The following is a 112390-nucleotide window of genomic DNA, read 5'->3' on the forward strand; positions in this document are numbered from 1 at the left end:
ACCGCACGCGTGGATGCGTTGCGGCCTTTCACGATGCCGACCACGCCGGTCTTGCCCAGGCCGCGGTGCACCGGAATGCCCCACTGCGTGAGCAGCTTGGCCACCAGGTCGGCGGTGCGGGTTTCTTCGAACGCGAGCTCGGGGTGGGCGTGGATGTCGCGGCGCACGGACTGCAGGTAGTCGGCTTGCTGTTCGATGGCGGGAATCAGTTTCATGGGGCGCTCGGTGTTGTTGTGGTGGAGAAGGGCGCGTGGGCGCGCCGCGGCGGCGGCAAAAAAATTCAGTTGGGTGTGAGCTGCAGCTTCTGCAGGATCGGGGTCCACAGCACGCGGTCGGCTGCGATGCGCTCGGCGAACGCGGCCGGCGAGGCATGGTACGGCAGCGAGCCGTGCAGATCGAAGGCCTTGAGGATGGCCGGGTCCTGCAAGGCCGTGCCGATCTCGCGGTTCAGGCGTTCCACGGTGGCCGTCGGCACACCCTTGTTGGAGACCACGCCGAGCCAGACCGCGCCGTCAAAACCCTTGTAGCCGCGGGACTCGAAGCTTGGCACGCCGGCCAGGGTCTGGCTGTTGATGGCCGGGCTCACGGCCAGCACGCGCAGGCGGCCGTCCTTCACCATCGGGTCCACCAGCGAGGTGCCGGCCAGGTAGATCTGCGTGTCGTTGGTGATCACCGAGGTCAATGCATCGGTGCCGGTCTTGTAGGGGATGTGCACGATGCTGGTGCCCGACTGCGCCTTGAACATCTCGAACAACACATGCGGCGGGCTGCCGCTGGAAGACGAGGCGTAGTTCAGCTCGCCCGGCTTCTGCTTGGCCAGCCGCACCAGGTCTTCGAGCGAGTTCACCGGCAGCCTGGGGTTGACCGCCAGGGCCATCGGGATCACCGCAATCGGGCTCACCGGCAGCAGGTCGGCCTGCGGGTCGTAGCTGAGCTTGGGGAAGACGAAGGGGTTCCAGACCAGGTGGGCGTTGGTCACGATGGCCAGGGTGTGGCCGTCGGGCGGGCTGTTCTTCAGCGTCTGCAGCGCCACCATGCCACCGGCGCCGGGCCGGTTGTCCACCACCACCGCCTGGCCCAGCGCCACCCGCAGCTTGTCGGCCAGCGGGCGCGCAAAACTGTCGGGCAGGGAGCCCGGGCCACCGTTGACGATCAGCGTGATGGCCTTGCTCGGGAACGCATCGGCGGCTGCCGCGGCGCCCGCCGCCACACACAGCGTGGACAGGGCGGCCAAGGCAAGGAGGTGCTTGAACAGACGGGTGCGGGTGCTCATGGCGTGGTGGTCTCCAGGGTGGGTGAAGCAGGGGCGGTGGACGCGGCAGCTGCGCCGTTGGCTTGCAGGTGCTGCATCAGCGCCGGTGCCAGCAGCGCGCTGGCCTCGGGGCCGGTCATGTGGGCGTGCAGCATCGGCACTTCCAGCGTGTCCAGTTGTTGTGCGTAGGCCAGCCAGTCGCGCGCCTGCAACTGCGGCTTGTCTGCGTGGTCGAGGCCGGCGCGCACGTGCAGCAGGCGGCCGGCGTAGCGGCGGTGCGGGTGCTGGCGGATCAGGCGGTTGGTGTCGGTCACCACGCGCACCACACCTTCCAGCGCTTCGGCCGGCAGGTGGCCAAGTGCGGTGTCGCCCGCGCGCAGGAAGTCCACCACCGCTTCGCGCGTGGTGAGTTCGGGGTGGCCTTCGGGGTCGTGGCCGGCAATCGCGAGCAGGGCGCGCAGCGCCTGCATGGGCGTGGGTTCGGGCTCGGCGCGCCAGACGTCGGCCGGGTAGGCGTCGAGCATGGCAACCAGGCCGACGTCGTGGCCCTGTTCCTGCAGCACCACTGCCATGGCCTGCGCCAGGATGCCGCCGACCGACCAGCCCAGCAGGTGGATCGGCCCACGCGGCTGCACCGCCAGCACACGTTGGGCGTACTCGCGCGCCAGCGCGTCGATGCTCTGTGGCAAGGGCTGGTCGGGCGCGAGCGCGGGCGACTGCAGGCCGAACACGCTGCGCGACGGGCCTTGCGCCGGCCGGGCCAGTGCGCGTGCCAGGTGCCGGTAGCCCCAGGCGATGCCGCCGGCAGGGTGGATGACGAACAGCGGCGCCTGCGCCGGGTCGCCCGCGGCGAGCTGGATCAGCGGCGCCAGGCCGCTGTCGAAGCGCACTTCTTCGGCGTCGAGCGTGGCGGCCAGCGCGGCCACGGTGGGCGTGGCGAACAGCGTGCCCAGGCCGGGGTTGCGTTGCCAGTGTTCCTGCATGCGCTGCAGCAGGGCCACGGCCTTGAGCGAGTCGCCGCCGAGGTCGAAGAAGTCGGCATCGGCGCCGGGCAGTGGCGCGTCGGCATCCAGGCCGAGCACTTCGGTGAACAGGCGGGCCAGCGCCTGTTCGGTCTCTGTGTCGGCGGCGCGGCCATCGGCGGTTGGCGCTGTGGGTGCGGGCAGGGCGCCGCGGTCGAGCTTGCCGTTGGCGGTCACCGGCCAGTCGCGCAGTTCGACGAAGGCGCCGGGCACCATGTAGTCGGGCACACGCGCGGCCACCTGCGCGCGCAGGCGGGCGCTGTCGTAGTCGTCGCCCGGCTGCACGTAGGCCACCAGGCGCTGATCGCGCAGCATCACCTCGGCCCGCTGCACCAGCGCGCTGGACGCGGTGATGGCGGCCTCGATCTCGCCCAGCTCGATGCGCAGGCCACGCAGCTTCACCTGGTGGTCGCTGCGGCCGAGGAAGACCACGGCGCCGTCTTCCTCGCGCCAGCGCGCCAGGTCGCCGGTTTTGTAGATGCGCTGGCCGGGGCGGTGCGGGTCGGGCAGGAAACGTTCGGCGGTGAGGTCGTCGCGGCCCAGGTAACCCCGCGCCAGCTGCACGCCGCCGAGGTACAGGTCGCCGGCCACGCCGGGTGGCAGCGGGCGCATCTGCTCGTCGAGCACGTAGAGCGTGGTGTTCCAGACCGGCAGGCCGATCGGCACCGGCAGCGAATGGTCGTCTGCGCTGGCCGGCCAGTAACTCACGTCCACCGCGGCTTCGGTCGGGCCGTACAGGTTGTGCAGCTCGCTGCTCAGCGTGGCGTGCAGGCGGTCGCGCAGCGAGGCCGGCAGCTCTTCGCCGCTGCAGAAGATGCGCTGCAGGCGTTGGCCGCGCGCGCCCGGGTCGGCCAGGAAGGCCGCCAGCATGGAGGGCACGAAGTGGCAGGTGCCGATGCGCTGCTCGCGCAGGATGCGCGCCAGCCAGGCCGGGTCGCGGTGCGCCTCGGGCGGTGCGATCACCAGCGTGCAGCCGGTGATCAGCGGCAGGAAAAACTCCCACACCGACACGTCGAAGGTGGCCGGGGTTTTCTGCAGGATGCGCTCGCCCGGCTCGAAGCCGTAGTGCTGGCGCATCCACTCCAGCCGGTTGACGATGGCGCGGTGTTCGATCAGCACGCCCTTGGGTTCGCCGGTGGAGCCCGAGGTGTAGATCACGTAGGCCGCGTGCTGTGGCTGCACGGCGGGCAGGTTCTCGCCGCTGGGCTCCTCGGGCCACTGTTCAGGGCTGAGGCAAGGCAAGGTGGTGGGCAGCAGGGCCGCGTCATCGGCGCGCACCAGCGCACACAGCGGCTTCGACAAGGCGAGCACACGCGCCAGCCGTTCCGGCGGGTGGGCCAGGTCCAGCGGCAGGTAGGCGCCCCCGGCGCGTTGCACCGCCACCAGGGCAACCAACAGCTCCAGCGAACGCGGCAGCGCCACGGCCACCAGCTGGTCGGCACACACGCCGCGCGCGCGCAGCGCCTCGGCCAGTGCGCGGGTGCGCTGGTCCAGCTCGGCGTAGCTCAGCGTTCGGCCTTCAAACTCCAGCGCCACGGCGTGCGGGTCGCGCGCCATGGTGGCTTCCATCAGCGCCACCAGCGTGGTGTCTGGCACCGGGTGTTCGGTGGCGTTGATGGTGAACAGGTGGCGCTGTGTTTCGGCCGGGCTGGCCAGCGGCATGTCGTCCACCTGTTGCGCGCTCAGCGCGGCTTCCAGAAAAGCCGGCAGGCGCGCCAGGTGCGCTTCGACACTGGCCAGGCTGTACAGGTCCGGGTTGGCTTCGATTTCCAGATCAAGCTGCTGCGTGCCGTCGCCGCGGAAGCCGATGGTGATGTCGTCGATCGGGCCGGTGCCCAGGATCTCCAGCTCGGCGTGCACGCCGGCCAGCACCACCGGTTTGTAGAAGGGCTGCACGTTGACCAGCGCACCGTGCAGGCGGCGCTGGCCGCCGAGCAGGGCAAGGTCGCGCCGCAACTGCTCGCTGCGGTAACGGCCGTGGCGGCGTGCGCGCATCTGCGTCTTGGCCAGCGTGCGGATGAACCCGTCCAGCGCCATGCCGGGCGTGGGCGCCACGCGCAGCGGCAACACGTTCATCACGGTGGCGGTGGCGCGCGCGCTGGCGCTGCCCAGGCGGCCCATGTAGGGCACGCCGATGACGGTCTGCGTGGCGGCGGCCATGCGCTGGCAGTACAGCGCGGTGAGCGCGGTCAGCAGGTCGGGCCAGGTCTGTTCGAGGCGGCGCGCCAGGTCCAGCAGGCGCGCGCACAGCGTGGGTTCCAGGCGTGACACGCGGCGGTGGCAGTGGTGGGCGCTGACGGCGCGCCCGGCGGCCATGCCGGCCACTTCGGGCAGGGGCGTGAAGGCCTCGCGCCAGTGTGTGGCGTCGGTGGTGCGGCGTTCGCTCTGTCGGTAGGCCTGGTCTTCGTCCACCACGGCCTGCAGCGCGCCGAGCGGGGCCGGCACCGGCGGCGCCGGCGTGTGGCCGTCGTCCACGTGGGTGGCGCTGGCGTACAGCTCGCACACGCGGGTGGTCCACAGGGCCATGCCGTAACCGTCGTTGGCCAGGTGGTGCGCGCGCTGGTACCAGACGAAGCGGTCCGGGCCCAGGCGGTAGAGGCACTGGCGCGCCAGCGCCTGGCGCGTGGGGTCGATGGGGGTGTCCATGTCGGCCGCCATCGCGGCGCGGGCGGCGGCCGTGGGATCTGCCTGCGCAGCCAGGTCAAGCTGTTCCAGCCATGGCGTGCGCGCCACGTCCAGCCACTGCTCGGGGCCGGCGCTGCCCTGGCGCATGGCGAGCGACAAGGACTGCGCCTCGCGCACCGCCTGGTCGGCGGCGGCGGCAAAGGCGGGCACGTTCAGGGCACCGTGGATCCACAGCGCGTGCGCGGTGTTGAAGCTCGGGTTGTGGGGTGCCAGTTGCTGGGCGTACCAGAGGCCGGCCTGGGCCTCGGTCAGCGGCCAGACCGTGGCCTGCGCGGGAGCGTCGCCAGGTGTCATGCGCGCGCCTGCCGCTCGCTCACCACCTTCCACAACGCGTTGAGCGTGAGCTGGCCGGCGAGTTCGGACATGTCGAGCTGCAGGCCGGCCTCGTTCCAGGTGATCACCAGGTTGAGCAGGCGCAGCGAATCGAGGCCCCAGTCCTGCAGGTCGTCGTCGAGGCCGATCTCGGAAGGGTCTTCGTTGACGGCACGCGCGATCTGGGCGTGCAGGGCTTCCAGCGAATGGGGGGCGGCGGAGGTGTTCGGGGTGTTCATGGGAAAGCTCGTGCGATCAGGCGGCGGGGGACGCGGGGTGGGCGGCAGCAGCGGCTTCTTGTTCTGCCTGCAGCAGCTCGGCGCGCAGGCGTGCGCGCAGTTCCTTGCGGCTGGTCTTGCCGACCGCGGTGGTGTCGAAGGCGGTCACGAAGACGATCTGGTCCGGCACCTTGAAGGCGGCCAGGCCACGCTCGCGCATCCAGGCCTTGAGGGCCGGGCTGCGTGGCTTCTCGCCGCGCGGGATGATGAAGGCGCAGCTGCGCTCACCGAGGAAGGTGTCGGGGATGGAGACCACCGCGGCGTCGAACACCTGCGGGTGGGCCAGCAGGTGGTCTTCCACCTCTTCGGCCGAGATCTTTTCGCCGGCGCGGTTGATGTGGTCGTTGGCGCGGCCCTGCACCGTGAGGTAACCACCGGCGCTGCGCACCACGATGTCGCCGGTGCGGTAGTAACCGTCGTCGGTGAAGGAGCGTGCGTTGGCGCTGTCGTCGTTGTGGTACCGGCGGATGGTGTACGGCCCACGCGTGAGCAGGTAACCCGGCTGGCCGTCGGGCACCGGCTGGCCCTGGTCGTCCACCACCAGCACCTCGTCGTCGGGGCTGATCGGGCGGCCCTGGGTGTTGAGCACGGTGGCCTCGTCGTCGTCGAGGCGGGTGTAGTTGACCAGGCCCTCGGCCATGCCGAAGACCTGCTGCAGCCGGCACTTGAGGCCGGCAACCACGCGCCGCGCGGCTTCGGTGGTGAGCTTGGCACCACCCACCTGCACCACGCGCAGACTGCTCAGGTCGTGCGGTGTCTTTTCGGCCGCCTGCGCCCACAGCAGGGCCAGCGGCGGCACCAGGCCGAGGTCGGTCACGCCTTCGCGCGCGATGGTGGCGAAGGCGGTGTCTGGCGAGGTCGAGCGCGACAGCACCACCGTGCCACCGGCGTACAGCACACCCATGGCACCGGGCGAGCTCATGGGGAAGTTGTGCGCGGCCGGCAGCGCGATCAGGTAACGCGTGTCGGCGCGGATGCCGCAGAGTTCGTTGCTGGCGCGGAAGCTGTAGATGTAGTCGTCGTGCGTGCGCGGGATCAGCTTGGACAGGCCGGTGCTGCCGCCCGAGATCTGCAGGAAGGCGACCGACTGCGGGTCCGGGTCCTGCGCGGGCAGGCGCGCGGCATCGGGCGTGAAACGGTTGAGTGCGTGGAACTCGGCGGCGTCGTCACCGACGATCACCACGTGGCGCAGGTCGGGCGCCTGGGCCTGCAGCTCACGCGCCAGCGGGCGGTAGTCGAAGCCGTCGAGGTCTTGCGCCGCCACGTAGGCCGCGGCCTGCGACTTGGCGGCGAAGTGGCTCAGCTCGACGATGCGGTGCGCGGGCAGCGCGTACACCGGCACCAGGCCGGCGCGGAACAGGCCGAACACCACGCTGTAGAAGCTGGCGATGTTGCCCAGTTGCACGATCACGCGGTCACCCGGTTGCAGACCCAGCGCCAGGAAACCGGCGGCCGCGGTCTCGGCGCGTTGCCAGAGTTCGGCGTAGCTCCAGCGCTCGTCACCGCCGACGATGGCGGTGCGCTCGGCAAACTGCGTGGCGCGTTCGCGCATGAAGCCGGGGAAGGTTTCGCCGCGCCAGTAACCGGCGTCGCGGTAACGCTGCACGAAGGCGGCCGGCCAGGTCTGCTGCAGGGGGATCAGGGTGTCGGTGGTGCTCATGGGGTTGCTCTTGGGGCTTCTCTTTTTTATGGGGAAACGGTGCTCACTGGTCCAGCGTGGCGCCGCCGTCCACGCGCAGGTCGTGCAGCGTGATGTGGCCGGCGCGGTCGGACAGCAGGAACAGGATGGACTCGACGATGTCGTCGGGCTCGGCGATCTTGCGCAGCGGAATGCCGAGGCGGTAGCTGGCCGCGTCACCGGCAATCACCGCGTCGCGCGACGAGCCCTGGCGCCACATGGCGCGCTGCATCTCAGTGTCGGTGGAGCCGGGCGAGACGGTGTTGCAGCGGATGCCGTGTTCGGCCAGTTCCAGCGCCAGGCAGCGGCTGAGCTGTGTCACCGCCGCCTTGGACGCGGCGTAGGCGGCCATGGAGGCGCGCGGCGTGCTGGCCGCGTTGGAACTCACGTTGACGATGGCACCGCGCCGGCGCGGCACCATGCGGCGCGCCACGGCGCGGCAGGTGTTGAACACACCACCGGCGTTGATCGCCAGCGTGCGCGACCACTGCGCGTCGTCGAGGTCGATCACGCGGCCCATCTGCAGCACACCGGCCACGCAGGCCAGGCGCTCGATCGGGCCCAGGCGCGCTTCGGCATCAGCCACGGCGGCGTTCACCGCGTGCGAGTCGCTGACGTCGAGCGCCTGCGTGAACAACTGGTCGGGCGCGCTGGCGTGGGCCATCAAGGCCTGCAGGCCGCCGGCGTCGAGGTCGAGCGCGGTCACGCGCGCGCCCTGTGCCAGCAGGCGGGCGGCGAGCGCGGCGCCGATGCCACCGGCGGCGCCGGTGATCAACACGTGTTCGCCGCGGAACTCGGCCTGCGCGGGGCTCATGCGGTCACCGCCTGCAGCGAGGCCCGCACCTGCGCCAGCGTGAGGCTGGCGCCGCAACGGCGCGAGACGTAGTTGACCGCCATCTCATGCTCGGCGAGCGAGAAGTCGGCCACCGCGTCGATCACTAGGAAGGGCTGGATGTCGCGCATGAAGGCTTCCAGCGCGGTTGCCATGCAGCCGATGTGCGCGTAGATGCCACAGATGATGAGCTGGTCGCGCCCCAGCGCCTTCATGCGTTCGGCGAGGTCGGAGCGCTGGAAGGCGCTGTAGCGCCACTTGGTCAGCACCGTGTCGTGTGCGCGCGGCGCGAGTTCGTCCACCACCGGTTGCTCGGCATGGAACTGCGGCTGCGTCAGGCCCGGGCCCCAGAAGTCGTTGAGCAGGGCGCGGTCGCCCGCGGGCTGCTCGGTCGGTTGTGCGGTGTAGAACACCGGCACGCCGGCGGCGTCGCAGGCATCGCGCAGCGTGCGCGCGTTGGCGACCAGCTGCGGCACCGGGGCCTGCGTGGTGTCGAACTTGTTCAGGAAATAGGCCTGCATGTCGTGCACCAGCAGCACGGCGCGCTTCGGGTCGGGCGTCCAGCTGACGCGGTTGGCAATCGGGTCCTGGGGCAGGGCGTAGGGCGCGATGACGGGAATGCTCATGGGTCGGATGGAATTGGAAGAATGGGGATGTGCTCAGTCGAGCGCGCTGCCCAGGCCGAGCGCGCTCAGCATGGTGCGGAATTTGGTGCCGGTCTCCAGCGCTTCGGACGCCGGCACCGAGCCGGCGACGATGCCGGCGCCGGCATACAGGCGCACGGCGGTGCCGCGCAGTTCGGCGCAGCGCAGGGCCACGGCCCATTCGCCGTCGCCCTTCGCGTCGCACCAGCCGACGAAGCCGGCGAAGAAGCCGCGGTCGAAACTCTCCAGTGCGTCGATGGCGGCGAAGGCCTGGTCGGCCGGGAAGCCGCAGACCGCCGGTGTCGGGTGCAGGGCGAGCGCCAGGTCGAGCGAGGTGGTGGCCGGGTCGGCCAGTTCGCCCACCAGCGTGGTCGACAGGTGCCACAGCGCGTCGGTCGCCACCAGCTCGGGCGCGGCGGGCACGTCGAGGGTGCGGCACAGCGGGCGCAGGGCCTGGGCCACGGCGTCGATCACCAGCGCGTGTTCGTGCCGGTCTTTGGGCGAACGCAGCAGCGCGGCGCCGATGGCTTCGTTGCGTTCCGGGTCGGCGCTGCGCGCGGCCGAGCCGGCCAACGGGTTGACCACCACGCGGTTGCCGAAACGCCGCACCAGCAGTTCGGGCGTGGCGCCGATGAAGGCCGCCGGTTCGGCCAGGCCTTCGGCGGCGGCCTGTGCCGCGTCCTGCAAGGCCACGGCATAGGTGTAGCCGCGCGTGTTGCGCGCCGCCAGGCGGCGCAGCAGGGCGGCGCGGTCGGGTGCGGCCTGCAGGGCCACGCGCAGGGTGCGCGCCAGCACCACCTTGTCCAGTTCGCCGCGGGCGAAACGCGCCAGGGCATCGGTCACCGCGGCTTCATAGGCCTCGGGCACGGGCTCGGGGCACACGTTGCGTGGTGCGGTGGCGGGCGGGCGCGCGGCGGCGTCGTCACTGGCCAGCAGTTCGGCCTGCGCGGCCTCGCCGAGCAGCAGCGTGCGGGGCACCACCAGGCGCGCCGGCTGGCGCACGTCGAAGGGCACGGCGCCCATCAGCACCGGCTCGGCGATGCCCAGCGTGTCTTGTGCGTGTTGCAGCAGTGCACTGGCGCGGCGCGTCAGGCGGGCCGCGGCCTGGGCGCGGCCGTCGGCTTGCGCGGGTGCGCCGGCACTGGCGGCGTCTGCGCCGAGCGCGCAGGCCACGCCCTGGCCCAGGCGCGAGCCCAGGGGCGATGCAAACAGGCTGTCACCGGCGCGGTAGGCGGCCAGCAGATTGCTCAGCGGTGCGCGCACGGGTTCGGCTTCGGTGCGGGTGGAAGGCAGTTCGATGGACGACAACATGGTTTCCCCGAAGAAATGTGGCGGCTGGTTTTCAGTGCGCGGTGGGTGCGGCCGGGCGCGTGGCGACGTACAAGGACAGGCACAGCAGCAGCCCGCCGACGATCAGGTACGGGGCCGCGGGCGCGATGCGGTAGAGCAGGGTGCCGGCCAGCGGCGACAGCACCATGCCCAGGCCCTGCGCGGCAGAGACCGTGCCGGCGGCCGCGCCTTGCTCGTGCTTCTGCACCGCGTTGGCGGCCATGGCCTGGAAGGACGGGAAGATGAAACCCATGCCGAACGCGGCCACGCCATAACAGGCCAGCAGCGTGGCCTGCGACTGCACCAGCACCACACCACTGAAGCCGCTGCCGGCGATCAGCGCGCCGACCCAGACCCAGCGGTTCAGCGGCACCTGCTTCAGGCGCATCACGAACTGCTGCGAGACGATCAGCGCCACGCCGACGGCGGCCAGCGCCAGGCCGGCGGTGCGTGCACCGGCCTGCGGCTCCAGGCCGAGGCGGTCGATGGCGAAGAAGCCGACCAGCACCTGGGCCACGGCCACCGCCGACATGCCGATCAGCGCGGTCAGGCTGGCCAGGCGCAGGCGCGGGTCGAACAGGGTCACGCTGGTCTTGGGCTTGGGGCCGCCCGTGGCGGCGGGCGCGGCCTGTTGCGGCAGGCCGAACCAGACCACCAGCATGGCGATGGCCGGCAGGGCGGCCGCGGCGTACAGCGCCAGGCTGAGGTCGTAGGCGGCAATGCCACCGGCCACGGCCGGGCCGGCCACCATGCCGACGGCGTTGGCGGTGCCCAGCTTGGCCATGCGCGAGGGGCGCTCGGCCGGTGTGGTGTGGTCGGCGATGAAGGCCGCGGCCGAGGGCGGCACGGCGGCGTAGAAACCACCGATGAGCGAACGCGTGGCGATCAGCAGCACGGTGGCGGCGAGCGCGCCGATTTTCTGGTGCAGCGCGAGGTCGATGCCGACCGCCAGCACCAGGTAGGTGAGCGTGAAGACGCAGAAGCCAGCCAGCAGCACGCGCTTGCGGCCGTGCCGGTCGCTCACGCCACCCCACCAGCGCGCCAGCGCCATCCAGAAGAACCCCCCGGCGGTGATCGACAGGCCGGCCACCCATTCGGGCAGGCCGAGCTGGCGCGCCGCCGGTCCGATCACGGCCACGTAGGCCATCATGGCCATGGTGCCGGCGAGGGCGGCGAACAGCAGCGGAGTCAGCCGCAGGGCCGGTCCGGCCGCGGGGGGCGTGGTGGCGGCGGGGCCGGGGGTGGTGAGGTCGGCGCTCATGGCAGTCCAGGTCTTAACGGGCTGCGAAGAGCAGCGTGGGCGGGATCGAGGTCGGGCGCATCGGGCCGTGGCTCACGCCCGGGAAGGGCCGCCAGTCCACGCTCATGCCGGTGCGGGCGGCCTGGCGCTGGCCCAGCTTTTCGGTGGCGTCGGGCGGCACGGCGCGGCGGCGCTCGCGAGCGGCCAGCACCACGGCCGGGTCCAGGCCGGGGCGCAGGGCGCGGGTCTCGGCCTGCACGTCCAGGCCGGCGCTGCCGGCCATCAGCAGCAGGCTGGTGCCGGCGGCGGTGGTGGGCAGCGCCACGGCGCGTTTTTCCTGCTCCAGCATGAAGCCTTCGTGCCACCACAACGAGGGGTCGGCCGAGGCGTAACGCGGGAACAACTGCGGCCGCGTGAACAAGGTGTAGAGCGCCAGCAGGCCGCCGTAGGAATGGCCCCAGAGCGTGCTGCGCGCCGGGTCGTAGGCGAGGCGGCGTTGCAGCTCGGGCTGGATCTTCTGTTCGTACAGGTCGAGGAACAGCTCGGCACCGCCGCCCAGGCGGTTGCGGTCGCGGTCGTCCCAGGTCGGGTCTTCACCCGGCACCGGCGGCGTGTAGTCGAAGGAGCGCGCCTCCACGTCCACGCCCAGCGGGGTTTCGTAACCCAGCGCGGCAATCGCCAGCGGCCGGCCGCTGGCGGCCATGCCGGCGAGTTGCTCGGGCGTGAGCGCGGCCAGCGCGGCGTTGCCGTCGAGCATGACCAGCAGCGGGTAACCGGCCGCGGGCGGCGGCGCCTTCGGGATGGCGAGCTGCACGCGGTAGTGGCGCTTGCCGTCGGCCGAGTCGAGGCTGAACTTGTCGAAGCGGTAGTGCGGCGAGTCGCTGTCGGCCACCGTGGTCTCGACAGGGCGGTTCAGGGAGTAGCTGGACAGGTCGGGCATGGCGGGGGCCTTGGCGGGCTGGGCGGGCGCGGCGGGTTGGCCGGCGCAGGCTTGCAGGCCACCTGCGGCCAGGGCCAGCAGCAGCGCGCGGCGCTGCGGTTGCAGGGGTGGTGTGTTCATGGGTCGATGGTCACAACAAGGGGAATGCCGCGGGTCGGGTGTTCGATCACCGCGACCGGCTGGCGGTACACGCTCTGGATGCGCTCGCGCGTGAAGACCTCGCGCGGCGTGCCGTCGGCGGCCACGCGGCCCTGGCTCAGCACCACCACGCGGTCGGCGTAGGCCGAGGCGAGGTTGAGGTCGTGCAGCACGGCGATCACGCAGGCGCCTTCACGCGCCAGGCCACGCGCGCTGCGCAACAGGCTTTCCTGGTGCTGCAGGTCGAGCGCGGCGGTGGGTTCGTCCAGCAGCACCAGCGGCGTCTGCTGCGTGAGCACACGCGCAAACGCGGTGCGCGCGGCTTCGCCACCCGACAGCGAGGGCACCTCGCGGTCGGCCAGGCGGCGGATGTCGGCGGTGTCGAGCGCGTTGTCGACGATGGCTTCGTCGCGCTCCGGGTCGGGCGGGTGCGGCAGGCGGCCCATGGCCACGACCTCACGCACGCTGAAGGCAAAACGCACCGAGTGGTCTTGCGGCAGCACCGAGCGCTGCAGCGCGAGCTCGCGCACGCGCCAGCCGCCGATGGGGCGGCCGTGCAGCCGGGCCTGACCTTGCGTGGGTTTCAGATCGCCGGCGATCAGGCCGAGCAGGGTGGACTTGCCGGCGCCGTTGGGGCCGACCAGCGCGGTCAGCGTGCCGGGCGCGAACGCCAGCGACACGCCTTCGACCAGCGCCTTGCCTTCGATCGCATAACCCGCGTTCTCCAGCACCAGCAGGGTGGCGTTGGCGCTTGCGGCGGTGTGGGTGGGGTTGGTGCTCATCGTGCGCCTCCCGGTTTCTGGCGCAGCACCAGCCAGAGGAAGAACGGTGCGCCGAGCGCGGCAGAGAACAGGCCGAGCGGAATCTCCGACGGCGGGCTGAGCGTGCGCGCGGCGGTGTCGGCGGTGACGATCAGGATCGCGCCGGCCAGCGCCGCCAGCGGCAGCAGCCAGCGGTGGCGCGGCCCGGCCATCATGCGCACCACGTGCGGCACCACCAGGCCGACGAAACCGACCGTGCCGGCAAAGGCCACGGCCGCGCCCACCAGCAGCGCCGAGCACAGCACCAGCAGGGCGCGCGTGCGTTTGACGTCGAGCCCGATGTGCTGCGCCTGGCGTTCGCCGAGCGCCAGCATGTCCAGCGGCGTGGCCAGCATCAACATGCCGATCAGGCCGAGCAGGAACACCGGCAGCACGGCGCCGACGGCACGCCAGTCGGCCGAGCCGAGCGAACCCATCTGCCAGAACACCAGCGACTGCAGTTGCGTCATGCTGGCGCGGTAGGTGAAGAAACCGATGGCGGCCGAACAGCCGGCGCCGACGGCGATGCCCACCAGCAGCAGCGTGACCGTGCCGGTGCCGCGCCCGGGGCGCGCCAGCAGGTAGATCAGCGAGGTGGCGGCGATGCCGCCGGCGAAGGCCGCGACCGGCACCGTCCACTCGCCCAGCGCGGTGGCACCGAGCGAGATGGCACCGACCGCACCCAGGGCCGCGCCCTGGCTCACGCCGACCACGCCGGGGTCGGCCAGCGCGTTGCCGAACAGGCCCTGCAGGGCGGCACCGGCCAGCGCCAGCGAGGCGCCCACCAGCGCGCCCATCAGCGCGCGCGGAATGCGCAGGTTCCAGACCACGGCGATGTCGCGCGTGCTCAGGCCGTCGGCGTCGGCCAGGCCGAAACGCGCCAGCACGATGCGCAGCACGTCACCCGGCGCCACCTTGAGCGGGCCGGTGCCGAAAGACAGCACGATGACCGCCAGCAGCACCGCGGTGAGCACCACGACCAGCAGCGCGCCGGGCGGGCGGCGCACGCCGCCGCGCGTGGGGGAGGTGAGGGCGGTGCTCACCGCTTGACGAAGTCGCTGAAGGCCTTGGCCATGGCGATGGCGCCGATGCCGGCGTGCGTGCCGACGATCTTCAGCTGCTCATCGGGCATGACCCAGATGCGGTTGGCCTGGCCGGCCGGTGTCTGCTTCAGCGTCGGGTAGTTGCGCCAGAGGCCGGCTTCACCGCCGAAGGCTTCGAGGTCGCTGCGCGTGATGAGCACGATGTCGGGCGCGGCCACGACCACGCCCTCGTTGCTGAGCGCGGTGTAGTCGGCGGCCTGGGCGTCGTCGCCGACGTTGATGCCACCGGCCAGGCGGATCATCTGCGCCGCGGCGGTGTCCCTGCCGCCCACGGTCGGGCGGCCTCCGCCGCCGGTGGCGGAAACGTGCAGCACGCGCGGCTTGCGCGGCAGCGCCTTGCCGATGGCGGCGGCTTCGTCGAGCTGCTTCTGCAGTTTGGTGGCGAGCGTTTCGCCCTGGGCCTGCAGGCCGAACACGGCGGCGACCTTGCGCACCTTGGCGGGCAGCGGCTGCACGTCGTCGATGACGACCGCCGGCAGGCCGGTGCCGCGCAGGGTCTCGGACAGCTTGGCGTGGCGGCGCAGGCTGTTGCCCACGAACAGCGTGCCGTTCAGGCTCAGGATGCCTTCGGCGCCGGTGGTGCGGTTGAACAGGAAATGGTGGGTCGCGGCACGGCCCGCGGCCGTGACGGAGTTGGTGGGTGCGGCGTGCACCAGCGAGGCCAGGCCCAGGGCTTCCATGATGTCGATCACATCGTCACCGCCGGCAAACACGCGGCTGGCGTCGGTGATGCGCACGGTGGCGCCATCGTCGGACACGAACTGCACCGGCAGCCGGGGCTGGGCGCGCACCGTGGGTGCGTCGTCGGGGCCGGCAATGGCCAGCCAGCCGGCCGGCAGGGCCTGCGCCTGGGCGGTGCTGAGGGTGGGTGTGAATGTGCCCAGGACCAGGGCCGCCATCAAGGCGGTCGGCAGCGTGCGGCGGAGCATTGAGAAGGAAGCCATGGGGAGGTCTTTTTTTGTGTGGCAGCGCTGCCGGAGGCCGCGCATCTGCGGGGAGAAGAAACGCCAAATGCGCCAGGGACTGGAGTCCCGGGCGCATGTGGTGGCGAGGCCCCGAGGGGCCTCGGTGCGGTGGCTGGGACTCAGCGCGGCGTGAAGCGCGTGATGCGGTCGCCCAGCGGGTCTTCCGCGCCACGTGCCTTGTTGACGGAGAAGACCGAGCCCTTGCCGTCTTCGATCACGTGGTTGGGCAGGGTGCCGCCGGCCAGGTTGGCCACGATCTTGCCGTCCAGGCTGACCACGGTCACGGTGCCCGAACCACGGTTGGCCACGTAGGCCAGGCCACGGTTGTGGTCGATCGCCACGTTCAGCGCGCCGGCGCCGACCTTGACGTCGTGCAGGGTCTTGCCCGAAGCCGCGTCGACGATCACCAGGTTGTCGCTGCCTTGCGAAGCGACCACCAGGCGGTTGGTCTTGGCGTCAAACGCCACGCCCGAAGCGCTCTTGGCACCTTCGACCACGAAGACCTTTTCCACCGCGTCGCTGCGCGTGTCGATCACGGCGGCTTCTTCGGTGCTCATGCTCACGGTGTAGAGCTTGTGGTTGGCACGGTCGAGTTCCAGGCTCATGGGCGAGAAGCTCTTGTCCGCACCGCGCACGCCGGTCTTGATCTCGATCGTCTTCGTTACTTGCAGCGTCTTGGTGTCGATCACCACGACACGCGGCGTGCCGGTGGCAGAGGCGTAGGCCTTGCCCAGGGCTTCGTCGATCACCACGTCACGGGCGTGGTTCACGGTGCCGACGTCGAACTGCTTGACCAGCGCGAGGTCGGACTGGCGGTACACAGCGACGGTGTTCTGGCGCGTGTTGGTGACCCACACGGTGCCGTTGGTGTCGTCCACGGCCACGCCGTAGACCGCGTACACGCCAGGAGCGGCCGGTGCGGCAGCGCCAGGACGGGCCGGGCCGGCGGGAGCGACCGGCGGCGTCACGCGGGCTTCGATCGCCAGCGTTTGCGCGTTCACCTTGACCAGCTCCGATTGCGACACCGGTGGGCGGCCCACGGCGGCGGTCACGAAGACGCGGTCGGTCTTGGCCGAGTAAGCGGCCTGGTACAGGCCGGGCACCAGCTTTTGCGAGGCGGCGTTGTAACGGTCCTGGCCCGACAGCGGCAGGTTGGGCGAAACCTTCAGGTTGTGGATCAGGGCGGCAGCGGGCTTGCTGGCGCTCACCACCACCGGGTGGGTGCCGACCGGGGCATTGGCCGGCACGGTGAACTGCGTGGCGAACTTGCCGTCGGCACCGACGACCACCGGGCCCTGGCCCAGTGCCGCGCCGCCGTAGGACAGGCGCACTTCCTGGCCGGGCTTGAAGTCGCTGCCGGCCAGCTTGACCTGGGTGCCGGGCACGACGACGGGCGTTTCGACCAGGCCGACGCGGCCGGAGAAGGCGGCGTCGGGCGTGTCGAACGACGGTGCGGAGGCGCAAGCCGCCACCAGCACGGTCAGCGATGCCAGCATGGCAGTGCGGGCAGCGGTTTGTTTGAAGGAAATACGACGGCCGTCCATGTAGGGTGCTCCAGGATCAAAAAAAAGAAACCCGCCCGTGGCTGTTGCCCGCTGCCTGCGCCGACCGGCATCACATGAAGTGGTGCCTGACTTGTCCAGATTGGAAAAGGTGCCTGGCGGAGACGGCGAGCGTTGCAAATGCCGCGTCGGGTGCTGATGCGATACTAATGAGATTAATTCGCATTCACTGCAGTGTAACGAAAACTTGGCGAGTTCTCGCTTTCCCAGCGAAAAGTCCACATTTTTTTCAACATTCACGGGCAGTCGCTGCCGTGAACACCCGAAAAAAGCCTTGCCGGACCGCGTTGCCGGCAAGGCCTGTGGTGTCCGCCCGGTCAGAACCGGTTGGACAGGCCCACGAAGAACCGGCGGCTTGGCACGTAGTAGTTGGTCGCACCGTCGGCGCGTGGGCCCTCTTCGGTCAGGTTCTGCAGGCCGGCGCTGATCTTGAGCGCATCGCTGGCCTGGTAGGTGAGTGACAGGTCGTAGGTGGTGTAGGCCTTCACGAAGGCGGTGCCACCGTGCAGCTGTTTGCCGGTGTACTGCGCCGCCAGCTCGGTGTAGAGCCGGTTGTTGACCTGCCAGCCGACGGCCGAGAACCAGGACAGCTCCGGCGTGGACAGCAGGCTGGCGCCGGTGGTGAGGTTCTTCGCCTCCAGCATGTAGGTCAGGTTGTTGCGCCAGGTGATGTTCGACGCCAGCGGGAGCGTGGCCGTGCCTTCCAGCCCGCGGGTGCGAGCCTTCTGCACGTTCTGCATCTTGGTCCACCAGTAACCCTGGAAGAAGCCCAGCGGCTGGTAGTCGATTTTGTTGCGGAAGTCGGTGTGGAAGTAGGTCAGGCCCAGGTCCAGCACGCCGCGCGCGAAGCCGACGCCCACCTCGGTGTTGAGGCTGGTTTCCGGCACCAGGTCCGGGTTGCCGGCCATGTAGCAGCCGCCGCTGGCGGAAGTCCAGCCCATCGGTGCCAGGCCGCGGCAGCCGTTGCCTCCCGACTGGGTGGCCGCGCCGGGCGAGTGTTCCTTCAGGCTGGGCGCGCGGAAGCCCTTGGACACGCCGCCCTTGACAGTCCAGGCCTCGGCCGGGCGGTAGACCACGTAGGCGCGTGGGCTCAGGTGGTTGCCAAACTTCTCGTGGTGGTCGTAACGCGCACCGAGCGTGAGCGCGAGCTGCTCGCTCAGGAACAGCTGGTTTTCGGCGAACAGCGCGGCGGTCGAGCCCGACAGCTTGGCGCCCGACACCACGTTGCCGTCGTAGTCCACCGGCACCGTGCCGATGGTGTCGGTGTTGATCAGCTCTTCATGTTTCCATTGCGCGCCGACGGTCAGCAACTGCTCGATGCCGGCGAACTTGAACGGCTTGTCGATGCGGCCTTCCAGCGTGGTGTCTTCTGCCGCCGCCTGGCCGGAGGAGAGCTTGTTGTCGTAGCTGTTGTGGTACAGGTCGATGCGGGTCTTGCCGAAGTCCCAGCGGCCTTCGTGCGAGGCGCCGAAGCCATTGCGCACCAGCTTGCTGGCACCAAAGGCACTGACCGCCGGGCCCTTGCCGGACGCGTTGCGCGCGGCCGAGGCCATGGAGCGCTGCACGCCGTGCGAGGCCTCGAACGACATCGACTGCTCGGGCGTGAGCGCCCAGTCCAGCCGTGCGTTGTAGTTCTCCTGGCGGAAGCCGCCGGCGGCGTTGCCGGAGACACCGTCGGTGGTCTCGTCCGGGTTCTGGCGCGTGATGCTGCCGCCCAGGCGCAGGCCCACCCGGTCCGACAGCGGGCCGGCGATGTTGAAGCCCATCTGGTTGGCGTCGCCGCGTTGCGAGCTCTCCGGCTTGGTGGTGCTGGCCGACACCGAGCCGCCCCATTTCTTCGGAATCTTGCGCGTGATGATGTTGATCACGCCGCCCATGGCGTCGGAGCCGTAGAGCGAGGACATCGGGCCGCGCACGATCTCGATGCGCTCGATCATCTCGGGCGCGATCCAGTTCAGGTCCTGCCGCCCGAGGTTGGCGCGGTAGTGGGTGTTGGCCGAGCTGCCCTGGCGCCGGCCGTCCACCAGGATCAGGGTGTAGCCGTCAGGCAGGCCACGCAGCTTGATCTTGGACTGGTCCCCGGTCGGGCTCAGGCCGCCCGACACACCCGGCAGTTTGCTCAGCAGGGCGCCCAGGTCGTACACCGGCTGGCGTTCGATTTCCTCGCGCGTGATGACGCTGATGCTGGCCGGCGCGTCCTTGATGTCGACCTCGCTCGCGGTGGCGGTCACCACCACCGTGTTCAGCGTGGGCGCCGTGGCTTCGGCGCTGCCGCTGTCCTGCGCGTAGGCCTGCGCCACGAGCAGGGAGAGAAGGCAAGGCGTCAGCACTGCCTTGGCGTATTGGGAAGTTCTGGATGTCACGAAAAGGGCTCCGTTGATGAAAAAGGCACTCGCCTACAATGCAATTCAAATGAGAATTATTTGCAATGCCGGAGCCTATCCAGAAGGTTCCCGTCTTCGTTCGGGCTTATGAAATCTTTAGAAAACCCGGTGCCGCGGGACACGCGCGCCGCGCTGCCCGACGCCCCGCTGGCGCGCGTGCTGGTGGTGGACGACGACGTGGAGCTGGCGCGCATGCTGCAGGAGTACCTGGCGCACGACCCCTTTGAACTGCTGTTCGTGCACGACGGCGGCGAGGCCGCCGATGCGCTGGACGCCGGCAGCTGCGACCTGCTGGTGCTCGACATCATGTTGCCGACCCTGAGCGGCTATGAGCTGCTGCGGCGCGTGCGCCAGCGCCACCCCGGCCTGCCGGTGCTGATGCTGAGCGCGCGCGGCGCCGACGAGGACCGCATCATGGGCCTGGAGGCCGGTGCCGACGACTACCTCGCCAAGCCGTTCAACCCGCGCGAGCTGCGCGCCCGCATCCAGGCGCTGCTGCGACGCCGCGCCCCGCTGCCAGCCGAGGCAGCAGCGCCCGCCGCGCCCGACCAGGCGGTGGCACGGGTCGGCGCCCTGCAGCTGCAGGCCGGGCGCTGCACCGCCACTGTCGGCCAGGGGCAGGCGCGGCTCACGCAGGTGGAGACCGGCATCCTGGAGGTGCTGATGCGCTCGGCCGGTCGCCCGGTGCGCCGCGCCCAGCTCACCCGCTGGGTGCTGGGCCGCTCGCTGCTGCCGACCGACCGCAGCCTCGACACCCATGTGAGCAACCTGCGGCGCAAGCTCGGGCTCAACGGCACCGTGCACGGCGCGCCGGTGCTGCGCAGCCTGCGCGGGGTCGGTTATGTACTGGCGCCGGGCGAGACGGCGCTGGAGGCCTCGGCGCAGGAACCGGCGTGAAGTCGCTGTTCCTGCGCATCTTCCTGTCGTTCTGGGCCTGTCTTGCGATCATCCTGGCGCTGGGCGTGGGCATCACGCAGGCCGTCACGGCGGCCCGTTTCCACGCGCTCGATGGTGTGAGCGCGGCCCAGCTCACCGCCGATGCCCGGCACGCCGGCCTGCGGGGCCGCAGCGAGCTGATGGACTGGGCGGCACGCACCGATGCGCAATACCCCACGCTGCAGATTTTTCTGGTGAACCGGCGTGGCGAGGAGCTGCGCGGGCAGGGCGTGCCGGTGCGTGTGCGCTCCTGGCTGGCCGACCACCTGCAGCGCGACGCCGCCGCCACGGCGGCCGCAGCGAGCGCGGTGAACACGCCCGCGCTGCGGCCCCGCGCCACGCAGCGCCAGGTACCACCACCGCCAGACACCGCGGCGCAGACGCCGCAGTCGTGGTGGGACGTGCCGCAGATTCCGGTCGCGGGTGCCGAGCCCCTCTACCTGGCCTTCCTGCCGTTCGACTCTTCGGCCTACGAGGTGCTGGGCGTGTCCTACGTGCCGGCCCTGTTGTTGCTGTGTGCGCTGGTGGTGAGCGGCCCGATCTGCTGGGCCATGGCGCGCCACATCAGCGCGCCGGTGCTCAAGGTCCAGGCGGGCCTGCGCACGTTGGCCAAGGGCGATCTGAACGTGCGCATGGACGGCGCCTTCGCCGCCCGGCGCGACGAACTCGGCGCGCTGGCGGGCGACTTCGACACCACCGCCCAGCGCCTGCAGGAGCTCGTCACCTCACGCGAGACGCTGCTGCGCGACGTCTCGCACGAGCTGCGTTCGCCGCTGGCGCGGCTGCGCGTGGCGCTGGACCTGGCGCGGCGGCAGGACACCACGCAGCCGGCGCAGCACGACCGCATCGAACGCGAGTGCGAGCGACTTGATGCGCTGATCGGCCAGGTGCTCAAGCTGGCCCGCTGGCGCGCGCAGCCACCGGCCGTGCACCAGCCGCTGGACCTGACGCTGCTGGTGACCGCAACGCTGGCGGACGTGGCCTACGAAGGCGCGGCGCGTGGCCAGCGCGTGGCCTGGCGCGCACCCACCAGCCCGGTGTGGGTGCTGGGCGAACCGGCCGAGCTGGCCAGCATGCTGGAGAACGTGGTGCGCAATGCGCTGCGCTTTTCGCCCGACGGTGGCCAGGTGTGTGTGGAGCTGGAACTGCGCGATGGCCAGGCCCTGCTCACCGTGCTCGACGAAGGGCCCGGCATTGCCGAGGCCGAGCTGCACAAGGTGTTCGACGCCTTCTTCCGCGCCGACCCTTCGCGTGCGCCCGACCACAAGGGTGCGGGGCTGGGGCTGGCCATTGCGCACGTGGTCGCCACGCGGCACGGCGGTGGCATCGTGGCCGCCAACCGGCCGGTGGGCGGCCTGAGCGTGCGCATGCGGCTGCCGCTGCGCGCGGTGCCCGGCGCATCACCGGGTGGCGCTGCGCAGGAGTTCAGCGGCGCGGTGCCGGCCTGAGGCCACCACCGCGCCACCGCGCGCTCAGTTCACCTTCAGCACGCGCCAGTCGATGCGGTTGTCGGCGCGGTGTGGCACCTCGACCTTGCTGGTGGCGGCCCACGGGATGACCTGGTTGTAGAGCGGGATGTGCGAGATGAACTCGTGGTCGGCCACCAGGGCGCGTTCGATCAGCTGGTTGCGGTTCTTCGCATCGGTCTCTTTCTTGATGCGTTCGATCAGGCCGTCCTGCTGCGGGTTGGAGTAACGGCCCAGGTTGAAGTTGCCGTCACCACCGGCGCCCGGCGAACGGATCAGCGACTGCAGTGTGTAGAAGGCGTCGAAGGTCGGCACGCCCCAGCCCAGCAGGTAGATGCTGGCCTCGTTGCGCTGGATCATCGGGAAGTAGGTGGCGAACGGCAGCGAGCGCAGCTTGGCTTTCACACCCACCTTGGCCCACTGCACGGTGATGGCCTGGCAGAGCTGTTCGTCGTTGATGTAGCGGCCGGCGCTGCAGGCAAAGTCCACTTCAAAACCCTGCGGGTAACCGGCTTCGGCCAGCAGCTTCTGCGCCGCGGCCGGGTCGTAGGGCCAGCGCACGTCGGCCTTGGCCGTCCAGCCGTTGACCTGGCGCGCGATCATGGCGCCCGTGGGTTGCGCCAGGCCGCGCTGCACCACGCGCTGGATGGTGTTGATGTCGATCGCCTGGTACAGCGCCTTGCGCACGCGCACGTCCTTCAGCGGGTTCTTGCCCTTCACGTTGGAGCCTTGCAGCTCGTCGCGGAACTGGTCCAGGCCGAGGAAGATGGTGCGGTTCTCGGCGCCTTCGAGCACCTTCAGTCCGGGCGCCTGGCGCACGCGCGGCAGATCCTGCAGGCTGGGGTCGAGCACGAAGTCCAGCTCGCCCGAGAGCAGGGCGGCGGTGCGGGTGGCGTCCGATTTGATCGGCGTGTAGACGATCTCGCTCACGTTGCCGCCGAACTTGCCCTTGCCCCACCAGTTCGGGTTGGCGGTGAGCACCAGGCGCTGGTCGGGCGACCAGGACTTGAGCACGAACGGACCGGTGCCCAGCGCGTGGCGGTGCGAGTAGGTTTCTTCCGGCGTCTTGATGTCCTTGGGCTCGGCGGTCTTGTTCTTCTCGGCCCAGGCCTTGCTGAGGATGCGCAGCTCGGTGAGCTGGTTCACCAGCACCGGGTTGGGCACGTCCGAGAAGATGTCGATGGTGTGGCTGTCGACCTTCACCACGCGGTCGATGCCCTGTGCGTAGACCGCGTAGTTGCTGGTCTTGGCCTTGGCGCGTTCGAGCGAGAACTTGGCGTCGTCGGCGGTGAAGGGGCTGCCGTCGCTGAAGGTCACGCCCTTGCGCAGGGTCACGCGCAGTTGCGTCGGGTTCAGCAGCTTCCATTCGGTGGCCAGCGAGGGCTCGGGCTTGAAGGTCTTGCTGTTGTATTCGACCAGGGTCTCGTAGACCGCCGAGTGCAGGGCGTTGTTGACGCCGACGTTCTGCGCGTGCACGTCCCAGGACGACACGTCGGCCGAGCGGGCGAAGCGGAAGGTGGAGGCCTGCGCGGCCGTGGTGCCGGCCGCGGTCAGTGCCAGGGCCAGGAACAGGGGAGAGAGTCGGGGGAGCTTGCGCATGGGGTCTCGCTACGGGTCCATTGGAAAGAAAGAAGCCGCCATTGTTCCGGCGATGGGCTCGTTGGGGAACGATTGGGAAGTCATGAGCTTATGCCTGGTGGCCTCGCTTCGCCGTGGTAGGGAAAGCCGCGGCCATTGCGCCGCTGGCGTGCGGTAGGCTCGGTGCATGACCCAGTCCAGTTTTGAATTCGATACCCCCACACCGCTGCCCGAGCCCGCCAGCAGCAAGCCGGCTCCGCGCCGCCGCGCCACCGCCGTTGCCGCGCCCATCCCCCTGTCGCCCGAGCAGATGGCGCAGCGGCTGGACCAGCACCCCGACTACCGCGTGCTGCGCCGCCTGGTGCCGGTCTGGGACTACGGCCCGGCACCGCGCGACGCGGCCGGCCAGCGCGTGCTGGTGCTGGACACCGAAACCACCGGCTTGTCGCACCAGGTCGACAAGATCATCGAACTCGCCATGTTGAGCGTGATGGTGGATGCCAACACCGGCATGCCGTTCGGCACCGTCGAGGTGTTCGAAGGTTTTGAAGACCCGGGCATGCCCATCCCCGCCATCGCCAAGGAAGTGACCGGCATCAACGACGAGATGGTGCAAGGCCAGCGCCTGGACGACGCGCAGGTGGCCACCTTCGTGGCGCAGGCCGACCTGGTGGTGGCGCACAACGCCGGCTTCGACCGCCCGTTCGTGGAAGCGCGTTTCCCGGCCTTTGCCGACAAGGCCTGGGCCTGCTCCTTCGCCGACATCGACTGGAAAGCCGCTGGCGCCGGCTCGGCCAAGCTCGGCGCGTTGGCGCTGGACCAGGGCTGGTTCTACGACGCACACCGCGCGCAGGTCGATTGCCATGCACTGCTGCAGGTGCTGGCGCGGCCGGTCGGCCCGGAAGACCAGGCGCCGAAGTGCCCGACCGGCCTGGGCCGCCTGATCGCCGCCGCCGGCAGCGCCAGCTTCAAGCTGCGCGCCACCGGCTCGCCGTTCGATGCCAAGGACGCGCTCAAGGCGCGTGGTTACCGCTGGGACGGCGAGGGCAAGGTCTGGTACTGCACGCTGCCGGACCAGGCCCGGCTGGACGCCGAGCTCGAATGGCTCAAGGCCGAGGTGTATGGCCGGCGCGCCGCGAGGGTGGAGATCGAGGCGCTGGACAGCCAGGTGCGTTATTCGGCGCGGCCCGGCCGCCTGCTGCAGCAAAGCCTGTAGCCACCTGCACCACCGGTGCGCCGTGGTGGCGCGCGGGCAGCCGGCCCGCTACCACCGCCTTCCGCCTGAAGGCGTGGCCTCAGCGGTCGAGCGCCGTGGAGGCCTTGCGCAGCGACAGCCAGGCGAAGGCCCAGCCGACCAGGGCGCCGGCCAGCACGTCCAGGAACACGTGCTGGCGGATCGCCATGGTGGACCACACGATCACCACGCAGTGCAGCACGCTGAGCCAGCGCAGCCAGGTGGGCGCGCTGGTCTGGGTGAAGATGCGCTGCAGCCACAGGGCCGAAAACACCGACGAGCCCACGTGCAGCGAAGGGCAGGCATTGCCCGAGGCGTCCAGCCCCTTGAGGAATTCCAGCCGCGGGTGCAGGGACCAGTCGATCTCGCTGAGCGGCGTCTGTGTCGGCAGCACCCAGAACAGCCCCAGGCAGAACAGGCACAGCGCCGTCACCCAGACGCCGTAGCGCAGCAGCTGGCGGAAGTCGGGCAGCAGGGCCGGTGGCAGTGAGACGTAGAACCAGAGCGAGATGTAGGCCCAGAAGGCCTCGGGCACGAACGGCACCCAGTGGTCGGGCGCCAGCTCCGGCATCATGGTCGGCTCGGCGATCGGGTGCTTCAGCACCCAGAAGTAGGCCTGGAAGAACAACACCATGAAGGCCGTGGTGCCCAGGGCCTTGAGGTACCAGAGCGTGACGAAGCGCGTCAGGAGGCGGACCGGCCAGGCGCGTTCGTGAGGTGGGTTCATGGAGGTGATGGCCCGTCGGTGGTGGTGGCCGACCTAATGTACGTCACGCACGCGTCGGCCCGGCGACACCCGGGCCCGCCCGCCGGGGCCCGGCAGGGGGCCCGCTTTGTATAATCCGCTGCCTTGCGAAGGGGGCGGCAGGTGCCCGCCCCGGGGCCGAAAGACACTGTGTCTGCTGGCCTCCGTTTCTTCGAAAGAGCTCCTCTGTCCGTTGATGCGCAAGGGCTTGCGCACCGGTCATACCCGTGCAAGTCCCGTTTCTCCGGCGTTTTTCATGAGCTCCACCGAACTGATCCGCACTTTTTTGACCGACCGACTGGGCGTGGACCCCGACCAGGTGCAGCCCGACGCGGTGCTGGCCGACCTGGGGGTGGACTCGCTGATGCTCGCCGAACTGATGTTCGAGGCGGAGGACCGCCTGGGCATCGAGATCCCGTCCGACGTGCAGCCGCCCAAGACCGTGGCCGAGATGAAGGCCGTGATCGACGCGCTGTTGCCGCTGAAGGCCGGTTGAGTCCATGGGCGCGCACCGCGTCGCAATCACCGGCATCGGGCTGATCAGCCCCTACGGTGGCGACACCACCGATTTCTTCCACCGCCTGCTCGCCGGCGAGTCCGCCGTGCGCCACCTCACCACCGAGGCACCGCCGCGCCCGCTGTCCACGCCCTTCGTGAGCTGCCCCGGTTTCGACGCCGAAGCCGCGCTGGGCAAGCCGCTGGCGCTGATGATGGAACGCTTCAGCCAGCTCGGCACCGCCGCCGCCTTCCAGGCCTGGGAGCAGGCCGGCCTGCCGCGCCAGCCGGGCGAGAGCGACGAAAGCCGCGACACCTGGGGCTGCATCTGGGGCACGGCGCTCGGCGGCCTGTCGGCGCACGAACGTGGCGCGCGTGATCTCTGGGTGAACGGGCGCGAGCGCGTGTCGCCGCTGTCGGTGGTGCTGGGCATGAACAACGCGGCCAACGCCCACATCTCCATCCAGCTCGGCCTGGGTGGTGTCAGCACCAGCCACACCGCGGCCTGTGCTTCTTCCGGCATGGCCATCGGCGAAGCCTTCCGCCGCGTGCGCAGCGGCGAAGCCACGGTGATGCTCACCGGCGGCTCCGACGTCTGCCAGTCGCACGGCGTGGTGCGCGCCTGGGAAGCCATGCGCGTGCTGTCGCCCGGCAATGCCGACAGCGCCCCTGCCGCCTGCCGCCCGTTCGCGGCCGACCGCGCCGGCCTGGTGCTGGGCGAGGGCGGTGCCGCCCTGGTGCTGGAAGCCTGGGACCACGCGCTTGCACGGGGCGCCACCATCCATGGTGAAATCGTCGGCTATGGCACCAGCTGTGATCACAACCACCTGGTCCGCCCGCACCGGCAGGGCCAGGTGCGCGCCCTGCGCGCCGCGCTCGATGACGCCGGCCTGGCGCCGCACGACATCCACTACGTCAACGCGCACGGCACCGCCACCGCCGAAGGCGACCCGGTTGAAGTGGCCGCGCTGCGCGAGGTGTTCGGCGAACGCGCCGCGGCGCTGCCGGTGAGCGCCACCAAGTCCATGCACGGCCACCTGCTCGGCGCGGCCGGTGCCATCGAAGCGGTGGTGACGGTGCTGGCGCTGCGCGAGCAGGCCATTCCGCCCACCGCCCACCTGAGCGGCCGGCTCGACCCCGCCTGCGAAGGCGTGGACCACGTGCTGCAGGGCCGGCGCGGATTGAGCCTGCAGGCCGCGCTGTCGAATTCGTTTGCTTTTGGCGGCAGCAATGCCGTGCTGGCGTTTGGCGCACCACCGCGCTGAAGCCTTTACCCTGACCGACTGGACCCCATGACCGAATCCGTTTCCCCCGCGACCGTCGACGCCCTCTGGCCCGAAGTGGTGGCCCTGATCATCGAAGCCCTCAACATGGAACTGACACCTGCCGAGGTTGACCCCGACGGCCCGCTGTACGGCGAAGGCATGGGGCTGGACTCCATCGACATGCTGGAGATCTCGCTCGTGATCTCCAAGCGTTACGGTTTCCAGATGCGCTCGGACAACGCGGACAACGAGAAGATCTTCGCTTCGCCGCGCGCCCTGACGGCCTACATCGCCAGCCAGCGCGCCGTGTGAGATGACCCCGTCCTCGGTGTTGCGCGACCTCGGCGTGCTGCTGCTGATGCTGGCCTGGATCGTCGCGGCGCACGTGGGCAGCACCGGTTGGGGCAATGCCAGCTTCAATGCCGCGGTGGGCGTGTTGCCCATCGTGGTGGCCTTGCTGATGGCGCTCTGGCGCCTGCCGCACTGGGCCGCGCGCACCTGCGGCGTGCTGGCGCTGGCCGCGCTGCTGGCCTGGCTCTGGCCGCAGCTGCGCCACAACGTGGCCCTGCTGTACTACGTGCAGCACCTGGGCATCCACGTGGCGCTGGGCGTGCTGTTCGGCAAGTCGCTGATCGGGCCGGGCGATCCGCTCATCACCCGCATGGCGCGGCGCATCTTTCCCACGCCGCTGTCCGAACGCAAGCTGCGCTACACGCGCGGCGCCACGCTGGCCTGGACCATCTTCTTCTTTGCCAACGCGCTGGTTTCCACCGCGCTCTTCATCTGGGCGCCGGCGGCCGTCTGGTCGGTGCACGCCAACCTGTTGACCGGGCCGCTGATCGGGCTGATGTTCCTGGGTGAACACCTGGTGCGCATGCGCCTGCTGCCGCCCGAAGAACGGCCCGGCCTGGCCGCCATCGTGCAGGCCTACAAACGCGAATCGGCCGCGCGCAGCGCCGGCCATTCGCCTCCATGAACCCTTTCTCCGCTTCCGTGAACGATTCCCAGACCTCCGCCGCCGCTGACGCCGCCGGCACCAGCACCCACCTGCCACTCGTCACGGCCCTCGGGCTCGACGACGTGCTGGCCTGGTGCGCCTCGGGCCCGGTGCGGGTGCGTGAATTCCTGGCCGACGCCCAGGCGCTGGCCGCCCTGCTGCCGGCCGGTGACTGGCTGCTCAACATGTGCGAAGACCGTTACCACTTCGCGGTCGGTTTCGCCGCCGGCCTGATGCGCGGCAAGGTCAGCCTGCAACCGGCCTCGCAGTCGCCCGAAACCCTGCAGCGCCTGGCCGCCGACTACCCCGGCGTGAGCTGGCTCGCCGAAAAGGCAGACACCGTGCCCGGTTTGCCCGGCATGGTGTTCCCCGCGCCCGGTGTGCTGCAGCGCACCGAGGTGCCGCAGATGCCGCAGGTGGCGGCCGAGCGCGTGGTGGCGATCCTGTTCACCTCCGGCTCCACCGGCCTGCCGCAGCCGCACCGCAAGACCTGGGGCAAGCTGGTGCAGAACGGCCGCGCCGAGTCTGCGGCGCTGGGCCTGCTGCAGCGCCCGCACAGCCTCGTCGGCACGGTGCCAGTGCAGCACAGCTACGGTTTCGAGTCCACCTTCCTCAACGCCCTGCACGGCGGCTGCAGCTTCGCCGCCGGCAAGCCGTTTTACCCGCAGGACATCGTGGCCGCGCTGCAGGCCGTGCCGCGCCCGCGCATGCTGGTGACGACACCGTTCCACCTGTCCGCGCTGCTGGCCTCGGGCCTGCCGCTGCCGGCGATGGACCTGGTGCTGTCGGCCACCGCGCCGCTCAGCCCCGAGCTCGCCCACCGCGCCGAAGCCGCCTGCGGCGCGCCGGTGCACGAGATCTACGGTTCCACCGAATCGTCCGCGCTGGCCTGCCGCCGCACGCTGGATGGCGCGCACTGGCAGCTGATGGGCACGGTGCAACTCGAACACGAGGGCGACACCACCTACGCCAACGGCGGCCATGTGGAGGGCCGCGTGCCGCTGGCGGACGTGATCGAGTCCGGCGAGGGCGGCCGTTTCCTGCTGCACGGGCGCCACGCCGACCTGATCAACATCGCCGGCAAACGCACCTCGCTGGCTTACCTCAACCACCAGATCGGCGCACTGCCGGGCGTGGTGGACGCGGCCTTCTTCCTGCCCGACGGTGCCGACAGCGACGCCGCCGTGACGCGCCTGGTGGCCTTCGTCGTCGCGCCCGGGCTCGATGCGCGCGCCGTCATGGCCGGGCTGCGCGAGCGGCTGGACGCGATCTTCCTGCCCCGCCCGCTGGTGCTGCTGCCGGCCCTGCCGCGCAACAGCACCGGCAAGCTCACACGCCAGGCGCTGCAGGTGCTGTACGAGCAGACCGTGGGGCCCGCGCATGGAGCGCACTGAGTTCCACTGGACCGTGCCGGCAGACCACCCGGCCTTTGCCGGCCACTTCCCGGCGCGTCCCATCGTGCCCGGCGTGGTGCTGCTCGACCAGGCCCTGCTGTTCGCCGCCCGCCTGCCCGGCCGCGTGGCCGGCCCCGGCTGGCAGGTGGCGCAGGCCAAGTTTTTCGTGCCGGTGGGCCCGTCGCAAACCCTGCGCTTCGTGCTGCAGACCACGCCACGCGGTGCCATTGCCTTCAGTGCGGTGGACGAAGAGGGCCGGGAAGTGGCGGCCGGCAGCCTGCTGCCGCCAGCGGCGCCATGACCACCAACAGCACCCCCGAGTGGATGCGCCAGCGCGAGCGCAGCAACCTGGGCATCCTGCGCTTCATGGTGTGGATCTCGCTCACGCTGGGCCGGCCCGTCGGGCGCGTGGTGTTGCGTGGCATCGCGCTGTATTTCCTGCTGTTCTCGCCGCAGGCGCGCCGCCACAGCCGCGCCTACCTGGCGCGGGCGCTCGGGCGTCCGGCCACCTGGCGCGACGGCTACCGCCTCGTGCTGAGTTTTGCCAGCACGGTGCACGACCGCGTCTACCTGCTCAACGACCGCTTCGACCTGTTCGACATTGAATTCGTCGGCAACGACGCGGTGCGCGCCGCGTTGCAGCGCCAGCCCGGCGCGTTGCTGGTGGGCGCGCACCTGGGCAGCTTCGAGGTGCTGCGCGCCATGGCGCATTCGCACGCCCACGCGCCGGTGGCGATGATGATGTACGAGGACAACGCGCGCAAGATCAACACCATCCTCAGCGCCATCAACCCGCAGGCCCAGCAGGACGTGGTGGCGCTGGGCCACCCCGACTCGATGCTCAAGGCGCGCGACCGGCTCGACGCCGGCCACCTCGTGGGCTTGCTGGCCGACCGCTCGCTGGCCAACGACAGCACGGCAGAATGCATGTTCCTGGGAGCGCCGGCGCGTTTTCCGGTCGGGCCCTGGCGCATGGCGGCGATGCTGCGCCGGCCGGTGTTCTTCATGGCCGGCCTCTACCTGGGCGGCAACCGCTACCGGCTGCACTTCGAGTTGCTGGCCGACTTCTCCACCGTCGAGCGCGGCGAACGCGACGACGCCATCGCGCAGGCCATGCAGCGTTATGCCGAACGGCTCGGCGAACACTGCCGGCAGACGCCCTACAACTGGTTCAATTTTTTCGACTTCTGGCACCGCACATGATCCGACGCTTCTTCACCGGTCTGCTGCTCCTGGGCTTCACCGCCCTGGCGCAGGCCGCGCCTTTCGACATCGACCAGCTGATGGCCGCACTCTCCCGCAACCCGGGTGGCAAGGCCACCTTCGTCGAGAAGCGTTACCTCGCGCTGCTCGACTGGCCCGCGGTCGCCACCGGCGAGATGACCTACAGCCCGCCCGACCGGCTGGAGCGGCGCCTGCTCACGCCGCAGGTCGAGACCATGATCCTGGACAAGGACACGCTCACGCTGGAGCGCGACCGCCGCCGCATGAGCATCCGCCTGAGTTCCAAGCCCGAGGTGGCGGCTTTCGTGGACAGCATCCGCAGCACGCTGTCGGGTGACCGCGCGGCGCTGGAGCGCAGCTACAAGATCGCGCTCAGCGGCCACATGGACGCCTGGGTGCTGAGCCTGGTGCCCAAGGACAAACGCATCGTCGAGATGCTGCAACGCATCAAGCTCAGCGGCGTGCGCGACCAGGTGCTGGTGATCGAGTACCTGCAGGCCGACGGCGACCGCACCGAAATGACCATCTCGCCGGTGGCCACGCCATGAGCCGGGCCGCCTGGCGTGCCCTGTGGATCTGGCTGGCGGCGATGGCCGTGGGCCTGGTGCTGTTGTGGAACACGCGTTTCTCGGCCGACGTTTCTTTCTTCCTGCCTTCGCGCCCGACCGCCGAACAGGCGGTGATGGTCGACCAGTTGCGCGAAGGCGCGGTCTCGCGCCTGTTGATGGGCGCGATCTCCGGTGGCACGCCCGAGCAGCGCGCCGACGCCTCGCGCGCGCTGCGCGCCGCGCTGGCCGAAGACCCGTCGCTGGACACGGTGCAGAACGGCGAATCCACCGCGATGGAGGCCGCGCGCGACTTCCTGCTCGACCACCGTTATGTGCTGAGCGGCGCTGTCACGCCCGAACGCTTCAGCGTCGACGGCCTGCGCGCTGCGGTCACGAACAGCGTGAACCTGCTGAGCTCCTCGGCCGGCCTGCTGTTCAAACCCTTCCTGGCGCGCGACCCGACCGGTGAACTGGTTGAACTGATCTCGGGCCTGAACGCCGGCGTGCAGCCCAACGAGCAGGAGGGCGTGTGGGCCTCGCGCGACGGCGAGCGCGCCATGCTGCTGGTGCAGACGCACGCGCTCGGCTCCGACACCGACGGCCAGAGCGCCGCCATCGACCTGATCCGCAGCCGCTTCGAACAGATCCAGCGCGAGCAGGGCGCCTCCGAACTGCAGCTGGAGCTGTCCGGCCCCGGCGTGTTCGCGGTGCGCGCGCGCTCCACCATCCAGCGCGAGGTGAGCCGGCTCTCGGGCATGAGCACCGCCATCCTGGCCGTCATGCTGTGGTTCGTGTTCCGGCGCGTGCGCCTGATGGCGCTCACGCTGGTGCCGGTGCTCAGCGGCACGCTCGCCGCCGTGGTGGCGGTGGGCCTGGTGCACGGCACCGTGTTCGGCATCACCATCGGTTTCGGCGCGGCGCTGATCGGCGAGGCGGTGGACTACGCCATCTATTACTTCGTGCAGTCGGGCCGGCAGGGCATGTCGTCCTGGCGTGAGCAGTACTGGCCCACCATCCGGCTCGGCGTGCTCACCTCGTTGTTCGGCTTTGGCGCGCTGCTGTTCTCCGGCTTCCCCGGCCTGGCGCAACTCGGCCTGTACGCCATCACCGGCGTGCTCACCGCTGCCCTGGTGACGCGTTTCCTGCTGCCCCAGCTCGCCGGCCCCGGCGTGCACCTGACCGACGGCGCGCGCCAGGGCCGCCTGTTGCGCCCGCTGGTGGACCGCGCGGTGCTGCTGCGCTGGCCGCTGCTGGCGCTGGTGTTCGTCTCGGGCGTGTACCTGGTGCAGCAGCGCAACGACCTGTGGCAGTCCGACCTGTCGGCGCTGTCCACCGTGACGCAGGCCGAGGGCGAGCTCGACGCGCGCATGCGCAGCGACATCGGCGCCCCCGACGCCCGCTACATGGCGGTGATCACCGCACCCGACCGCGAGAGCGCGTTGCAGGCCGCCGAACGCGCGGGCGCGAAGCTGCAACCCCTGATCGCCCAGGGCCTGATCGGCGGCTTCGACACGCCGGCGCGATTCCTGCCCAGCGAAGCCACGCAGGACGCGCGCCGCGCCGCCCTGCCCACACCGGAGGTGCTGCGCGAACGCCTGGCCACCGCGCTGGCCGGCGCACCGCTGTCGGCCGAACGGCTGCAGCCTTTCCTGGACGACGTAGCGGCCGCGCGCAATGCGCCAAGGCTGACCCGCGAAGCCCTCGAAGGCACCGGCCTGGGGCTGGCGGTGGATGCGTTGCTGATGCAACGCACCAACGGCTGGAGTGTGCTGCTGCCGCTGCGGCCTGCGGCGGATGCCGACAGCGCCGACATCCCGGTGGCGGCGGTGCGCGAGGCCCTGGCCGGCAGCGGCGCATTGTTCATCGACCTCAAGGGCGAGTTCGACACGCTGTATGGCGACTACATCGACGAGGCCATCGTGCTCTCGCTCGCCGGCATGCTGGCCATCGTGCTGCTGCTGGCCTTCGTGCAGCGCAGCGCGCTGCGCCTGGCCAGCGTGATGCTGCCGCTGGTGATGGCGGTGATGGTGATCATCGCCGGCCTGCACTTCTTCGGTGTGCGCCTGCACCTGCTGCACCTGGTGGGCATGCTGCTCACGGTTGCGGTGGGCTCCAACTACGCGCTGTTCTTCGACCGCCTCGCGCTCGGTGAGCTGATCGATGACGAGACCCTGCTGTCCATCGGCGTGGCCAGCACCGCCACCACCATCGGCTTCGGCGTGCTGGCGTTTTCGTCGGTGCCGGTGCTGCAGGCCATCGGCATCACGGTCGGCCCGGGTGCCTTGCTGGCGCTGGTGCTGTCGGCGGCGTTTGCCGTCAGAAGGCCGGCGCGGTGAGCCGCACGCTGCGCACCGTCGGCCACCTGGGCAACGCTCCGCGGTTGCTGGTGATGCTGCCGGGTGTCGCCATGCGGCCCGAAGACATCTTCGACGCCGGCTGTGGCGCGGCCATTGAACGCCGCGGCCTGGCGCTCGACCTGCTGGCGGTGGACACCGCCGGCATCGGCCTGGACGCGGTGCACACCTGGGACGCGCTGCAACACGAGATCATCGATCCGGCACGTGCGCGTGGTGCGCAGGTCTGGCTGTGCGGCATCTCGCTCGGCGGCATGGTGGCCATGGGCCACCTGACCGAGCGCCCCGGCGCGGCCGACGGCCTGTGCCTGCTCGCGCCCTACCCGGGCAGTCTGCCGAGCGTGAACGCGATCCGGCGCGCCGGTGGCCCCGAACACTGGCGCCCCAGCGAAGCCGATCTGCGCGACCCCGAGCTGCGCGTCTGGCAGTGGCTGCGGTCGCCACCGGCCGATCTGCCGGTGTTCATCGGCTGGGGCAGCGAAGACCGCTTCGCCGCCCGCATCGAACAACTCGCCAACCGTTTCCCGGCTCCGGTGCGCCACGCCGTGCCGGGTGGGCACGACTGGTCGGCCTGGCTGCCGCTGTGGGAAAAATTTCTGGACACCCCCTGCGTCGCCTTCGACGCCTCCCCCCTGGAAGGGGGGCGACACCAGAGGCCCGGCAGAGCCGGTTCCCCGGTGTCTCTGGGTGAAGGCACTTCTGGCGTGGCCGGTCGCGACGGGGAGGATTGACATGGCAGCGCGCTGGACCCCCGCCCCCCTGCTGAGTGCCAGCGCCGCGGTGCACGGTGCGGCCGTGCTGGGCACGCTGGCGGTGCCGGCCGCCTGGCCCTGGGCGGTGGGCGCGCTGGTGGCCAACCACGCGCTGCTGGCCGGTGCCGGCCTGTGGCCGAGTTCGCACCTGCTCGGGCCCAACCTGATCCGCCTGCCCGAGGCCGCGGTGCAGCGGCGCGAGATCGCGCTGACCATCGACGACGGCCCCGACCCCGCCGTGACGCCGCGCGTGCTCGACCTGCTCGACGCCGCCGGCGTGCAAGCCAGCTTCTTCTGCATCGGCCGCATCGCCGAACAACACCCGGCGCTGTGCCGCGAGATCGTGCAGCGCGGCCACCGCGTGGAGAACCACGGCCATGCGCACAGCAACGCCTTCTCGCTGTTCGGCCCCGGCGCGATGCGGCGCGACATCCAGCGCGCGCAGGCCACGCTGAGCGACATTACCGGCCAGGCGCCGGCGTTCTTCCGCGCCACCGCCGGCCTGCGCAACCCCTTTCTCGACCCGGTGCTGCACCGCCTCGGCCTGCGCCTGGCCACCTGGACGCGGCGTGCCTACGACACCCGCAACGGGAACCCCGAGCGGGTGCTGCAGCGCCTGGCCGCGCCGCTGGCCGCGGGCGACATCGTGCTCGCGCACGACGGCCACGCCGCGCGCACACCGGCCGGCGAGCCGGTGCTGCTGGCGGTGCTGCCGCGCCTGCTGCAGACCATCCGCGAACGCCAGCTGCGTCCCGTGACCCTTCTGCAGGGCACCATCGACATGCCTTTTCCCGTAGCCCACTCCGACCACCGCCCCTGACATGAGCCGCCAATCCGTGCAACTGCTGGTCAATGAAGCCAGCGCCACCTTCCGCCCCAGCGGGCGTTTCGCTTACCACTACGCGCGTGGCAAGCTGGGCTACGACACCATCTTCCACGAGATGCTGCGCCGTGGCCTGCTGCCCGAAGGCGGCCACTACCTCGATCTCGGTTGCGGCCAGGGCAGCCTGTTCGCCTGGCTGCTGGCGGCGCGCCAGCTGCACGCGCAAGGCCAGTGGCCCGCTGGCTGGGCGCCACCACCCAAGCCCACGAAACTGCGCGGCATCGAGCTGATGCAGAAAGACGTGGACCGTGCCGCGCGCGCCTTCGGCCCACAGCACCCGGTGGTGCGGGTGGAGCAGGGCGACATGAACGTGGCCGATTTCGGCCGCCCCGACGCCATCCTGATCCTCGACGCGCTGCACTACTTCAGCCACGAACAGCAACGCGAAGTGCTGGCGCGCATCCGCCAGGCGCTGCCGCCCGGCGGCGTGTTCCTGACCCGTGTCGGCGACGCCGGCGCCGGCCTCACCTACCGCATCTGCAACGGCGTGGACCGCCTCGTCACCTACACCCGCGGCCACCGCCTGCCGCGCCTGTACTGCCGCACGATGCAGGACTGGGTGGCCGAGCTCGAACGCCTGGGCTTCGAGGTCGACACCGAGCCCATGAGCGGGCGCAAGCCTTTTGCCAACGTGATGCTGGTGTGTCGGGTGCCGCACGGTGCGCCCGCGCCCGCAGTGGCACCATCTGACACAATGCCCGACCCCCATTCCACCGCCACACCGTGAAGCCCCTGCTGCTGTCCGCTTACACCGCCACCACCTGCCTGGGTGTGGGCCTGGATGCCCACCGCGCGGCCGTGCGTGCCGACCGCAGCGGCCTGGCGCCCTGTTCTTTTGAAACCGTGGACCTGCCGACCTGGGTCGGCGAGGTGGCGGGCGTGGACGAACATCCGCTGCCCGCTGCGCTGGCCGCCTACGACTGCCGCAACCATCGCCTGGCCCTGCTGGCGCTGCAGGCCGACGGCTTCGAGGCGCGGGTGCGCGAAGCGGTGGCGCGTTACGGCGCCGGTCGGGTGGGGGTGTTCATGGGCACCAGCACCTCGGGCATCCTGCAGACCGAGCTGGCCTACCGCCAGCGCGATCCGGTCACCGGCGCGCTGCCCGAGGCCTTTCACTACGGCAACACCCACAACCCGTATTCGCTCAGCGAATGCCTGCGCGAGCACCTGGGCATCACCGGCATGGCCACCACCATCTCCACCGCCTGTTCGTCCAGCGCCAAGGTGTTCGCCGCCGCGGCGCGGCAGATCGAACTCGGCACGCTCGACGCCGCCCTGGTGGGTGGCGTGGACTCGTTGTGCCTCACCACCATGTACGGCTTTGCTTCGCTCGGCCTCACCTCCAGCCAGCCCTGCCGGCCCTGTGACGTGGACCGCGACGGCATCTCCATCGGCGAGGGCGCGGCCTACGCGCTGCTGGAGCGCCCGGGCGCCACGCTGCCGGCCGACGCGGTGTTGCTGCAGGGCGCGGGCGAGTCGAGCGACGCGTACCACATGTCTTCACCACACCCCGACGGCCTGGGCGCGCAGATGGCCATGACGGCCGCGCTGCGTTCGGCAGGCCTCACGGCCGAGGCCATCGGCTACATCAACCTGCATGGCACCGCCACGCCGGCCAACGACGCGGCCGAGGGCAAGGCGGTGGCCGCGGTGTTCGGCGACCGCGTGCCGTGTTCGTCCACCAAGGGCGCCACCGGCCACACGCTGGGCGCCGCCGGTGCGGTCGAGGCGGTGTTGTGCGCCATGGCGCTGGTGGACGGCTTCCTGCCCGGCAGCCCGGGCACGCGCCAGCTCGACCCGGCCATTCCGCTGCACTGCCAGCTGCACGGCGCGGCCGCGCCGGGGCTGCGCCACGCGCTCACCAACTCCTTCGGTTTCGGCGGCAGCAACTGCAGCCTGGTGTTTGGCCGGGGGCAGGCATGAGCGCCGTGAACGCCCCCCTGCACGCCTGGATCGAAGGCATCGGCCTGATCGCGCCCGGCCTGCCCGACTGGCCCAGCGCACGCGCCGTGCTGCGTGGTGAACAGCCCTGGGTGTCCGCGCCCTCGGTGCTGCCCGCGCCCGCGCTGCTGCCGGCGGCCGAACGCCGCCGTGCCAGCCGCGTCATCAAACTCTCGCTGGGCATCGGCCTGGAGGCGGCGGCCGGGGCCGACGTGTCCACGCTGGCCACCGTGTTCAGCGCCTCCGGTTCCGACGGCCACAACTGCCATGCCCTGTGCGAGCAGCTGGCCACCGACGACCGCCATGTGTCGCCCACGCGGTTCCACAACTCGGTGCACAACGCGCCGGCCGGTTACTGGGGCATCGCCACGCGCTCCATGGCGCCGTGCCAGGTGCTGTGCGCCTTCGACGGCAGCTTCGGTGCCGGCCTGGTCGATGCACTCGCCCAGGTGGTGCTCGACCAGCAGCCCACGCTGCTGCTGGCCTACGACAGCGAATACCCCGAGCCGTTGTTCTCCAAGCGCCCCTTGCCCGACTGCGCCGGTGTGGCGCTGCGCCTGGTGCCACAGCGCACGCCGCAGGCGCTGGCCCGCATCCGCGTGAACACCACCGAAGCACCCGCGTTGCCGATGGACACGCAGTCGCTCGAAGGCCTGCGCGCCGCCATCCCGGCGCTGCGTGCGCTGCCGCTGCTGGAGCGGCTGGCGCAGGGCCGCGGCGGTGATGTCTGCCTGGACTACCTGCCCGGCCTGCAGCTGGCGGTGCAGGTCGAGATGGCATGAGCAACACACCCGCGACACCACCCACGCTCGACCACGCCGGCATCGCCGCGCGCATTCCGCACCAGGGCAACATGTGCCTGCTCGACGCAGTGCAGGCGTGGTCGGCCGCGCACATCGTCTGCCGTGCCGTGGGCCACACCGACCCCTTGCACCCGCTGCGCGCGGCCGACCGCCTGGGCGCGGCCAACGGCATCGAATACGCGGCGCAGGCGATGGCGGTGCACGGCGCGCTGGTGGCCGGCGCCGATGCCGCACCACGCCAGGGTTACCTCACCAGCGTGCGCAGCGTGAGCCTGCATGTGGCGCGGCTCGACGACCTGCCGGGCCCGCTCGAAGTGCGCGCCGAACGCCTCTCGGGCGATGCGAACAACGTGCTCTACGGCTTCAGCGTGCAACATGCGGGCGTGTGCCTGCTGGAAGGGCGCGCGGCGGTGGTGCTCGACGCCAACACCCTTTGAATCCGAATCCGAACCCGACCCAGGACGAACAGCCATGAACACGAGCAAACGCGCACTGGTCACTGGCGGCAGCGGCGGCATCGGCGCGGCGATCTGCCGGCGCCTGGCGGCCGACGGCCACCACGTGATCGTGCACGCCAACCGCGGCCTCGACAAAGCGCAGGCCACCGCACAAGCCATTCGCGACGCCGGTGGCAGTGCCGAAGCCCTGGCCTTCGACATCACCGACCGCGCGGCCACCGCCGCCGCGCTGGCCGCGTTGGTGGAGAGCGGCGGCGCGGTGCAGATCCTGGTGAACAACGCCGGCATCCACGACGACGCGGTGTTCCCCGGCATGAGCGGCGAACAGTGGGACCGTGTGGTGGACGTGTCGCTCAACGGTTTCTACAACGTCACGCAGCCACTCACCATGCCGATGATCCGCAAGCGCTGGGGCCGCATCGTGAGCATCTCCTCGGTGGCCGGCGTCATGGGCAACCGCGGCCAGGTCAACTACGCGGCCGCCAAGGGCGCGCTGCACGCGGCCAGCAAGTCGCTCGCGCTCGAACTCGCCAGCCGCGGCATCACCGTCAACGCGGTGGCGCCCGGCATCATCGACACCGACATGATCGAAGGCAGCTTCGACGCCGAGACCATCAAACGCCTGGTGCCGATGCAGCGCGCCGGCCGCGCCGACGAAGTGGCCGAGCTGGTGGCCTTCCTCGCCTCCGACAAGGCCGCTTACGTGAGCGGGCAGGTGATCTCGATCAACGGTGCCATGTGCTGAGCCCGGCACCGATAGGATCACGGGGTTCGCACCCGCGTTCTGCAGGTCTGCTCCTCCCGGCGTGAAAGCCCCGCACACCGGCCGCACCCCACGGGGCGAGCCACGCCTTTCAACACCCGACCGCCTGCCCCACCAGGGCCTGCAGGTCCATCAGAGGGGATGCCTGTGAAGTTGAAGAACCCGTTGTTCCTGTCGCCCGCCGCCGCACCCGGCCGCGTTGTGCTGTTCTGCCTGGGTGGCCTGGCCGCGGGCGCGGCCGTCGCCCAGCCTGCCGACGCGCCAGCCGCTGCCCCGGCCACGCTGGAGCAGTGCGCCCAGATCGGCGCCGCCACCGACCGCCTGAACTGCTACGACACACTGGCCGGTCGTGCACTGGCACCGGTGGTGCCGGCCGCGCAGCAGCCGCTGCCGGGCGAAGACACCAACGCTGCGCCCTCTGCTCCCTCCCTGCTCGCGCAAACGGGCGGGCCGTTGCCACCCGCTTCGGCCTCGGCCTCGTCCAGCAGTCTGCTGGCCAAGTTCTGGGAGCTGGATGCGGCCGACAAACGCGGCGTGTTCAACTTCGTCGGTTACCAGCCGAACTACGTGCAGCCGCTGCACGTCTCCTCGCGCGTCAACCGCGCACCCCAGACGCCGACGCAGGCGGCGGTGCTGGCACCGGACGACCGCCGCCAGGAAGCCAAGTTCCAGCTCTCGCTGCGCACCAAGTTCCTGCAGGACGTCGGCCTTCCCGGAGGTGACCTGTGGGGCGCCTTCACCATGCAGACCATGTGGCAGGTCTACAACCACGCCGACTCGCGGCCGTTCCGCAACACCGACTACCAGCCCGAGCTGATCTACGTGGTGCCCACCGCGCCCGGCCTGCGGGCGCTGCCGTTCGGCTGGCAATGGCGCTTCACGCAACTGGGCGTGGCGCACCAGTCGAACGGGCAGTCCGACCCACTGTCGCGCAGCTGGAACCGGGTCTACCTCGGCGCCGGCTTCGAGCGCGGCAACTGGACCTTCATCACCCGGCTCAACAAGCGCCTGGGCGAACGCCTGGAGAACGACAACAACCCCGACCTGCTGGACTACCGCGGCAAGGCAGAGTTCACCCTCGGCTGGTCCAGTGGCCTGCACACCGCGTCACTGCAACACCGCAGCACCCTGCGCAGCGGCAACCGCGGCAGCACCACGCTGGAGTGGTCCTACCCGGTGGCACGCGAGCAGCCCAACGGCCTGCGCTGGTACCTGCAGCTGTTCAGCGGTTACGGCGAGACCCTGTCGGACTACAACTTCCGCCAGACCAGCGTGGGTGCTGGGGTGAGCTTCCTGCAGTTTTGATCGATCCGCGCCGGCCCGTCAGGGCTGACGCAGTGCGCTGGCATTGGTGTTGACATGCCGTGCGCCTCGCAGCTTCGGCTCCACCAGCGGCACCGTCAGCATGGTGCTGGCCACGGCCATCAGCAGCAGGGCGGTGAAGGTCTCGCTGGTGATGATGTGTTTGTCGAGCAGGATGTTGGCGAAGATGATCATGATCAATGCCTTGGTCTGCAGCAGCCAGCCGATGACGGAGGCCTCGCCCGCCGGCCACTTCAGGACGCGGCCGGCCGCGTGCACGCCCAGCAGCTTGCCGCTGACCGAGGCCAGCAGCAGCAGGGCGGCGACGCCGAACACCGCCACGCCACCCAGCTCCCAGTTGGTGCGCAGGCCGGTGGAGATGAAGTACACCGGCATGATCACCAGCAGGATGTTGTGGCGCAGCTGGTCCAGCTTGTCCTGGTCGAACCACTCGGCGTCCATCACCACGCCGGCCAGGAAGGCGCCCACCATGTAGTGCAGGCCGGCCCAGTCGGCGCCGAAGGCACAGACCGCGAGCCAGATCAGGCTCACCGCCCAGCGGTCACGTTCCTGCAGGCGCCGCATCAGGCGGCGGAACACCAGGGACAGCAGCACGAAGGCCACCGCGAAGGCCGCCTGTTTGCCGACCCGTTGCCAGTCCATCAGGATCAGCGCCAGCACGCCCCAGATGGCGATGTCGTCCACGCTCGCGTAACGCAGGATGCGTTGGCCCAGCGGGCGCCGCAGCACGTCGATTTTTTCCATCAGCAGGATGAGGATGGGCAGGGCGGTGACGGCGCAGGCCATGCCGACCCCGGCGACGAACTGCCAGGGCCGCGCCTCGGCGCCGATCCAGCCCGGCATGCCCAGCATCAGCAGCGCGGCGGCGCTGCCCAGCAGCAGCGGCATGCCCAGCGCCAGGCCGGCGGTGATGCCGCTCTCGCGCCGGTGTTTCCAGGCCGCACGCAGGTCGAGCTCGATGCCGGCGATCATCACGAACAGCATCACGGCCCACCAGGCGATGCCGTTGAGCGACTGGATTACCGCCGGGTTGAAGACGAACTGATGGAACTCGGGAAAGGCCTTGCCCAGCACGCCGGGGCCGATCAGGATGCCGGTGATGATCTGCACCACCACCAGCGGTGCCCAGTAGTCGGTTCGGCCCAGGCGCCAGATCAGCCAGGGCACGGTGAAGATGATCGCCATCGCGATCAGGAAAACTTCGGTGGTGTTCATCGCCGAGGGCTCAGCGGGAGGCGACACGCCGCCAGAGCAGCAGCGGCAGACGCAGCACGAAGCCGATGAACAGGCGCGTGTGCATCCAGCTCAGCAGCACGTTGTCGCGCAGGTATTTGAAGTGCGACACACCGCCTTCCTGCGGCGTGAAGTAACGCACCGGGGCATCGATGTTGATCGGCCACACGCCGGCCCAGCACAGGCGCACCACGGCCTCGGGGTCGAAGTCGAAGCGGCGCATGAAGCGCGTGCCCTGCATGACCTGGATGAGCGGAGCGATGGGGTAGACGCGGAAGCCGTAGAGCGAATCGCCGATGCCCATGCCCAGCGTCTCCAGGTTGGCCCAGCCGTTGGAGACCTTGCGCCCGTTCACGCGCAGCGCCGGGGCCTCGGGGCCGAACACCGGCTTGCCCAGCACCATGGCGGCGGGGGTCGCCTGCGACGCGGCCATGAAGGCCGGGATGAGTTGCTCGGGGTGCTGGCCGTCGGAGTCCATGGTCAGCGCGTGCGTGAAGCCGGCCTGCGCCGCCAGCGTGATGCCGTGCAGCACGGCCGCACCCTTGCCCTGGTTCTGCGGCAGCACCAGCACACGCAGGCCGGGGTCGTTGCGCGCCAGTTCGGTCAGGCTCTCGGCCGAACCGTCGGTGCTGCCGTCCACCACCACCCACACCGGGCTCCACTGCGCACGCGCCGCGCGCACCGTGGCCAGCACCTTGGGGCCTGGGTTGTAGCTCGGGATCAGGACGAGGTGCGTGGGGCTGGAGGCGGGCATGGGATCAGGCGACGGCCGACGAGGCCATCAGGGTCGGGGACGGGCCCAACTCGGCGCGGAAGTACGCCTCGAGTTCGGTGGTGAAGGCGCGCGCGTCGCGCGGTGCCTCGAAGCGTTTGCCGACGCGGATGCGGCAGGTGAGTGGCAGGCTGGGCTTGCGCCACAGCGGCCAGCCCTTGCCCAGGTAGGGGCTGGAGAATTCGATCAGCAGGGTCTGCACCGGCATGCCGGCGCGCGCGGCGATCAGCGCGGTGGAACGTGACAGCGGGTTGAGCGGGTTGCCGGGGTAACCCACGGTGCGCGTGCCTTCGGGAAACACCACGATCTGCGCGCCCTGCTGCAGCTCGCGGCAGCAGCTCAGCACCGCACCCAGCAGGTTGTCGTTGCGCACGTAACGCGCCATGCGCGCACCGGCGCCGAACAGCGGGTTGTCCATGATGTCCGCCTTCATGAAGCAGACCGCGTTGGGCAGGCGCGAGGTGATCAGCACCGCGTCGAGCAGCGAAGGGTGGTTGGCCACGATCACCATCGGCCCCTGGTCGCGCAGGGCGTCGATCTCGCGCAGGTCGAAGCGGCAGGCGCAGAGCAGGCGCAGGATGCTCACGTAGAGCCGGAAGCCGCGCATGATGGCCTGGCGGCCGAGCCAGCGCCCGAAGGGGCGCGGCAGCACCGGGTAGAGCGCCAGCGCCAGCGGCGACCAGGTGAGGCAGATCACGGCCAGCGCGCCGAGGCCGACCACCATCGCCAGATGTTCGTACACGCTCCACAGCAGCGACGTTGGGCGTGACATCGTGTTCATGGGGTTCATGCGCTCGCCATCGGGTGCAGGGCCTGGCTCTCGACTTCCACCAGCAGGTCGGCGCGGCAGATGTCGGACAGCACGCAGACCAGCGGTGCACCGCCCAGCAGCGGTTGCAGGGTGTCGTGCACGGTGCGGGCGTGTTCGGCGTGGCGCACATAGGCGCGGTGGCTCAGGCCGGCGAGCGAAAACGGCTGCGCCGAACGCGCCTGCCGGTTCGCCTGTTCCACCAGGCACTGGATGTTGCGCACGGTCTCTTCGCACTGCGCGGCAACGTCACCCAGGTGCACCGTTTCGTGGCCGACGATGCTGGCAGTGCCGGAGACGAACAGCGCCTCGGTGTGGCCCACGTCGGCCAGCGCGGCGCGCGAGAAAGAGGGCGCGCGCGGCCCGTATTGCGTAGGGTACTGCCAGGCGCTGACCTGGCGCGGGTTCTCCAGCGGACGCAGCGGTGTGCGCCCGGCCAGGAAGGCCACCGACAAAGGGCCGTCTTCGACCCCGATGGCGCAAGCCGCCGGCAGCTGCCGGCCGGTGTCGCGTTGTGCTGCCAGCAGGGCCTGGTGGCGGCCGAAGTTGAACTGGCGGTAACGCTCCAGCCCGTGCGAGCTTTCGTTGATGCGCGCCAGGTAGTTCCAGACGCGCCAGAGCTGCGGCAAGGCCTGCGCCTGCAGCAGGCGGAACAGGCGCCGGTACAGCAGTTCGCTGGCGGCCTGCAGTGGCGGCAAGCCGGCGAACGGGGCGGCGGAAAGGGCCGGGTCGTCCTCGTGCAGCTCGATCACGCCGTACAGCACATCGGCGGTGCGCCGCCAGTGAATGCCTTCGCTGTGGCCCTCTTGCACCTCTTGCGCCGGGCCGCCGGCGAACCAGGCCTCTTCGTGCAGCGGTGCGCCGTCGGCCGCAAGCAGCAGCGGCGCACGCAGCGCCTGGCGTGGCCAGGGCGCGGCCGCGGTGGGTTGCACGTTGGTGCCGATGGCCGCACCACCGAGCACACCTTCCAGGGATTGAAGGGCCGCTACTGGCCCGCAGGTGTACGACAGACTCACGACGTGCTGGCCAGGGTTGCCTCGTCGGCCGGTCGGATGTTGGCGCGGCGCTTGTGCCAGGCGGCAAAGGCGCGTCGCGGCTGCGTGATGTTGGCGAGGAAGTACAGCGTCTTGACGGCGAACATCGAACGCCCGATGGGCCCGCCGCCGATCACGAGAACGTCACATTGGTGGCGTTCGACTCCCTGGTTGTCGTTGTGCATAAAAACTCAACACCGCAAGCACGGTCTCGCGCCGGGTGTTCGGGCTGTGGACAGATCAAAATTGTACCGGTGCCCACAGCCCGCCTTGCGTGCTCCTGCACACCGACTTGACAAGTCCGCGCGCGGCTCAGCCGCGCTGCTGGCGCGCCAGTGCCAGGCCCGCCAGCAGCACCGCCGCGAGCGGCCCGGCGGCCTGCACCGAGCCCATGGTGGCCAGGGTGGCGGCGCTCGCCAGCAGCCAGGCCATGGCGCCCGCGCGAAGCAGTGCGAGCAGGGCGCGCACTGCGCGCGGCGCGGCATCGGCACACAGCAGCAGGCCCAGCGTGGCGATGGCGGTGGGGTCCGGCGCCAGACCGACCACCTCGGCCTGCATCCAGGGCCGGCCCGAGGCCATGGCCAGCAGCGGATGCACCAGCAGCGCCCACAGCAGCAGGGCCAGGCCGATGCGGTGGCGCAACGCCGAGGCCGTGGCCTGCACCGGGTGCTGGAACGACAGCACCAGCAGGCCCAATGCCTGCAACCCGAACAGCCAGGCAGCGGTGCTGGCGGCCCAGTTGATGGGCGCGTAACGCTGCCAGAGAAAACTGTAGGCCACCCAGGCCCAGGCGATGGCAAAGGCCAGCGCCCCGGCGCGCAAGGGCCGGCCGCGCCGGCCCGGGCACAGGAAAGCAAACAGCACCAGACCGAGCAGCACGCACAAACCCGGCGCCGGCCACAGCGCGCTGTTCTGCAGCTCGAACAGGCGCCAGTAGGTGCGGGGCGCGAACATCAGGAAGTCCGCCGGCCGGTAGGTCCACCATTCGCTCATGGCTGCGCCTCCAGGGGCATGTGGCGGGGGCTCACAGCGCGGCCACGTCGCGGGCCATGCGGGCGCGCAGCGCGGCATCGGGCAGCCGGCCGCGCGCCGCACCCATGTTCTGCCGCAGGTGCGCCACCTGGCTGGTGGCGGGGATGGCGCAGGTCACGGCCGGGTGCGACACCACGTACTTGAGCGCCACCTGCGCCCAGCTGTCGCAACCGATGTCGGCGGCCCAGCCCGGCAGCGGATGGCGCGCCAGCTGGTTCAGCAGATCGCCCTGGCGGAACGGCCGGTTCACCAGTACCGCGATGCCGCGCTCCTGCGCCAGCGGCAGCAGGCGCTGCTCGGCCTCGCGGTCCAGCAGGTTGAGGGTGAGCTGCACGAAGTCGATGCGCTGGGTGCGCATGATGCGTTCGAGTTCGGCGTGGCGCCGGCCTTCGGAGGTGCTGATGCCGACGTACCGCAGGCGGCCGCGCGCCTTCATCTCGAACAGGCGCGGCAGGTGCCCTTCCCAGCCCAGCAGGTTGTGCACCTGCATCAGGTCGAAACGCGGCACGCCCCAGAAATTGCGCGAGGCCTCGATCTGCGCCGCGCCGCGCGCCGCGTCACCCACCCACACTTTTTCGGCCGAGAACAGCGCCTGGGGCTGCTGCAGCGCGGCCAGCGCGTGGCCGATGGTGGGCTGCGACGAACCGTACATGGGCGAGCTGTCGATCAGCCGGCCGCCGGCCTCGAAGAAGGCGCGCACCACCGCAGTACAGGCCTCCAGCGCCGGAGCGTCGTTGCCGACGTTGAAGGTGATCCAGGTGCCCAGGCCCACCACGGGCAAGGCCTCACCGCTGGAGGGGATGCGGCGCGTCAGCAGGCCGCCGGACGTGGCCGATGTGGCAGGAGGTGAGGCGGCCCAGGCCGGCCATGCGCTGGCGAGCGTGGTGCCGAGTGCCGCGCCCAGCCATTGGCGGCGGTTGTGCCCTGGCCCGGTGTCTACCGTGTGGTGGTTCATGCCGCCTCCCGTTGTTCTTGAGCAAGGTGGGACGCGGCATGGGAACCCGAAGTTCCGGCCGGCGCGGTTCACTTCAGCAGCGGCGAGCGCAGGATGATCTGCACCGTGGCAAAGAAGTGCTCTTCCAGCGCCTTGAGCGCGGTGGTCTCGTCGCGCGCCAGCACCGCGTCCACCAGCCGTTTGTGCTCGGCCTTGACGTCGCGGTGGTGGTCGGTGTCCAGCGGCACCGAGAGCAGCCGGTAACGCTCGCTTTGCGCATACAGCAACTCGCGCATGCGCAGCAGCCAGGCGCTGGGGCAGGCGCTCACCAGGGCTTCGTGGAAGGCGCCGTGCGCCTGGTTCCAGGCCGCAGAGGTGCGTGCCTCTTCGTCCGACGGCATGTCCTGCAGCCGCTCCATGCGGTGGGCGGCGGCCACGATCCGGATTTCCCATTCCACGTCGCCGTGCTGCATGGCCTTGCTCAGGCACAAGGACTCCAGCTCCACGCGGGTGCGGGTGAGGTCCAGCAGCTCTTCCTTGCTGACCGGCGCCACGCGGTAACCGCGGTGCGCCTCGGCGATGACCATGCCCTCGGCGCTGAGGCGCGAGAGCGCTTCGCGGATGGCGCCCAGGCTGACCTCGAAGCGCTGCTCCAGCGCCTTGATGTTGAGCTTGGCGCCCGGCAGCAGGCGGCCTTCCAGGATCTCCGTCCGGATGCGTTGGCAGACGGTTTCGGCCTGGGTCAGTTTGGCGGTGGTGGTCATGGCTCGGCGATTTTATGAGGGAATGTACCAATAAAAGAATAATAGATTCTTTGTCAAATGATAGATCGTCGGTGCTAGAGTCCCGGCCAGACACACACACCGAGGAGTCTTGAATGAAGTTGTTGCGATTCGAGCGGGCAGGGCTTGAAGGTTGGGCGGTACAGGACGACGGCAGCGGCCTCTGGCACGGGACCACGTCGGATGCCGCCGCCTACCCGGGTGCGCTGGACGCGGCCATCCGCGCTGGCCGCCAGGTGCTGGACGCTGTCGCGGCGGTGATGCGGGCACAACCCACTGTCGACCTGGCGCAGGTGCGCCTGCTCGCCCCGGTGGCCGAGCCGCGCAAGATCATCTGCGTGGGGCTCAACTACCGCGACCACACGGAAGAGAGCGGCTTCGAGCAGCCCGCCTACCCGACGCTGTTCTCACGCTTCAACACCAGCGTGGTGCCGCACGACGCGCCGCTGGAGCACGCGGGCGATCTGTCCGACACGCTGGACTTCGAAGGCGAACTGGTGGCGGTGATCGGCACCGGCGGCTCCCGCATCCGGCATGAAGACGCCCTGTCGCACGTGCTGGCCTATTCCGTCTTCAACGACGGCAGCATGCGCGAGTACCAGTTCAAGACCCCGCAATGGACCATGGGCAAGAACTTCGACCGCACCGGCGGCTTCGGCCCCTGGCTGGTGACGGCCGACGAACTGCCACCGGGCGCGCGCGGCCTGCGGCTGCAGACGCGGCTGAACGGGCAGGTCGTGCAGTCGGCCAACACCGACGACATGGTGTTCGACGTCGCCTCGCTCATCGTCACCATCAGCGAGGCGATCACGCTCGAGCCGGGTGACCTGATCGTGGCCGGCACGCCGGCCGGCATCGGCCATGCCCGCGAGCCGCGCCTGTACATGCACCCTGGCGACGTCTGCGAAGTCGAGATCGAACGCATCGGCCTGCTGCGCAACCGCATCGTGTCGCGCCAGCCGGCGCCCACCGCTCACCCCCCCGCCCACCAAGAGGAGACAACCGCATGAACCGCCTCAACCGCCTGCTGGCCGCCCTGGCCATCACCAGCTTCGCCGCGCTCGGGTCCACCGCCGCGCTGGCGCAGGACTTCAAGTCGCGCAATGCGCGCTTCGGCCATGGCCTGGCCGACGACCACCCGGCCGGCCAGGCGGCCAAACAGTTCGCCGCCGAGATGGACAAGGCCAGTGGCGGCAAGATGAAGATTTCGGTGATCGCCAACCAGGCCCTGGGCCCCGATCCGCAGATGCTGGCCGCGCTGCAGGGCGGCGTGCAGGAGTTCTACACCGGCAGCGTGCTGGCCATGCTGGGCCAGGTGAAAGAGCTCGGGTTTCAGGACGTGCCCTTTCTGTTCAACACCGAGGCCGAAGCACACGCCGTGTTCGACGGACCGGTGGGTGCCCACCTCAACGCCAGACTCTCGGCCGTCGGCATCCACGTGCTGGGTTGGTGGGAAAACGGCTTTCGCCACATCACCAACTCGCGCCGCCCGGTCAACACGCTGGACGACCTCAAAGGCCTGAAGCTGCGCACCCAGCCCAACCCGCTCACGCTGGACGCGTTCAAGGCGATTGGCGCCAACGCCTCGCCGCTGCCCTGGTCCGAGCTGTTCGTGGCGCTGGAGACCAAGGCCTTCGACGGCCAGGAGAACCCGGTGGTGCTGATGTACACGCAGCGCTTCTACGAGGTGCAGAAGTACATGACGCTGTCGGGCCACGTCTATTCGCCGCTGATCTTCGGCGTCTCCAAGCGCTTCTGGGACAGCCTCTCGCCGGCCGAGCAGGCGGCGATGAACACGGCCGCGAAGAACGCCACCGTGTACCAGCGCAAGAGCACCGCCGCCGAAGCCGGCAACGCGCTCCAGGGCATGAAGGACAAGGGCGTTCAGGTGACGCAGTTCTCGCCCGCCGACCTGCAGGCAATCCGCGACCGCGTGCCGCCAGCGATCGCGCCGCATCTGGAGAAGATCGGCCCCGAGTTCATGAACCTGGTGCGCAGCGAAATCGCCAAGGTGCGCGGCACCAGCACCGCCGCGAAGTAACCGGCCACCGCCGCCGTTGCGACACACGACCGGGCCGCGTGCCCGGTCGCTGCGCGCTGCGTTGCACGCGGCCACAGGCCATGCAACAAGAGAACAAGAGCCCCGAGACAAGGCCCCGCCATGATCCCTTCTTCTTCGCCTGCTTTTCCTTTGCCCCCTGCCGTGCTTGACGCGCTGCGCCAGTTGCTCGGCGACCGCCTTGTCACCAGCGCTGCCGTCTGCGACCAGCATGGCCGCGACGAATCCATCTTTGCCGCCATGCCCCCGGCGGCCGTGGCGTTTGCGCGTTGCACCGACGAGGTGCTGGCCATCGTCCGCCTGTGCCGCGAGCACCGCGTGCCGCTGGTGCCCTATGGCGCTGGCTCGTCGCTTGAAGGCCATACCCTGGCCACGCAGGGCGGCGTGACGCTCAACCTGCAGCAGATGGACCGCCTGGTGGCCGTGCACGACGAAGACCAGACGGCCACCGTGCAACCCGGCGTGACACGCAAGGCACTCAACGCCGCGTTGCGCGACAAGGGCCTCTTTTTCCCCATCGACCCTGGCGCCGACGCCACCATCGGCGGCATGTGCGCCACGCGCGCCAGCGGCACCAACGCCGTGCGCTACGGCACCATGCGCGAGAACGTGCTCAACCTCACCGTGGTCACACCCGACGGCCAACTGGTGAAGACCGCGCGCCGCGCCCGCAAGAGTGCCGCGGGTTACGACCTCACGCGCCTGTTCGTCGGTTCGGAAGGCACGCTGGGAGTGGTGGTGGAGGCCACCGTCAAACTGCATCCGCTGCCCGAAAGCATCAGCGCAGCCGTCTGCGCTTTCCCCAGCATCGACACCGCGGTGCAGGCGGTGGTGCAGATCATCCAGGTCGGCGTGCCCATCGCGCGCTGCGAATTCGTCGACAGCGTGGCGATCCGCGCGCTCAACGGCCACAGCAACACCGGCCTGCCGGAGCAGTCGCACCTGTTCTTCGAGTTCCATGGCAGCGAGACCGGCGTGCGCGAGCAGGTGGCGCTGGTGCAGGACATCGCCGGCGAGTTCGGCGGCGAGCGGTTCCAGTGGGCGGATACACCCGAAGAGCGCACGCGGCTGTGGGAGGCGCGGCACAACGTGTACTTTGCGGCACTGTTGTTGCGCCCCGGTTGCCGCAGCGTGGTAACCGATGTCTGTGTGCCGATTTCCCGACTGGCCGACTGCGTCAACCAGACCGCGGACGACCTGCGGCAATCGGGCCTTCTCGCGCCCATCGTCGGCCACGTGGGGGATGGCAACTTCCACGTGCAGATGCTGATCGACGGCGGCTGTGCCGATGAACTGGAAGCGGCCGAAGCGCTCAACGCGCGGCTGGTCACGCGGGCGCTCGGCATGGACGGCACCTGCACCGGTGAGCACGGCATCGGCCTGCACAAGCAGGCGTTCTTGCTGGAGGAGTTGGGCGAGGCCCCGGTGGCGCTGATGCGCCAGATCAAACACGCCATGGATCCCCACAACCTGATGAACCCGGGCAAGATCTTTGCGTTCTAGAAACCACCCCCGCAAGCCGACGCGTGGCACCCCGATGGAGCACTGACATGAAATCCCTCATCCACTGGTACTTCAAGGCGCTCGAGCTGGTCATGGTCCTGTGCCTGGCCGCCATGTGCATCATGGTTTTCGGCAACGTGGTGCTGCGCCACGTCTTCGATTCGGGCATCAACACCTCGGAAGAGCTCTCCCGCTTCATGTTCATCTGGCTCACCTTCCTGGGCGCCATCGTCGCCATGCGGGAAGGCGGCCACCTCGGCATGGACGTGCTGGTGCGCCACCTGCAGGGCCGCGCGCGCTGGCTGGCGCAGATGCTGAGCCAGTTGCTGATGCTGGCCTGCTGTGCGGTGTTGCTGTGGGGAATGGTCCTGCAGCACGACATCAACGTCGCCAACACCGGCATGGTCACCGGCCTGTCGATGGTGGTCGTCTATTCCGTGGCCTACCTGTGCGCGATTTCCATCGGCGCGATGTTGCTGGTCAACATCGTCGGCCTGCTGCGCGGGCGCGAGCTTCCCGAGAACGACTTCACCGACGCCGCCTGAGCACCCCACACCATGATCGTCTTCATCTTCATCTTCGTGTTCGCCCTGCTCGCCGCGATGGCGCTGGGCATGCCCATTGCGTTCGCCCTCATGGTTTCCGGCCTGGCCATGATGGCCTGGATGGACCTGTTCAACGCGCAGATCCTGGCGCAGAACATGCTGTCCGGTGCCGACAGTTTTCCGCTGATGGCCATTCCGTTTTTTGTGCTCGCTGGAGAGCTGATGAACGCGGGCGGCATCTCGCGCCGCATCGTGGCGGTGGCCGGCGCCTGGGTCGGCCACTTCAAGGGCGGCCTGGGTTATGTGGCCATCTTTGCCTGCGTCATCATGGCCTCGCTCTCGGGCTCGGCCATCGCCGACACCGCGGCGGTCGCGGCCCTGCTGATCCCGATGATGCGCAAGGCGGGTTACGACATGCCGCGCGCTTCGGGGCTGATCGCTTCGGGCGGCATCATCGCGCCCATCATCCCGCCCTCGATCGGCTTCGTGATGTTCGGTGTGGTCGGCAACGTGTCCATCACCAGCCTGTTCATCGCCGGCATCGTGCCCGGCCTGCTCATGGCGCTGGCACTCGTGGCCACCTGGATGTACCAGGCCAGGCGTGACAACATGCCGCGCGGCGACAAGGCCACCATGCGCGAGCGCTGGTCGGCCACCTTCGCCGGCATCTGGGCCTTGCTGCTGCCGGTGCTCATCGTCGGTGGCCTCAAGGGCGGCTACTTCACGCCCACCGAAGCCGCCGTGGTGGCGGTGTTCTACGCCGCCTTTGTCGGGTTCGTGGTGTACCGCGAACTCAAGTTCTCGCACCTCTATGCGCTGCTGCTGGCGGCCGGGAAAACCTCTGCGGTGGTGATGTTCCTGGTGGCCGCCGCGCAGGTCACGGCCTGGCTGATCGCGGCGGCCGGCATTCCGATGGTGGTGGCCGACCTGCTGGCGCCGCTGTCGGATTCGCCCACCACGCTGCTGATCGTGATCATGCTGCTGGTGATCGTGGTCGGCACGGTGCTGGACTTCGCACCCACCATCCTGATCCTGGTGCCGGTGTTGATGCCGGTGGTGCGCATGGCCGGCATCGACCCGGTGTACTTCGGCGTGCTGTTCATCATGAACAACGCCATCGGGCTCATCACACCGCCGGTGGGCACGGTGCTCAATGTGGTCTGCGGCGTCTCGCGCGTGCGGCTGGAAGCGGTGGTGCGTGGCGTCATGCCGTACCTGCTGGCCCAGCTCGGGGTGCTGTTCCTGCTGGTGTTTTTTCCGCAACTGGTGCTCGCGCCGCTGCACTTCTTCACCCGGTGAGGTTGGCGGGTGAAGGGCCGTTAGACTGGGGCGATTTGTCCCCGTCTGCATGCGCGCCATAGCCCCACCTCCACCGCCTGCCCGCACCTCGCAGGGCGCGCTGATCATCAACCTGGTTGCCCAGCTCGCCTTCGGCCTGCTGGCCATGACCATCTGCATTCCGTCCATGCAGGAGTGGGGCGCACTGTTCGGCACCAGCCAGGCCGCGGTGCAGCTCACCTTCAGTGCCTATGTGGTGGCCTACGGCGTGGTGCAGCTGCTGTACGGCCCGCTGTCGGACCGGCTGGGGCGCAAGAAGATCCTGCTGTTCGGCCTGGTCCTGGGTGGGCTCGGCTCGGCGCTGGCCGCGCTGGCGCCCGACATCGGCACGTTGAGCGCGGCGCGTGCGCTGCAGGGCGCGGGCTGTGCCGCCGGTGCGGTGGTGGTCCGGGCGATGGTGCAGGACCTGTTCGTCGGCCCCGAGCGCACGCGCGTCATGGCCTACATCGGCATGGCCATGGGCGTGTGCCCGCCGCTGGCCACCATCCTCGGTGGTCAGCTGCACGTGCGCCTGGGCTGGCAGGCCAACTTCGTGGTGATGGCGTTGATGGCGGCGCTGCTGTTTGCCGCCGCCTGGCGCGGCCTGCCCGACCAGCCGGCGCGTATCGCGGCCGGCCAGGCGCCGCAGGCGCACTGGCTGCGCGAGATGGGCCGCGCCTACGCACGGCTGGCGCGCGAACCCGGTTTCCTGCTGTACGTGGCGGTGATCTCCTTCACCACCGCCACCTTCTACGCCTTCCTTGCCGGCGCGCCCATCGTGCTCGGCAGCTATGGCGTCGGACCGGCCGGCATCGGTTACTACATCATGGCCGTGCCGCTGTCCTACATCGTCGGCAACTACCTCACCACCCATCTGGTGCAGCGCATCGGCGAGCGCAGCGTGATGCGCCTGGGGCAGGGCACGGCGCTGTGCGGCATCGCGCTCACCATCGTGCTGGCCCTGGCCGGCGTGCACACGCCGCTGGCACTGGCGCTGCCGCTGATGCTGCTGGGCATCGGCCACGGGCTGCTGGTGCCGCCGACCCTGATCGGCACCGTCGGCCTGCTGCCGGCGCTGGCGGGTTCGGCCGCGGCGGTGGCCGGCCTGATGCAGCAGCTGATGGGCGCGGTGGGTGGTTTTGCGGTCGGCCTGGTGCCGCACCAGGGCGCGCTCAACCTCGGCTGGGTGATGTTCGGCCTTTCCGCCAGCGCCGCGCTGGCCATGGCCGGCCTGCAACGCGGCCAGGCGCGCCGCACTTGAACTGACGCCGGCACAAGGAACAATCGCCACTGTGGCGCGTTGTGATGCCGAGCCTGTGACCCGAACCGGATGTTTCTGACCATGCCTTCCTGCCTTCGCACCCTGTGCCTGCTGACCGCGCTCACCTTCCTGCCCGGCGGGCTCACGCTGGCCCGCGCCGCCGACGCCGACCAGGGCGCCGGCGCCGAGCCGCCCCGGCCGCTGGTGGTGCCGCAACTGCCGCCCACGCGCCCGGTGGCGGGCGAGGTGCTGGGCATCAACCTCAAGCGTGGCCAGGTGGCGCAGGCCGCGCGCCTGGGCTACGGCGTGATCGAAACCCGTTACCTGGGTGCGCTGTCGCTGCGTTACCACCGCCTGCGCGTACCGGCCGGCACCACCGAGGCGCAGGCGCTGGAACAACTCAACGCACGCGTGGCACCCGATGCCTTCGAGCGCAACCACACCTACCGCCCGAGCCAGGCCCAGGCCCAGGCCCAGGCCTGCGAAGGCCCGGGCTGCGCGGCGCAGCGCGCCATCGGCTGGCCCGATGTCACGGCCGGGCGCTGCCGCCTGCACACCCGCATCGGCATGATCGATACCGCGGTGGACGCCGAGCTCTCGGGCGTGGCCCCCAACAGCCTCTACATGCGCCGCCTCAACGGTGCCGAGCTGGCCTCGGACCCGGCGCACGGCAGCGCGGTCGCCGCGCTGCTGGCCGGCCGCCGCCACGCCACGCCCGGCCTGCTGCCGCACAGCCGGTTGTACGCGGCCGACGTGTTCTCGCCCGGTGCCGCGGGTGCCTCGCTGGCCTCGGCGGTGCGCGTGGCCGAGGGGCTGGACTGGTTGATCACGCAGCGCGTGCAAGTCATCAACATCAGCCTCGCCGGCCCGCCCAACGCACTGCTGCGGCAGGCGGTGGCGCGCACCCTGGGCCAGCGCGTGCTGCTGGTGGCCGCGGCCGGCAACGAGGGGCCGCACGCCGCGCCGGCCTACCCCGCGGCCTATCCCGGCGTGATCGCGGTGACGGCGGTGGACGAGCACCTGCAGCTCTACCCGCGCGCCAACCGCGGCGAACACATTGCACTGGCCGCGCCCGGCGTGGCGGTGCACGTGCCCACGCGCGACGGCGGTGCGCCGCAGACCGGCACCTCGTTCGCGGCGCCTTTCGTCACCGCCGTGGTGGCGATGCTGCGCGAGCGCGGCACGGTGGCGCGCGCGGACGTGCAGGCAGCCTTGCAGGGCTCGGCCAAAGACCTGGGCGCGCCCGGCCACGACCCGCTGTACGGCTGGGGCCTGGTGCAGGCGCCGCCGGCCTGCCACTGAGGCGTGGCGCAGCGGTTTCGCCAGGCGTGAAAAGGGCCGCCGCTATACTGCCCCCACCATGCACCGTTGGCTAGTTGCCGTTTTTGCCCTGCACTTTTTCCTGAGTGTGGGTGCCATGGCATTCGGCCAACCGCCCGCCGAGCACCTGCCGCACAGCGCGCTGGCGCAGGCCGTGCAGACCCAGGCTGATGACGCTTCCCGCAGCACCACCGCCAGCACCCCGCTGGCCAAAGCCGCAGGCCAACTGCTGGCTGGCAACCCGTCGGCCGACCACGGCCTGATCGACGGCCAACCCGACCTGCCAGATCTGCCCGAGTGCCTGGACGTGCCCCTGGCCATGTCCGGCCGCAGCGCGCACTGGCGCACCCCACCGCCCCCGCTGGCGAAAGACCTCACGCCGCCCGTGCTCGACGGCCTGCAGCGCCCGCCCCGCGGCCTGCCCGCCTTCGCCTGACCCTGCCTGCTTCGCGGGCCGGCCACCGCTGACGGTGGCCGCCGGGTCGACCGACCCTCCCTCTCTTTTTTTCTGCTCTCTTGCCACGCCGTGGCAGGCGGCCCGCCCGATGGGGCGCCGCCGGCCGCACACCCTGGTTCCGCTTCTTTTTTCTCCTCTGTTCTTTTTCAGGACCTCCACCATGAACCCGCACCTTGATCTGTCTTCCCCCGCCACGGCCGGCCAGGCCGTTGCCGTCCAGCGCAACCGCGTGCTGCGCAACACCTACTGGCTGCTCGCGCTGTCCATGATTCCCACCGTGCTCGGCGCCTGGGTCGGCGTGGCCACCGGCATCACCGCGCCGCTCACCGGCTTCCTCGGCATCGCGGTGTTCCTGGGTGGCGCGTTCGCCTTCATGTTCGCCATCGAGAAGACCAAGAACTCGTCCGCCGGCGTGCCGGTGCTGCTGGCCTTCACCTTCTTCATGGGCCTGATGCTCTCGCGCCTGATCGGCACGGTGCTCGGCCTGGCCAACGGCGCCGGCCTGATCATGACGGCCTTCACCGGCACCGGCCTGATCTTCTTCGGCATGGCCACGCTGTCCACCGTGATCAAGCGCGACCTGGGCAACATGGGCAAGTTCCTGTTCATCGGCGTGATCATGCTGATCGTGGCCGGCATCGCCAACGTGTTCATCCAGTCCGGCGCGCTGATGATCACCCTCTCGGTGCTGGCCATCGGCATCTTCTCGGCCTTCATCCTGTACGACCTCAAGCGCGTGCGCGACGGCGAAGAAACCAACTACATCACCGCCACCCTGGGCGTGTACCTCAGCCTGTTCAACGTGTTCCAGAGCCTGCTGGCGCTGCTGGGCCTGGCGGGCGGGCGCGACGAGTGAACCCCCTGGCAAAGCCACCGGGCGCCCCCGGGGCTTTGCCGTCACCGATCCCACCCGTTTCTCCTTTGACACCCGCCACCGCGCGGGTCTCCCACCACCATGGAAATTGCCTTACTGTTCGCGCTGATCCTGCTCAACGGCGTCTTCGCCATGTCAGAGATCGCGCTGGTCACCGCCCGCAGGGCCCGTCTGCAGAAACTCGTTGACGAAGGGGACGGCGCTGCCGCCGCCGCCGTCAAGCTCGGCGAAGACCCGACCCGTTTTCTCTCCACCATCCAGATCGGCATCACCTCCATCGGCGTGCTCAACGGCATCGTCGGTGAGGCCGCGCTGGCCGCGCCGCTGGCGCTGTGGCTCGATGGCCTGGGCGTGCCCGCGCCCTACAGCGGTTACGCCGCCACCGGCCTGGTGGTGGTGCTCATCACCTACTTCTCCATCGTGGTCGGCGAGCTGGTGCCCAAGCGGCTCGGCCAGTCGCACCCCGAGACGCTGGCGCGCCTGGTGGCGCGGCCGATCAACTGGCTGGCGAGCGCCACCAAGCCCTTCGTGCTGCTGCTCTCGGTGTCCACGCGCGGGCTGATGAAGCTGCTGGGCATCAAGGAAAACGGCGCCAGCGCGGTGACCGAGGAAGAGATCCACGCCATGCTGGCCGAGGGCACGACCGCGGGCGTGATCGAGTCGCACGAGCACACCATGGTGCGCAACGTGTTCCGGCTCGACGACCGCCAGATCGGTTCGCTGATGGTGCCGCGCAGCGACGTGGTGGTGCTCGACCTCGACCTGTCTTTCGAGGTCAACATGGCGCGCGTGGACGCGTCCGACCACGCGCGCTTTCCGGTGGTGCGTGGCAGCCTGAGCAATGTGGTTGGCGTGGTCAACGCGCGCCAGTGGCTGTCGCAGGCGCTGCGCGGTGCGGTGCGCGAACTCGACGCCCAGCCGCTGCAGGCGCCGCTGTATGTGCCCGAGACCATCACCGGCATGGAACTGCTCGACAACTTCCGCCTGTCCGATGTGCACATGGCGTTCGTGATCGACGAGTACGGCGAGGTGCAGGGCATCGTGACGCTGCAGGACCTGATCGAAGCCATCACCGGCGAGTTCAGCCTGCGCGACCCCGACACCTCGTGGGCGGTGTTGCGCGAGGACGGCAGCTGGCTGCTCGACGGCCACATCCCGGTGCCCGAACTGAAGGACCGCCTGGGCCTGGACAGCGTGCCCGACGAAGAGCGCGGCCGATACCACACGCTCAGCGGCATGATGATGCTGCTCACCGGGCGCATGCCACGCGTGGCCGACACCGTGAGCTGGGAAGGCTGGCGGCTGGAGATCGTGGACATGGACGGCCGCACCATCGACAAGGTGATGGCCACGCGCGAGCCGCAGGCGGCGGATGCCGACGCGCCGGTGACCGCCGTGGCGCCATGAGGCGGCGCTGGAAGGGCGCCGCAACGCTGCTGGGGCTGGCCATGCTGCTGGCGGCCTGCGCCGACGGATACCCCAGCGGCGACGGCCCGCTGATCCTGAGCCACCAGATGAAGCTGGACAAGGCGCTGGGGGCCATGCACCACCTTGGCCACCAGCGCCACCTCACGCACCACTGGCATTACGAACTGCTGCCCGGCTGTGTGCTGCAGGCGCAGGCCAAACGTTTCCTGCGCGACCGCGAGCCGGTGCGGGTGGCGCTGCGGCGCTCGGCCACGGTGATCGAGCGTGTGGACAATCCGCGCAGTTACACGGTGCGGGTGGCGCCGGTGGGCGACAGCGAGGGCATGGTGGTGCTCGACGGCGTGAGCGAACACGACGCCACGCAGATGAAGTGGCTGGTCGACTTCCTGCCGCGCCACTGCGGGCCCGACGCCGCCGACAACCTGGTCAGCGAGGGCGGCGCGCGTAGCTCACTGTGAGCATCTCCCACTGATGGCCGTCGGGCACGTTCCAGTACAGCATGCGGCCACCGTAGGCGGTGTTGATCTGCTGGTTCACCGGCCCGCGCACGTCGCTGCGGTAGGGAATGCCGCGCATCACCAGGCGCGCGAGGATGGCGTCGAACTCGGCCTCGCTGACGCGAAAGCAGAAGTGGTAGACGGGGAAGTCTTCCTCGGTGTCGATGAAGTCCAGCGTGAGGCCGTCGTTCACATAGACCGGCGCAAACGGCCCGGGCCCGCCGGGCGCCCAGGGCACGCCCAGCAGGTCGGCGAGCAGCGCGGCCGAGGCCAGCTTGTCGCGCGTGGGCACGATGGTGTGGTCGAGTTCGATCGCCATGGCAGCACCTTCGCAACCCGGGCTGCTCAGAGCGTGTATATGACCTCGAAGCCGCCGTAGATCATGCGTTTGCCGTCGAACGGCATCTGCATGTTCTGCGTGCGCGGGTCGGCCATGAACTTCTTCATGCCGGCGTCGCGCACCGCGCGCGAAGGCCAGGTGATCCAGGACAGCACCACCGTCTCGTCGGGCTTGCGCTGCACCGCCAGGGGGAACGAGGTGAGCTTGCCGTCTGGCACGTCGTCGCCCCAGCATTCCACCGCGCCGAGCGCGCCGCATTCCTTGAGTAGTGTGTCGGCCTGGCGGGCGTGTTCAAGGTATTCCTGCCGTTTGTGGGTGGGCACGGCGGCCACGAATCCGTCGATGTAGTGCATGTCGGTCTCCTTGAAAGGGGCAGTGTGGGCGCGGCCGGGTTGCCGCGCCCACAGTTACGACGGGCGGGGGCCCGCCAGATCGACAGATCTCAAGGGTTTGTGTGCGCTTTTATGCCCGTCTGCCAGCGCGCCTGCCGGCCAGGGCCTTTTCCCGTATTTCCGAACCCCGAGGCGTTCGGGTTGAATTCATTCGGACCGCGAATGCAATTCAGAAGGTGCCGGTCCGACGGTATTGTTGGCTGTCTGAATTCCGCAATTCCATCTGAAATGCCGATTTCAATGGCGTGACGGTCCCCGAATGCCGGGAATCGTATCCGGGTAATGCATTGACCATGGATTTGAAATTGTCGTCATTCAAAGTGGCCAATATTTGTTGCATGACCGGATGCGCGATGGTGTCTGATCGGCACACCAGGAAATACCGCTCATTGACCATTGGGATGAATTCCAATTGGAAATAGCGGGCCGGCCGCTCCAATCCAAATCCGGCATCGGCCAGGCCGCTGGCGACGTAGGCGGCGACGGAGGCGTGGGTGGCCTCGCTTTGTTCGTAGCCGGCGATCGAGGACTCGGCGATGCCCTGTTCTTCAAGCAAACCCTTGAGCAGGAAGCGGGTACCCGAGTCGGCCGGGCGGTTGATGAAGCGCACATCGGAACGCACCAGGTCGCGCAGTTCGTAGATCTTGCGCGGGTTGCCCGGCGTGACCATCAGGCCCTGGCGGCGGGTGGCGATGTCGATCAGCATCAGGTCGTCACCGGACAACCATTGCTGGTAGTGAGCTAGTGCACGCTCTTGTTGCGATCCCTGAGGAATGTGAATGCCGCAGACGTCGCACGTGCCTTCGTACAGGGCGGCCGCGGCCGCAATGCTGGTGCAGTAGCGGCGCTCGATGGGCTGGCCGGTCTCCATCAGCTGTTCGATCAGCTTTTCGATCGAAAAGCCGTAACTCGCATGGATCCTGAACATCTCGTTGCCGCTTTGCGCGATGCGCGAGATCTCGGTCTGCAGTTCGGAGGCGAGCGAATCCAGGATGGGCTGCAGGCGGGCGTGAATGCGGTGGTCCGCCCACACCAGGCGTTCGGCCAGGGGCGACAGGGTCGACCCCTTGCCCCGCTCCATGTGCAGCAGCGTGGTATTGAAATGCGATTCGCCGCTGCGGATCAAATCCCAGCCGTGCCGATAGGACATGCCCATGGTCTGGCAGGCCACCAGCAAACTGCCGCCGCGCGAAACGTGGGTCAGCAATTCGATCAGTCGGGGCGACAGCGTGTCTTTTTCCGTGCTCTGGATCGTCCAGACCGGCCGTATGGAAATCCGGTTCATAGCGGGTAAACCCTTCGTGAGGTGCGGCGCATATAGGACTGGCCTTCGCGCTCATATTGCGAAATTTGTTGCGGCCGCCGATTATTCCCCATCCATTGAAATGGATGATCAAAAGAGTTGAATTTCCAACCGAGGAGACCAGATGACATCACACGCAGGCGTGCTGGACCAAGTTCCAGCCGAACCCGGCTTCCTATCAAAAGAGCGGATCATTGCCGGCCCAGGCTTCAACCGCTGGCTGGTGCCGCCGGCGGCACTCGCCATCCACCTGTGCATCGGCATGGCCTATGGCTTCTCGGTGTTCTGGCTGCCGCTGTCCAAAGCGGTCGGCATGGGCGCCGCACAGGCCTGCGCGAAGGACATGAGCCTGTGGGCCGAGCTGTTCACCACCACCTGCGACTGGCGCATCTCCAGCCTGGGCTGGATGTACACCCTGTTCTTCGTCTTGCTCGGGTCTTCCGCCGCGCTCTGGGGCGGCTGGCTTGAACGCGCCGGCCCGCGCAAGGCCGGCGTGGTCTCGGCGGTCTGCTGGTGCGGTGGTCTGCTGATCTCCGCACTCGGCGTCTACACCCACCAGTTGTGGATGTTGTGGGTGGGCTCGGGGGTGATCGGGGGCATCGGGCTCGGCCTGGGCTACATCTCGCCGGTGTCCACGCTGATCAAGTGGTTCCCGGACCGCCGCGGCATGGCGACCGGCATGGCCATCATGGGCTTCGGCGGTGGCGCCATGATCGGTTCGCCCCTGGCGGCCGAACTCATGAAGATCTTCTCCACCCCGACCAGCGTCGGCGTGGTGGAGACCTTCGTCATCATGGCCATCGGTTATTTCGTCTTCATGATGGCCGGTGCGCTCGGTTACCGCGTGCCACCTTCGGGCTGGAAGCCCGCTGGCTGGACGCCACCTGCCGCACAGGCCAGCAACGCCATGATCACGCAAGGCCACGTGCACGTGAAAAAGGTCTGGGGCATTCCGCAGTTCTGGCTGGTGTGGATGGTGCTGTGCATGAACGTGTCGGCCGGCATCGGCGTGATCGGCATGGCCAGCCCGATGCTGCAGGAGGTGTTCGGTGGCAGCCTGATCGGTGTTGACGCCAAGTACGGCGACCTCACCGCCGCACAACTCACCGCCATTGCCGGTGTGGCCGCGGGCTTCACCGCGCTGCTGAGCCTGTTCAACATCGGTGGCCGTTTCGTCTGGGCCAGCCTGTCCGACAAACTCGGCCGCAAGCTCACCTACGTGGTGTTCTTCGTGCTCGGCGGTGTGCTCTACGCCAGCATTCCGGCATCGTCCGCCGCCGGCAGCATGCTGCTGTTCGTGGCCGCCTTCTGCGTCATCCTGAGCATGTACGGCGGTGGTTTCGCCACCGTGCCGGCCTACCTGGCCGACCTGTTCGGCACGCAGATGGTGGGCGCCATCCACGGCCGCCTGCTGACGGCCTGGGCCACGGCCGGCATTCTCGGCCCGGTGGTGGTGAACTACATGCGCGACTACCAGCTCGGCCTGGGCATCCCGCGCGAGCAGGTCTACAACCAGACCATGTACATCCTGGTCGGCATGCTGGTGTTGGGCCTGATCTGCAACCTGCTGGTGCGTCCGGTCAACGCCAAGTACTTCATGACGGCTTCCGAGCTGGCCGAAGAAAAACGCCTGGCACACGACCGTGCAGCGGCCTCCGACGTGGGCCAGGGCAGCGGCGGCGCCGACCGCACCAGCCCGGTCATGGTCTGGCTGGCCTGGGCCGCGGTGGGCATTCCACTGGCGTGGGGTGTGTACCGCACGCTGCTGAGCGTGACGAAGTTCTTCGCCTAGCCGCCCACGGTGGGCACAGGGGGACCGGATGGCGCACACATCCGGCCCCCCTTTTCGGCCCCCTTATTCCGACAGCCGAGACAGACCGCAGAAGTAAAAAGACGAGCCCATGAAAACCATCCCCATCCTCACCCCGCTGGACCGCGTGCGTGCCCTCGCGGCCGAGCACCGCCAAGAAGCCGGCGGCCTGCTGCCGCTGCTGCACGCGGTGCAGGACGCGCTGGGCAGCGTGCCGGCCGACGCCGTGCCGGTGATCGCAAAAGCCTTCAACCTCTCGCGTGCCGAGGTGCATGGGGTGCTGTCCTACTACCACCATTTCCGCAGCACCCCCCCGGGCCGCACGGTGGTGCAGGTCTGCCGCGCCGAGGCCTGCCAGGCCTGCGGTGCCGATGAATTGCATGCCCAGGCCGAACGGCTGCTGGGTGTGAAAAGCCACGAGACCCGCGCCGATGGAGCGGTCACGCTGGAGCCGGTGTATTGCCTCGGCCTGTGCGCGTCGTCGCCGGCCATCCAGATCAACGACCGCATGCACGGCCGCGTCACGCCCGAGCGCCTGCAAACCCTGTGCGCGGGCATGGAGGTGGGTGCATGAACGCCGTGACCGTGTATGTTCCCCGCGACTCGGCCGCCCTGGCCGTGGGCGCGGACGAAGTGGCCGCCGCCATCGAAGCCAGCTGTGCAAAAAACGGCGTTGCGCTGAACCTGGTGCGCAACGGTTCGCGTGGCCTGTTCTGGCTTGAGCCGCTGGTGGAAGTGGCGACGCCCGAAGGGCGCATCGCCTACGGCCCGGTGATGCCGGAAGACGTGCCGGCCCTGCTCGACGCGGGCCTGCTGCAGGGCGGCGCGCACCCGCTGCGCCTGGGCCTGACCGACCAGATTCCCTACCTCGCCAGGCAGGAACGCCTGACCTTCCGCCGCATGGGCATCACCGACCCGCTGTCGCTCAGCGACTACGAAGCCCACGAGGGCTGGGCCGGGCTGAAGCGCGCGATCGAACTCGATGGTGCGGCCATCGTGCAGGCGGTGCTCGACTCCGGCCTGCGCGGGCGCGGCGGCGCGGCGTTTCCGACCGGCATCAAATGGCGCACCGTGCTCGGCGCCGAAGCGGCGCAGAAGTATGTGGTCTGCAACGCCGACGAAGGCGACTCGGGCACCTTCTCCGACCGCATGACGCTGGAAGGCGACCCCTACATGCTGATCGAAGGCATGGCGATTGCCGGCCTCGCGGTGGGCGCCACGCAGGGTGTGGTCTACATCCGTTCCGAGTACCCGCACGCGGTGGCCGTGATGCGCGAGGCCATCGCCCGCGCCACCGCCGCCGGCTGGCTCGGTGAACGCATCGGTGGCGGTGAACGCAGCTTCCACCTCGACGTGCGCAAGGCCGCCGGCGCCTACGTCTGCGGCGAAGAAACCGCGATGCTGGAGAGCATCGAAGGCAAGCGGGGCATCGTGCGTGCCAAGCCTCCGCTGCCGGCGCTCGAAGGCCTGTTCGGCCAGCCCACCGTCATCAACAACGTGATCAGCCTTGCCTGCGTGCCGCTGATCCTCGCGCGGGGCGCTGCCTTCTACCGCGACCACGGCGTTGGCCGCTCCCACGGCACGTTGCCGTTCCAGCTGGCCGGCAACATCGCCCAGGGTGGCCTGGTGGAAAAGGCCTTTGGCCTCACGCTGCGCGAACTGCTGTACGACTTTGGCGGCGGCAGCCGCAGCGGCCGGCCGATCAAGGCGGTGCAGGTCGGTGGGCCGCTCGGCACCTACGTGCCCGAATCACAATGGGACGTGCCGCTCGACTACGAAGCCTATGCGGCCATGGGTGCGGTGGTCGGCCACGGCGGCATCGTGGTGCACGACGACACCGCCGACATGGCCAAGCTCGCGCGTTACGCGATGGAGTTCTGTGCGCTCGAATCGTGTGGCAAGTGCACACCCTGCCGCATCGGTTCCACGCGCGGCGTTGAAGTGATCGACCGCATCACCGGCAGCCAGGGTGACCGTGTGCAGCAGGTGCACCTGCTGCGCGATCTGTGCAAGACCATGGTGCAGGGCAGCCTCTGCGCCATGGGGGGCATGACCCCGTTCCCCGTGCTCTCGGCGCTCGACCACTACCCGCAGGACTTCGGTCTGGCCGAGGTGGACCGGCAGGCCGCCTGAGACGTTCGCACCGACACGCACCGACAAAAGAGACAAGGACCACGACCATGCTGCAGCACCTCAGAACCGAGATCGACCACGGCACGCCGCGCCGCGAATCCGAAGAGACGGTGGAACTGACCATTGACGGCTTTCCCGTCAGCGTGCCCAAGGGCACCTCGCTCATGCGCGCGGCGGTGGACGCCGGCATCCACGTACCCAAGCTCTGTGCCACCGACAGCCTGGAACCCTTCGGCTCGTGCCGCCTGTGTCTGGTGCAGATCGAGGGCCGCAAGGGCTTCCCGGCCTCGTGCACCACGCCGGCCGAACCGGGCATGGTGGTGCGCACGCAGACCTCCGAGCTGCAAGACCTGCGCAAGGGCGTGATGGAGCTCTACATCAGCGACCACCCGCTCGACTGCCTCACCTGCAGCGCCAACGGCGACTGCGAGCTGCAGGACATGGCGGGCGTGACCGGCCTGCGCAACGTGCGTTACGGCGTGGGCGGCAAGGTGGTCGACGGCGTGGCCGGCGCCCACCACACCGACAGTGCCAAGGACGAGTCCAACCCGTACTTCACCTACGACGCGAGCAAGTGCATCGTGTGCAGCCGCTGCGTGCGCGCCTGCGAGGAAACGCAGGGCACCTTCGCACTCACCATTTCGGGCCGCGGTTTCGAGAGCCGCGTCTCGCCCGGCCAGGACCAGCCCTTCATGGAGAGCGAATGCGTCTCCTGCGGCGCCTGCGTGCAGGCCTGCCCGACCGCCACGCTGCAGGAGAAGACGGTGATCGAACTCGGCCAGCCCGAGCACAGCGTGATCACCACCTGCGCCTACTGTGGCGTGGGCTGTGGCTTCAAGGCCGAGATGAAGGGCAACACCGTGGTGCGCATGGTGCCCTGGAAGGATGGCAAGGCCAACGAAGGGCACTCGTGCGTGAAGGGGCGTTTTGCCTGGGGCTACGCAACCCACCCGGACCGCATCACCAAGCCGATGATCCGCGCCAAGATCACCGACCCTTGGCGCGAAGTGAGCTGGGACGAGGCCATCAACCACGCCGCCTCCGAGTTCAAGCGCATCCAGGCCAAACACGGCAAGGACGCCGTGGGTGGCATCACCTCGTCGCGTTGCACCAACGAAGAGGTTTACCTGGTGCAGAAGCTGATCCGCGCCGCCTTCAACACCAACAACGTGGACACCTGCGCGCGCGTGTGCCACTCGCCCACCGGCTACGGCATGGGCCAGACCCTGGGCACCTCGGCGGGCACGCAGACTTTCAAGTCGGTCGAGAAAGCCGACGTGATCGTGGTCATCGGCGCCAACCCGAGCGACGCGCACCCGGTGTTCGCCTCGCGCATGAAGAGGCGCCTGCGCGAAGGTGCGCGCCTGGTCGTGATCGACCCGCGCCGCATCGACCTGGTGGACTCCACCCACATCCGCGCACAACACCACCTGGCCCTGCGCCCGGGCACCAACGTGGCCATCATCACCGCGCTGGCGCACGTGGTGGCCACCGAAGGCCTGGTCAACGAAGCCTATGTGGCCGAGCGCTGCGACACGCGCAGCTTCGAGGAATGGCGCACCTTCGTGAGCCGCCCGGAGAACTCGCCCGAGGCCTTCGAGGCCGTCACCGGCGTGCCGGCCGAAGAGGTCCGCGCCGCCGCACGGCTGTTCGCACAGGGCCCGAACTCGGCCATCTACTACGGCCTGGGCGTGACCGAACACGCGCAGGGCTCGACCATGGTGATCGGCATCGCCAACCTGGCCATGGCCTGCGGCATGGTCGGGCGCGAGGGCGTCGGCATCAACCCGCTGCGCGGCCAGAACAACGTGCAGGGCAGCTGCGACATGGGCAGCTTCCCGCACGAGCTGCCGGGTTACCGCCACATCTCGGACACCACGGTGCGCAGCCAGTTCGAGGCCGCCTGGGGCGTGACGCTCAGCCCCGAGCCGGGCCTGCGCATTCCCAACATGTTCGAGTCCGCGCTGGACGGCAGCTTCCTCGGCCTGTACTGCCAGGGCGAGGACATCGTGCAGTCCGACCCCAACACCCAGCACGTGGCCGCGGCGCTCTCCGCCATGGAGTGCATCGTGGTGCAGGACATCTTCCTCAACGAGACCGCCAAGTACGCCCACGTGCTGCTGCCCGGCAGTTCGTTCCTGGAGAAGGACGGCACCTTCACCAACGCCGAGCGCCGCATCAGCCGCGTGCGCCAGGTGATGCCGCCGCTGGCCGGCCTGGCCGACTGGGAAGTGACGATGAAGCTCAGCAACGCGCTGGGTTATCCCATGCACTACACGCACCCCGAGCAGATCATGCAGGAGGTGGCCTCGCTCACCCCGACCTTCCAGGGCGTGAGCTACGAGAAGATCGAGCGCCTGGGCAGCGTGCAATGGCCCTGCAACGAAGGCACCGACGAAGCCGGCACCGCGATCATGCACAAGGAGCGCTTCGTGCGCGGCAAGGGCAAGTTCTTCAACACCCAGTACGTGCCGACCGACGAGAAGGTCACGCGCCGCTTCCCGCTGCTGCTGACCACGGGCCGCATCCTGAGCCAGTACAACGTGGGCGCGCAGACACGCCGCACCCCCAACAACCAGTGGCACGACGAAGACCGGCTGGAGATCCACCCGCACGACGCGCAGGACCGGGGCATCAAGACCGGCGACTGGGTCGGCGTCACCAGCCGCGCCGGCCAGACGGTGCTGCGGGCCGAGGTGAGCGAGCGCATGCAGCCGGGCGTGGTCTACACCACCTTCCACTTCCCCGAGTCGGGCGCCAACGTGATCACCACCGACAGCTCCGACTGGGCCACCAACTGCCCCGAGTACAAGGTGACGGCGGTGAACGTGGTGCAGGTCGCCCAGCCGTCCGAGTGGCAACGTGACTACGCCGACTTCAACCGCACGCAGCTGGACCTGCTCAAGCAGGCGAGCCAGCCCGAGGCCGTGGTGGTGGGCAAATGAAACCCTTCGACGAGGCCCTCATGCCAGCAGGTGTGCATGTTGCTCAGGTCAGTGCCTGGCGCGCCGGTCAGTGGCAGACCCACCCGGACTGGCTCGCCGAGGAAGTCCCGGTGGCGCTGGTGTTCAACGGCATTTCGCATGCCGTGATGCTGGCCAGCCCCGATCACCTGGAGGACTTCGCGCTCGGTTTCTCCCTCTCCGAAGGCCTGCTGCAGGATCCGGGCGAGCTCTACGGCATCGACATCCAGACCAGCGAGCGCGGCATCGAGCTGCACCTGGAGGTGGCCGCCGCCTGCGAATGGCGCCTCAAGCAGCGGCGGCGCACCATGGCCGGGCGCACGGGTTGCGGCCTGTGCGGCACGGAGAGCCTGGACCAGGTGCAGCGCACGCTGGCGCGCGCACCCGAGACCCACGTGGCGGCCGAGGTGGTGGGGCAGGCGCTGCAGTCCCTGCGCCAATGGCAGGCCGTGCAGCAGCTCACGGGCGCCTCGCACGCCGCCGCCTGGTGTGCGCCGGACGGCAGCATCGCGCTGGTGCGCGAGGACATCGGCCGGCACAACGCGCTGGACAAACTCATTGGCGCGATGGCGCGTGAGCGCATCGACACCACGCAAGGCTGGGTCTGCGTGACCAGCCGCGCCAGCTTCGAGATGGTGCAGAAGACCCTGGCGGCCGGCGCGGGCCTGCTGGCCGCCGTGTCGGCGCCCACCGCGCTGGCAGTGTCGCTGGCCGAGCGCAGCGGCCTCGCCCTTGCCGGCTTCGTGCGCGGCAAGGACTTCGTCGCCTACACCTACCCGCAACGATTCGGACTGCCCTGAGCCCCATGGATATCCAGAACCTGATTCGCATGGCCAACCGCATTGGCCAGTTTTTCGATTCCTACCCCGACCGCGCCGAGGCGCTGGAGGGCATCAGCAGCCACATCCGCAAGTTCTGGACGCCGCGCATGCGCCGCCTGCTGCTGGAGCAGACCGACGCACAGCCCGATGGCGCAGGCCTGCTGCCCATCGTGGCCGAAGCCATCCAGGTGCACCGCGACCAGCTGGCCTGAGCAAGGCGGCCGCGGCGATCAGCAGATCGCCGCGTAGCGCTGCTCCATTTCCTGGCGCATGCTCTTGCGCAGGGCGGCCGCGGCCTGGCGGCGGTGTTCGTCGGGCGTGCCTGGCTCCAGCGGTGGCACGGCCTGCGGTTTGCCGCTGTCGTCCACCGAGATCATGGTGAAGAAGCCGCTGTTCACGTGGCGCTGCTCCTGGGTGCGGGTGTTTTCCGCGATCACCTTGATGCCGACTTCCATCGACGAGGTGCCGGTGGGTGACAGCGATGGCATGGTGGTGCTGGACGGCGTGAGCGAACACGACGCCACACAGATGACGTGGCTGATCGACTTCCTGCCGCGTTACTGCGAATCCTCATGGCTGCTGAAAAGCCGCTGCGGCCTGGAGGTGGCGCAGCAGGTGTCAATGGCCAGGCTGCACCGATCAAGGAAGAATCCGAGAAGCTCCGATCACGTCGCCTGGCGCTCCATGATTTGTTTCCTGAAGTAGATCGGGGAGGATGAGCGCTAGGGGTCGCGGTGTGTCTGAGCGCTCATTTTCCGATTTCCTACATGTAAATTCCGGAAAACTTGACACCTGATGCTCAGGGTATTTCCTAGCCTTATATTCGAATATATTTAATTAAACTAAGTATTTGGTCAATAGAAGGATGCGGAAATGAGGTTTGTTTCGAGTACGGCTGTGGGCTTGTCTGCGGTCGCGCTGGTGGTGGCTTGCGGCGGTGGCGGTGGTGATCCGGACCGTGGTGCAACTGCCCTGCCGCAACTCACGCCGGCGGTCGGTACCAGCCTGAGTGGTACCTGCACGGCGCTGAGTGCTTTTGCCTATGCCAACACGGTCATCGATGCGGCCAGCGAAGTGGTCGCCGGCACGCTGCGCGTGGGGGGCAACGACATCGCTGCCCACTGCCTCGTCACCGGCAAGATGCACGAGCGCGTGAGCACCGTGGATGGACAGACCTATGCCATCGGCTTCGAGATGCGCCTGCCGCTGAACTGGAACGGCCGCTATTTTTACCAGGGCAACGGCGGCACCGATGGCCTCCTCCGAACAGCCGACGGCTCCGCCGGCAGCGGAGGCCCGCGGAGCAACGCGCTGCACAAGGGTTTTGCGGTCATCAGTTCGGACGCCGGCCACAGCGCTGCGTAGAACCCGCTGTTCGGCGTGGACCCGATCGCGCGCGTCGACTACGGCTACGGTGCGGTGCAAAAGCTCACACCCATGGCCAAGGCCTTGATCAATCAAGCCTATGGCAAGGGGCCGGACCGTTCCTACATTGGAGGCAGCTCCAATGGTGGGCGCCACGCCATGGTGGCGGCGGCGCGCTTCGCAGACCAGTACGACGGCGTGCTGGCCAACTCGCCCGGCTTCAACCTGCCACTGGCAGCGGCTGCCCAGCTCTATTCGGCGCAGCAGTTCCGGCGCGTGGCGACCGATGAGACCAACCTGGAGACCGGCTTCACCCTGCCCGAGCGCACGATGGTGGCAAACGCCATCTTGGCCCGCTGCGACGCGCTGGACGGCGTGGTTGACGGACTGGTGCAGGATCTGGAAGCCTGCCGCACCACGTTTGACCTCGATCTGCACGTACCCACCTGCACCGGCGCACGTGACGGCACCTGCCTTACAGCAGACCAGAAGGACGCGGTGGGCAAGATGTACCGTGGCCCGGTCAACTCCGACGGCAGGGCGCTCTACGCCACCCAGCCTTACGACCCCGGCCTGGCCACCCCGGGCTGGGCCAGCTGGAAGTTCACTTCGTCCGTGGGCAACGCACGCGACCCGGTGGCGGTCGGCATCATCTTCCAGGTGCCGCCGGACCCGGGCATTGCTTCGAGCCTCGCCAACTCGCGCAACTTCGCGTTCAACTACAACTTTGACACGGACTTCCCCAAGCTGTTGCTCACCGACGCTACCTACACCGAGAACGCGATGTCATTCATGACGCCGCCCAACCCGACCAAGCTCAACACGCTGCGTGACCGCGGCGCCAAGATGATCGTGGTGCAGGGCGCGTCCGATGGTGTCTTCTCCATCGACGACACCAGGAACTGGTACGACGAATTGATGAAGGAAAACGCGGGCAAGGCCGATGCATTCGCTCGCTTCTTCATCGTGCCCGGCATGAACCACAGCAGCGGCGGCCCTGCCACCGAACAATACGACGCACTGGCCTCGCTGGTGGACTGGGTTGAGAATGGCAAGGCGCCGGACCGTATCGTCGCCACCGCGCGCGGTGCGGGCAACGCAGGTGGTGTGAACCTTGCTGTGCCGCCAGACTGGGCACCTGACCGCACCCGCCCCCTCTGCCCTTACCCATCGGTGGCTCGCTACAACGGTAGCGGTGACTCCGAACGCGCCGAGAACTTCAGTTGCCGCCGATGACCGCTGCGTACGGTTGACATGAAAAGGGCCGCCCGGCATGCCATGCCGCGCGGCCCTTCTGTTCTGTTGTGGGGCATCAGTCGGGCAGACTGGTGGAGCCACGTTTGCCGGGTTTGCGGGCACCGGCCAGCTTGTGCAGCAGTTCCAGCAGCAGCGCGTATTCACCCGGTGTCAGGGTGTCGATGCTCTCGCGCTCGCTGGCGGTCACGGCGTCGGTGCTGCGGGTCTTGAGCTTGTGCCCCGCACGGGTTGCATGCAGGTACTGCTGGCGGCCATCCTTGCTGCTTTTCTCACGCGTCACGAGTTCGCGCGCCACCAGGCGGTCCACCATGTTGGTGATGGAGGGCGCGGTCACGGCCAGTGCGGATGCGAGCCGCAGCGGGCTCACGCCCGGGTTCTCGCAGACCAATGCCAGCACCGTGTATTCCAGCGTGCGCATCTCGTGGGGCTTGCGGATGGTCTCGTCGAAGATGGCGTTGGTCACCACCGCCGCCTGGGCCAGCTGATAACCCAGCACGGTCTTGAGCTGAGACTCCAACATGCTGCCGGCGGGTGTTCGGTCGAGTGAGGGGCTCTTGCGCATGGGGCTGGGTCCGGGCTTCACGGGGAAAGGGCCCTCCATGGTAATGGCCCATCCAGCATGGCTCCCCCTGCGCATGCGCGGGGGGCGGGGCTGTCTGCGAGGCGCTCAGCGGATCGCCGCGTAACGCTGCTCCATCTCCTGGCGCATGCTCTTGCGCAGGGCGGCCGCGGCCTGGCGGCGGTGTTCGTCGGGCGTGCCCGGCTCCAGCGGCGGCACCGCCTGCGGCTTGCCGCTGTCGTCCACCGAGATCATGGTGAAGAAGCAGCTGTTGACGTGGCGCTGCTCCTGGGTACGGATGTTTTCCGCGATCACCTTGATGCCGACTTCCATCGACGAGGTGCCGGTGTGGTTGACGGCGGCCAGGAAGGTGAGCAGCTCGCCCACGTGGATGGGCTGGCGGAACATCACCTGGTCCACGCTGAGCGTGACCACGTAAGACGAGGCGTACCGGCTGGCGCAGGCGAAGGCCACCTGGTCGAGCAGCTTGAGCACGCTGCCGCCATGCACCTTGCCGGAGAAGTTGGCGGTGTCCGGGGTCATCAGCACCGTCATGCTGAGTTGGTGTCTGGGCAGTTCCATCGTGTGTGGTGTGGGTGGGGTGAGATGTGTCGTGGGGAGAAGAGCGCCCGCAGTGTGCACCTTTTCAGGCCGGCCCGGCGAGCGCGTTGGCCGCGCGCAAGGCATCGGCCTCGGTGCGGTAGAGCTGCAGGCGCGGGCTGTCGTTCAGCTGCCCGGCTTGCCGCAGCACCGCCTCCACCGGCAGCTTGATGCCGACCAGGTGCAGCGTGATGCCCTGTTCGTCCAGTTGCGCGCGCAGGCGGCCGAAGGCCTCGGCGCCGGTGGCGTCGATCCAGTTGATCGGGTGCGCGATCCACATCACGTGGCGGATGCCGGGGTGGGTGGTGACGTGTTCGGACACCGCGCGCTCGAAGCCGTTGGCGGTGGCGAAGTCCAGCGCCGCGTCCATGCGCAGCGCGTACAGGTCGGGCGCCAGCGGCGGCAACTGCCACAGGTGGCGGTCGCGCAGGCTGCCGTCGGGGTGCAGGCCGACTTCGATGATGCGCGGGTGCAGCCGCAGGTAGAGGAAGTGCGACAGCGCCATCAGCACGCCGGCCAGCACGCCCCAGTACAGGCGCGGCGCGGCCAGCACGGTGACGGCGAAGGTGATGGCCGCGATGGCGGCCTCGACGCGCGAGATCTTCCACAGCTGGAGGAAGGCGCGTGGCTTGATCAGGCCCATCACCGCCACCAGCACGATGGCCGCGAGCACCGCCAGCGGCACATGGCGCAGCAGCGGCAGGAACAGCAGCAGCGTGAGCAGCACCACGCCCACCGAGACCACCGTGGCCCAGCCGGTGCGCGCGCCGGCATACAGGTTGAGCGCCGAACGCGAGAAGGACGAGCTGGTGGGCATGGCGCCGCTCAGGCCCGAGGCCAGCTTGGCCAGGCCCTGGCCGATCAGGTCCTGGTCCTGGTCCCAGCGCTGGCCGCGTTGCCCGTTGTCCACCTTGGCGCTGGACGCGGTCTCCAGAAAACTCACCAGCGTGATGACCAGGGTCGGCACCACCAGCTGGCCCAGCGTGGACCAGCCCGGCCAGTGGGGCCAGTAGGCGGCCGGCAGGCCCTGGGGCAGGGCGCCGATGACCGCACCGCCCAGGCCCTTGAAGTCCACCGCGTAGCTGATGGCGGCGCTGGCCACCACCACGCTGAGCACGGTCGGGAAACCCGGCCGCCAGCGCCGCGCCAGCACCAGCAGTGCAAAGCTGCCGACGCCGAAGGCCAGCGAAGGCCAGTGCACGAAGGGCTGGGTGAGCAGGGTCTCCAGGCTGGAGAAGCCGAGCAGGGCGGGCAACTGAGAGGCGATGATGAGCACCGCCGCGGCCTGGGTGAAGGCCATCAGCACGGGCGAGTTCACTAGGTTGAGCAACCAGCCGAAGCGCGCAAAACCGAGCACGATCTGCAGCAGGCCCGAGAGCAGGGCCAGCCACACCGCCAGCATCACCCAGCGTTCGGTGCCGGGCTCGGCCAGGCCGCTGAGCGAGGCGCTCACCAGCAGGCAGGTGAGCGCGGTCGGGCCGACCGAGAGGCGCGGCGAGGCGCTGAACAGCACCGCCACCAGGGCCGGCAGCAGGGAGGCATAGATGCCGGTGATCAGCGGCATGCCGGCCAGCGCGGCATAGGCCACGCCTTGCGGCACCACCATCAGGCCGACGGTGAGGCCCGCCAGGGCTTCGCCCCGCAGCAGGCCCACGTCGGGCCGCGGCCAACGCAGGAACGGAAACAGACGGTGCAGGCGGGACATGCCCTGATCGTACCGGGCGCGCCGCAGCGCACCCGGCGGCGCGTGGGGCACGGGGTTGGGCCCCGGGCGGGTGAGCGCATTGGACCTGCGCGCGCGCCGCGCTCAAGGCACAATGTGGCCCTGCTCCTCGGGGGGGGAGGGGTTGCGCGAGGTCTCCACGCGCACCCGGCAGGCTCTCGCTGACAGTCCTTTTCACACACTGCCCGTACCGGGTGGATTCGGGTGCCATGTGCCCTTGGCCGCTGCGGCCACTTTCAGAGAGTCCTGCATGCAACTCATCTTCTCGGCCGGATTGATCCTGGCCATCGTCCTGTGGGGCGTGATCGCACCCGCGTCGCTGTCGTCGGTGTTCGACAGCGCGCTGGCCTTCATCACGCGCGACTTTGGCTGGTTCTACCTCTGGGTGGTGCTGGGCCTGGTCATCCTGGCCCTGGTGCTGGCCTTCAGCCGTTATGGTGACCTCAAGCTCGGCTCCGAAGACGACGAGCCCGAGTTCTCCATCGCCACCTGGTTCTCCATGCTGTTTGCCGCCGGCATGGGCATCGGCCTGGTGTTCTGGGGCGTGGCCGAACCGCTCTCGCACTACGGCGCACCACCGCCCGGCGTGCCCCCGCTCACGCCCGAAGCCGCCAACGCGGCCATGCGCTACAGCTTCTTCCACTGGGGCCTGCACCCCTGGGCGGTGTACAGCATCGTGGCGCTGACCATCGCCTTCTTCCAGTTCCGCAGGGGCGGCGCCGCGCTGGTCAGCACCGCGGTGGAGGCCTTGCCCTGGGGGCCGATCAACCGGCTCGGCCCGCTGGTCAATGTGCTGGCGGTGATCGCCACCGCGTTCGGCGTGGCCGCCTCGCTGGGCATGGGCGCGCTGCAGATCAACAGCGGCCTGCACACGCTGCTGGGCTTGCCCATCGGCAAAGTCTCGCAGGTCAGCATCATCGTGATCACCACCATCCTGTTCCTGGGCTCGGCGGTGAGCGGCGTCACGCGTGGCATCAAGTGGTTGTCCAACATCAATGTGGTGCTGGCCGGGCTGCTCGCGCTGGCCGTCTTCGTGCTCGGCCCCACCGTGGCCATCATCGACACCCTCACCTCCACCCTGGGCAGCTACGCCAGCGAGTTCGTGCGCATGAGCCTGCGCATGACGCCGTTCCGCGACAGCACCTGGGTCGGCGGCTGGACCATCTTCTACTGGGCCTGGTGGGTCAGCTGGGCGCCGTTCGTGGGCCTGTTCATCGCGCGCGTCTCGCGCGGCCGCACGGTGCGCGAGTTCGTGCTCGGCACCGTGCTTGCACCCAGCCTGGCGGCCTTCGTCTGGTTCTCGGTGTTCGGCGGCACGGCGCTGACGATGCAGATCATGCAGGGCGTGCCCATCGCCGAAGCGGTGCAGGCCGACGTCTCCACGGCGCTGTTCGTGATGCTCAACCAGCTGCCGCTGGGCATGCTGATGTCGGGCGTGGCCACCATCCTGGTGATGCTGTTCTTCGTCACCTCGGGCGATTCGGCCACGCTGGTGCTGGGCACCATGAGCACCGGCGGCAGCGGCGACCCGAGCGCGCGTGTGAAGATCGCGTGGGGCGTGCTGATCTCGGGCATTGCCATCAGCCTGCTGCTGGCCGGTGGCCTGAAGGCGGTGCAGACCGCCACCATCGTGTTCGCGCTGCCGTTTGCGGTGGTCATCGTGCTGATGGCCATCGCGCTCTGGCGCGGCGTGCGCGACGACTGGGAAGAAGAGCAGCGGCGCGAGCGCGCACTGCGCCGCCGCATGCGCGAAGTGTTGAAATGAAGCCCCTCCCTGTGCCGTTGACATGGCCTCCCTGAAAAAGATCTCGTTCCTGTTGACTTGTTTATGAGTTTTGAATTGCTGGGCGTGTTCGGTAAAGGCTTCCTGTTTGCGTTTGCCGCGCTGCTGCCCATCCTCAATCCCGCGGCCACCGCGCCGATCTTTCTCGGCCTGACCGAGGGTGCGTCGCCGCGCACACGGGCCATGCTGGCGCGCAAGATCGCGCGCAACATGTTCGCGCTGATGTTGGGCAGCATGGTGGTGGGGTCGCACGTGCTGGCCTTCTTTGGCATCTCGTTGCCCATCGTGCGCGTGGGGGGCGGCCTGATCCTGGCGGCAACGGCGTGGCGACTGCTCACGGCCACGCAGTCCACCACCGACAGCCGGGCCGAGCTGGCCGATGCCTTCACACCCGAGATGGCGCGCCGCCAGGCCTTCTACCCACTGACCTTTCCCATCAGTTGCGGGCCGGGCTCGATTGCCGCAGCCATCACCGTGGGGGTGTCACTGAGCCACGACCGCGTGAGCCTGGCCTTGGCTGCCATTGGCGGTGGTGTGCTCGCGCTGGGGGCGTTGGGCCTGCTGCTGTACCTGGCGTTCCGCTACGCCGAGCACCTGCTGCGTCCGCTGGGCGAGGCGGGCGCCATCATCTTCCTGCGGCTCTCGGCCTTCATCCTGCTCTGCCTGGGTGTGCAGATCGTCTGGGACGGTGTGAGCGAATTGCTGCGCGGCCTGCTGGTGGTGGTGCCGGCGGCGGGGTAGGGCCGGCCGCTACCGCCCGGTGAGGGCGGTTTCGGTGGCCGGAAAACGCTGCACTTCGCCCGTGTGCAGCTTCGCCATGGCCGTGTGGAACAACGGGTGCGCCAGCCACCCGGCCAGCCAGGCCTGCACCGCCGGCAGGGGCTGGGCCGCGAACCAGGCGGGGTCGAGCGCCGCGAACTGGCGCACGAAGGGAAAGACCGCGAGGTCCGTGGCGCAGGGCGTGTTGCCGCCGAGCTGGGCTGCGGCTTGAAGACGGATATCGAGCGGCCGCAGCAAGGTGTCCACCGCCTGGGCACGGTGCAGGGCGGGGGCGCTGCCCTCGAAGCGTTCGGGGTACTTGGTGCGGTCCAGGTGGTGCTTGAAGGGGCCGTCGCACAGCGCCAGCAGCGCGAGGTTGTCGTCGGTTTGCGAGCGTGGCCACCCACCCTCAGGGTCTTGCGCCGACAGGGCCCAGCGCATGATGTCCAGGCTTTGCTCCAGCACCGAGCCATCCGGCAACACCAGCACCGGCACCGTGCCCTTGGGCGAGAGCGCCAGCATCGCGGCGGGCTTGTCGCGCAGGCTGATCTCGTGCGCGTCGAACGCCACGCCCGCCACCAGCAGCGCCATGCGCGCCCGCATGGCATACGGGCAGCGCCGGTAGCTGTAGAGCAGCGGCAGCGCGGGTGGCGCCATCAGCCCCGCAGCACGTCGCGGATCGACGGGTCCTTGTCGAACTGGGCTTTCGCGAACGGGCACAAGGCGATCACCTTCGTGTTGGTCGAACGCACCCAGGCCACCAGTGCGTCGAGCAGCTGCCGGCCCACGCCCTGGCCCTTCAGGCTCTCGTCGACGTGGGTGTGGTCGATGATGATCAGCGTGGGGTTGGTGCGGCTGTAGGTCATCTCCGCGATGCGCTGGCTGCCTTGCTGGACAAAGAAGGCGCCGGTGGCGTCCTGTTCCTGGTGCTGGATGGTGTGTTGTGCCATGGCTTCGGGTCTCGGGTGGGGATGGAAAAGGGGCGGGCTCAGGCCAGCACGTCGCGGATGGATGCGTCGCGCTGGAACTGCAGCTTCACATAGGAGCAGACCGGCACCACCTTGTTGCCACTCTCGCGCGCCCAGGCCACCAGCGCGTCCTGCAGGTGCTGCGCGATGCCTTGGCCGCGCAGGCTCGGGTCCACAAAGGTGTGGTCAACCACCACCAGCGTGGGGTTGGTGCGGCTGTAGGTCATCTCGCCGAGGCGTTTGCCATCGCGGAAGATCTGGAAGGCGCCGCGCGCGCCGCTTTCCTGGTGTTCGATGGTGGTCGGGTTCATGGCGTGAAGGCTCCGGTGGTGGCTTGTGCCGACCGCGTCAGGCTACCACCTCGGGCAATCACCCCGGGTGAGGTGGGTCGGCAGACGGCGTGCGCCGCGGCCTATTCCTGCAACACCGAAGCCAGGTCGAAGCTGCTGCGCTGGCCGAGGTCTTGCCGGTGCGCCTGCATCCAGCGTTCGGCGGCGTCGCGGCCGAGTTCGTGCAGGCGCGACAGAAACCCCCATTGCGTATTGGTCTTGCTGCCGGCCCCCAGGTCGGCCAGCGAGGAGCCGCCGTCGATGAGGTGCACGCGCAGCCGCTGCACGCGCTGGAACAGGTCGGGGCTGCCGGCGAGCGGCCGGTCGCCGATCAGTGCCTTCATCTGCGCCAGCGTGCGCATCTCCTTGATCAGGCTGGCGTTGAAGGTCACCTCGTTGATGCGTTCCAGGATGTCGCGTGCACTGGTCGGCACGCTCAGGCGTTCGGTGGGGTTGATCTGCACCAGCAGCAGGTCGTCCGCCTGGCTTTCCCTCACCAGCGGCAGCAGCGACGGGTTGCCGGCGTAGCCACCGTCCCAGTAGGCCTCGCCGTCGATCTCCACCGCCTGGAACACCAGCGGCAGGCAGGCCGAGGCCAGCACCATGTCGGCGGTGAGTTCGTGTTGTCCGAACACGCGCAGCGCGCCGGTGCGCACCTGGGTGGCGGCGATGAACAGCTGCGTCTTGTGGCACCGGCAGACGCGGTCGAAGTCCACCGTTTCCACCAGGATGTCGCGCAGCGGGTTGAGGTTGAGCGGGTTGAGCTGGTAGGGCGAGATCTGGTGGCTGAACGCGTCGGCGGCCTGCTGCAGCGGGTCGGTCCAGGGCTTGATCCAGGGCGCGAGCCAGTCGTTGGCCGGGCCCATCAGCACACCCAGCGGGCTGGTCTGCAGGCGGTGGAACGGCGAGAGCTCGGCCACGCGGGTCCAGAACTGGCGCAATACACGCTGCGCGCCTTCGCGCCCGCCGTCCATCAGGCCGGCGGCCAGGGCCACGGCGTTCATCGCGCCGGCGCTGGTGCCGCTGATGGCGCTGATCTCCAGCGTCTCGTCTTCCAGCAGGCGGTCCAGCACGCCCCAGGTGAAGGCGCCGTGTGAGCCGCCGCCTTGCAGGGCCAGGTCCACCGGGTGTTTGCCGGGGCGGCCCCGCCGTGGGGCTGGCGTGATGGGCGTGGAGGGGGCGGTGCGGCGGGCTGGACGGGGCATGCGGTGGTTCTCTGGTGGCGTGTGGCGCATTGCACCATGGGAGGCGGGCTTTGTGCACCGTCTGGGACAATCGCGTTTTGTTAGGTTTCCCCGCATGTCCACCGCCACCCCCGCGCTTTCTTCCCCCGACGCCACCCCTTCCGACAGTGCCCACCCGCCCGTGTCCGGCCCGTTGGCGCGCGAGGCGCTGGCGCTGGCCGCGTTCGACCACGTGGTGGCCCACGCCAGCGGTTACCGCGCGCGGCCGGGCCAGCGCGAGATGGCGGCCCACATCGCGCACACGCTCTCGGGCGTGAGCCTGGGCGACGGCGCGGTGGCGAGCGACGCGCCCCTGCCCGCGCGTGGCATCGCGGTGGTGCAGGCCGGCACCGGCGTGGGCAAGTCGGCCGCGTATGCGTCCACCGTGATCCCGCTGGCGCTGGCGCAGCAGAAGCGCGTCATCATCAGCACCGCCACCGTGGCCTTGCAGGAGCAGCTGATCGCCAAAGACCTGCCGGCGCTCGCCACCACGCTGCCGCAACCTTTTAGCTACGCACTCGCCAAAGGGCGCGGGCGTTATGTCTGCCGCCTGAAGCTCGACCAGCTCAGCGGCGGTGATGCGGCGAGTGCCGACTTGTTCGAGAGCGACGACACGGCCGGTGCCGCCGACGCCAGCGCGGCCGGCATCGCGGCCCAGGCCGTGGCCTCGGCCGCCGCCGCCGCGCGCTGGCAGGAGCGCGCCGTGCAGTACACCGCCTGGGCCGAGGCGCTGGACAGCGGCAGCTGGGACGGCGACCGCGACCGCCTCGACGACCCGCCCGAAGGCGCACTCTGGGCCCCGGTGGCGGCCGAGCGCCACACCTGCACCGCGCGCCACTGCCCGAGCTACAACAGCTGCAGCTACTACCAGGCGCGCGCGCGGCTGGCGCAGGCGCAGGTGATCGTGGTCAACCACGACCTGCTGCTGTCCACCCTGGGCCTGCACGCGCTGCCGGCACCGCAAGACTGTTATCTGGTGTTCGACGAAGCCCACCACCTCGGCTCGGTGGCGCAAGGCCAGTTCACCGCCTCGATGGACCTGATGCGCGGCCACTGGCTCGACAAGCTGCCACGCGCGGTGGACGAGGTGGCGACGGCGCTGGAGCACACACCCACCATCGACGTGGCCGCCTTCACCAAGGAACTCAAGAGCGCACAGAACGAACTCGCGCGGCTGGCCATGCAGCGCATCGGCAGCCTGCCCGGCTGGCTGGACATGACCGGGCGCAACGGCAATGCCGCCGCCCGCGCGCGCACGGGTGCAGGGTTTGACACGGCCGGGGCGCCGGTGGTGGACCGCTTCGAGGGCGGTGCGCTGCCGGCCGAATGGCACGAGGTGGTGGCCAAACTGCACGCCAACGCCAGCAGCCTGCTCAAGGTGTTCGAGGCGCTGGCCACGCAGCTCAAGGCCAACGCGCGCGACAACCCGGGCGACGCTGCGCGCTGCGCCAAGCTGTACAGCCGCCTCGGTGTGCTGGCGCCGCGCCTGCAGAGCGCGCAGGAAACCGCCACCTACTGGATGCAGGAGGCCGGCGACGGCCAGCCGCCGCTGGCCAAGTGGCTGGAGGCCGGCATCAGCCATGGCCTGGTCACGCTCACCGCACACGCCTGCCCGCTGCAGCCCGGCAGCCTGCTGCGCAACCACCTCTGGAACCAGGTGCGGGCGGCGGTCGTCACCTCGGCCTCGCTCACCACCTGCGGCACGTTTGACCACTTCCTGCACGAGTCCGGCCTGGCCTGGGACGGCGCGGTGGCCGCGCGCGAAGTGCAGAGCCCGTTCGACCACGCGCGCCAGGGCCGCCTGGTGGTGGTGCAGACGCAGGCCGACCCGAAAGACGTGGACGGCTACACGCGCGAAATGCTCGCGCTGCTGATGGCCGACCTGCGCGAGGTGCAACGCGGCGCGCTGGTGCTGTTCACCTCGCGCGCGCAGATGCGCCAGGCGCAGAACCTGCTGGAGCGCGGCGAACACGGTGCGCTGCGCGAACGCGTGCTGGTGCAGGGCGAGGCCTCGCGCACCGTGCTGCTGCGCCGCCATGCCGAGCGCGTGGCCGAAGGCCAGCCCTCGGTGCTGTTCGGCCTGCAGTCCTTTGGCGAAGGGCTCGACCTGCCGGGTGAACTCTGCGAATGGGTGTTCATCACCAAGCTGCCCTTTGCCTCACCGAGCGACCCGGTGGGCCAGGCGCGGGCCGACTGGTTGAAGAGCCAGGGGCGTGACCCGTTCAGCGAACTGGTGGTGCCGGCGACCGGCGCGCGCCTGCTGCAATGGACCGGCCGCGCGCTGCGCACCGAGAGCGACGAAGCGGTGGTCGTTTGTTACGATGGCCGGCTGTTGCGCCAGTCCTATGGGCGGCGCATGCTCAAAGGCCTGCCACCGTACCGGCTGCAGCGCCGCGTCGACGGCGTGGTGGCCGACGCCTGAGTCCCCACGCCCCGACCCTCCAACAAGAAAGCGCCAGCCCCATGATCTTCTCCGTGCTCAAGACCCTCCACGTGCTAGCCGTTGTCCTGTGGGTCGGCGGCATGGCCTTTGCCCACCTGTTCCTGCGCCCCTCGGTGCAGACGCTGGAAGCGCCGGTGCGCCTGCGCCTGCTGCACACGGTGATGAAGCGTTTCTTCAGCACCGTGCTGTGGGCCACGCTGGTGGTGCTGGCCACGGGCCTGTGGATGATCGGCCGCGTGGCCAAGGAAACCGTGCAGGCCGGCCTGGCCTTCAACATGCCGCTGGACTGGACCATCATGGCCTCGCTGGGCATCCTGATGATCGCCATCTTCGGCCACATCCGCTTCGCGCTGTTCAAGCGCTTCACGCGCGCGGTGGACGCCAGCGACTGGACCGCCGCCGGCACCGCCATGGCGTCCATCCGCCAGTGGGTGCTGGTCAACCTGTGCCTCGGCGTGTTCATCATCGCCATCACGCTGCTGATGGGCTGAAACCGGTGAAGCGGCCCGCCATGTTCGCCATGACTGCTGGGCCCGCCACCGCGCAGCCTCCCGGCGGGGCCCGCGGTGGCGGCCCGCTCGGCGACGCCGGGCCCGTTCACACCGCCTGAGTCCGCACCGCGAGGTCCAGCGCCTGCCCACCATGTCTTTCTTTCGACGAGGCCTCTGGATGATCGCGCTGCTCACCGCCCTGCTGCAAGGCTGCGCACTGCCGCCGCTGGAGGGGCGCAGCGAATCCACCGCCGTGCCGGCCGCCGAAACCGCGGACACGCCGCTGGGCCGCGTGCTGGCGCCGCAGGGCACGGCCCATCCGGGCGAGACCGGCATCCTGCCGCTGCCCGACGCGCTGGACTCGTTTGCCGCGCGCGTGCTGCTGGTGCGCGCCGCCCAGCGCACGCTGGATGTGCAGTACTACATCTGGCGCGACGACATCACCGGCAACCTGCTGCTGGACGCGCTGCGCGAAGCGGCCGCGCGCGGCGTGCGTGTGCGCCTGCTGCTGGACGACAACGGCGTGGCCATGGACGCCAAGCTGCTCGCGCTGGACCGCCTGCCCGGCGTGGAGGTGCGGCTGTTCAACCCGTTCTCGATCCGCCAGCCCAAGGCGCTGGGTTTCATCACGCACTTCGACCGCGCCAACCGGCGCATGCACAACAAGGCGCTCATCGCCGACAGCCAGGCCGCCATCATGGGCGGGCGCAACGTGGGCGACGAGTACTTCGGCGCCACCGACGGCGTGCTGTTCGCCGACCTCGACGTGCTGGCCTCGGGCGCGGTGCTGCCCGAGCTGGCGGCCGACTTCGACCGCTACTGGGCCAGCGGCTCGTCGTACCCGATCGACCGCATCGTGCGCGCCGACACGGCATCCAGTGCCGAGCCGGCACAGAACCCCGCGCAGGACCCACGCGCCGCCCTGTACCTGCAGGCCTTGCGCGAGTCGCGCTTCATCCCCGATCTGCTGGCCGGTGCCCACATGCCGCAGTGGGCGAAGGTGCAGATGGTCAGCGACGACCCGGCCAAGGGCCTGGGCCAGGCCGAACCCCAACACCTGCTGACGCACCAGCTGGCCGAGGTGCTGGAGCAGCCGCCGCAGCGCACGCTCGACCTGGTGTCGCCGTACTTCGTGCCCACCGACGCCGGTGTGGCGGTGTTCAGCCGCCTGGCCGCGCGCGGCGTGCGCGTGCGCATCCTGACCAACGCGCTCGAAGCCACCGACGTGACGGCGGTGCACTCCGGTTATGCGCGGCACCGCAAGGCGCTGCTGCGCGCCGGCGTGCAGCTGTTCGAGATGCGGCACCGCGCCTCGGGGCCCACCGCCTCCGCGGCCCGCAAAGGCGGTGGCTGGGGGCTGTTCGGCAGCGGCAGCGGAGGCAGCAGCGGTGCCGGTGGGTCCGGTGGGTCCGGCGGCGGTGCTGGTGTGTTCGGCAGTTCGGGCTCCAGCCTGCACGCCAAGACCTTTGCCATCGACGGCTCGCAGGTCTTCGTCGGTTCGATGAACTTCGATCCACGTTCGGCGCGCCTCAACACCGAGCTCGGCTTCATCATCGCCAGCCCGGTGCTGGCGCAGGCCGCGCACGACGCCTTCGACAAGACCATCCCGGGCATTGCCTACTCGGTGCAGCTCGATCCGCAGGGCGACCTGGTCTGGGTCGAGCGGCTGGAGAGCGGCGGCGAGCTGCGCCAGACGAGCGAACCCGGCGCCACGCTCGCCATGCGCGCCTGGGTCGGCCTGCTGTCGATGCTGCCGATCGAGTGGCTGCTGTAGCCCCGCGCGCTGCCGCCGCCCGCGGTCGAGCGAGAATGCGGGGCATGAGCAACTTGAACAACCCGCCTTCGCACACGGCCTGGCTCGGTGCGCAGGGCACCATGGGATGGCGCGTGCGCCGGCCGTCCCGGAGGGCCGTCTGATGGGTGCCACGGTGCAGTGGCGCTGCCTGGTGGTGGAGGACGACGCCGACAACGCGCGTTACATTGCCAACGGCTTCCGGGCGCTGGGCCATGTGGTGGTGATCTGTCGCGACGGCCTGGACGCGCTGTCGCGCGCCAGCCAGGAACGCTGGGACCTGATCATCCTCGACCGCATGTTGCCCAACGACGTCGACGGCCTGACCATCCTCACCACCTTGCGCGGCCTGGGCAAAAAAACGCCCGTGCTGGTGCTCAGCGCGCTGAGCGCGCTCGACGAGCGGGTGCGCGGGCTCAAGGCCGGTGGCGACGACTACCTGAGCAAGCCCTTCGCCTTCTCCGAGCTGGCGGCCCGCGCCGAGGCGCTGGTGCGGCGTGCGCGCACCGGCCCCGACATCCGCACGCTGCAGGTGGCCGACCTCCGGCTCGACCTCACCACCCGCCAGGTGGAGCGGGGCGGGCGGCCGGTGGCGCTGCAGCCGCGCGAGTTCCGCCTGCTGGCGTACCTGATGAGCCACCCGGGCCAGGTGATCACGCGCACCATGTTGCTCGAAGCCGTGTGGGACTACCAGTTCGACCCGCAGACCAACGTGATCGACGTGCAGGTCAGCCGCCTGCGCAGCAAGCTCGACGCCGGCGGCGCGCCCTCGCTGATCCACACCGTGCGCGGCATCGGTTACCGCATCGCGGCGGCCGGTGAAGAGCCGCCTCCATGACGCCCCGCCTGCGCCTGCTCTGGCGCTCGGTCGGCTTTCGCCTCGCCTTCAACTACGCGGTGCTGGTGTCCATCACCATGCTGGCCGCGCTGGCCGTGGTCTACCTGCAGACTGTGGGCGTGCTGCACCAGCGCATGACGCGCCAGGTGGCGCTGACCGCGAAACAGCTGGTGGGCCATGCGCAGGAGGAGGGCACGGCCTCGGTTGCCGCGGTGATCACGCGTGCGCTCGCCGACGGGCGCGAGTCCGACAGCGAGGTGTACCTGCTGATGGACTCGCAGGGCGTCAAGCTGGCGGGCAACCTCGACAAGGTGCCGCGCGCCGATGACAGCGGCGGCACGGCGCAGCGCCAGGTGGTGCGGGGCGGCCGCCGCGCCGAGGCCTACCTGCTCACCAACTCGCTGCCCGACGGCAGCGTGTTGATGGTCGGGCAGGACCTGCGCGACCAGGCCATGATCGAATCGCTGGTGGCGCGCGCCAGCGCCGCGGCCGGCATCGTGGCAGTGCTGCTGCTGATCGGCGGCACCTTCGTCTTCCGGCTCGAACTCGAACGCAACGTGGGCGCGGTGCGCCGCACCGCCACCCGCATCGCCAGCGGCGGCGGGCTGCGCGAGCGGGTGCCGGAGTCGGGCGAGGACGACGAATTCGCGTTGCTCACGCGCGAGATCAACGCCATGCTCGACCGCATCGAGTCGTTGATGGACGGCGTGCGCCATGTCTCCAACACCATTGCGCACAACCTGCGCACGCCGCTCACGCGCATCCTGGTGCGGCTGCGCAATGCCGAACACCAGCACACCGACCCGGCGCAGCGGCAGCAGGCCATCACCGCCAGCATCCGCGAGCTGGAAGAGCTGACGCTGGTGTTCGAGAAACTGCTGCAGATCGCCGAGACCGAGGCCGGCGCGCGGCGCAGCAGCTTCACGCGGGTGGCGCTGGATGTGATCGTGGCCGACGTGCTGGAGCTGTACGACGCCGTCGCCGAAGCGCAGGGCGTGCAGCTGCTGCAGGAACCCGACAACAGCGTGACCGTGGCCGGCGACCGCGACCTGCTGGCCGGCGCCATCGCCAACCTGCTGGACAACGCTCTCAAGTACGCCGGCCCGGGGGCGGTGGTGCGGGTGGGCGTGGAAGAAACGGCCGAGTGCGTGCGGCTCATCGTGCAGGACAACGGGCCCGGCGTGCCGGCCCACGAGCTGTCGCGCCTGGGCACGCGCTTTCACCGACTGAACCGCGACGACCTGCCCGGCCATGGCCTGGGGCTGGCCAGCGTGCAGGCCGTGGCCGCCCTGCACGGCGCCCGCCTGCGTTTCGAAGACGCCGCGCCGGGCCTGCGCGCCTCCATCGAACTGCCCTACGCGGACCGCTGAGCGGCCCCGCGCCAGAAACATTGCCAAACGGCAATGTTTTGGTCATGCACGCACGCGCCGGCTGTTCTTAACATCGCCGGCGCACGCACCGTGCCTTCGCCGAACTGTCTGTCCGGTGATGAACGCAGTTTCAGGAGACAACGTGAAAATCAAAAGCCAGAGAGACTTTGTGTCGGGCGTGCTGTTCAGCGCCTTCGGCGCGGCCTTTGCCTGGGGTGCCACCACCTACAACGTCGGCACCGGCGCCCGCATGGGCCCGGGTTACTTCCCGCTGATGGTCGGCGTGCTGATCGTCATCATGGGCTTGGCCATCACCTTCAAGTCGCTCACCGTCGATACCGAAGACGGCGAGCCCATCGGCCGCATCGCCTGGCGCCCGCTGATCTTCATCATCGGCGCCAACCTGGTCTTCGGCGTGTTGCTGGCGGGCATTCGCCCCTGGGGCCTGCCGGCCATGGGCCTGATCGTGGCGATCTACGCGCTGACCTTCATCGCCAGCCTCGCCGGTGACCAGTTCAAGTTCAAGGAAGTGTTCGTGCTCGCCACCGTGCTCGCCATCGGCAGCTACGTCGCGTTTGAGCTCGCGCTCAAGCTGAACTTCCCGATCTGGCCTTCCTTCATCGGCTGACCGACACACACAAGAAGAACAAAACATGGATCTGATCACCAACCTCTCGATCGGTTTCGGCGTCGCCTTCACGATGCAGAACCTGTTGTACGCGCTGCTGGGCTGTCTGCTCGGCACGCTCATCGGTGTGCTGCCCGGCATTGGCCCGGTCGCCACCATCGCCATGCTGCTGCCCGCCACCTACGGCCTGCCCCCTGTGGCGGCGCTGATCATGCTGGCCGGCATCTACTACGGTGCCCAGTACGGTGGCTCGACCACCGCCATTCTGGTCAACCTGCCAGGGGAAGCGTCCTCGGTGGTGACGGTGATCGACGGCTACCAGATGGCGCGAAAGGGGCGGGCCGGGCCCGCGCTGGCCGCAGCCGGCCTGGGCTCGTTCTTCGCCGGTTGCGTGGGTACGCTGATCCTGGCCGCCTTCGCACCGCCGCTGACCGAGATCGCGCTGAGCTTCGGCCCGGCCGAGTACTTCTCGCTGATGGTGCTGGGCTTGCTGGGCGCGGTGGTGCTGGCCTCGGGCTCGCTGCTCAAGGCCGTGGCCATGATCCTGCTCGGCCTGGCCTTCGGCCTGGTGGGCACCGACGTGAACTCGGGTGTGGCGCGCTACAGCTTCGACATTCCGGAACTCACCGACGGCATCAGCTTCATCGCGATCGCCATGGGCGTGTTCGGTTACGGCGAAATCATTGCCAACCTGGCCACGCCGTCGGACCAGCGTGAGGTGTTCACCGCCAAGGTCAAGGGCCTGATGCCGACCAAGGAAGACTTCAAGCGCATGACGCCCGCCGTGCTGCGCGGCACCGCACTGGGCTCGGTGCTCGGCATCCTGCCGGGTGGCGGCGCGCTGATGTCGGCCTTCGCCTCGTACACGCTGGAGAAGAAGATCAAGCTCAAGGCCGGCGAAGTGCCGTTCGGCCAGGGCAACATCCGCGGTGTGGCAGGCCCCGAGTCGGCCAACAACGCCGGTGCACAGACCTCCTTCATCCCGCTGCTGACGCTGGGCATTCCGCCCAACGCGGTGATGGCGCTGATGGTGGGTGCGATGACCATCCACAACATCCAGCCCGGCCCGCAGGTGATGACCGCGAACCCGGAACTGTTCTGGGGCCTGATCGCCTCCATGTGGATCGGCAACCTGATGCTGATCGTGCTCAACCTGCCGATGATCGGCCTGTGGATCAAGCTGCTGACCATTCCCTACAAGTGGCTGTTCCCCGCCATCGTGCTGTTCTGCGCGGTCGGCGTGTACTCGGAGAACAACAACACCTTCGAGATCTGGATGGTCGCCATCTTCGGTGTCATCGGTTACCTGTTCCACAAGCTCAAGTGCGAGCCGGCACCGCTGCTGCTGGGCCTGATCCTGGGCCCGATGATGGAAGAGTACCTGCGCCGTGCGCTGCTGATCTCGCGTGGCGACTGGAGCGTGCTGGTCACGCGGCCGCTGTCGGCCAGCCTGCTGGCCATCGCCTTCGTGCTGCTGCTGGTGGTGCTGCTGCCGTCGGTGAAGGCCAAGCGCGAAGAAGCCTTCGTCGAAGACTGAACCCGGGGCAGGGGGTGTGCCGGCCCGATGGGCCGGCGCCCCTCTCGCCCTATCCCCGCGCGGACAGATCTTCCGTGGTGACCGGCACGGCCTCCTGCAGGCCGCGCAGCCGGCGCCACAGCCAGGGCAGCGCGGTGCCCAGGTCGGGGCTGAAGGCCTCCCGCGTCGGGGCATGCCCGCCGCTGGCGCGGGCCGCGTCGCTGCCGAGGTTGAAGCGGAAGGTGTAGGCCGGCTCCTGCCCCATGCGCAGGTCGGTGACGAACAGCTCACCGTCCACGCTGGAGGCGCTGTAGAACCCATGTGTGAAATCCGCCATGCGCGCCAGGTAGGGCTCGTCGCGGTGCGCGGCCATCAGCTCGGCGCCGCGCTCATACACCCGCCACTGGATCTGCGGGCTGCGGTCCATCAACGAGTAATAGCCCTCGCGGTACTCGGTGGGCGTGGTGGCCACCAGCCGCCAGAGCACGGTGGTGAACGGCGCGGGCGTGACCAGCAGGCCATCGGTCACGATGCCGTCGTTCTGCAACGAGGTGCGCGCAAGCTGCGTCACGTGCTGCTGCGCCGCCACACTCCAGCCCAGGTAGAGCGTGCTGAGCACCAGGCCGGCGGCATTCCAGGCCAGGCCGCGCGTGGACCGCAGGCGCAGCGCCGCGACCACACCGACGATCAGCGGCACGGTGTAGGCCGGGTCGATGATGAAGACGCTGCCGATGCCGAAGGGATACGCACTGAGGGGCTGCAGCAGCTGCGTGCCGTAGACCGTCATGGTGTCGAGCAGCGGGTGCGTGATCAGCACCAGCCACAGCGCCAGCCACCAGCGCCTGAACAGCGCGGCCTCGCCGTGCAGGCGCGAGACCAGCCAGGCCAGCGCGGGCGCCGCCAGCGTGAGCACGATGAGCGAATGGCTCTCGGCGCGGTGGCGCGTCATGTTGAGGATGGCGTTGCCGTGGTCGATGAAGGCGTCGAGGTCGGGCAGGGTGCCACCGATGGCGCCCCACAACGCGGCTTTCCACACGGCGGTGCGCCGGCCCATCACGGCCACGCCAACGGCCGAACCAAGGGCGATCTGGGTCAATGAATCCATGCGGCGAGCTTAGGCCCAGTTCACACGATTCACCAAGATGCCTTGGCATCCGAAAACCATGCGCAAGGCGGCGGCTCAGGTGACGACCACGATGGGAAAGCGGGCCCGCAGGCCATCGCCCACCGGCGTGAACGGCACCGTGACGGCGGCGCGCGCGTCCGCATTCAGGCGCCGCCAGAGGCCGTCGCGTTCGTTGCCCGGGTCACCCTCCACATAGAGCTGGGTGGTCAGCAGCTCCCGGCGGTCCAGCCGCACCTTGACGTGGATGTGCGGCGTGCGGCCGGTGTAGGGCACCGGCTTGAGGGTGCGGAAACGGTAAGCGCCGTCGCGCCCCAGCGTGACGCGGCCAAACCCCTGGAACGCCGGGTCGGCGCGGTCGCCGTCGCCCGGGTGGTGGTAACGGCCCTGGTGATCGCACTGCCAGATTTCCACCACCGCGCCGGCCACCGGCACACCGGCCAGGTCGGTCACCGAGCCCTCCACCCAGCTGGCCTGGCCCTTGTCGTAGACCACCTGGCCGTTGCGCAGCAGGTCGGCGTCGCTGTCGGCCGGCAGGCTCACCGGGTAGAACGGGCCCTCGGTCTGGCTCGGGGTGGGCAGCAAGGCGCGGGACTGCGCCAGCGCCGGCGTGAGCCAGCCCGGGGCGGCCACGGCAGCGGCACTGGCGATGAGGATGCGGCGGCGGGGCAGGGCGGGCATGGCTTCTCCTGGCGACAACAACCGGGTTGGAAGCGTATCCGGGGCGCGAGTTCCTGGTCCAGAAACACCGCGGAACTGGCTTTGCCAGGCCGCAGGTGTTGCCCCCTGGGGGGTGACGCCGCAGGCGGCGTGGGGGGAGCTACTTCGAACTCATCCAGGCCAGCAACGAAGAACGCATGGCCTCCTCCACCGACATGTTGATCGGCGTGGTCCAGCTGCGCGGCACGAACACGGTGTAGCCGCCGATCATGTAGCCCATGGGCAGGTAGACCGCCACGTGGTCGAGCTCGGCCAGCCCGGGCGGCAGGCCCGCCATGCTCTGGCGCGTCACCAGGCCGACGATGGCGAGGTCGTTGTCCGGCATCTTCAGCACCACCACCTGTTGCTGCGACGCCTTTTCCTTGGGCGAGAAGTAGTCGGCAAAACTCTTGAGCGAGGAGTAGATGCTCCGCACCACCGGCAGGTTGTTGAACGGCAGTTCGAACCACGACAACATGCGCGCCGCCGCCGGCTGGGACACCAGGAAACCCAGCCCGAAGATCGAGGCCGCACCGATCACGATGCCCAGGCCGGGCAGGTAAAAATCCCCGATCAGCGGGCGGATCGCCCACATGGCGATCGACTCCAGCCAGGCGATGAACAGGTAGAGCACATAGACCGTGAGCGCCACCGGCAGGAAGGTGATCAGGCCGCGAAAGAAGTACTGGTAGATCGGTTTCATGGGGGGCTTTCGGGCGCTCGGGTGTGGTCGGCGTGCGCAGACACGCGGGAGCATAGCAGCCGGCTTCGTGATGGCCTATGACCTTCCCGGCAGGTGCCCAGGCTTGCAAACGCCGACAATGCACCCACGTGTAGAACGTTTTCCCCGCAGGGGGCACATGCCTGGCGCGTGCGCCAGTTCCGGAACTCCACAGGGCTCAACGGCTCTTTCTTCCATGAACGGACTCTTCGATTTCTTTGGCCGCGTGCTGCGCGGCCTGCTCAAGCTGGTGCTGGCCGTGGCCGCCCTGGTGTTCGTGTTCAGCCTGCTGCTGGCCACGCTGGTGGTGGTGGTGGGCGTCTCGCTCTGGGCTCTGGTCACCGGGCGCAAGCCCACGCCGGCGGTGGTATTCAGCCGCTTCCGCCAGACCTCGCAGCGTTACACCCAGGGCGTGTGGCCGGGTGGCGCGGCCGGTGGCGCCGGTGGCATGCGCCGCCAGCCCATGGGCGATGTGGTCGACGTGCAGGCCACCGAAGTGCCTGACACGCCCGACGCACAGGGCGCTGACGCAGCCCCGCGCTCCGGCCCCGACCGCATGGCGCGTGTGATGCGTTGAGGCGCTAGATCAGGGCTTGCTGCGCGACAGGCGGCGCAGTTCGTCGGCCACCACCTGCTTGAGCAGTGTGGTCAAGGCCAGCGCGATGCGCGAGCGCGGCCCGCTGCGCAGGTACACCGCGGAAAACTCCATGGAGATGGTGGGCTTGAACGGCCGAATCACCAGGTTCTCGGCCTGCGGGCCGACCAGGGCCACCGGGTCGGTGATGGCGATGCCCACGCCGTGGTGCACGTGGCTGATCACCGAAGACGAATGCAGCGTCTCCACACGGATGTTGGGCCGCACGCCCGCTTGAAGAATGGCCAGGTTCAGCTGCATGCGCAGGCGGCTGTTGGGGCCCAGGGCGACGAAGTCCTGGTCGTGCAGGTCTTTCACCGCAATCTGCCGCTTGCGGGCCAGTGGGTGGTCCTTGGGCATGATGCACACGGCGTGCGTGGTGGGGAAGGGGTCGTGGTCGATGTCGCCGGCCTCGACCGGTGGCGACCCATACGCGATGTCCAACTGGCCGTGGCGCAGCATGGACAGGAGGTTGACCGAACTGTCCGGGTGGATCGAGACCACGACCTCGGGAAATTCCTTGAGCAGCGCGCTGATGGCCGCCGGCAGGCAATAGGCCGACAGGTTCGGCATGGCCCCGATGTGCAGATAGCCCGCTGTGGACAGGCGGATCGCGCGTGCGGCTTCCCGGATGCGGTCGGTGCCCGCGAAGTGGCGCTCGATTTCGCGGTACAGCTGGTGTGCCTGTTCGGTCGCGACGATGTGAATGCCCTTGCGCTGGAACAGCTCGAGCTGGAGTTCACTTTCCAGGTCGTGGATCAACCGCGACACCGCCGGCTGCGAGATGGCCATCGAGTGGCCGGCGCCGGTCATGCTGCCGGTCAGCATGACCGCGCGAAACGCTTCAAGCTGCCGGAAGTTCAAGGGCCGGGGCACGGTAACTCGCTTGTCAAGTCAATGAGGGCTCCGATGATAGGCCGTCGGCGTGGCCCGCCCCGGCCGCCATGCGCCTACGCGGATTCGTTGACGGCGTTGCTGGAAGGCGCGAGCCGGGCGATCCGCGCCTTCCAGCTGTGGGGTGGGTGCAGAGCCAACACGTTCAACGGCGTCCTGCGATGAACCCGGTGCGGCTCAGTCGAGCTTGACGCCCATGTCGCGGATCAAGCTGGTGAAGCGCTTCTCTTCTGCCGCCAGCAAGGTGCCCAGCTCTTCCGGCGTGCTGCCCACCACCTGTGCACCGGCATCTTCCAGCCGCTTCTTGATCGCCGGCGTGTTCAGTGCCGCCACGATCTCCTTGTTGAGCTGGCGAACCCGGGCCTGTGGCGTTCCCGCGGGCGCCAGGACGGCACCCCACGACTCGGCGCTAAAGCCCGGGTAGCCGGCTTCGGCCACCGTCGGCACGTTCGGGTACTGGGGCAGGCGCAGGGCCCCGGCTGCCAGCAGCTTGAGTCGGCCGCCCGCGATGTGCGGCTGCACCGCGCCCAGGGTGTCGAAGACGATGTGCGTGCGTCCCGCCATCAGGTCCGGGTGTGCCGCCGCACTGCCCTTGTAGGGCACGTGGCTCATCTTCAGCCCGGCCATGTCGGCAAACCATTGGCCATAGATGTGCACGTTGCTGCCCAGTCCCGGAGACGCAAACGTGAGCTCGTTCGGGTGCTGCTTGGCATACGCCACGAGTTCGGGAACGTCCTTGACGGGCAGCGTGGGTGCCGCCACCAACACAATGGCCGTGCGGGTGACCAGGCTCACCGGGGTGAAGTCCTTGACCGGGTCGTACGGCAAGCTCGGCATGAGTGCCTTGCCAAACGCATGCGAACTCACCACCAGCGCGATGGTGTTGCCATCGGGTGCGGCCTTGGCGACATGGGCTGCGCCGATGGAACCGTTGGCTCCCGGCCTGTTCTCGACCACCACGCTCTGGTTCAGCCGGCTGCTCAGCGGCTCTGCGATCAGGCGGGCCGTGATGTCGGCCAGGCCACCGGCCGCGTAAGGCACCACGATGCGCAGGGGGCCGCTGGGCGCCGTCTGGGCCTGTGCCACGCCTGCCGTCAAGGTCAGCATGGCGAGGCTGGCGGAGAGGGTCTTGAAAACCTTGTGCAGTCGCATAAAAAACTCCTTCGATACAAAAAGAAGAATGGGATCAGCGGTCGATGCGGCCATGAGAGAGGCCCCGGTCCAGCGGCGCGATGTTCACGCGAACCATGTCTCGCAGCAGCTGCACCATCGACATCGAGCTCTCGCCCTCGGTGCCGTCGACGATGAAGCGGGTGGTGCAATAACGCATCTCCCATCCCCCGGCGTTCAGGCAGGCGCGGATCACGTCGGCGGCGATGGCCGGGGTGTGCAACGCGTTCACATCGCGGCGCAGAAACGCCAGCATGGCGCTCAGGCCATAGGCACCCCAGTTGGACACCGAGGCCGGCATGAAGATGTCGGTCGCCACCGTCGTCGGCACACCGACCCCGCCTTCGTACTGGCAGCGCTGGCCATAGGGGTGGAAGGTCTTCATGAAATCGAAGATGCGGCCAAAGCCGATTTCATTGCCGTTGTCGCCAATGCCGATGGACAGCACTTTGCGCCGTGCCGCTTCGGCAAACAGCGGCGCGAGGTCGACGCATTCCTTGGGGCGCACGCCGGTGGAGTAGTGCAGGAAGCCTTGTTCGTTGGGGCCCAGGCGCTCGATCGCGACGATGGCAGTGGGCTGGTAACGGTCGAACAGCTCGGCGGCCCAGTCCTGCACTTCGCCCTGCTTGAGTGGCGACTCCGCGAGCGCAGCGCCCATGCGACGGTCGCGCGCCAGTTCGTAGGGGCGCACCATGATGCCCGCAGCCTGGCTGCTCGCAACCACTGGTGGCGCGTGGCACGGCTCGCAGACATAGACGGGCACGGCCTGCAGTCCCCAGAACAGGGTGTAGGCCAGCGCAGCGGCGCCGGGTGGGCCGTCGCTCTCGCCATTGGGTGCTTCCGGTGCATAGCCTGCTCCGGTGACGATCAGCACGCGGTCGCCGGGCTGCACCGCTGCCGACAGCGCCTCTGCCGCGCGGGCCACGATGGGCCGCCCGCCGCCTTCGCGCCGGGCTTCGTCGTAGATGCCCCGGATGATGTTGTGGTTCATCGCGCGGTTGCGCATTTCGACGGTGGTCAGTCGATCGATGTTCTCGCCAATGATGTCGGGCATATGAGCTCTGAAAGGGAGTGGAGGGACGTGAGCGCGGATTCTTGCGTCACACCGCCGCAGACACCTAATCGAATGTTTGGCGGAATTCAGAACCAAATGTTATGGATGGCCGGCGAAGACCCGCACCGGGGCCGCTGGTGCATGCCGCAGCCCCCATCTGCAGCATGGGATTGGTGACCGACACCCGCGCGTTGGCGCAATGCATCGCCGCCCGTGCCAAGGCCGAAAGGACCGCTCTCGCAGCCGGAGCCTGCTCAACCTGCTGCACGGGTGAAAGGCGGTGATGCCCCCGGGTGCAAGGCCCAGCCTGCCCTACGGCCGCCGCGCGTGCCTACGCCTTGTTGTCGCCTGCCTGGCGCCGCGCCAGTGCCGCGTCATACAGCGCGTTTTTGGGCTGGCCGCTGATCTCGGCGCACAGGCGCACCGCGGTTTTCAGCGGCAGCTCGGCCAGCAGCAGGTCGAGCGTGCGCAGGGTGGTGGCGTCCAGCGCGTCGGTCTCGGCCGCGTCGGCCACCAGCGGGTGCACCATCAACGCGAACTCGCCGCGCGTGCGGTGTGCGCCGCCGGCCAGCCAGGCGCTGAAATCGGCCGCCGGCAGTTGTGCGATTTCTTCGAACTGTTTGGTCAGCTCGCGCCCCACGGTGAGCAGGCGTGGGCCCAGGGCCGCCATGTCTTTCGCCAGTGCCTCGATGCGGTGCGGCGCCTCCAGCAGCAGGCAGGCACGCGCGTCGGCGCCGATCTGCTGCAACTGGCGCTGCCGCTCCGTTGCCTTGGGCGAGAGAAAACCGGCGAACACGAACTGCCCGTCCCAGCCGCTGTGGCCGGTGACGCTGAGCAGGGCGGTGATGCTGCTCGGGCCGGGCAGCGGCACGCAGCGCAGGCCGGCGGCGGTGACGGCGGCCACCAGGCGTGCGCCCGGGTCGCTCACGCCGGGCGTGCCGGCGTCGCTCACATAGGCCACGCGCTGGCCGGCCTGCAGGCGCTGCACCACGGTCTGTGCGGCCTCGGCCTCGTTGTGTTCGTGCAGCGCCAGCAGCGGCTTGTGCAGGCCGTAGCCCTGCAGCAGCGCCGCCGTGTGGCGCGTGTCTTCGCAGGCCACGGTGTCGGCCAGCGACAGCACCTGCAAGGCGCGCAGCGCGATGTCGGCCAGGTTGCCGATCGGCGTGGCCACCATGTAGAGGGCGCCCTGCGGATAATGCTGATGCCCCGCCGTTTCGCGCGCGGCGACCAACAGGGATGGAGTGCTTGCAGACAATGTGGACATCCAGAAAACAGGGCGCTCCGGCCGTGGGCGGCGCTCGGGGCCAGACCACCAAGGCGCGGGGGGATGCGGCCGAAGACGCGGCCCTGGCCCACCTGCAGCGCCAGGGTCTGGCGCTGGTGCAGCGCAACTACAAAACCCCGGGCCGGGGCGGTGGCGAGGTCGATTTGATTATGCGCGAGCGCGACGGCACGCTGGTCTTCGTCGAGGTGCGCCAGCGTGCCAGCGCGCGCCAGGGTGGTGCCGGCGGCAGCATCACCGCGCTCAAGCAACGCCGCATCGTGTTCGCGGCACGGCACTTTTTGCTGCAGCTCGGATCGGAACCTCCATGCCGTTTCGACGTCGTATTGATCGAGGGTGCGCCCGGCACAACCTCCGCACCCGCCGCGACGCGCATCGAGTGGCTGCGCGCGGCTTTCGACGCTTCGGGCGCATTTTGATACACCACCGACCGCTATGATCGCCCCATGCTTCTGCAACGCATTCAGCAACAGTTCATCGACAGCGCCGACCTGAAATACCAGTGTGCGCAATCGCTCGCGCCCCTGGTGGAATTGGCCATCTCGGCGGTGCTGGCCAGTGTCACCGGCGGCGGCAAGGTGCTGTCCTGCGGCAACGGCGCCTCGGCCTCCGCAGCACAACATTTCGCCGCCAGTTTCATGGGCCGCTACGAACGCGAGCGGCCCGAACTCGCGGCCCTGTCCCTCTCGTCCGACGCCGCGGTGCTCACCGCCATCGCCACCGACTTCGACGGCCGTTCCGTGTTCGCGCGCCAGGTGCGTGCGCTCGGCCAGGCCGGCGACGTGCTGCTGGTTCTGTCCACCAGCGGCAACTCGGCCAACGTGGTGGCGGCGGTGGAAGCCGCGCACGAGCGCGAGATGACGGTGGTGGCCCTGACCGGTGGGCGCGGCGGCCGGTTGGCGCAGCTGCTGCGCGACACCGACGTGCACCTGTGCGTGCCGCACGAGTTGCCGGCGCGGATTCTGGAAGTGCACCACCTGGTGCTGCACTGCATTTGTGACGGAGTGGATGCCCAACTGCTGGGTCTGCCCGACGTGTCAACCCCCCATATGGAGAGCGCATCATGAGCTTTTTGAACAGCACCCCTTCCCGCCAGCGTTTTGCCATGGTCGCCCTCGCCGTGGCTGCCGCCGGCGCCACGCTGAGCGCCTGTGCACCCCTGATGGTGGGCGGCGCGGCCGTGACCGCCCTGGTGGCCGTGGACCGCCGCACCTCCGGCGCCCAACTGGACGACCAGGGCATCGAGCTGCGCGCGTCCAACCGCATCAAGGACGAGATCGGCGATGCGCGGGCGCGCTTCTCGGTTTCCAGCTACAACCGCCGCGTGCTGCTCACCGGCGAGGCGTCCAATGAAGCCGTCAAGACGCAGATCACGCAGATCGTCTCGGGCGTGGAGAACGTGCGCGAAGTGATCAACGAACTCGGCGTCACCGCCAGCCCGTCGTTCAAGGAACGCGCCAGCGACACGCTCATCACCGGCCGCGTGAAGGCCTCGCTGGTGGACGCTAAGGACCTGGCGGCCAGCGCCTTCAAGGTGGTCACCGAGCGTGGCACGGTGTACCTGATGGGCCGCGTGACGCAGCGCGAAGCCGACCGCGCCACCGACATCGCGCGCAACACCTCCAGCGTGGCGCGTGTGGTGCGCGTGCTCGAAATCATCAGCGAGCAGGAACTCGCCAACATCGGCGCCGCGAGGCAGCCGGCGCCGGTGAACGACGCGAAGTAAGTTCGCGCGCCACACCGCCCATCCAGAACACCGCGGAACCGGCGCCGCCGGGCCGCAGGTGTTGCCCCCTTGAGGGGGAGACGCCGCAGGCGGCGCAGGGGTGGGGTTACTTCAAGCGTTTGATCAGGCTCGAGGTGTCGTAGCGCTGGCCGCCCATGGCCTGCACGTCGGCATAGAACTGGTCCACCAGGGCTGTCACCGGCAGGCGTGCGCCGTTGCGCTTGGCCTCGTCGAGCACCAGGCCCAGGTCCTTGCGCATCCAGTCGACCGCAAAGCCGAAGTCGAACTTGTCGGCCACCATGGTCTTGCCGCGGTTGTCGAGCTGCCAGCTCTGCGCCGCGCCCTTGCCGATCACGTCCAGCACCTGGTTCACGTCGAGGCCGGCTTTCTGGCCGAAGGCGATGGCTTCGGACAGGCCCTGCACCAGACCGGCGATGCAGATCTGGTTGACCATCTTGGTGAGTTGGCCGGCGCCGCTGGCGCCCATCAGGGTGAAGGCGCGCGAGAACGCCAGCGCCACCGGCGTCACGGCGTCGAAGGCCGCGGCATCACCGCCGCACATGACGGTGAGGGCCCCGTTCTGCGCACCCGCCTGGCCACCCGAAACCGGGGCGTCGATGAACGACAGACCGAGCGTCTTGCCGGCACCGTAAAGCTCGCGCGCGACGTCGGCCGATGCGGTGGTGTGGTCCACGAACACCGCACCCGGGGCCATGCCGGCGAAGGCGCCATCGGCACCCAGCACCACGGAGCGCAGGTCGTCGTCGTTGCCGACGCAGGCAAACACGATGTCGGCACCCTGGGCCGCTTCGCGTGGCGTGGGCTTGTGCGCGCCACCGAACTCGGCCACCCAGGCCGCGGCCTTGGCGCTGGAGCGGTTGTAGACCGTCACCGCATGGCCGGCGCGCGCGAGGTGCCCCGCCATGGGGTAACCCATGACACCCAGGCCGATGAAGGCGACCTTGCGGGCGGGCGTGGATTCGTAGGGACGTGCAGCGATGCTGGTCATGAGAAAAGGCCTTTCGTGTGGAGTTCCAGAAATGCCGCGGAACCGGCTTTGCCGGGCCGCAGGCATTGCCCCTTGAGGGGGCAGCGCGCCGCAGGCGCGGCGCGGGGGGAATCACATGATAGTGAGGTGCTCGGTGCCCGCGGCCAGGTCGATCGACTTGGCGCGCTGGCTGTTGAGCTTGATCTGCAGGCGCAGGTCGTTGAGCGAGTCGGCGTTGCGCAGCGCGTCTTCCAGCGTGATGAGGTTGGCCTCGAAGGCGTTGAACAGCGCCTGGTCGAAGGTCTGCATGCCCATCTGCGTGCTCTTCTTCATGATCTCCTTGATCTCGGCCACATCGCCCTTGAAGATCAGGTCGGAGATCAGCGGGGAGTTCAGCATGATCTCCACCGCCGCGTGCCGGCCCTTGTTGTCCTGGCGCGGAATCAGGCGCTGCGACACCAGCGCGCGCAGGTTCAGCGACAGGTCCATCAGCAACTGGGCGCGGCGCTCTTCGGGGAAGAAGTTGATGATGCGGTCCAGCGCCTGGTTGGCGCTGTTGGCGTGCAGCGTGGCCAGGCACAGGTGACCGGTTTCCGAGAACTGGATTGCATGCTCCATGGTCTCGCGGTCACGGATTTCGCCCATCAGGATCACGTCGGGCGCCTGGCGCAGCGTGTTCTTCAGCGCGGCTTCCCAGCTGTCGGTGTCCAGGCCCACTTCGCGTTGCGTCACCACGCAGTTCTTGTGCGGGTGCACGAACTCCACCGGGTCTTCGATGGTGATGATGTGGCCGTGGGTGTTCTCGTTGCGCCAGTCCACCATGGCTGCCAGCGAGGTGGACTTGCCCGAGCCGGTGGCGCCGACCAGGATGCACAGGCCGCGCTTGGACAGCGCCACGTCCTTCAGCACCTGCGGCAGGCCGAGTTTGTCGATGGTGGGCAGCACGGCGGGAATCGTGCGCAGCACCATGCCGACCTTGCCCTGCTGGATGAAGGCGCTGACGCGGAAGCGGCCGATGGCCGGCGGCGCGATGGCGAAGTTGCACTCCTTGGTGCGCTCGAACTCCGCCGCCTGCTTGTCGTTCATGATGGAACGCGCCAGGGCCAGCGTGTGCGAGGCATTGAGCGGCTGCGGCGAGACCTTGACCACCGCACCATCGACCTTGATCGCAGGCGGAAAGTCCGCCGTGAGGAACAGGTCGCTGCCGGTGCGGCTGAGCATCAGGCGCAGCAGGTCGTTGATGAATTTTGAAGCCTGGTCGCGTTCCATGGACCTTCCCCTCGTGTCGTTTTTCTTAACTGGCGCCGGCTGGATCAGCCGGGGAAATTCTCGGGGATCTTGGCCTTGCCGCGTGCTTCGGCCGGGCTGATCACGTTGCGCTTGACCAGGTCGGACAGGTTCTGGTCCAGCGTCTGCATGCCCACGCTGTTGCCGGTCTGGATCGCCGAGTACATCTGCGCCACCTTGGCCTCGCGGATCAGGTTGCGGATCGCGCTGGTGCCCAGCATGATCTCGTGCGCCGCGACACGGCCCGAACCGTCCTTGGTCTTGCACAGCGTCTGCGAGATGACAGCCACCAGCGATTCGGACAACATGGCGCGCACCATGTCTTTTTCTTCCGCCGGGAACACGTCGATGATGCGGTCGATGGTCTTGGCCGCGCTGGAGGTGTGCAGGGTGCCGAACACCAGGTGGCCGGTTTCGGCGGCGGTCATGGCCAGGCGGATGGTTTCGAGGTCGCGCATTTCGCCGACCAGGATCGCGTCCGGGTCTTCGCGCAGCGCCGAGCGCAGTGCGTTGGCAAAGCTCAGGGTGTGTGGCCCGACTTCACGCTGGTTGACCAGGCACTTCTTGGACTCGTGCACGAACTCCACCGGGTCTTCCACCGTCAGGATATGGCCGTACTCGGTTTCGTTGAGGTGGTTGACCATGCCGGCCAGCGTGGTCGACTTGCCCGAACCGGTCGGGCCGGTCACCAGCACCAGGCCGCGCGGGCGCAGTGCGAGGTCGCCGAAGATCTTGGGCGCGTTGAGCTGTTCGAGCGTGAGGATCTTGCTCGGGATGGTGCGGAACACCGCGCCGGCGCCGCGGTTGTGGTTGAAGGCGTTGACGCGGAATCGCGACAGGCCTTCGATCTCGAACGAGAAGTCGCACTCGAGGAACTCTTCGTACTGCTTGCGCTGGCTGTCGTTCATGATGTCGTACACCATGCCGTGGACCTGCTTGTGGTCCAGCGGTTCGACGTTGATGCGTCGCACGTCGCCATGCACCCGTATCATGGGCGGCAGACCGGCCGAGAGGTGAAGATCGGATGCTTTGTTCTTGACGCTGAAGGCAAGCAGTTGGGTGATATCCATCCCGGGGTCCCGTGCGGTGTTGAGGTATGACGGCAGATTATGACGAGCATTGAACGCAATCTCCAAGGCTTGCAGGCGCGAATGGCGCTTGCGTGCGCACAGGCGGAACGCGGCGTGACAGAGGTCTCGCTGCTGGCGGTTTCCAAGACCTTCGGGCCCGACGCCGTTCGTCTGGCGCAGGCTGCCGGCCAGCGTTCTTTTGGCGAGAACTACGTGCAGGAAGGGGTGGAGAAAATCCTCGCCCTGCGCGAATCCGCGAACGCCGAAACGCCCGCCATCGAATGGCATTGCATCGGCCCGCTGCAGAGCAACAAGACGCGCCTGGTGGCGGCACATTTCGACTGGGTGCAATCGGTCGACCGGCTCAAGATCGCCGAGCGCCTGAGCGAACAACGCCCCGATGCCTTGCCACCCTTGCAGGTCTGCCTGCAGGTGAACGTGGACGGTGGTGCCACCAAGGCCGGTGTGTCGCCGGCCGAACTGCCGGCGCTGGCCGCGGCGGTGGCGCGGCTGCCGCGTCTGAAACTGCGTGGCCTGATGTGCATCCCGGACCCGGTTGAAGGCTTTGAGGCGCAGCGCGCGGTGTTCCTGCAGGCCAGGGCGCTGTTTGACCGGCTCAACGCCGAGGGCCATGCGCTGGACACCTTGTCCATGGGCATGAGCGACGACCTGGAGGCCGCCATCGCCGCCGGTGCCACCCTGGTGCGTGTGGGCCGGGCCGTGTTCGGCGGCCGGCCCGCCAGGCTGTCTTGATGCTCAGTTCTTCGCCGCCGGCTTGATGGCGCCGCAGCTGGTGGCCAGCCACTTGCCCTGGCCTTCCATGCTCGTCGTCTGCGGCTTGCCCTGCGGTGTGCTGGTGACCACCATCTTCATGCTGTAGGCGGCGTCGCCGTTGAAGGTGTAGGTGCTTTCACCGGTGGAGGGCGGTGTCTTGCAGACGAAGTTCATCTTCATGCCGGTGGCGCTGCGCGAAGTCACGGTGCTGGTGCAATTGCCATCCTTCTGCATCGGCATGTCCTGCCGCGCCGCCATCTCGGGCGTGATGCAGACCTTGATCGCCATCTCGCCCCCCGAGCCCGCGCCGGGCAGGCTCATGCCCTGTTTCGCGAACATCTCTTCCATCTGCTTGCGCTGCGCGGGCGGCATGCTCGCCATCTGCTGCTGCATCTGTGCCATGGCCTTGTCCACCTCGGGGTTGCCCACCATCTTGTGGGTGATCTCCCACAGGCCGGGCTTGATGGTCTGGGCATGGGCGGTGCCGCCGAGCACGAGCAGGGCGGCGGACAAGAGGGTGGACGCGGTGGCGCTGCGGTGGTTCATCGTGTGGTCTCCTGGGCTGAAGCCGGCCATTGTGCGGGGCGCAGTTGGCCTGTCAATGACAGAGGAATGGCAATGCACCCCATCACAGGATCACAGCGGCAGGCGCGAGCTGTTCTTCACCTCTTCCATCACCGCGTAGGTGCGGGTCTCGCGCACGCCGGGCAACTGCCACAGCACACTGCCGGCGAAGTCGCGGTAGGCCGCCATGTCGGCCATGCGGGTCTTGAGCAGGTAGTCGAAACCGCCGGCCACCATGTGGCACTCCATGATCTCGTCGCGCACCTGCACCGCGGCTTTGAACTCGTTGAACACGTTGGGCGTGGTGCGGTCGAGCAGCACCTCGACGAAGACCATCATGCCGCGCCCGAGCTGCAGCGGGTTCAGCCGCGCCTCGTAGCCGAGGATGAAGCCGTCGCGCTGCAGGCGCTGGGTGCGCGCCAGCACCGCGGTGGGCGAGAGCGCCACCGCTTCGGCCAGTTTCAGGTTGCTCAGGCGGCCGTCGGCCTGCAGCAGTTGCAGGATCTTCAGGTCGATGCGGTCGGGTGGCGCGATGGCTGACATGACGGTGGATTATCCGGTTTGAACCGTCTTGTTTGGTGAAATGTTCGGTCATTTTGGCGGCAACATGCCTGAACTCACCGATTCAGCGCCCTTTCCGGAGCCCTCCATGCCACGCACCGCCGACCGCCTGCCGTTCCCCTACCGCCCCGAAGCCGGGGTGCTGGCCCAGCGCCTGAGCGCCTTGCATGGCGCGCTGGACTGGGACGCCGCCGCCGCCCACGCCGCCCCCTGGGTGCAGGCGGTGCGCCAGCACCCACCGCCGTTCTGGGCCATGGAGAGCCTGCTCAGGGAGTACCCGATTTCCAGCGCCGAGGGCCTGGCGCTGATGCGGCTGGCCGAGGCCCTGCTGCGTGTGCCCGACGCCGAGACCGCGATAGCGCTCACCGCCGACCAGCTCGGCCGGGCCGACTTCGATGGCCATGCGTCAACGTTGGCGCGCCTGTCCTCCAGCGCCATCGCGCTGTCCAGACACTTCCTGCCTACCGCCGATGCCGAACCCGGCGTGATGGCCAGGCTGGGCGCACGCACCGTGGTGGCCGCCGCGCTGCGTGCGGTGCAGTTGCTGGGCCGGCAGTTCGTGCTGGGCCAGACCATCGCCGAGGGCATGAAGGAGGCGGGCGCGGCCCGCCAGCGCCAGGCCCATCTGCGCTTCAGCTACGACATGCTGGGCGAGGGCGCGCGCACCGAGGCCGACGCGCTGCGCTACCTCGCGAGTTACCGGCACGCCATTGCCGCCATCGCGCACGGTGCCGACCGCGCGCGCCATCCGGCGCAGAACGACGGCATCTCCATCAAGCTCAGCGCGCTGCACCCGCGCTACGAAGATGCGCAGCACGACCGCGTGATGCGTGAACTGGTGCCGCGCGTGTGGACGCTGTGCGAGGCGGCCGCCGCGGCCGGGCTCAACCTCACCATCGACGCCGAAGAGGTGGACCGGCTCGAACTTTCGCTGGACGTGTTCGACGCCCTGGCCGCGCGCGTGGCGCGGGAGTGTCCGCAGTGGCAGGGCTTCGGACTGGCATTGCAGGCCTACCAGACGCGCGCGGTGGAGCTGGTTGAACACGTGGCGGCGCTGGCGCGGCGGCACCGGCTGCGCTTCATGTGCCGGCTGGTCAAGGGCGCCTACTGGGATGCGGAGATCAAGCGCGCGCAAGAGCTCGGCCTGCCGGCCTACCCGGTGTTCAAGCAGAAGCCGCACACCGATGTGAGTTACCTGGCGTGTGCGCACGCCTTGCTGGACGCGTCCGATGCGATCTACCCGCAGTTCGCCACCCACAACGCCGGCACCATCGCGGCCATCCTGCAGATGGCGGGCAGACATGGCACGCCCTTCGAGCTGCAGCGCCTGCACGGCATGGGCGAGGGCATCTACCGCGAGGTGCTGAAGAACCCGGCGGTGTCGTGCCGCGTGTACGCGCCGGTGGGCGCGCACCGCGACCTGCTGGCCTATCTGGTGCGGCGCCTGCTGGAGAACGGCGCCAACTCGTCCTTCGTGCACCAGCTGGCCGACGAGTCGGTGGGCATGGACGAGCTGCTGGTGTCGCCGCTGCTGCGCTCCTCGCCCGGTGCCCACGTGTCGACGTTGCCATTGCCGCCGGCACTCTACGGAGACACACGGCCCAACAGCCTGGGGCTGGACCTGGCGGTGGTCGCGCAACGCGAACCGTTGCTGGCCGCGCACGCAGCCTTGCACGTGCCGACCGTGCCGGAAGCGAGTGCCGCCGACGTACCGGCCTCGGTAGCGCGCGCCGTGCGAGCCTTCGGTGGCTGGAGCCACACGCCGGTGGCCGAACGTGCCGCCGTGTTGCGCCGCACCGCCGACGCCATGCAAGGGCAACTGCCCACGCTGTGCGCGCTGCTGGTGAAGGAAGCGCACAAGGGCTGGGCCGATGCGGTGTCCGAGGTGCGCGAGGCGATCGACTTCCTGCGCTACTACGCCAACGACGCCGAACGCGTGATGGCGCCGCAGACCCTGCCGGGCCCCACCGGCGAGAGCAACACCTTGCGGCTGGAAGGGCGTGGCGCCTGGGTCTGCATCAGCCCCTGGAACTTCCCGCTGGCCATTTTCACCGGCCAGGTGGCGGCGGCACTCGCCACCGGCAACAGCGTGCTGGCCAAACCCGCCGAGCAGACGCCGGCCATTGCGCTCGAAGCCGTGCGGCTGCTTCACGCCGCCGGCGTGCCGGCCGATGCGCTGCAACTGCTGCACGGCCCGGGCGAGACGGTGGGTGCGGCGCTGGTGGCGCAGCCCGGCATTGCCGGTGTGGTGTTCACCGGTTCCACGCCGGTGGCCAAGCTGATCCAGCGCGCGCTGGCCGCCAAGGACGGGCCCATCGTGCCGCTGATTGCCGAGACCGGTGGCATCAACGCCATGCTGGTCGACAGCACGGCCCTGCCCGAGCAGGTGGCCGACGCCGTGCTGCAGAGCGCGTTCCGCAGCGCCGGCCAGCGTTGTTCTGCGCTGCGCCTGCTGTGTGTGCACGAGGCGGTGGCCGATGGTGTGATCCACATGATCCGGGGCGCGGCGCAAGAGCTGGTGGCGGGCAACCCGGCCGAGCTGTCCACCGACCTCGGCCCGGTGATCGACGCCGAGGCCTTCGACGGCATTGCGCAGCAACTGCAGCACCTGCATGGGCACGCCAGGCCGCTGCTGCCATCGGCGCCGTCTGCATCGGCCCTGCCGCACCTGGTGGTGCCGCAGATGTTCGAGGTGAACGATGTGGCGGATGTGAAGACCGAGATCTTCGGCCCGGTGCTGCAGGTGGTGCGCTGGCGCGGCGACCCGATGGCGGTGGTGCAGCAGATCAACGCGCTGGGCTATGGCCTCACGCTGGGCATCCAGACCCGCATCGACAGCCGCGCGCTGGCGCTGGCCGCGGCCGCGCGCGTGGGCAACGTCTATGTGAGCCGCAACATGATCGGCGCCGTGGTCGGCGTGCAGCCCTTTGGTGGCGAAGGCCTGAGTGGCACCGGCCCCAAGGCCGGCGGCCCGCACTACCTGCAGCGCTTCTGCGCCGAGCAGACCCTGACCATCAACACCACCGCCGCCGGTGGCAACGTGGCGCTGTTCACCGCCTGAGCGTGCCGGGCGGCGCGCTCAGCTCAGCACCAGCAGGCCCGCGGTCGGGTTCTGCAGCAGCGCGTTCAGCGCCTCGATCGGCAGCGGCTTGGCGAACAGATAACCCTGGAACTGGTCGCAACCCTGGTAGGCCAGGAAGTCGCGCTGCTCCTGCGTTTCCACGCCTTCGGCCACCACCTTCAGGCTCAGGCTCTGCGCCAGGGCGATGATGGCGCGCGAGATGGCAGCGTCGTTCGGGTCGGTCAATACGTCCGCGACAAAACCCTTGTCGATCTTGAGCTGGTCCAGCGGCAGGCGCTTGAGCACCGAGAGCGAGGAGTAGCCGACACCGAAGTCGTCCAGCGCCAGCGTCACGCCCAGCGCCTTGAGCATGCCCATCTTGTCGATGGTGATCTCCATGCGGTCGGCCAGCAGGCTTTCGGTGAGTTCGAGCTTGAGGTTCTGCGGCTGGATGCCGTTGCGCGTGATGGCGGCCATCACCATGTCGACGAAATCGGGGTGGCGGAACTGGCGCACGCTCACGTTCACCGCGATGCTCAGGTTCGCGGTCTGCGGCTGGTCTGCCCAGGTGGCCAGCTGTTCGCAGGCTTTCTCCAGCACCCACTGGCCCAGCGGCAGGATCAGGCCGGTGTCTTCGGCCACCGAGATGAAGTCGGCCGGGTGGATCAGTCCGCGGTGCGGGTGCTGCCAGCGCACCAGGGCTTCCACGCCGATGATCACGCCGACACGGTCCACCTGCGGCTGGTAGTGCACCACGAACTGCTGCTCGTTGAGCGCCACGCGCAGGTCGGAGCCCACGGTGGCGTTGGCGCTCACCGTGGCCTGCATGTTGGGGTCGAAGAAACACAGGGTGTTGCGCCCCAGGGACTTGGCCTGGTACATCGCCAGGTCGGCCTGCTTGAGCAGCTCGGCCACATCGCTCTGCTGGCCCTGGAACGAGGTGACGCCGATGCTGGGCGTGGTGAAGTGCTGGTGGCCGGTGAGCTGGAACGGCTCGCGCAGCGTGTTGAGCACCTTTTCGGCCAGGGCGTGGGCCTTGAAGGCCGCGGCCTCGGGGTCGGCGCTGAGGTCGTCGACCATCACCACGAATTCGTCGCCACCCAGGCGCGCCACCATGTCGGTCTTGCGCACGCTCTTGGTCAGGCGCGCCGCCACCTTCTGCAGCAGCTGGTCGCCCATGTGGTGGCCCAGGGTGTCGTTGAGCACCTTGAAGTTGTCCAGGTCGATGAACATCAGTGCACCGTGCTGGCCCGAGCGTTCGCTGGCGGCCAGCGCCTGCTGCAGCCGGTCCAGCAGCAGCTGGCGGTTGGGCAGGTCGGTCAGCGCGTCGTAGAACGCCAGGTGGCGGATCATGTCTTCGGCGGTCTTGCGCTGCGTGATGTCACGCCCCACCGCCACCCAGTGCGTCACCTCTTCGGCGGTGGCCTGCACCGACACCACTTCCAGCTCGACCCAGAACATGGCGCCGTTCTTGCGCCGCACCATCAGCTCGGTGCGGGCCTGCTGGGTCTGCTGCAGGCCCAGTGCCAGCTGCCGCAGCTTGGGGATGGCGGGGTCGAGTTCGAGCAGCATGCGCGGCGACTGCCCCAGCACCTCGGCACGGCTGTAGCCGGTGTGCTGCTCGAAGGCGTCGTTCACGAACACGATGCGCGGCTCCTGGTCGTCGCTGCCGATGCCGGTTTCGGCGATGGCCACGATGTCGTTGAGCCGCGACACGCTGGTCTCCAGCAACATCAGCTGTTCCTGCGAGCGGCGCCGTTCGGTGACGTCGCGGAAGTACACCGCCAGCCCTTCGGCAAACGGGTAGGCGCGCACCTCCAGCCACTTGCCCAGCGTGGGGAAGTAGTCCTCCAGCTCGACCCGGCGGTTGGTGTCCAGCGATTGCTTGAGCTGTTCTTTAAGGCGCTTGGCCAGGCCGGCGCCGAAGTCCTGCCAGAGCTCCAGCCCGAGCAGATCGGCGGTGGTCTTCTGCAGCAGGCGTTCGCTCTCCTGGTTCAGGTAGGTGAAGCAGCACTGGCGGTCCAGCGTGACGAAGGCCTCGGTGATGCTGGCCAGCGTGGTGGTCAGGCGCATGGCCAGGCGCAGCGTGTCCTGCTGTGCCTGCTTCTGTGCCGAGATGTCCTGGATCGCGCCCTGAATGCGCACGATCTGTCCGTTGGAGCGGCGCACGGCGGTGCCCACGGTGCGCACCCACTTGGGCGCGCCGCCGTCCACCATGACCTGGATTTCCTCGTCAAAGCCCTCGCCGTGCTGCGCACAGCGCTCCAGCCGCAGCCGGATGTTGTTGCGCCACTCGGGGCTGTAGCGCTGCACCATGTCTTCCAGGTTGTGCACCTGGCGTTGGTCGTTCAGGCCGAGCACGGTCGCGAACTCGTCCGAATGCACCACCTCGCGCGTGGACAGCTGCAGCGACCAGCTGCCGGCACCTGCGGTGTGCTCGGTCAGGTTGAGCCGGCTTTCGCTCTCGCGCAGGATGGTGGCGTTGTACTGCTCGCTCTGGTCGCAGCGGCGCGCCAGCGAGAGCACGTCGGCCGCGTGCCGCGCCAGCAACTGGAGCACGTCGGGGCTGGGCGGCGGCCCGCTGTGAGGGGCCTTGTCCAGCAGCAGCAGTGCGGTGCCCGGCAGCCCGGCCACGGCGGGCAGGGGCAGCCAGTGGCCATGGCCCACGCCAGGTTCGTCGACGCTGGTCTGGTCGGCCGTCGGCTGGCCCGGATCACCCTGCACCCACTGGCGCGCAAACGCCTCGATCGCGGCCGGGATGTCCTGCGACTCCAGCCCGTGCGCGCCGAGCACCTCGGGTGGCGAGCGCGATGCATCCAGCAGCAGGGCGGCACCGGTGTGCGCCATCAGCGCCGTCATCTCGGCCAGGCGGTCCAGTTCGTTGCGCTGTGTCGGCACGGTCCAGGTCCCGGTGCGGTCGAAGGCCGTGTCGGCGATGGGGGCAGTGCGGTTCCGGGATCCAGCTCGCATGGGAAGAGGTGTCAGGAAGGGGGTGGGGCTTGCAGCATACAGAGTCCGTTGTCACGGGCCCCACTTGTTATGGGCCTAAGCTGATGGCAGCCCGTGAGGTTCTGCACGGGATACCCCAAAGATGGTGACCGGTTTTGTAACGGAAATGTTAGATGTGTTGCTTATGTTCTAACATCGGGCAGATGCCGATACCCTGGCGTTTGTGAAGTTTTCGCCCACCGGTATCGCCCTTGTCAGTGTGAATTTTGTGTGAGGAATTGATCGTGAGCACACTCGCAGAACTCCGGCAGTACAGCGACGTCGCCAGTCTCAAGTCCGCGCTGCACCAGCTGTGCAGCGAGTTCGGCCGCATCACGCGGCTGGACATCCTCACGGCCATGCACGAAGGCACCAAACAGGCCATCTGTTTCCTGCGCATGGAGCGCCCGGAAGAAGAGCAGGTGCTCATGAAGAGCCTGGGCGTGGGCCGCTTCGGCGGCGAGGTGGTCTTCGTGCTCAACCTCAACGTGCCGGTGACGGCCGAGGACGGCCCCTCGTCGCAGTGGGCCGACTCCGACATCTATTGAGCCTGGCACGCGGCCGCAGCGCCGGCCCGCGTGTTCTTTTTTCCCGTGGCCTGATTCGACGCCGCACCTTGTGAGCGTGGCCTGATTCGACGCCGCACCTTGTGAGCGTGGCACCCCGGCGCCTTACATCAGGTCGCCGAAGTCGGTGGTGCGCACGCCGGCGCTGGGCAACTGCGGCGCGGTCTGGTTGATGTTGATCCAGAACTCGCACACGTGCTTCATGGCGCTGAGGAACTGCGAAAACTCGGTTGGCTTGGCGATGTAGGCGTTGGTGCCGGCATCGTAGGCGCGCAGCAGGTCGCTCGGTTCGGTGGACGAGGTCAGCACCACCACCGGAATGTGGTTCAGGTTGTCCGAGCCCTTGATTTCCTTCAACACGCCGATGCCGTCGAGCAACGGCATCTTCAGGTCCAGCAGCACCAGCATGGGGTTGCTGCCGGAACGGTTGGTGAAACCGTTGCGCCGGTGCAGGTAGTCGAGCGCCTGCATGCCGTCCGATACGTGCGTGACGCGCCCATCCAGGCCATGCCGCGCCAGCGCCAGCTTGGTCAGCTCGGCGTCGTCGGGGTTGTCTTCAACAAGAAGGATGGCGTCGGCGTTTTTGCTCATGGTTCCAGGGCGGCCGGCATCGAGTCAATGGGAGACTCAAGGCCATGGACGCCTTCAAAAGGTAACGAGAAATAGAAAACACTGCCTTGACCGAGCTGGCTTTCAGCCCAGACGGTGCCGCCGTGTCGCTCGATGATGCGCCGCGTCAGAGCAAGGCCAATGCCGGTGCCTTCGAACTCCGAGGCGCGATGGAGGCGTTGGAAGACGCCAAACAGCTTCTGGGCGTATTTTGTGTCAAAACCCACGCCATTGTCACGAACAAAGAAGGTGTAGCCCACCACCGGGTCCATGCTCCAGCCCACCTCGATGCGCGTTCGTTCACGCGGACGGGTGTATTTGTAGGCATTGCCCAACAAATTGGCCCACACCTCGCGCAGCAGCAGGGCGTCGCCCTGGACCACCGGCAGGTCGGGCGCGACCACCCAGTCCACCACCCGGCCTTCGGTGTCGTGGCCGAGTTGGCCGACCACCGCGTCTACCAGGAGGGTGAAATCGACTGCGGTGAGGTTGACTGCCGAACGGCCCAGGCGCGAGAACGCGAGCAGGCCGTCGATGAGCTGGCTCATGTGGCGCGCCGAGTTGCCAATGGTGCTGAGGTAGCGGGCGCTCACCTCGTCGCAATTGCCACCCAGGTGTTCTTCGAGCAGGCTGACGAAGCTGGAGATGTGGCGCAGTGGTGAGCGAAGATCGTGCGAGACCGAGTAGGAGAACGACTCCAGGTCCTTGTTGGCGGCCAGCAGCTGCTCGGTGCGCTCGACGACGCGGTTTTCCAGCTCGTCGTTGATGTTGCGCATCAGGTCGTCAAGCCGCTTGGCGTCGGTCATGTCGCGGTTGATCTTGGCGAAGCCCTTGAGCTCGCCGCCATCGTCGCGCAGTGCGATCAGCACCGAGTGTGACCAGTATTGCGAACCGTCCTTGCGGGTGTGCCAGTTGTGCAGCTCGTGCTGGCCACGCGACGCGGCCAGGCGCAGCATCTGCATGGCGCTGATCTTGCCGTGTTCGGGGTTGCCCGGATCGAACAGGATGCCGTAGTGGCGGCCCAGCATCTGCGTCGGTGAATAGCCGTCCATGCGCTGGGCGCTGTCGGTCCAGTCGGTGATGGTGCCCTCGGCATCCATGAAGAAGATGCAGTAGTCGCGCAGGTTGTCCACCATGAGGCGGAAGCGTTGCTCGCTTTCCAGCAGCTCCAGCGAGCGCTCGCGGATGCGTTGTTCGAGCTCCTCGTTGAGGTGCACGACACGCTCTTCCACGCGTTTGCGCTCGGTGATGTCGATCATCTGCACGAACAGGCCCTGCACGACACCGTCGTTCACGTCCGGCAGGTAGTTGGTGTTGACGTAGATCTGCTGCCCGTCGACCGTGGTGCGCCAGGCCTCGAAGTGCTGCGGCAGGCCGTTGAGCGCGGCTTCCATGTGGGGCTTGATCTCGGACCAGATCGCGTCCGGGGTGCAGTCGCTGATGTGCCGGCCAACGAGCTGCAGAGGGTTCATGCCGTAGACGCGCATGTGTTCGGCGTTGGCAAAACGGAAGTGCAGATCGGCGTCCAGGTAGGCGATGAGGCCCGGCACATGGTCGGTGATGGTCTGCAGGAAGCGCTGGTTGCCTCGCAGGGCGATTTCGGCGGACTTGCGGCCGGTGATGTCGACCACCGTGGTGTTGCTGCGCAGGAAGCGGCCGGCGGTGTCGCGCACCGCAGAGGTTGACAACAGTGCGCTGAAGGTCGTGCCGTCGCGGCGCCGGATGTCGCACTCGACCGCCTCCGGCGTGCCGTTCTGCATGACCTTCTGCATCTGCTCGTCGAGCAGCTCGGCTTGCCGGGGCAGGGCCACGAGGTCGCGGAAGCTCAGTTCGCCGATCACTTCCTCGCGGTTGTAGCCCAGCCAGTTCAACTCGGTGTCGTTGATCGACACATAGATGCCGTTGGCATCCAGCGAGTGGTAGCCGCACGGCGCGTTGTTGTAGAGACCTTGGGATTGCTCCAGCGCGCTGTTGAGCTGGCTGTTGGTGTGGCGCACCAGGTCTTCCGACGCCTTGCGGTGCGACAGGTCCACCATCTGGATGATGATGCCTTCCACCTTGCCGCCGCTCCAGTACGGCGTGTATTCGATGCCGGCATAGAAGCGGTGGCCGTCCGGGAGGGTGCGATCGCCCTCGAAGCGCTGGATCTCGCCGGTCAACGCGGCTGCGAGCCGGACGCGGGCTTCTTCGAAGTTCTCGCGGCTTGCGATCTCGCTCAGGTGTTTGCCGATCAGCAACTCGGTGTCGCCGCGGCCCCAGCGCGCGTAGCTGGCATTGGCGAAGCGGCAGATCAGGTCGCGGTCGAAGAAGGCAAGCTGCACCGGCACGCTGTTGGTGATGGCCTGCAGGAAGTTGCGCTGCGTGGCGAGCGCGGTCTCTGCGGTCTTGCGCGCGGTGATGTCCAGCAGCGTGCTGTTGGTGCGCGCGAAGCGGCCCTGGTCATCCACCACGCGGGTGCTGCTGAGCAGGGCCAGAAAGGTGCTGCCGTCGCGCCGGCGCACGGTGAACTCACCGGTGTCGAGCTTCTCGCCCTGCACCATGCGCGCCAGGCGCTCCTTGACGATGGGCGCCTGCTCGGGCGAGACGATGTCGAACACGGTCAGCTTGCCGATGACCTCGCCGCGCTCGTAGCCCAGCCAATCCAGCGCCGTTCGGTTGACCAGCACGAAGGTGCCGTTGGCGTCTACCGAGTGGTAGCCGCAGGGCGCTTGGTCGTAAAGCGACTGCGCTTCCTGCAGCGCCGTGCTGACGCGTTCCTTGGCTTCTGCCAGTTCGTCGGTGCGCTGCCGCACCCGGTTTTCGAGTTCGGCGTTGAAGCGCTGGATTTCTTCCTGCTGCTGTTGCAGCGCGGTGATGTCACGCGAGACCGCCATCAGCATCACCGGGTGGCCCTGGGCATCGCAGATCGGCGTGACCATGGTGTCCCACCACTTGGGTGTGCCCTTGAAGGTGGTGCCGAACGACACGAAGCGTGCGCTCTTGCCCTGGCGTGCGCTCTCCAGCGCTTCGCGTGCGAGCAGGCTGCCGCTTTCAT

The 112390-nt window shown here is 68.9% G+C and carries 102 protein-coding genes and 3 pseudogenes (1 of these 105 cut by a window edge); 54 read left to right on the forward strand and 51 right to left on the reverse strand.

Going from position 1 to position 112390, the window contains the following annotated elements; all coding sequences use genetic code 11:
* The 15 genes and pseudogenes from HPA01S_RS10430 to HPA01S_RS10500 form a co-directional block, all read right to left on the reverse strand.
* Positions 1-215: pseudogene (locus HPA01S_RS10430) on the reverse strand (amidohydrolase); the annotation flags it as partial.
* A 65-nt stretch (positions 216-280) separates the two neighbouring features.
* Positions 281-1273: a Bug family tripartite tricarboxylate transporter substrate binding protein gene (locus HPA01S_RS10435; protein ID WP_084360599.1), complete on the reverse strand. Its 993-nt coding sequence runs from the start codon at positions 1271-1273 to the stop codon at positions 281-283.
* Positions 1270-5253 (reverse strand): non-ribosomal peptide synthetase, encoded by a 3984-nt coding sequence (locus tag HPA01S_RS10440; RefSeq protein ID WP_066269648.1) that lies wholly within the window; start codon positions 5251-5253, stop codon positions 1270-1272. Before HPA01S_RS10440 ends, HPA01S_RS10435 begins: the two co-directional genes overlap by 4 nt.
* The gene (locus tag HPA01S_RS10445) at positions 5250-5510 is read right to left on the reverse strand and encodes a phosphopantetheine-binding protein (protein ID WP_084360600.1); all 261 of its coding nucleotides are present in this window, start codon (positions 5508-5510) and stop codon (positions 5250-5252) included. Before HPA01S_RS10445 ends, HPA01S_RS10440 begins: the two co-directional genes overlap by 4 nt.
* Positions 5511-5526: 16 nt before the next feature.
* The gene (locus HPA01S_RS10450; protein WP_066269650.1) at positions 5527-7209 is read right to left on the reverse strand and encodes a (2,3-dihydroxybenzoyl)adenylate synthase; all 1683 of its coding nucleotides are present in this window, start codon (positions 7207-7209) and stop codon (positions 5527-5529) included.
* Positions 7210-7252: 43 nt separating this feature from the next.
* The gene (locus HPA01S_RS10455) at positions 7253-8041 is read right to left on the reverse strand and encodes a 2,3-dihydro-2,3-dihydroxybenzoate dehydrogenase (protein ID WP_066269653.1); all 789 of its coding nucleotides are present in this window, start codon (positions 8039-8041) and stop codon (positions 7253-7255) included.
* Entirely contained in the window at positions 8038-8685 is a 648-nt protein-coding gene (locus tag HPA01S_RS10460; protein ID WP_066269655.1) for an isochorismatase family protein, read from the reverse strand. The genes HPA01S_RS10455 and HPA01S_RS10460 overlap by 4 nt, the downstream gene beginning before the upstream one ends.
* A 33-nt stretch (positions 8686-8718) precedes the next feature.
* Positions 8719-10014: an isochorismate synthase gene (locus HPA01S_RS10465; protein WP_084360601.1), complete on the reverse strand. Its 1296-nt coding sequence runs from the start codon at positions 10012-10014 to the stop codon at positions 8719-8721.
* Positions 10015-10045: 31 nt separating this feature from the next.
* The gene (locus HPA01S_RS10470; RefSeq protein ID WP_066269658.1) at positions 10046-11293 is read right to left on the reverse strand and encodes an MFS transporter; all 1248 of its coding nucleotides are present in this window, start codon (positions 11291-11293) and stop codon (positions 10046-10048) included.
* Positions 11294-11306: 13 nt separating this feature from the next.
* On the reverse strand, positions 11307-12332 hold the full coding sequence (locus tag HPA01S_RS10475) for an alpha/beta hydrolase (protein ID WP_084360602.1): 1026 nt from the start codon (positions 12330-12332) through the stop codon (positions 11307-11309).
* Entirely contained in the window at positions 12329-13132 is an 804-nt protein-coding gene (locus HPA01S_RS10480; protein ID WP_084360603.1) for a heme ABC transporter ATP-binding protein, read from the reverse strand. The genes HPA01S_RS10475 and HPA01S_RS10480 overlap by 4 nt, the downstream gene beginning before the upstream one ends.
* The gene (locus HPA01S_RS10485) at positions 13129-14193 is read right to left on the reverse strand and encodes a FecCD family ABC transporter permease (protein WP_218005339.1); all 1065 of its coding nucleotides are present in this window, start codon (positions 14191-14193) and stop codon (positions 13129-13131) included. The genes HPA01S_RS10480 and HPA01S_RS10485 overlap by 4 nt, the downstream gene beginning before the upstream one ends.
* On the reverse strand, positions 14190-15197 hold the full coding sequence (locus HPA01S_RS10490) for a heme/hemin ABC transporter substrate-binding protein (protein ID WP_066269660.1): 1008 nt from the start codon (positions 15195-15197) through the stop codon (positions 14190-14192). Before HPA01S_RS10490 ends, HPA01S_RS10485 begins: the two co-directional genes overlap by 4 nt.
* A 140-nt stretch (positions 15198-15337) precedes the next feature.
* Complete coding sequence (locus HPA01S_RS10495; RefSeq protein ID WP_218005340.1) at positions 15338-16762, reverse strand: YncE family protein; 1425 nt, start codon at positions 16760-16762, stop codon at positions 15338-15340.
* A gap of 335 nt (positions 16763-17097) precedes the next feature.
* Positions 17098-19143 (reverse strand): TonB-dependent receptor domain-containing protein, encoded by a 2046-nt coding sequence (locus tag HPA01S_RS10500; RefSeq protein WP_174525292.1) that lies wholly within the window; start codon positions 19141-19143, stop codon positions 17098-17100.
* Positions 19144-19251: 108 nt separating this feature from the next.
* Here HPA01S_RS10500 and HPA01S_RS10505 point away from each other — a divergent pair, with 108 nt between their 5' ends.
* The gene (locus HPA01S_RS10505; protein ID WP_218005341.1) at positions 19252-20061 is read left to right on the forward strand and encodes a response regulator transcription factor; all 810 of its coding nucleotides are present in this window, start codon (positions 19252-19254) and stop codon (positions 20059-20061) included.
* Positions 20058-21548 carry a sensor histidine kinase gene (locus HPA01S_RS10510; RefSeq protein WP_066269666.1) on the forward strand — a complete coding sequence of 497 codons (1491 nt, stop codon included), beginning with the start codon at positions 20058-20060 and terminating at the stop codon, positions 21546-21548. The genes HPA01S_RS10505 and HPA01S_RS10510 overlap by 4 nt, the downstream gene beginning before the upstream one ends.
* A 24-nt stretch (positions 21549-21572) precedes the next feature.
* Here HPA01S_RS10510 and HPA01S_RS10515 read toward each other — a convergent pair whose 3' ends face one another.
* The gene (locus tag HPA01S_RS10515; RefSeq protein ID WP_066269668.1) at positions 21573-23165 is read right to left on the reverse strand and encodes an ABC transporter substrate-binding protein; all 1593 of its coding nucleotides are present in this window, start codon (positions 23163-23165) and stop codon (positions 21573-21575) included.
* 166 nt (positions 23166-23331) lie between these two features.
* Between HPA01S_RS10515 and HPA01S_RS10520 the strand changes: the two genes are divergently transcribed.
* Complete coding sequence (locus HPA01S_RS10520; protein WP_084360604.1) at positions 23332-24360, forward strand: 3'-5' exonuclease; 1029 nt, start codon at positions 23332-23334, stop codon at positions 24358-24360.
* A gap of 79 nt (positions 24361-24439) precedes the next feature.
* On the opposite strand, the gene HPA01S_RS10525 is transcribed toward HPA01S_RS10520, so the two are convergent.
* Positions 24440-25105 (reverse strand): phosphatase PAP2 family protein, encoded by a 666-nt coding sequence (locus tag HPA01S_RS10525; RefSeq protein ID WP_218005342.1) that lies wholly within the window; start codon positions 25103-25105, stop codon positions 24440-24442.
* A gap of 274 nt (positions 25106-25379) precedes the next feature.
* Here HPA01S_RS10525 and HPA01S_RS10530 point away from each other — a divergent pair, with 274 nt between their 5' ends.
* The 16 genes and pseudogenes from HPA01S_RS10530 (at position 25380) to HPA01S_RS10610 (ending at position 40305) form a co-directional block, all read left to right on the forward strand.
* A complete protein-coding gene (locus HPA01S_RS10530; RefSeq protein WP_066269670.1) occupies positions 25380-25619 on the forward strand; it encodes an acyl carrier protein in 240 nt (79 codons plus the stop codon).
* A 4-nt stretch (positions 25620-25623) separates the two neighbouring features.
* The gene (locus tag HPA01S_RS10535; RefSeq protein WP_066269672.1) at positions 25624-26883 is read left to right on the forward strand and encodes a beta-ketoacyl-[acyl-carrier-protein] synthase family protein; all 1260 of its coding nucleotides are present in this window, start codon (positions 25624-25626) and stop codon (positions 26881-26883) included.
* A 27-nt stretch (positions 26884-26910) separates the two neighbouring features.
* A complete protein-coding gene (locus tag HPA01S_RS10540) occupies positions 26911-27195 on the forward strand; it encodes a phosphopantetheine-binding protein (protein WP_066269674.1) in 285 nt (94 codons plus the stop codon).
* 1 nt (position 27196) lies between these two features.
* Positions 27197-27859, forward strand: a complete 663-nt coding sequence (locus HPA01S_RS10545) for a COG4648 family protein (protein ID WP_066269676.1) — start codon at positions 27197-27199, stop codon at positions 27857-27859.
* A pseudogene (locus HPA01S_RS10550) lies at positions 27856-29575 on the forward strand (AMP-binding protein). Before HPA01S_RS10545 ends, HPA01S_RS10550 begins: the two are co-directional and overlap by 4 nt.
* Positions 29572-30477: a lysophospholipid acyltransferase family protein gene (locus HPA01S_RS10560; RefSeq protein WP_066269681.1), complete on the forward strand. Its 906-nt coding sequence runs from the start codon at positions 29572-29574 to the stop codon at positions 30475-30477. The pseudogene HPA01S_RS10550 and the gene HPA01S_RS10560 overlap by 4 nt, the downstream one beginning before the upstream one ends.
* The gene (locus HPA01S_RS10565; RefSeq protein ID WP_066269685.1) at positions 30474-31046 is read left to right on the forward strand and encodes a LolA family protein; all 573 of its coding nucleotides are present in this window, start codon (positions 30474-30476) and stop codon (positions 31044-31046) included. Before HPA01S_RS10560 ends, HPA01S_RS10565 begins: the two co-directional genes overlap by 4 nt.
* Entirely contained in the window at positions 31043-33382 is a 2340-nt protein-coding gene (locus HPA01S_RS10570; protein WP_066269687.1) for an MMPL family transporter, read from the forward strand. The genes HPA01S_RS10565 and HPA01S_RS10570 overlap by 4 nt, the downstream gene beginning before the upstream one ends.
* Positions 33379-34131 (forward strand): alpha/beta fold hydrolase, encoded by a 753-nt coding sequence (locus HPA01S_RS10575; protein WP_084360605.1) that lies wholly within the window; start codon positions 33379-33381, stop codon positions 34129-34131. Before HPA01S_RS10570 ends, HPA01S_RS10575 begins: the two co-directional genes overlap by 4 nt.
* Before the next feature lies 1 nt (position 34132).
* Complete coding sequence (locus HPA01S_RS10580) at positions 34133-34972, forward strand: polysaccharide deacetylase family protein (RefSeq protein WP_066269689.1); 840 nt, start codon at positions 34133-34135, stop codon at positions 34970-34972.
* 1 nt (position 34973) lies between these two features.
* Positions 34974-35762 carry a class I SAM-dependent methyltransferase gene (locus HPA01S_RS10585; protein WP_066269690.1) on the forward strand — a complete coding sequence of 263 codons (789 nt, stop codon included), beginning with the start codon at positions 34974-34976 and terminating at the stop codon, positions 35760-35762.
* Positions 35759-36958, forward strand: a complete 1200-nt coding sequence (locus HPA01S_RS10590; protein WP_066269692.1) for a beta-ketoacyl-[acyl-carrier-protein] synthase family protein — start codon at positions 35759-35761, stop codon at positions 36956-36958. Before HPA01S_RS10585 ends, HPA01S_RS10590 begins: the two co-directional genes overlap by 4 nt.
* Positions 36955-37758 carry a beta-ketoacyl synthase chain length factor gene (locus HPA01S_RS10595; RefSeq protein ID WP_066269694.1) on the forward strand — a complete coding sequence of 268 codons (804 nt, stop codon included), beginning with the start codon at positions 36955-36957 and terminating at the stop codon, positions 37756-37758. Before HPA01S_RS10590 ends, HPA01S_RS10595 begins: the two co-directional genes overlap by 4 nt.
* Positions 37755-38216, forward strand: a complete 462-nt coding sequence (locus HPA01S_RS10600) for an ApeP family dehydratase (protein ID WP_066269696.1) — start codon at positions 37755-37757, stop codon at positions 38214-38216. The genes HPA01S_RS10595 and HPA01S_RS10600 overlap by 4 nt, the downstream gene beginning before the upstream one ends.
* Before the next feature lie 34 nt (positions 38217-38250).
* Complete coding sequence (gene fabG / locus HPA01S_RS10605) at positions 38251-38982, forward strand: 3-oxoacyl-ACP reductase FabG (RefSeq protein ID WP_066269698.1); 732 nt, start codon at positions 38251-38253, stop codon at positions 38980-38982.
* A 165-nt stretch (positions 38983-39147) separates the two neighbouring features.
* Positions 39148-40305: a phospholipase A gene (locus HPA01S_RS10610; protein ID WP_245638618.1), complete on the forward strand. Its 1158-nt coding sequence runs from the start codon at positions 39148-39150 to the stop codon at positions 40303-40305.
* Between the two features lie 18 nt (positions 40306-40323).
* On the opposite strand, the gene HPA01S_RS10615 is transcribed toward HPA01S_RS10610, so the two are convergent.
* From HPA01S_RS10615 to HPA01S_RS10650, 8 genes are all read right to left on the reverse strand, one after another.
* The gene (locus HPA01S_RS10615; RefSeq protein ID WP_066269700.1) at positions 40324-41538 is read right to left on the reverse strand and encodes a cation:proton antiporter; all 1215 of its coding nucleotides are present in this window, start codon (positions 41536-41538) and stop codon (positions 40324-40326) included.
* Between the two features lie 10 nt (positions 41539-41548).
* The gene (locus tag HPA01S_RS10620; RefSeq protein ID WP_066269702.1) at positions 41549-42310 is read right to left on the reverse strand and encodes a glycosyltransferase family 2 protein; all 762 of its coding nucleotides are present in this window, start codon (positions 42308-42310) and stop codon (positions 41549-41551) included.
* A gap of 4 nt (positions 42311-42314) precedes the next feature.
* The gene (locus HPA01S_RS10625; RefSeq protein WP_245638619.1) at positions 42315-43109 is read right to left on the reverse strand and encodes a lysophospholipid acyltransferase family protein; all 795 of its coding nucleotides are present in this window, start codon (positions 43107-43109) and stop codon (positions 42315-42317) included.
* Positions 43110-43114: 5 nt separating this feature from the next.
* On the reverse strand, positions 43115-44152 hold the full coding sequence (locus tag HPA01S_RS10630; protein ID WP_066269703.1) for a chorismate transformation FkbO/Hyg5 family protein: 1038 nt from the start codon (positions 44150-44152) through the stop codon (positions 43115-43117).
* Positions 44149-44355, reverse strand: a complete 207-nt coding sequence (locus HPA01S_RS10635) for a hypothetical protein (protein WP_066269704.1) — start codon at positions 44353-44355, stop codon at positions 44149-44151. The genes HPA01S_RS10630 and HPA01S_RS10635 overlap by 4 nt, the downstream gene beginning before the upstream one ends.
* Before the next feature lie 127 nt (positions 44356-44482).
* A complete protein-coding gene (locus HPA01S_RS10640) occupies positions 44483-45163 on the reverse strand; it encodes a DUF6064 family protein (protein ID WP_066269707.1) in 681 nt (226 codons plus the stop codon).
* Positions 45164-45194: 31 nt separating this feature from the next.
* Positions 45195-46157, reverse strand: a complete 963-nt coding sequence (locus tag HPA01S_RS10645; RefSeq protein ID WP_066269708.1) for an aldo/keto reductase — start codon at positions 46155-46157, stop codon at positions 45195-45197.
* A gap of 68 nt (positions 46158-46225) precedes the next feature.
* Complete coding sequence (locus tag HPA01S_RS10650; protein WP_066269709.1) at positions 46226-46900, reverse strand: GntR family transcriptional regulator; 675 nt, start codon at positions 46898-46900, stop codon at positions 46226-46228.
* Between the two features lie 113 nt (positions 46901-47013).
* Between HPA01S_RS10650 and HPA01S_RS10655 the strand changes: the two genes are divergently transcribed.
* The 11 genes from HPA01S_RS10655 (at position 47014) to HPA01S_RS10705 (ending at position 58140) form a co-directional block, all read left to right on the forward strand.
* Positions 47014-47928, forward strand: coding sequence for a fumarylacetoacetate hydrolase family protein (locus HPA01S_RS10655; protein WP_066269710.1), 915 nt, complete (start codon positions 47014-47016; stop codon positions 47926-47928).
* Positions 47925-48959: a TRAP transporter substrate-binding protein gene (locus tag HPA01S_RS10660; protein ID WP_066269712.1), complete on the forward strand. Its 1035-nt coding sequence runs from the start codon at positions 47925-47927 to the stop codon at positions 48957-48959. Before HPA01S_RS10655 ends, HPA01S_RS10660 begins: the two co-directional genes overlap by 4 nt.
* 120 nt (positions 48960-49079) lie before the next feature.
* Positions 49080-50480, forward strand: coding sequence for an FAD-binding oxidoreductase (locus HPA01S_RS10665; RefSeq protein WP_066269714.1), 1401 nt, complete (start codon positions 49080-49082; stop codon positions 50478-50480).
* Positions 50481-50527: 47 nt separating this feature from the next.
* Positions 50528-51025: a TRAP transporter small permease gene (locus HPA01S_RS10670; RefSeq protein ID WP_066269716.1), complete on the forward strand. Its 498-nt coding sequence runs from the start codon at positions 50528-50530 to the stop codon at positions 51023-51025.
* A 12-nt stretch (positions 51026-51037) separates the two neighbouring features.
* Positions 51038-52324 carry a TRAP transporter large permease subunit gene (locus HPA01S_RS10675; RefSeq protein WP_066269718.1) on the forward strand — a complete coding sequence of 429 codons (1287 nt, stop codon included), beginning with the start codon at positions 51038-51040 and terminating at the stop codon, positions 52322-52324.
* Positions 52325-52373: 49 nt separating this feature from the next.
* Positions 52374-53603, forward strand: coding sequence for a Bcr/CflA family efflux MFS transporter (locus HPA01S_RS10680; protein ID WP_066269720.1), 1230 nt, complete (start codon positions 52374-52376; stop codon positions 53601-53603).
* A gap of 81 nt (positions 53604-53684) precedes the next feature.
* A complete protein-coding gene (locus tag HPA01S_RS10685; protein WP_169801519.1) occupies positions 53685-54905 on the forward strand; it encodes a S8 family serine peptidase in 1221 nt (406 codons plus the stop codon).
* 115 nt (positions 54906-55020) lie between these two features.
* Positions 55021-55359 carry a hypothetical protein gene (locus HPA01S_RS10690; RefSeq protein ID WP_066269724.1) on the forward strand — a complete coding sequence of 113 codons (339 nt, stop codon included), beginning with the start codon at positions 55021-55023 and terminating at the stop codon, positions 55357-55359.
* A gap of 181 nt (positions 55360-55540) precedes the next feature.
* Positions 55541-56236, forward strand: a complete 696-nt coding sequence (locus tag HPA01S_RS10695; protein ID WP_066269725.1) for a Bax inhibitor-1 family protein — start codon at positions 55541-55543, stop codon at positions 56234-56236.
* Between the two features lie 99 nt (positions 56237-56335).
* Positions 56336-57661, forward strand: a complete 1326-nt coding sequence (locus tag HPA01S_RS10700; protein ID WP_066269726.1) for a hemolysin family protein — start codon at positions 56336-56338, stop codon at positions 57659-57661.
* Positions 57658-58140, forward strand: coding sequence for a hypothetical protein (locus HPA01S_RS10705; RefSeq protein WP_066269727.1), 483 nt, complete (start codon positions 57658-57660; stop codon positions 58138-58140). Before HPA01S_RS10700 ends, HPA01S_RS10705 begins: the two co-directional genes overlap by 4 nt.
* Here the strand turns inward: HPA01S_RS10705 and HPA01S_RS10710 are convergent.
* From HPA01S_RS10710 to HPA01S_RS10720, 3 genes are all read right to left on the reverse strand, one after another.
* Entirely contained in the window at positions 58109-58498 is a 390-nt protein-coding gene (locus tag HPA01S_RS10710) for a VOC family protein (RefSeq protein ID WP_066269728.1), read from the reverse strand. The two genes, HPA01S_RS10705 and HPA01S_RS10710, sit on opposite strands and share 32 nt — an antisense overlap.
* A 26-nt stretch (positions 58499-58524) precedes the next feature.
* Positions 58525-58872, reverse strand: a complete 348-nt coding sequence (locus tag HPA01S_RS10715; RefSeq protein ID WP_066269729.1) for a DUF1428 domain-containing protein — start codon at positions 58870-58872, stop codon at positions 58525-58527.
* A gap of 208 nt (positions 58873-59080) precedes the next feature.
* On the reverse strand, positions 59081-60196 hold the full coding sequence (locus tag HPA01S_RS10720) for a substrate-binding domain-containing protein (protein ID WP_066269732.1): 1116 nt from the start codon (positions 60194-60196) through the stop codon (positions 59081-59083).
* Positions 60197-60338: 142 nt separating this feature from the next.
* On the opposite strand from HPA01S_RS10720, the gene HPA01S_RS10725 reads away from it, so the two are divergent.
* The 6 genes from HPA01S_RS10725 (at position 60339) to HPA01S_RS10750 (ending at position 68153) form a co-directional block, all read left to right on the forward strand.
* Positions 60339-62006, forward strand: coding sequence for an OFA family MFS transporter (locus tag HPA01S_RS10725; protein ID WP_066269734.1), 1668 nt, complete (start codon positions 60339-60341; stop codon positions 62004-62006).
* A 109-nt stretch (positions 62007-62115) separates the two neighbouring features.
* Positions 62116-62598, forward strand: coding sequence for a formate dehydrogenase subunit gamma (locus HPA01S_RS10730; protein WP_066269736.1), 483 nt, complete (start codon positions 62116-62118; stop codon positions 62596-62598).
* Positions 62595-64157, forward strand: coding sequence for a formate dehydrogenase beta subunit (locus tag HPA01S_RS10735; protein ID WP_066269738.1), 1563 nt, complete (start codon positions 62595-62597; stop codon positions 64155-64157). The genes HPA01S_RS10730 and HPA01S_RS10735 overlap by 4 nt, the downstream gene beginning before the upstream one ends.
* Positions 64158-64204: 47 nt before the next feature.
* The gene (gene fdhF, locus HPA01S_RS10740) at positions 64205-67102 is read left to right on the forward strand and encodes a formate dehydrogenase subunit alpha (RefSeq protein WP_066269740.1); all 2898 of its coding nucleotides are present in this window, start codon (positions 64205-64207) and stop codon (positions 67100-67102) included.
* A complete protein-coding gene (gene fdhD / locus HPA01S_RS10745) occupies positions 67099-67920 on the forward strand; it encodes a formate dehydrogenase accessory sulfurtransferase FdhD (protein WP_066269741.1) in 822 nt (273 codons plus the stop codon). Before fdhF ends, fdhD begins: the two co-directional genes overlap by 4 nt.
* Positions 67921-67925: 5 nt before the next feature.
* Positions 67926-68153 carry a formate dehydrogenase subunit delta gene (locus tag HPA01S_RS10750; RefSeq protein WP_066269744.1) on the forward strand — a complete coding sequence of 76 codons (228 nt, stop codon included), beginning with the start codon at positions 67926-67928 and terminating at the stop codon, positions 68151-68153.
* An 18-nt stretch (positions 68154-68171) separates the two neighbouring features.
* Here HPA01S_RS10750 and HPA01S_RS10755 read toward each other — a convergent pair whose 3' ends face one another.
* Positions 68172-68396, reverse strand: coding sequence for an acyl-CoA thioesterase (locus HPA01S_RS10755; protein WP_066269746.1), 225 nt, complete (start codon positions 68394-68396; stop codon positions 68172-68174).
* On the opposite strand from HPA01S_RS10755, the gene HPA01S_RS10760 reads away from it, so the two are divergent.
* Together HPA01S_RS10760 and HPA01S_RS10765 are read left to right on the forward strand one after the other, a co-directional pair.
* Positions 68383-68646, forward strand: coding sequence for a hypothetical protein (locus tag HPA01S_RS10760; protein ID WP_169801518.1), 264 nt, complete (start codon positions 68383-68385; stop codon positions 68644-68646). The genes HPA01S_RS10755 and HPA01S_RS10760 overlap by 14 nt on opposite strands.
* 168 nt (positions 68647-68814) lie before the next feature.
* A pseudogene (locus tag HPA01S_RS10765) lies at positions 68815-70542 on the forward strand (tannase/feruloyl esterase family alpha/beta hydrolase).
* A gap of 76 nt (positions 70543-70618) precedes the next feature.
* Here the strand turns inward: HPA01S_RS10765 and HPA01S_RS10770 are convergent.
* The 3 genes from HPA01S_RS10770 to HPA01S_RS10780 form a co-directional block, all read right to left on the reverse strand.
* Positions 70619-71125, reverse strand: a complete 507-nt coding sequence (locus HPA01S_RS10770; protein ID WP_066269750.1) for a MarR family winged helix-turn-helix transcriptional regulator — start codon at positions 71123-71125, stop codon at positions 70619-70621.
* A gap of 105 nt (positions 71126-71230) precedes the next feature.
* Positions 71231-71704, reverse strand: coding sequence for an acyl-CoA thioesterase (locus HPA01S_RS10775; protein WP_066269752.1), 474 nt, complete (start codon positions 71702-71704; stop codon positions 71231-71233).
* A gap of 64 nt (positions 71705-71768) precedes the next feature.
* Positions 71769-73427 carry a SulP family inorganic anion transporter gene (locus tag HPA01S_RS10780; RefSeq protein WP_066269754.1) on the reverse strand — a complete coding sequence of 553 codons (1659 nt, stop codon included), beginning with the start codon at positions 73425-73427 and terminating at the stop codon, positions 71769-71771.
* A gap of 268 nt (positions 73428-73695) precedes the next feature.
* On the opposite strand from HPA01S_RS10780, the gene HPA01S_RS10785 reads away from it, so the two are divergent.
* Both HPA01S_RS10785 and HPA01S_RS10790 read left to right on the forward strand, forming a co-directional pair.
* Positions 73696-75210 carry a BCCT family transporter gene (locus HPA01S_RS10785; RefSeq protein WP_084360608.1) on the forward strand — a complete coding sequence of 505 codons (1515 nt, stop codon included), beginning with the start codon at positions 73696-73698 and terminating at the stop codon, positions 75208-75210.
* A 63-nt stretch (positions 75211-75273) separates the two neighbouring features.
* Positions 75274-75969, forward strand: a complete 696-nt coding sequence (locus HPA01S_RS10790; protein WP_066269759.1) for a MarC family protein — start codon at positions 75274-75276, stop codon at positions 75967-75969.
* Positions 75970-75978: 9 nt separating this feature from the next.
* On the opposite strand, the gene HPA01S_RS10795 is transcribed toward HPA01S_RS10790, so the two are convergent.
* From HPA01S_RS10795 to HPA01S_RS10810, 4 genes are all read right to left on the reverse strand, one after another.
* On the reverse strand, positions 75979-76644 hold the full coding sequence (locus tag HPA01S_RS10795; RefSeq protein ID WP_066269761.1) for a glutathione S-transferase: 666 nt from the start codon (positions 76642-76644) through the stop codon (positions 75979-75981).
* Positions 76644-77072 (reverse strand): GNAT family N-acetyltransferase, encoded by a 429-nt coding sequence (locus HPA01S_RS10800; RefSeq protein ID WP_370670989.1) that lies wholly within the window; start codon positions 77070-77072, stop codon positions 76644-76646. Before HPA01S_RS10800 ends, HPA01S_RS10795 begins: the two co-directional genes overlap by 1 nt.
* The gene (locus HPA01S_RS10805; RefSeq protein ID WP_066269766.1) at positions 76976-77266 is read right to left on the reverse strand and encodes a GNAT family N-acetyltransferase; all 291 of its coding nucleotides are present in this window, start codon (positions 77264-77266) and stop codon (positions 76976-76978) included. Before HPA01S_RS10805 ends, HPA01S_RS10800 begins: the two co-directional genes overlap by 97 nt.
* A gap of 101 nt (positions 77267-77367) precedes the next feature.
* Entirely contained in the window at positions 77368-78489 is a 1122-nt protein-coding gene (locus HPA01S_RS10810; RefSeq protein WP_084360616.1) for a patatin-like phospholipase family protein, read from the reverse strand.
* Between the two features lie 94 nt (positions 78490-78583).
* Between HPA01S_RS10810 and dinG the strand changes: the two genes are divergently transcribed.
* From dinG to HPA01S_RS10845, 7 genes are all read left to right on the forward strand, one after another.
* A complete protein-coding gene (gene dinG / locus HPA01S_RS10815) occupies positions 78584-80929 on the forward strand; it encodes an ATP-dependent DNA helicase DinG (RefSeq protein WP_245638620.1) in 2346 nt (781 codons plus the stop codon).
* Between the two features lie 41 nt (positions 80930-80970).
* Positions 80971-81441, forward strand: a complete 471-nt coding sequence (locus HPA01S_RS10820; protein WP_066269774.1) for a CopD family protein — start codon at positions 80971-80973, stop codon at positions 81439-81441.
* 151 nt (positions 81442-81592) lie between these two features.
* A complete protein-coding gene (locus HPA01S_RS10825) occupies positions 81593-83215 on the forward strand; it encodes a phospholipase D family protein (protein ID WP_157084967.1) in 1623 nt (540 codons plus the stop codon).
* A gap of 142 nt (positions 83216-83357) precedes the next feature.
* Positions 83358-84071: a response regulator transcription factor gene (locus HPA01S_RS10830; protein WP_157084968.1), complete on the forward strand. Its 714-nt coding sequence runs from the start codon at positions 83358-83360 to the stop codon at positions 84069-84071.
* Entirely contained in the window at positions 84068-85441 is a 1374-nt protein-coding gene (locus HPA01S_RS10835) for a sensor histidine kinase (protein ID WP_066269780.1), read from the forward strand. Before HPA01S_RS10830 ends, HPA01S_RS10835 begins: the two co-directional genes overlap by 4 nt.
* Positions 85442-85583: 142 nt before the next feature.
* Entirely contained in the window at positions 85584-86069 is a 486-nt protein-coding gene (locus tag HPA01S_RS10840) for a tripartite tricarboxylate transporter TctB family protein (RefSeq protein WP_066269781.1), read from the forward strand.
* Positions 86070-86094: 25 nt separating this feature from the next.
* Positions 86095-87606: a tripartite tricarboxylate transporter permease gene (locus tag HPA01S_RS10845; RefSeq protein ID WP_066269782.1), complete on the forward strand. Its 1512-nt coding sequence runs from the start codon at positions 86095-86097 to the stop codon at positions 87604-87606.
* 49 nt (positions 87607-87655) lie between these two features.
* On the opposite strand, the gene HPA01S_RS10850 is transcribed toward HPA01S_RS10845, so the two are convergent.
* The 3 genes from HPA01S_RS10850 to HPA01S_RS10860 all read right to left on the reverse strand — a co-directional run bounded on the left by HPA01S_RS10850 (position 87656) and on the right by HPA01S_RS10860 (position 90110).
* Entirely contained in the window at positions 87656-88690 is a 1035-nt protein-coding gene (locus tag HPA01S_RS10850) for a metal-dependent hydrolase (protein ID WP_066269784.1), read from the reverse strand.
* A 75-nt stretch (positions 88691-88765) separates the two neighbouring features.
* The gene (locus tag HPA01S_RS10855) at positions 88766-89389 is read right to left on the reverse strand and encodes a dioxygenase family protein (RefSeq protein ID WP_084360609.1); all 624 of its coding nucleotides are present in this window, start codon (positions 89387-89389) and stop codon (positions 88766-88768) included.
* A gap of 139 nt (positions 89390-89528) precedes the next feature.
* Complete coding sequence (locus HPA01S_RS10860; protein ID WP_066269786.1) at positions 89529-90110, reverse strand: DUF502 domain-containing protein; 582 nt, start codon at positions 90108-90110, stop codon at positions 89529-89531.
* A gap of 214 nt (positions 90111-90324) precedes the next feature.
* Between HPA01S_RS10860 and HPA01S_RS10865 the strand changes: the two genes are divergently transcribed.
* Positions 90325-90705, forward strand: a complete 381-nt coding sequence (locus tag HPA01S_RS10865; protein WP_174525293.1) for a hypothetical protein — start codon at positions 90325-90327, stop codon at positions 90703-90705.
* 9 nt (positions 90706-90714) lie between these two features.
* On the opposite strand, the gene HPA01S_RS10870 is transcribed toward HPA01S_RS10865, so the two are convergent.
* The 4 genes from HPA01S_RS10870 to rsmI form a co-directional block, all read right to left on the reverse strand.
* Positions 90715-91638 carry a LysR family transcriptional regulator gene (locus tag HPA01S_RS10870; protein ID WP_281193002.1) on the reverse strand — a complete coding sequence of 308 codons (924 nt, stop codon included), beginning with the start codon at positions 91636-91638 and terminating at the stop codon, positions 90715-90717.
* 195 nt (positions 91639-91833) lie between these two features.
* Positions 91834-92808: a Bug family tripartite tricarboxylate transporter substrate binding protein gene (locus HPA01S_RS10875; protein WP_066269790.1), complete on the reverse strand. Its 975-nt coding sequence runs from the start codon at positions 92806-92808 to the stop codon at positions 91834-91836.
* A gap of 34 nt (positions 92809-92842) precedes the next feature.
* On the reverse strand, positions 92843-93880 hold the full coding sequence (locus HPA01S_RS10880) for a glutamate cyclase domain-containing protein (protein ID WP_066269794.1): 1038 nt from the start codon (positions 93878-93880) through the stop codon (positions 92843-92845).
* Between the two features lie 331 nt (positions 93881-94211).
* Entirely contained in the window at positions 94212-95135 is a 924-nt protein-coding gene (gene rsmI, locus HPA01S_RS10885) for a 16S rRNA (cytidine(1402)-2'-O)-methyltransferase (protein WP_066269795.1), read from the reverse strand.
* Here rsmI and HPA01S_RS10890 point away from each other — a divergent pair.
* The 3 genes from HPA01S_RS10890 to HPA01S_RS10900 are packed head-to-tail and all read left to right on the forward strand — an operon-like array spanning position 95135 to position 96888.
* A complete protein-coding gene (locus HPA01S_RS10890; protein ID WP_066269799.1) occupies positions 95135-95581 on the forward strand; it encodes a YraN family protein in 447 nt (148 codons plus the stop codon). The two genes, rsmI and HPA01S_RS10890, sit on opposite strands and share 1 nt — an antisense overlap.
* A 27-nt stretch (positions 95582-95608) precedes the next feature.
* Entirely contained in the window at positions 95609-96229 is a 621-nt protein-coding gene (locus HPA01S_RS10895; protein ID WP_066269800.1) for an SIS domain-containing protein, read from the forward strand.
* On the forward strand, positions 96226-96888 hold the full coding sequence (locus HPA01S_RS10900) for a BON domain-containing protein (protein WP_066269801.1): 663 nt from the start codon (positions 96226-96228) through the stop codon (positions 96886-96888). Before HPA01S_RS10895 ends, HPA01S_RS10900 begins: the two co-directional genes overlap by 4 nt.
* A 106-nt stretch (positions 96889-96994) precedes the next feature.
* Here the strand turns inward: HPA01S_RS10900 and HPA01S_RS10905 are convergent, their stop codons facing one another.
* From HPA01S_RS10905 to HPA01S_RS10915, 3 genes are all read right to left on the reverse strand, one after another.
* The gene (locus HPA01S_RS10905) at positions 96995-97897 is read right to left on the reverse strand and encodes an NAD(P)-dependent oxidoreductase (protein WP_066269802.1); all 903 of its coding nucleotides are present in this window, start codon (positions 97895-97897) and stop codon (positions 96995-96997) included.
* A gap of 111 nt (positions 97898-98008) precedes the next feature.
* Positions 98009-99145, reverse strand: coding sequence for a PilT/PilU family type 4a pilus ATPase (locus HPA01S_RS10910; protein WP_066269804.1), 1137 nt, complete (start codon positions 99143-99145; stop codon positions 98009-98011).
* Positions 99146-99189: 44 nt separating this feature from the next.
* A complete protein-coding gene (locus HPA01S_RS10915; protein ID WP_066269806.1) occupies positions 99190-100233 on the reverse strand; it encodes a type IV pilus twitching motility protein PilT in 1044 nt (347 codons plus the stop codon).
* A gap of 39 nt (positions 100234-100272) precedes the next feature.
* On the opposite strand from HPA01S_RS10915, the gene HPA01S_RS10920 reads away from it, so the two are divergent.
* Positions 100273-100986: a YggS family pyridoxal phosphate-dependent enzyme gene (locus tag HPA01S_RS10920; RefSeq protein ID WP_066269807.1), complete on the forward strand. Its 714-nt coding sequence runs from the start codon at positions 100273-100275 to the stop codon at positions 100984-100986.
* Positions 100987-100989: 3 nt separating this feature from the next.
* On the opposite strand, the gene HPA01S_RS10925 is transcribed toward HPA01S_RS10920, so the two are convergent.
* On the reverse strand, positions 100990-101553 hold the full coding sequence (locus HPA01S_RS10925; RefSeq protein WP_066269808.1) for a DUF3617 domain-containing protein: 564 nt from the start codon (positions 101551-101553) through the stop codon (positions 100990-100992).
* A 90-nt stretch (positions 101554-101643) separates the two neighbouring features.
* On the reverse strand, positions 101644-102114 hold the full coding sequence (locus HPA01S_RS10930) for an Lrp/AsnC ligand binding domain-containing protein (RefSeq protein ID WP_066269810.1): 471 nt from the start codon (positions 102112-102114) through the stop codon (positions 101644-101646).
* 106 nt (positions 102115-102220) lie between these two features.
* Between HPA01S_RS10930 and HPA01S_RS10935 the strand changes: the two genes are divergently transcribed.
* Complete coding sequence (locus HPA01S_RS10935; RefSeq protein ID WP_066269865.1) at positions 102221-105193, forward strand: L-glutamate gamma-semialdehyde dehydrogenase; 2973 nt, start codon at positions 102221-102223, stop codon at positions 105191-105193.
* Between the two features lie 18 nt (positions 105194-105211).
* Here the strand turns inward: HPA01S_RS10935 and HPA01S_RS10940 are convergent, their stop codons facing one another.
* Positions 105212-108163: a sensor domain-containing protein gene (locus HPA01S_RS10940; RefSeq protein ID WP_157084969.1), complete on the reverse strand. Its 2952-nt coding sequence runs from the start codon at positions 108161-108163 to the stop codon at positions 105212-105214.
* Positions 108164-108426: 263 nt separating this feature from the next.
* On the opposite strand from HPA01S_RS10940, the gene HPA01S_RS10945 reads away from it, so the two are divergent.
* Positions 108427-108729, forward strand: coding sequence for an RNA-binding protein (locus tag HPA01S_RS10945; protein ID WP_066269814.1), 303 nt, complete (start codon positions 108427-108429; stop codon positions 108727-108729).
* 123 nt (positions 108730-108852) lie between these two features.
* Here the strand turns inward: HPA01S_RS10945 and HPA01S_RS10950 are convergent, their stop codons facing one another.
* Positions 108853-109338, reverse strand: a complete 486-nt coding sequence (locus HPA01S_RS10950) for a response regulator (protein WP_066269815.1) — start codon at positions 109336-109338, stop codon at positions 108853-108855.
* On the reverse strand, positions 109335-112390 hold the 3' portion of the coding sequence (locus HPA01S_RS10955; RefSeq protein ID WP_084360611.1) for a PAS domain-containing sensor histidine kinase. The gene runs 811 nt beyond the window's last position; only the last 3056 of its 3867 coding nucleotides appear in the window; its start codon lies beyond the right edge, outside the window; it ends in the stop codon at positions 109335-109337. The genes HPA01S_RS10950 and HPA01S_RS10955 overlap by 4 nt, the downstream gene beginning before the upstream one ends.

Origin of the sequence: Hydrogenophaga palleronii NBRC 102513, from assembly GCF_001571225.1 — a bacterium.
Classification (GTDB): Bacteria; Pseudomonadota; Gammaproteobacteria; order Burkholderiales; family Burkholderiaceae_C; genus Hydrogenophaga; species Hydrogenophaga palleronii.

Excerpts from the sequence above, each read along its gene's own strand:
- HPA01S_RS10435 (WP_084360599.1), bottom strand. The coding sequence starts at position 1,273 with ATGAGCACCCGCACCCGTCTGTTCAAGCACCTCCTTGCCTTGGCCGCC.
- HPA01S_RS10440 (WP_066269648.1), bottom strand. The coding sequence starts at position 5,253 with ATGACACCTGGCGACGCTCCCGCGCAGGCCACGGTCTGGCCGCTGACC.
- HPA01S_RS10445 (WP_084360600.1), bottom strand. The coding sequence starts at position 5,510 with ATGAACACCCCGAACACCTCCGCCGCCCCCCATTCGCTGGAAGCCCTG.
- HPA01S_RS10450 (WP_066269650.1), bottom strand. The coding sequence starts at position 7,209 with ATGAGCACCACCGACACCCTGATCCCCCTGCAGCAGACCTGGCCGGCC.
- HPA01S_RS10455 (WP_066269653.1), bottom strand. The coding sequence starts at position 8,041 with ATGAGCCCCGCGCAGGCCGAGTTCCGCGGCGAACACGTGTTGATCACC.
- HPA01S_RS10460 (WP_066269655.1), bottom strand. The coding sequence starts at position 8,685 with ATGAGCATTCCCGTCATCGCGCCCTACGCCCTGCCCCAGGACCCGATT.
- HPA01S_RS10465 (WP_084360601.1), bottom strand. The coding sequence starts at position 10,014 with ATGTTGTCGTCCATCGAACTGCCTTCCACCCGCACCGAAGCCGAACCC.
- HPA01S_RS10470 (WP_066269658.1), bottom strand. The coding sequence starts at position 11,293 with ATGAGCGCCGACCTCACCACCCCCGGCCCCGCCGCCACCACGCCCCCC.
- HPA01S_RS10475 (WP_084360602.1), bottom strand. The coding sequence starts at position 12,332 with ATGAACACACCACCCCTGCAACCGCAGCGCCGCGCGCTGCTGCTGGCC.
- HPA01S_RS10480 (WP_084360603.1), bottom strand. The coding sequence starts at position 13,132 with ATGAGCACCAACCCCACCCACACCGCCGCAAGCGCCAACGCCACCCTG.
- HPA01S_RS10490 (WP_066269660.1), bottom strand. The coding sequence starts at position 15,197 with ATGGCTTCCTTCTCAATGCTCCGCCGCACGCTGCCGACCGCCTTGATG.
- HPA01S_RS10495 (WP_218005340.1), bottom strand. The coding sequence starts at position 16,762 with ATGGACGGCCGTCGTATTTCCTTCAAACAAACCGCTGCCCGCACTGCC.
- HPA01S_RS10505 (WP_218005341.1), top strand. The coding sequence starts at position 19,252 with ATGAAATCTTTAGAAAACCCGGTGCCGCGGGACACGCGCGCCGCGCTG.
- HPA01S_RS10515 (WP_066269668.1), bottom strand. The coding sequence starts at position 23,165 with ATGCGCAAGCTCCCCCGACTCTCTCCCCTGTTCCTGGCCCTGGCACTG.
- HPA01S_RS10520 (WP_084360604.1), top strand. The coding sequence starts at position 23,332 with ATGACCCAGTCCAGTTTTGAATTCGATACCCCCACACCGCTGCCCGAG.
- HPA01S_RS10525 (WP_218005342.1), bottom strand. The coding sequence starts at position 25,105 with ATGAACCCACCTCACGAACGCGCCTGGCCGGTCCGCCTCCTGACGCGC.
- HPA01S_RS10530 (WP_066269670.1), top strand. The coding sequence starts at position 25,380 with ATGAGCTCCACCGAACTGATCCGCACTTTTTTGACCGACCGACTGGGC.
- HPA01S_RS10535 (WP_066269672.1), top strand. The coding sequence starts at position 25,624 with ATGGGCGCGCACCGCGTCGCAATCACCGGCATCGGGCTGATCAGCCCC.
- HPA01S_RS10540 (WP_066269674.1), top strand. The coding sequence starts at position 26,911 with ATGACCGAATCCGTTTCCCCCGCGACCGTCGACGCCCTCTGGCCCGAA.
- HPA01S_RS10545 (WP_066269676.1), top strand. The coding sequence starts at position 27,197 with ATGACCCCGTCCTCGGTGTTGCGCGACCTCGGCGTGCTGCTGCTGATG.
- HPA01S_RS10560 (WP_066269681.1), top strand. The coding sequence starts at position 29,572 with ATGACCACCAACAGCACCCCCGAGTGGATGCGCCAGCGCGAGCGCAGC.
- HPA01S_RS10565 (WP_066269685.1), top strand. The coding sequence starts at position 30,474 with ATGATCCGACGCTTCTTCACCGGTCTGCTGCTCCTGGGCTTCACCGCC.
- HPA01S_RS10570 (WP_066269687.1), top strand. The coding sequence starts at position 31,043 with ATGAGCCGGGCCGCCTGGCGTGCCCTGTGGATCTGGCTGGCGGCGATG.
- HPA01S_RS10580 (WP_066269689.1), top strand. The coding sequence starts at position 34,133 with ATGGCAGCGCGCTGGACCCCCGCCCCCCTGCTGAGTGCCAGCGCCGCG.
- HPA01S_RS10585 (WP_066269690.1), top strand. The coding sequence starts at position 34,974 with ATGAGCCGCCAATCCGTGCAACTGCTGGTCAATGAAGCCAGCGCCACC.
- HPA01S_RS10595 (WP_066269694.1), top strand. The coding sequence starts at position 36,955 with ATGAGCGCCGTGAACGCCCCCCTGCACGCCTGGATCGAAGGCATCGGC.
- HPA01S_RS10600 (WP_066269696.1), top strand. The coding sequence starts at position 37,755 with ATGAGCAACACACCCGCGACACCACCCACGCTCGACCACGCCGGCATC.
- fabG (WP_066269698.1), top strand. The coding sequence starts at position 38,251 with ATGAACACGAGCAAACGCGCACTGGTCACTGGCGGCAGCGGCGGCATC.
- HPA01S_RS10615 (WP_066269700.1), bottom strand. The coding sequence starts at position 41,538 with ATGAACACCACCGAAGTTTTCCTGATCGCGATGGCGATCATCTTCACC.
- HPA01S_RS10620 (WP_066269702.1), bottom strand. The coding sequence starts at position 42,310 with ATGCCCGCCTCCAGCCCCACGCACCTCGTCCTGATCCCGAGCTACAAC.
- HPA01S_RS10625 (WP_245638619.1), bottom strand. The coding sequence starts at position 43,109 with ATGAACACGATGTCACGCCCAACGTCGCTGCTGTGGAGCGTGTACGAA.
- HPA01S_RS10635 (WP_066269704.1), bottom strand. The coding sequence starts at position 44,355 with ATGCACAACGACAACCAGGGAGTCGAACGCCACCAATGTGACGTTCTC.
- HPA01S_RS10640 (WP_066269707.1), bottom strand. The coding sequence starts at position 45,163 with ATGAGCGAATGGTGGACCTACCGGCCGGCGGACTTCCTGATGTTCGCG.
- HPA01S_RS10645 (WP_066269708.1), bottom strand. The coding sequence starts at position 46,157 with ATGAACCACCACACGGTAGACACCGGGCCAGGGCACAACCGCCGCCAA.
- HPA01S_RS10650 (WP_066269709.1), bottom strand. The coding sequence starts at position 46,900 with ATGACCACCACCGCCAAACTGACCCAGGCCGAAACCGTCTGCCAACGC.
- HPA01S_RS10655 (WP_066269710.1), top strand. The coding sequence starts at position 47,014 with ATGAAGTTGTTGCGATTCGAGCGGGCAGGGCTTGAAGGTTGGGCGGTA.
- HPA01S_RS10660 (WP_066269712.1), top strand. The coding sequence starts at position 47,925 with ATGAACCGCCTCAACCGCCTGCTGGCCGCCCTGGCCATCACCAGCTTC.
- HPA01S_RS10665 (WP_066269714.1), top strand. The coding sequence starts at position 49,080 with ATGATCCCTTCTTCTTCGCCTGCTTTTCCTTTGCCCCCTGCCGTGCTT.
- HPA01S_RS10670 (WP_066269716.1), top strand. The coding sequence starts at position 50,528 with ATGAAATCCCTCATCCACTGGTACTTCAAGGCGCTCGAGCTGGTCATG.
- HPA01S_RS10675 (WP_066269718.1), top strand. The coding sequence starts at position 51,038 with ATGATCGTCTTCATCTTCATCTTCGTGTTCGCCCTGCTCGCCGCGATG.
- HPA01S_RS10680 (WP_066269720.1), top strand. The coding sequence starts at position 52,374 with ATGCGCGCCATAGCCCCACCTCCACCGCCTGCCCGCACCTCGCAGGGC.
- HPA01S_RS10685 (WP_169801519.1), top strand. The coding sequence starts at position 53,685 with ATGCCTTCCTGCCTTCGCACCCTGTGCCTGCTGACCGCGCTCACCTTC.
- HPA01S_RS10690 (WP_066269724.1), top strand. The coding sequence starts at position 55,021 with ATGGCATTCGGCCAACCGCCCGCCGAGCACCTGCCGCACAGCGCGCTG.
- HPA01S_RS10695 (WP_066269725.1), top strand. The coding sequence starts at position 55,541 with ATGAACCCGCACCTTGATCTGTCTTCCCCCGCCACGGCCGGCCAGGCC.
- HPA01S_RS10700 (WP_066269726.1), top strand. The coding sequence starts at position 56,336 with ATGGAAATTGCCTTACTGTTCGCGCTGATCCTGCTCAACGGCGTCTTC.
- HPA01S_RS10705 (WP_066269727.1), top strand. The coding sequence starts at position 57,658 with ATGAGGCGGCGCTGGAAGGGCGCCGCAACGCTGCTGGGGCTGGCCATG.
- HPA01S_RS10710 (WP_066269728.1), bottom strand. The coding sequence starts at position 58,498 with ATGGCGATCGAACTCGACCACACCATCGTGCCCACGCGCGACAAGCTG.
- HPA01S_RS10715 (WP_066269729.1), bottom strand. The coding sequence starts at position 58,872 with ATGCACTACATCGACGGATTCGTGGCCGCCGTGCCCACCCACAAACGG.
- HPA01S_RS10720 (WP_066269732.1), bottom strand. The coding sequence starts at position 60,196 with ATGAACCGGATTTCCATACGGCCGGTCTGGACGATCCAGAGCACGGAA.
- HPA01S_RS10725 (WP_066269734.1), top strand. The coding sequence starts at position 60,339 with ATGACATCACACGCAGGCGTGCTGGACCAAGTTCCAGCCGAACCCGGC.
- HPA01S_RS10730 (WP_066269736.1), top strand. The coding sequence starts at position 62,116 with ATGAAAACCATCCCCATCCTCACCCCGCTGGACCGCGTGCGTGCCCTC.
- HPA01S_RS10735 (WP_066269738.1), top strand. The coding sequence starts at position 62,595 with ATGAACGCCGTGACCGTGTATGTTCCCCGCGACTCGGCCGCCCTGGCC.
- fdhF (WP_066269740.1), top strand. The coding sequence starts at position 64,205 with ATGCTGCAGCACCTCAGAACCGAGATCGACCACGGCACGCCGCGCCGC.
- fdhD (WP_066269741.1), top strand. The coding sequence starts at position 67,099 with ATGAAACCCTTCGACGAGGCCCTCATGCCAGCAGGTGTGCATGTTGCT.
- HPA01S_RS10750 (WP_066269744.1), top strand. The coding sequence starts at position 67,926 with ATGGATATCCAGAACCTGATTCGCATGGCCAACCGCATTGGCCAGTTT.
- HPA01S_RS10760 (WP_169801518.1), top strand. The coding sequence starts at position 68,383 with ATGCCGACTTCCATCGACGAGGTGCCGGTGGGTGACAGCGATGGCATG.
- HPA01S_RS10755 (WP_066269746.1), bottom strand. The coding sequence starts at position 68,396 with ATGGAAGTCGGCATCAAGGTGATCGCGGAAAACACCCGCACCCAGGAG.
- HPA01S_RS10770 (WP_066269750.1), bottom strand. The coding sequence starts at position 71,125 with ATGCGCAAGAGCCCCTCACTCGACCGAACACCCGCCGGCAGCATGTTG.
- HPA01S_RS10775 (WP_066269752.1), bottom strand. The coding sequence starts at position 71,704 with ATGGAACTGCCCAGACACCAACTCAGCATGACGGTGCTGATGACCCCG.
- HPA01S_RS10780 (WP_066269754.1), bottom strand. The coding sequence starts at position 73,427 with ATGTCCCGCCTGCACCGTCTGTTTCCGTTCCTGCGTTGGCCGCGGCCC.
- HPA01S_RS10785 (WP_084360608.1), top strand. The coding sequence starts at position 73,696 with ATGCAACTCATCTTCTCGGCCGGATTGATCCTGGCCATCGTCCTGTGG.
- HPA01S_RS10790 (WP_066269759.1), top strand. The coding sequence starts at position 75,274 with ATGAGTTTTGAATTGCTGGGCGTGTTCGGTAAAGGCTTCCTGTTTGCG.
- HPA01S_RS10795 (WP_066269761.1), bottom strand. The coding sequence starts at position 76,644 with ATGGCGCCACCCGCGCTGCCGCTGCTCTACAGCTACCGGCGCTGCCCG.
- HPA01S_RS10805 (WP_066269766.1), bottom strand. The coding sequence starts at position 77,266 with ATGAACCCGACCACCATCGAACACCAGGAAAGCGGCGCGCGCGGCGCC.
- HPA01S_RS10810 (WP_084360616.1), bottom strand. The coding sequence starts at position 78,489 with ATGCCCCGTCCAGCCCGCCGCACCGCCCCCTCCACGCCCATCACGCCA.
- dinG (WP_245638620.1), top strand. The coding sequence starts at position 78,584 with ATGTCCACCGCCACCCCCGCGCTTTCTTCCCCCGACGCCACCCCTTCC.
- HPA01S_RS10820 (WP_066269774.1), top strand. The coding sequence starts at position 80,971 with ATGATCTTCTCCGTGCTCAAGACCCTCCACGTGCTAGCCGTTGTCCTG.
- HPA01S_RS10825 (WP_157084967.1), top strand. The coding sequence starts at position 81,593 with ATGTCTTTCTTTCGACGAGGCCTCTGGATGATCGCGCTGCTCACCGCC.
- HPA01S_RS10830 (WP_157084968.1), top strand. The coding sequence starts at position 83,358 with ATGGGTGCCACGGTGCAGTGGCGCTGCCTGGTGGTGGAGGACGACGCC.
- HPA01S_RS10835 (WP_066269780.1), top strand. The coding sequence starts at position 84,068 with ATGACGCCCCGCCTGCGCCTGCTCTGGCGCTCGGTCGGCTTTCGCCTC.
- HPA01S_RS10845 (WP_066269782.1), top strand. The coding sequence starts at position 86,095 with ATGGATCTGATCACCAACCTCTCGATCGGTTTCGGCGTCGCCTTCACG.
- HPA01S_RS10850 (WP_066269784.1), bottom strand. The coding sequence starts at position 88,690 with ATGGATTCATTGACCCAGATCGCCCTTGGTTCGGCCGTTGGCGTGGCC.
- HPA01S_RS10855 (WP_084360609.1), bottom strand. The coding sequence starts at position 89,389 with ATGCCCGCCCTGCCCCGCCGCCGCATCCTCATCGCCAGTGCCGCTGCC.
- HPA01S_RS10860 (WP_066269786.1), bottom strand. The coding sequence starts at position 90,110 with ATGAAACCGATCTACCAGTACTTCTTTCGCGGCCTGATCACCTTCCTG.
- HPA01S_RS10865 (WP_174525293.1), top strand. The coding sequence starts at position 90,325 with ATGAACGGACTCTTCGATTTCTTTGGCCGCGTGCTGCGCGGCCTGCTC.
- HPA01S_RS10875 (WP_066269790.1), bottom strand. The coding sequence starts at position 92,808 with ATGCGACTGCACAAGGTTTTCAAGACCCTCTCCGCCAGCCTCGCCATG.
- HPA01S_RS10880 (WP_066269794.1), bottom strand. The coding sequence starts at position 93,880 with ATGCCCGACATCATTGGCGAGAACATCGATCGACTGACCACCGTCGAA.
- HPA01S_RS10890 (WP_066269799.1), top strand. The coding sequence starts at position 95,135 with ATGTGGACATCCAGAAAACAGGGCGCTCCGGCCGTGGGCGGCGCTCGG.
- HPA01S_RS10895 (WP_066269800.1), top strand. The coding sequence starts at position 95,609 with ATGCTTCTGCAACGCATTCAGCAACAGTTCATCGACAGCGCCGACCTG.
- HPA01S_RS10900 (WP_066269801.1), top strand. The coding sequence starts at position 96,226 with ATGAGCTTTTTGAACAGCACCCCTTCCCGCCAGCGTTTTGCCATGGTC.
- HPA01S_RS10905 (WP_066269802.1), bottom strand. The coding sequence starts at position 97,897 with ATGACCAGCATCGCTGCACGTCCCTACGAATCCACGCCCGCCCGCAAG.
- HPA01S_RS10910 (WP_066269804.1), bottom strand. The coding sequence starts at position 99,145 with ATGGAACGCGACCAGGCTTCAAAATTCATCAACGACCTGCTGCGCCTG.
- HPA01S_RS10915 (WP_066269806.1), bottom strand. The coding sequence starts at position 100,233 with ATGGATATCACCCAACTGCTTGCCTTCAGCGTCAAGAACAAAGCATCC.
- HPA01S_RS10920 (WP_066269807.1), top strand. The coding sequence starts at position 100,273 with ATGACGAGCATTGAACGCAATCTCCAAGGCTTGCAGGCGCGAATGGCG.
- HPA01S_RS10925 (WP_066269808.1), bottom strand. The coding sequence starts at position 101,553 with ATGAACCACCGCAGCGCCACCGCGTCCACCCTCTTGTCCGCCGCCCTG.
- HPA01S_RS10930 (WP_066269810.1), bottom strand. The coding sequence starts at position 102,114 with ATGTCAGCCATCGCGCCACCCGACCGCATCGACCTGAAGATCCTGCAA.
- HPA01S_RS10935 (WP_066269865.1), top strand. The coding sequence starts at position 102,221 with ATGCCACGCACCGCCGACCGCCTGCCGTTCCCCTACCGCCCCGAAGCC.
- HPA01S_RS10940 (WP_157084969.1), bottom strand. The coding sequence starts at position 108,163 with ATGCGAGCTGGATCCCGGAACCGCACTGCCCCCATCGCCGACACGGCC.
- HPA01S_RS10950 (WP_066269815.1), bottom strand. The coding sequence starts at position 109,338 with ATGAGCAAAAACGCCGACGCCATCCTTCTTGTTGAAGACAACCCCGAC.